This window comes from Streptomyces sp. 7R007, assembly GCF_054850255.1.
The window spans coordinates 55459-167069 of record NZ_JBTWMV010000007.1 but is presented as its reverse complement, the minus strand read 5'-3'; the positions used below and the strand labels follow the sequence as shown (position 1 = coordinate 167069).

Sequence of the window (111611 nt, the reverse complement as noted above, 5' to 3'; positions counted from 1 at the left end):
GAGGCTCGCTCCGCTGCTGGCCGAGGGCAGCGGGGTGGTCCTCACCACGTCCGTGGCGAACGTGCTGGGGCTTCCCATGCTCAGCGCGTACGCGGCCGGTAAGGCGGCGGTGCGCTCGATGACCCGCAGCCTGGCCCGGGAACTGCTGCCGCGCGGAATCCGCGTCAACGCGGTCAGCCCCGGCCCGATCGACTCCGGAATTCTGGAGAAGTCGATGCCCGAGGAGGCGGCCGAACAGACCAAGGCGCAGATGGCGGCCGACAACCCCATGCTGCGTCTGGGCACCCCCGCGGAAGTCGCGAGGGCGGTGCTGTTCCTCGCCTTCGACGCCACCTACACCACCGGAGCCGAACTCGTCGTGGACGGCGGAGGCTCCCAGCTCTGAGTCCCGGCCGGTCCGTGTCCGCTGCCGCGGGTCCCGGACCAAGGGCCCGCGGCAGCGAGGGAACTCACAGGTCTGCGTGTCCGAAGGCAGGGCACCAGAACTTCTGTCTCATCCCCCACGGACCAGGAGTTGCGGTGACTGCGAAGGACTTCACCCCCAAGTACACGGTGCCGGGTATCGAGCGCGAGGCGGCCGGTCGGCTCATCGACGTCCTGCGACTGCGGCTGCACGCGCTCAACGACCTCCACCTCACGCTCAAGCACGTGCACTGGAACGTCGTGGGCCCCCACTTCATCGCCGTGCACCAGATGATCGACCCCCAGGTCGACCGGGTGCGCGACCTGGCCGACGACACCGCCGAACGCATCGCCGCGCTCGGCGGTGTCGCGCAGGGCACGCCCGGCTCCCTGGTGCGGGAACGGACCTGGGAGGACTACTCCATCGGACGCGCCGACGCCATCGCCCATCTCGGCGCGCTGGACATCGTCTACACGGGTCTGATCGAGGACGTCCGCGCCGCGATCAAGGTCGCCGGGGAGATCGATCCGGCGACGGAGGACCTGCTCATCGAACAGCTGCGGGCTCTGGAGCAGTTCCAGTGGTTCGTCCGCGCCCACCTCGAGAACGCCGGCGGCACCCTGAGCACCGCCCGGGCCGAGACGGAGGAGGACGCCGCCCGGGCTGCCACGTCGTAAACGCGCGGAGTCCGCGCCCCCGGCGGCGTCGGCGAGCAGGACGGCGCCGGGGCCGCCTTGCCGGGCGGCATCGCGCCCGCCCTGGTGCCGGTCGGTCTGGCCTGCCTCGTCCTCCCTGCCGGCCGGCATCCCTCGCCTGGTCCGCCGCCGGTAGCGGCCCGCCAGCGTGGCGGTGACGCTGGTACGGGGGCCGCAGAACGAGGCGAAGAGGACTTTCCCATGAAGATGTCGCTCGGCATTCTGGCCGGGGCACTGACCGTGTCCGTCTGTTCCACCGCAGCTGCCACACAGGCCGCTGCCGCAAGCTCGGTGGTGCACAGGCCCGCCGACGTCTCCGCGTCCGAGTGCATCAGGGGCGGCGGCGTGATCATCATCAACGCCTCAGGGGACGGCCCCTACCTCACGTACTGCGAGGGCGGGACCCACGACGGCGAGACCATCTCCTGAAAGGGAGCTGCTGACCGGGCCGTTCACGTCTACTTGTCCTTGGCAGCACCGTTCTTGCCCTTGGCCTTCTCCGCCCGGCCCGGTGGGACGCCGGGAGAGTTCACCTTGCCCTTGCCGACGGCTGCGACTCCCCGCGTGGCGTCGCTCGTGCGGGCACCGGGGCCCGGGTGCCCGGAAGGCGGGTGAACAGCGCTGCTGTCTGCCGCAGCCTCGCCCAGCGAGCGGGCCGAGGCGGACTGGGTGGGCGAGGGCGGGGCCGCCGACGCGGAGGGCGACGCGGAGGGCACGGTCCGATCGCTGGTGGACGGGGCCGCTTCACCGCCGGCGCTGTGCTGCGAGAGGTTGTCGGTGACGACGAGACCGGCTGCGACCGCGGCGGCCAGTGCGGCCGCCGATCCATACCTGACGAGGCGCCCGCGGGCGGAAGCCGCCCGGGAGTGGCGGGCCGTCGCGGCCGGGAACGGGTGCGGGCCGGGCAGCGGGGTGCGGTGGTGCGTGCCGTCGTCGTCGGCGTACCCGGCTGCTTGGGATACGGCGCCGGGTACGCCCTGCGTCTCGGCCGCAGCGCCGATCGCGGTGGCCGCCGCCAGGTCGGACAGCGCGCGGGCGCAGTCGCGTGCCGTGGGGCGGGCCGCTTCGTCCAGGTCGGTCATCCGGCGCAGCAGCGCGGCGAACGCGTCGGGCAGGAACTCCGGGAGGACGGGCGGCCGGTGCACGCGTGCTATGGCCGCTTCCAAGGGACCGCCGTCGTATTCGAGCCTGCCGGTGAGGCACTCGAGAAGGACCAGGCCGAGGGCGTAGACGTCGGCGGGGCGGCCGACGGGACGGCCCAGGACCTGCTCGGGGGACAGATAGGCCGCCGTGCCGATGAGGGTGCCGGTGGCGGTGCGGGTGGTGGCGTCCAGCAGACGGGAGATGCCGAAGTCGGTCAGGTGGGGGCGGTCGGAGGCGTCCAGGAGGATGTTGGACGGTTTGACGTCCCGGTGAATGATGCCCGCCTCGTGGGCGTGGGCGAGGGCGTCCGCGAGGCCGGCGCCCAGTGCGGCGGTGGCCTCGCACGTCAAGGGCCCTTCGGCGATACGGGTTTTCAGGGTGGGGCCGTCGATGAGCTGCATCACCAGGTAGGCGTCGCCGTCGTGGCGACCGGCGTCATACGCGGTCACCAACCCGGGATGCTGCAACCTGCCCAGGATGACCGCCTCGCGGCGGAAGTCCTCCTCGGTGTCGAAGCCGGTGCCGGCCCGGAAGACCTTCACGGCCACCGGCCGCCGCATCCGCAGGTCGACCCCGCGGTGCACGTCCGCCGCGCCGCCCGAACCGATCAGCGCGTCCAGTCGGTAACGGCCCGCGAGAATCCGTTCCGAGCTCCGCGAAGCCCGCACCTCTTGCCCCTCACACAACGCCAACTCCATCTCCCCCTGCTTCACAGGACGGCACCGGCAGGCACCCGCCGTCGACAGGCTGTCGAACGCAGGTACCCATCCAGCCACCGCTTGCACGGGAGCGGACCCAACTTCTGCGTGGGCGAAGGGTGGGGGAAGCGGCGGAGCGCTGTCCGAGGGCGGTGAGCAGAGGGGCGCGGCGTCAGACGTCGTCCGCCCTCGACAGGGCCTCGCTGATCAGGCGGGTCGCGAAGTCGCGGTCGTCGGTGAGGCGGTTGATGTGCTCGGCGAGCAGGAAGGCCGTGGCTTCCAGGGGGTTCATCTCGTCCCTGGTCCAGTCCCCGTACTGCGCGCGCCACAGGCTGGGACTCAGCCCGGTGCCCGCGGCGACGAGCAGTCCGGCCATGGTGGGGATCGCCTCGGGCCGCACGCTCTTGGGCATCATGCGCATCGAGGCCACCAGGTTGGGCACCACGATCTCGACGACGTCCTTGCCGTGGTCCTCGTAGACCATGCGCAGCCACTGCATGAACATGTAGATGACCGTGCACGCACCGTCCACCAGGTCATCGGCTCCACCCGGACCCAGCGACGCGACGAACTGGTCCGTCAGGGCCTCCTGTTCGGGGTCGCTCTGCGTCCGGTCGTCGTAGATGGCCTTGAGCCGGGAGTCGATCATCAGGAGCGCCGCGCCCACGTCTCCGGCGCGCGCGTACTGGGGGTCGCAGGGCGATGACACGGCAATTCCCCCTCAGGGTGACCATGAGCAGTGCAGCACGCACTGACAGTAGCCCGCCGACCCTGCGCCGGTCGCCGATTCGCGGCTGCGGGCATCCAACGGGGCTCGTGAGGCATCCGTCCGAACGGACGACAGAAGCCGGTACGGGCCGGTAGGCGTTAAGGCCGTCCATTCCGTAAGCCCCTCGGGTCCCCGCACCGGGTCGTTCGGCCCTGTCCCGGCCCCACTCCCCCGGCCTACCGTGAAAACGTCAATGAAACGTTTCATAAGGGAGTCCCCGAACCATGCCGACGACGACCCCCCTCCCCGACCTCGACGGCCTGCTCTCCGGCATGGGCGCGGCGGGCAGCCGGATCAGTGACATCGACGCCGGCGAGGCGGCGGCCGGCAACATCTCGGTGTACGTCGGCTGGGACCTCGACCTGGCCGACGCGTTCCCGCGCAGCGACGACATCGCCCTGCCCCTGCCCGCCCCGGCACTGGCCGGGCGGACCCTCCTGGTGACCGGTTCCGGGCGCCGCCTGCGCCAGCTCGCGCAGGACCCCCTGGCCGGGATCGGCGCGGTCCGCATTCATCAGGACGGCCGGTCGGCCACCCTGCACACCTCACCGCGCCGCCGGTTCTCCACCCTGACCAGCGAGTTCAACTCTCATCTCGCGGTCCACCAGGACCAGGTGGCGCGGCGCGGCATCACGTTCCAGGCCGTCGTCCACGCACAGCCCCCGCACCTGACCTATCTCAGCCACATCCCCGCCTACCGCGGCACGGCACGCCTCAACTCCCGCATCCTGCGCTGGGAACCGGAGGCGATCGTCAGCCTGCCCGAAGGGGTCGCGGTCCTCGACTTCATGGTCCCCGGCTCCGCTGAGCTCATGTCGGCCAATATCGCGGCACTGCGCGACTCCCAGGTGGTGCTGTGGAGCAAGCACGGGGTGATGGCCCGCTCCGACGTGTCGGTGACCCATGCGGTCGACCGCGTCGAGTATGCCGAGACCGGTGCCCGCTACGAGTACATGGACATGGTCGCCGGGAGCCGGGCGGAGGGGCTGACCGCGCAGGAGATCAAGCGTGTGGCCACCGCTTTCGACGTCATCTCGCCCTGGGCGTGAGTCCCCGCGTCGCGTCGATGGCGTACGTGCCCTGCCCGGAAGGGGAGTTCCGGGCAGGGCACCGGCGGGCGGCTATTGATAGGTGAGGGTCACAGGGCCGTGGACGGTGTGGCGGGGAAGGGTGATCGTGAGTGTGCCGGTGGAGCTGTCCCAGTGGTAGGCGTGTGCGGTCAGCCGTACACCGGTCGCGGTGACCTTGGTGGGGGCGTGGGTCGTTCCCAGGAGGGAGAGGGTCCACCGGCGGTTCTGCACCTGGCCGGGGAACCTGCCCTGGACCGGGGCGATCGACACGGTGTGGCGTGAGCCGTCGCGCTCGTATCGGACGGTCGTCGTGGCGCTGTGTCCCTTCCTCGTCGTGGTGGTGCCGTCGTCCTCGTACAGGTGGTACGAGCCCGAGGTGCCGGAGGCGACGGTCAGGGTGACGTCGGTGAGGGGGTTGCGGTCGTTGTCGGTGACGTCGTGGGTGCGGGTCGCCAGGATGCCGCCGGACTTGAGGAACACCGGCATGGTGTCCAGATTCGTGGTGATGTCCTGCGTGGTGCCGCCCTGGTAGGTCTTGCCGGTGAAGTAGTCGGTCCACTGGCCGGGCGGGAACCACACCGATGTCGTCGCCGTCGTCCCGGGCTTCGTCACCGGCGCGACCAGGACGTCGGAGCCGTAGAAGTACTCGCTGCCGGACGTGGCGTACGCCTGCTCCTCGTCCGGGTACTCCAGGTAGGTGGGACGGACGATCGGGACGCCGGTGCGGTTGGCCTCCTCCGCCAGCCCGTACGTGTACGGCACCAGGTTCTCGCGGAGGTTGAGGAACGCGTCGGCCGACCGGCGCGCCTGCGTGCCGTACTGCCAGGGCAGCCGGTCGCTGTGGTTGCTGTGCAGCCGGTCGATGGGCTGGAAGGTGCCGAACTGCACCCAGCGCGCGTACAGGTCGTCGGGGAGTTTGTGCGTGGTGCGGGTCTGTCCGCCGTCGGTGTACGTCTCCGAACCGGTCAGGCCCGTCGTGTCGTTGTGTCCGCCGATGTCGTGGGTGACGGCCGCCATGCCGGTCGCCGCCGACTCCCCCGGTGTGTAGCCGACTTCGAACTTCAGCGTGCCCCAGGTGGAGGCGGTGTCACCGGTGAAGTGCACGGTGCTGCGCTTGTCCGCCCACGGTCCGGTCGGCAGCGCCTGCTGGCCGCTGTAGCCGCCGGCCTGGAGGGAGCCGTAGGCGCGCGAGAGGACGAAGCCGCGGCCGAGGGTTTCCCCGGTGAGGGTGGCGTACTGCTGGTTGATCCAGGCGTCCGGGGTGACGCCCTGGAGCGAGGACTGCGAGGAGTCGCAGCACCAGTCGAGCCACCAGAAGTCGTTGCCCTGTTCGTCCATCGTGCGGTGCAGGTCCAGATACGCCTTGAGCTGGTCGGGGTCGCCGAAGTCGAAGGTGTAGCAGTTGTCCTCAACGGAGGCGGCCGAGGCGCAACCGCCCTTGGTCAGCTTGCCCTTGGCGGTGGCCTGCGCCTGCGCGAACTGGGGGTCGGAGGCGAGGATGCTCGGGTGCACGTTGAGCGTGTTGTGCAGCCCCTGGTCGGCCGACCAGTCGAAGAACCCCTTCGGGTCGGGGAAGCGGCCGGTGTCCATCTCCCAACCGCTCCAGTTGTTCACGGCCTTGAAGTCCGTGTCGGTCACGAGCACGTCCAGCGGCACGTGTTCGGACCGGAACGCCGGGAGGATGGTGTTCTCGTAGTCCGCCGCGGTGCGGTCGATGTACTCCGAGTACCACACGCCGTACGCCCACTGCGGCAGCAGTTGGGGCGGTCCGGTCAGGGTGGCCAGGTCCGTCAACGCCTGTTTGTAGTCGTGTCCGTAGCCGAAGACGTAGCCGTCCTGGTAGGGCGCGCCGCCGTGGGAGGGGCGTGGGGTGACCTTCCGCGTCGCGGTGTCGTAGAGCGCCGAGGGGGTGTCGTCCAGCAGGTACCAGCCGTCCCGGTGGAGCAGGCCGGGGGTGGTGACCGGGGCACGGTCGTCGCCGTTCACGCCGTCCAGGCCCCGGCGGTAGCCGCCGAGGGCGAGGTGCGGAGGCGGTGCGGCCTCGTCCGGGGCGGTGACGGAGACGGTGTCAAGGTTGACGTGGCAGCTCGCCGCTTCAGGGCAGCCGAGGGTGATGTCGTTCTCGCCCGCCTTCAGGGCGAGGGGGACGGACGCGGTCTGCCAGGTGTCCCAGTCGTCGGTCGGCGGCAGCGTCAGGGTGGCGGTCGCGCCGCCTGCGGAGACGGCGGCGGTACGGGTCTGGTGGAGGCCGTCGCTGCCGGTGCCGTTGGCGTAGCGCACGCGCAGGGTGTACGTGCCGTCGGCCGGGACGCCGACCAGGTGGGTGGTCAGGCCCGACCCCTTGTTCAGCTCGGCGACGAAGCCGGTGCCCGCGTATCCCGCGTGGTCGGTGGCGCTGGTCGCGCTGCCGCCGATCCGCCCGGCCTCCGCCTCGCAGCTGGTGCCGAGCGGGCAGTCGGTGATCGCGGTGGTGCTGACGGGCGGGTAGGCGTCGCCGGGACGGACCAGGGCGACGCTGTCGACGTTGACGTCGCCGCTGTCGGAGGCGGTCCGGGTCAGGGCGATGGTGTGGTGGCCGGCGCTCAGGTCGAGGCGTGCGGTGGCCACGCTCCAGGTGTCCCAGTCGGCCGTGGTCGGCAGGGTGACCGTCTGCGGGGAGCCGCCGTCCACGGTGAGGGTCAGGGTGCGGGTGCGGGTCTGGCCGTCTCCGCCACGGGAGTTGGCGTAGCGCAGGTCGAACTCGTAGGCGCCGCCCGCTTTGACATCGATGTCAGCGGATGCCGAGCTGCCGGTGCCCTCGAATCCCGCGGCGAAGCCGGTGCCGGTGTGGCCGGCGTGGTCGGAAGCGGTGGACAGGCCGCTCAGTTGGAGGCTCTCCGCCTCGCACAGCGCGCCGACCTCGCAGGTCAGGCGTTGCCAGGGGGCGGCGGTCACCGCGGTGGCGCCGGCCGTCAGGCGCACCGAGAGGTTGCGGGCGTCGAAGGGGCCGGAACCGACCTGGTAGCGCAGGGTCAGCGCGCTCGTCCTGATGGTCAGCCAGCCGTCGGATGTGGTGGCCTTGTAGGCGGCCGGAGTGAAGCCGGTGCGGCCGATCGCGTTGAACGTCGGGGCATCCGTGAAATCGCCGTCGCCCGCGTACTCGGTGCGGATGAGCGTCGGCGAGAGGATCTCGAAGCGCGCCTCCCCGGACTTGACGGTGGGAATGCGGTGGCCCTGCGAGGCGCCGGCCGACGCCGGTCCGGCGCCCGCCAGCGTCATGGCGGCGGCGACGGCCAGCGCCGCGGCCGCGCCGATCTGTCGCCGTAGTGATCTGAGCCGTCGTCTCTTCGATGCGGCCGTCATGTCAACTCCGTCTCTCTTCGCGTCCTATGCCGTGTCCCTGCTGGCATTGCTCCCAACGCGGCGTGGGGCTCCCGTCGTTGCGAGCGGTGCGAGTGGCGTGAGAGTACGTCGTGAACTGCGGTGCCGATAAGAGGGCGTACGACGTCGTCACTGCGCAGTGGTGCCGAATCCCGCGGCCGGCTCGCCGTCGACGGTGATGCCGAGCCGGCCGGCGACGGCGGAGAGCGCCGCTCCCAGCGAGAGCCCGATCCGGGCGGCGGCGTACCGGTCACCGCGGGTCACGTCGCGGTTGACGATCAGCACCGGCTTCCCGGACTGCGCGGCCTGACGCACGAACCGCAGCCCCGACATGACCGTCAGCGAGGAGCCGAGGACGAGCAACGCGTGCGCCGCGTCGACGAGTTCACGGCACCGCTCGACCCGGCGAGGGGACACGGCCTCCCCGAAGAACACCACGTCCGGTTTGAGGACGCCACCGCAGCGCGCGCAGGGCACCACCCGGAAGTCCCCGACCTGGTCGTCGCCGAGATCGGCGTCACCGTCCGGGTTGACACCGGCCGCCACCGGCGCGAACGCCGGGTTGGCCTCGGTCAGCCGGGCCGCGAGGTCGCGGCGCGGGCTGACGTCGCCGCACCCGAGGCACACCACCCGCGCCAGGCTCCCGTGCAGTTCGACGACGTCCTCGCTGCCGGCGGCCTGGTGCAGCCCGTCCACGTTCTGCGTGATCACGCCGGACAGCAGCCCCTGCCGCTCGAACGCGGCCACCGCACGATGCCCCGCGTTGGGCCGGGCCCGGCCGAAGGTCCGCCAGCCGAGGTGGCTGCGCGCCCAGTACCGGCGTCGCGCCTGGGCGCTGCCGGTGAAGTCCTGGTAGAGCATCGGCGTGTGCCGGCTGAGGCTGCCGCCCTCACCGCGGTAGTCGGGGATGCCGGACTCCGTGGAGATGCCGGCGCCGCTGAGCACCAGCACACCGCCGGCCGCCAGCGCGTCAGCGACGGGCCGCAGATCGGTGGTGCCCGGCGGCAGGTCCTCGGTGGGGGTCCAGCTCAGGGTGGGGCGCATGCGCATAGCGCCAGGGTACGGAAGTCGGCGACGGCCACGGCCGGAGGTCAGCAGGGGCGCATGAGCGCGACGGGCGGGCGGGCTGTCTCGTGCGGTCGCGGGACCGGAGGGGTTTCGGCTCGTGCCGCCGGTGTAAGGGCGTATCGAATGAGCCGGCGCCACTGGCGGCGGCCGGCGAGAATACCGGCGGCAGTGCCGCAGAGATCGACCCGCCGTAGGTTGCGGGCCCAGACAGCGGTCACCGCCACCGTCGCCGCGGCGACATGCCCCGCCCAGGAGTGCCCTGCCCGGTGCAGCCCCATCAGCGTGGCCGCTGCCCCGCCGCACAGGGCTGCGATCGCGGGGAGTGAGCTGGGTGGTCCCCGGGGCCGGTCACTTCGTCGCCCTGGAACGGCCCGATGTACTGGCCGACCTGCTGAACGCCGTGGTCTGACCGCGCTCTGGTCGGAGCGCCTACTTCGCGTGGGTCACCGCGTCCCTCTGCAGTTCCACCGCCGCCAGCAGGCTCAGCCCCGGCACCGCCTGGCGCAGTGCCTTCACCGCGGCCACCGAATCCACGGCGCCCGTGAAACCGGCGTCCGACAGCCGGGCGCGGACCCAGTCGGCGCGCAGGCGGCCCTCGCTGTCCGCGGTCGCCGCCGCGATGACGGCGGCCGCGCGTTCCAGGCCCGGCCGCTGTTCGGGCGAGGCGTCCGCCAGCGCCTCGCGTATCGCCGACGCGATCACGTCCGCGTCCCGCACCAGCACCACGGCGGTGTGCTTGTCGCTTAGTCTCCCGAAGCCCTTCATGCCGATCATCGTGGCCTCACCTTCCGCCGCTACCAAGGGACTTGAGGAAACTCAGAGCCACCGCTCCTTCGGCGGCCAGGCAACGGTGTACGTGTGGGTGCCGGGTGCGGCGCGTGTGGGGTCGGCTCCGGGGGGGATGTCCGCCTCCGTGCCGGGCGGGACGTCCACGGTCAGGGTGAGGGCGTCGGCGCCGCGCCGCCAGTCGCTGGTGATGGTGCCGTGCGGGCAGTCGTGGCGGGCCGAGGCCGAGGTCAGGCCGCCGCCGGGGCGGGGGGCGATGACGAAGCGCCGGTAACCGGCGGCGGTGGCGTCCGGTGTCGGATGCGGTCGGATGCCGGCGGTGTACTGGTGCAGGAAGGAGACGACCGCTCCCTTGCCGTTCGGGCAGATCCCGCCACGGCGCACCCGTGCGCAGCCGCCACAGCACCCCGTTGACCACCTGCCGATGGTCCCTCCACGGCCGCCCGCACCCATCAGCCCGAGGAAGCAGCGGCTCTATCCGCCCCCACGCCGCATCCGTCAACTCTCCAGTCCCGCCATGACATGCATCACCCCGGACGGCGACATGGGCGCCGCCGCAGAGCCCCGAAGATCATTCGTCAGATGCGGCCGAGGACCGATAGAGACATCCCCGGGGCCTTTGTTCAGCGGTGGCTATGAGCGGGAGGCGCGGGCTGGCCGAGGGTCGCTTGCGACTCGTCGACGAGTCCGGTCAGGCGCGCGACCTCGGTCTCGGTCAACTGTTCGGCAACCTCGGAAGCTTCGATGTTGGACCGGAGATGGTCGGTACTGCTCGTGCCGGGGATGACGACTATGGAGGGCGAACGGCGCAGCAGCCAGGCCAGTGCGATCTGGGCAGGTGTGGCACCCAGGCGCTCTGCCGGGCCGGTTAGCTCCTGGTGGTCGCTCAGCAGCCCGGCGGCCAGCGGGAAGTAGGGGATGAAGAGGATGCCCTGGGTCTCGCAGTCGGCGAGGACCTGGACGCCACTGCGGTCAAGCAGGTTGAAGCGGTTCTGCACCGCCGCGATGGGGGTGATCTGCTGGGCGCGGGCCAGCATCTGCGGGGACGCGCCGGACAGGCCGATGCGTCGGATCAGTCCCTGGTCTCGTAGCTCGACGAGTGCGCCGAGGGACTCCTCCAGCGGTACGTCCTGGTGCGCGCCGGGGGTGTCGCCGACGAGGCGGAGGTAGGTCAGCTCGCTCACGTCCGTTCCCATGTCGATAAGGGCCTCGTGGACCTGCCGCCGGATCGTCTCCGGGCGGCCGTCGACGACCCAGGACTTGTCCGGGCCGCGCTCTGCGCCGACCTTGTTGCCTACGACCACACCGTCGGGGATCGGTCTCAATGCCTGCCCGATCAGCTGGTTCACCGTTCGCGGCCCGTAGGCATTCGCGGTGTCGAAGAAGGTCACGCCCAGCTCCACGGCCAGGCGCAGCACCCGCCGCGCCTGCTCCGCGTCGTCCGGGAATCCCCAGACCTTGGGGCCCGCGAGCTGCATGGCGCCGTATCCCACACGATTCATCGATCTCTCCAGGCGTATCACTGCAACGGAATTTTGCGTATCACTGAACGATCCAGTGATACGCCTTATGCCGTAGCATTGCAACCGTGGATGATGCGAAGACCCGCAGTCGCCGGCAGATCCTGGAAGTGGCAGCCGAGCTCTTGGAACGGGAGGGTGCCCAGGCGCTCTCCACCCGCGCCGTCGCGGCGGCGGCAGGCATCCGTGCCGCCTCCTTGTACCAGCTCTTCGGTGACAAGGACGGGCTCCTTTCGGCGCTGGCCATCCACGGCTTCGACCTTTACTTGGCGCAGAAGCACACCTTGTCGTCGAGCGGCGACCCGGTCGACGACATGCGCCGCGGATGGGACATGCATGTCGACTTCGGCCTAAAGCACCCCGCCTTCTACCTGCTGATGTACGGCACCGACCGCCCCGGCCGCCGCCCACCTGCCGCGCGGGAGGCGCAGGAACTCCTTATGACGTTCCTCGGCCGCGCCGCCTCCGACGGCCGCCTACGGGTACCGCCCGTCCTTGCCGCCCACCTCACGCTGGCAGCGGTGACCGGCGTCACGCTCTCCCTGATCGGCATCCCCGAGAGCGAACGCGATCCAGAGGTCTCACCACGCATGCGGGAAGCACTCATCGACGCCCTGACCACCGACACGAGCCCAGCCCCAGACTCCACCCTCGCCGCTCGCGCCCTCGCGCTCGATGCCACCCTCAACGGGGCGGATCCAGCTACTGTCCCGCTCCGTCCCGTCGAGACCGCACTCCTGCAGGACTGGCTCCAGCAGCTCGCAAACTAGGACGAGCCGGGACCTCGAAGGCCATTTGTCAGACACGGCTAGTGCACCGCGAAGTGGTCGACATCGCTGAACCCGGTCGGATGCGCTCGCCATGCGGCGCGGTGAGGGCGTCGACTGTTCTGCCACGGCTTCACGTCAGGCTGCTTCGGTTCCGCTCGGAGCAGCGGGTGTACCAGGCCGCACAGCGAGCAGCCGCCCGGCCCACGCTCGGGCTTCGTCCAGGTGTTCAGCCTGCAGCCCGGCACGAGGATCAGGCTGAACCAGCAGGGTCGCCGCGCCACGGGCGGTGCGCTCCGCGGCCCAGGAGTGGTCGAGGTCAGTGAAATCGTCGTCGATCCACACCGCGGGGGCGTCAGCCAGCCAGGCGTCGACGTAGTCGCGCTTCCACAGGTAGCCATTGGGGTGGCTTGTTGTGATCTTGGGGCGTGGGAGATCGACGTGCGGCAGCGGTGGGAGATCGAGGAGCGGTCCGATCAGAGTGGCGGCGTCCTGGCGCCAGTTGGTGCACCAGACTGGCGTGACCATGCCGGTACGGATGACTTCCATGAGCATGGGGCCATGGGCGGGGTTGAGCCAGACGGTGACCGGGTCGTCGGCGCTGCGGCCGGTGGGGACGACGTCGTGGCGGGCGTGCGTGGCTGGGGTCGAGCCCTCCGCGTCGGGGAAAGGCATGAGGACGCCGTCGATGTCGAGGAGCAGGTAACCGCAGCCTTCAGTGCTGCTGACGAACGTCTCGGCGGAGCCCGCGGCCTGTCCACCGTCACCGCCTACCTCGCCGACACCGCCGCCCCCATGCTCCGCGGACGCTTCCCGAACGAAGCCTTACGGCGGGCCGCCTTCGGCTCCGTTGCCGAACTCGCTTACCTCGCCGGATGGAAGCACCACGACCTCGGCCAAGAAGGAGCCGCCCAGCGTTACCACCAGGTCGGCTACCAACTCGTCTGCGAAGCCGACCCACGCGGCCACGCCGCCTGGATGATGCGCGCCCTCGCGCACCAGGCGCTCAGCCTCAAACAGCCCCACCACTGCGTCGACCTCGTCAAAGGGGCCCTCACCCGCGGCCTGGGCCACGTCGACGGCCAGACCGAGGCGCTACTGCACATCACCCACGCCCGCGCCTACGCTGCGGTCGGCGCGAAGCCAGCAGCAGCCCACGCCCTGCGCGACGACGGCCCCCCAGCCCAGCTACTCCCGCGTCAGCGGCCCGGCCGCCGGCACCGTCGCCAGCCGCACCGCCCGTACCCTGACCGACCTCGCCGACCACGTCGGCACCGAGCACAACACCGCGACGCCCTGGTGCGCTGGGACCCCGAGAAGTACAAGCGCGTCCACGCCCTCGCCTACGCCGACCTCGGCCACAGTCTCGCCGCCCAGGCCCGCGCCGACGAGGCCGTCGCCGCCTGGTCACAGGCCCTGACCCTACTGGAGGGCATGACCTCCGATCGCACCCGTAAAGCGGTTACTTCGCTTCGCTCCACCCTCTCCATCTACCAGCGCCGCATAGTGCCCGGAGCTGCCGCACTCGCCCGCCGCGCACGCGAAGCGCTGGCCTCAGCTGCCATCATCCGGCCGACGAAGGGACACAAGCCGTGGCTCAGCGGACCACCGACGTCCAGCACCCGGCCATCGACGCGCCCCGACAGGGCCTCCCGCAACCCCCCTATGTCAGGTAGCCTGACACACCTGCCGACGACGCCGGAGGTTCCGCATGACCATGGAGTACGCCACCCAGTACCGCACCCGCTCGCACATCCCACCGGAGCCGGGCAAGCCGTACTTCATCGAGAAGGGCCACGGAGACCGCGCCCACCTCTTCGGCGACCTCTTCACGATCTACGCCGGCGGCGAGCAGACGGAGAACACCTTCAACTTCTTCACCTGCGAGGGCCCCAAGGGCGACATCATCCCGGCGCACTCCCACCCGGACACCTACGAGGTCTTCTACGTCACCCAGGGCGCGGTGCGGCTGTTCGTCGAAGACCTCGAAGGCGAGCAGTACGAGAAGCTGCTCAGCCCCGGCGACTTCGGTTTCGTACCGAAGAACTGCCCCCACGCCTACCGCTTGGAACGCCACCACACCCAGATCGTCGGCGTGGCCGCCGGACCGGGCGGCACCTTCGAGCGGTTCTTCGAGAACCTGGGCACGCCGACCGACGAACTCACCCTTCCCGCACGGCCGTTCGTGCCCGCACCGGAGAAGTTCGGCACCGTGCCCGCCGAGTACGACGTACGTTTCCTGCCCGGCCACCAGTGGCACACCGAAGGCTGAACCGCCCATGCCCTACCTCAAGGCACTGCTGGCCGGCGCCCTGGTGGGAGTGCTGTACGTCGTGGTGCGGGTGAAGTCGCCCGCACCACCGCCCGTCGCCCTGTTCGGGCTGCTCGGCATGGTGCTGGGCCAGACGCTCCTGGCGGCCCTGTGAACCGCTCCCCCGCCAGGCCCTTCACCGCCTTCCTGCGCCCCGCCGCGCTCTCCTTCGCCGCGGGACTGCTGATGGGCGCCGTCTACTGGGCCCTGGACATCCGCTCCCCCGCCCCGCCCCTGCTGGGACTGACCGGACTGCTCGGCATCGTCCTCGGGGAGCGCGCCGCCTCGGCGGTCCGCTCCCGCAGGGTCGGCCGCGCCAAACCGTCGTCTCCCGCGCCCTCCGCCGCGGCCCCCCGCCCCGTCTCACCGCACGAGGACCTCTGCCATGACCGCACCGACTGAGGACGCCGGACTCGTCGACGTCCACGCCCACTTCGTCACCGACTCCTATATCCGCCAGGCCCGGGCCGCGGGCCACCACAAGCCCGACGGCGTGCCCGCCTGGCCGGCCTGGTCCGCCGAGGCCCACCTGGAGCTGATGGACCGCAGCGGCATCGACACGGCAATGCTGTCCGTGTCCTCGCCGGGTGTCTTCTTCGGCGACGCCGAGGCCGCCCGCCGCCTGGCCCGGGAGGTCAACGAGGACGGTGCCGCCGTCGTGTGCGCCCACCCCGGCCGCTTCGGGCTCTTCGCCTCCCTGCCGGTGCCGGACGTGGCCGGTGCCCTCGCGGAGATCGCGTACGCCTTCGACGAACTCGGCGCCGACGGCGTCGTGTTGGAGACCAACACCCACGGCGTGTACCTCGGCGACGAGCGCCTGGAGCCGGTCTTCGCCGAACTGGCGCGCCGCGAGGCCGTCGTCCTGCTGCACCCGACCTCACCGGCGTGCTGGGAGCAGACCGCCCTGGGCCGCCCCCGCCCCATGGTCGAGTTCATCTTCGACACCGCCCGCACGGTGACGGACCTGCTGTTCGCCAAGACCCTGGAACGCCACCCGGAGTTGAAGGTCATCGTGCCGCACTGCGGCGGCGCGCTGCCCGTGCTGGCCGACCGGATCAACGGCTTCCTCAAGCTGTTCACCCCCGACGAGCAGGACGCGCCGGACGCCGTCGCCCAGCTGCGGCGCCTCTACTACGACCTGGCGGGCCCGGCCTTCCCCCGCCAGGTCCCCGCGCTGCTCGGCCTCGCCGACCCCGAACGCCTGCTGTACGGCAGCGACTTCTGCTGGACCCCGGCCCCCGCCGCCGAGGCGCACGCCGCGGCGTTCACCGACGCCCCCGCCCCGGCGGAGGGCACCACGTGGCGGTCGCTGACCACGACCAACGCGCACGCCCTCTTCCCCTACCTCGCCCGCTGACCTTCCCGGAGGTACCGATGCCGCTGCCCGACTCCTTCCCGGTGGAGCTGCTCGCCCCGCCGGACCCGGTCGCGCTGCCCCTGCCTCCCGTCGCGCCCGCGACCGAGGGGGTACGGCTGCTGCGCGGAGCCGTCTACGCCGTGCCCGAGGGCAGCCGCCCCCTGGAGCTGGACCTGTGGCTGCCCGCGCAGACGACGGGCCCCGTGCCGGTCGTCGTCTTCGTACACGGGGGCGCCTGGCGCACCGGACTGCGCGACGACCTCGGCCCCCGCTTCCGCCGCTGGCAGCCCGGCCCCTTCGCCCGGCTGGTCCAAGCGGGGTTCGCCGTCGCCTGCCCCGACTACCGGCTCAGCGGCGAGGTCACGCACCCGGGCCAACTGCACGACCTCAAGACCGCGTTGACCTGGCTGCGCACCCGGTCCGCCGAACTCTCCCTCGACCCGGCCCGCACCGTCCTGTGGGGCGAGTCGGCCGGCGGGCATCTCGCGGCCCTGCTCGCCCTCACCGCCGACGACGTCCCGGTGCAAGGATGCGTCACCTGGTACGCGCCGACCGACCTCCCCCACCTCGCCGAGGACCAGCCGCCGGGCGGCTACGACCCGAGCGACCCCGGCACCTTCGAAGCCCTGCTCCTCGGCGGAGCGCTCACCGCCCTTCCCGACCGCGCCCGGGACGCCAGTCCGGTCGGCCACGTCACACCGGACGCCCCGCCGTTCCTCGTCCTGCACGGCACCCGCGACGCGATCGTCCCGCACGTCCAGGGAAGCCGGCTCGTCTCCGCCCTGCGCGGCGCGGGAGCGAGCGCCGAACTCCTCTCCGTGCCGGGCGGCGATCACCTGTGGGTGGGGATCACGGAGGAAGAGGTGGAGCGGTGCTTCACGGCCAGCCTCGACTTCGCCGTGCGGTGCGCCGGCTGACGGCACCGCCGAGGGAATCCAGGAGGGCGTCGGGGGATAATCCGGCTTGTCGCCGATCCCTTTGAAGGAGCCATGAGCCACCGCACGGTCAATCTGCCCCAGCTGTTCGCGGAATCCCGGCGCTGGTTCGAGGACGCCCTGTTCGCCAGCATGGAAGCGGCGGGAGAGCAGCCGGTGACCTCGACCCAGGCGGCGGTGTTCGCGCGGCTCGATCCCGAGGGGACGACCGTGTCGGAGCTCGCCCGCCGTATCGGCGTCACCCGGCAGACGGCCCACCAGGTGGTCCACGCCCTGATCGGGATGGGCCTGCTCGAACAGACCCCCGACCCCGACTCGGCGCGCAGGATCCTGATCCGCACCACGAGCGAGGGCCTGCGGGTCCACGAGCGGGCGCAGGCCACCATCGTCGTCATCGAGTCGGTCCTCGCCGACCGCATCGGCGCCCCCGCCGTCGCCGCGCTGCACCAGACCCTGACCGCCGACTGGGGCGAACCACCGCTGGTCACCGCTCCCTGAGCGGGTCGCACGCGCGTGCCGGGGAGTCTCGTCCGGATGGCGGGGCACCTGCAACGGGCTGCGGATGACGTGGGACCGGACCCGCTCCCGCACACACAGCCACGCGGACGCCCGCCCGTCCGCACTGCTTGGCTTGGTCACCGATGAGTTTCGGTGTGCCGAAGGGTCCAAGTCGGCACACCTGACAAGAGGGGAACCCGATGGCCACGACCCGTCTGCAACCGATGACCCACGTCGCCCGCCGCATGTTCGAGCTCCTGGAGCCGATCTGCCTGGTCACGTTCATGGCCGAGGAGTGCAACGAGGAACTGGCCGCGCTCGGCCACCGCACCTACTGGGACGGCTACTTCGCCAGCCGTGCCGCGCCGCTGGGACGGGTGCCGGCCGAGGTCGTGCACGCCGCCTTCTACAACTTCGCCGAGGGGGAAGCCGCGCGGCACATCCCCAGCGCCTGGGAGACGATCCCGCCCGAGGCCTCCGTCGCCGCGCGGGAAAGGGGCAGCGCGGCCTCCCTGCGACGCATCCTCGGCGCCGAACTGGCCGGCTCCCCCGGCCTGGCGCGCGCCGCCGACCTGACCACCAAGGCCGCAACGAGCGCCCCCACCGAAGGCCGGGTGATGTACGCCGGCATGCGCACCCTCGAAGTGCCCGGTGACCCCGTCGCCCGGCTGTGGCATTCGGCGACCATGCTGCGCGAGCACCGCGGCGACGGGCACATCGCCGCGCTCGTCGGCGCGCGCATCGGCGGCACCGAGGCCCACGTGCTGTCCGCTCTGGAACAGGGCATCCATCCCCCGGAGTCGTTCGGACGCATCCATCACCTGCCGAAAGAGCGCCTGGCCGCGGTCATGGACGGCCTGCGCGCACGCGGACTGATCGATGCGGACGGCCACTTCACCGACGCCGGCCGCGCGACCAAGCAACGCATCGAAACCCTCACCGACGAGCTCGCCACCCCGCCCTACGACGCCCTGTCCCCGGCCGAACTCGACGAGCTGATCACCGAGCTCCAGCCCATCACCGCGACCCTGGTGGCCGCAGGCTCGCAGTGACACGCACGGATCGCCTCCGCCGCCCCTCAGTCACCGCCGGCCGGCCCCCACCGCTCCGGTCCCACGCCACGCCAGTCGATCCACGGTGACGACGCGACCTCCGCCGGGTCGATCTCCAGCCCGGCCCGGCGCAGGAACTCGGCGACGTCGACGAGGTTGTGCGCCAGTCCCAGGATCTCGCCGTCGACACGCACGCGTCGGCCGCCCGTAGGGGACGGCGGATGGACGATCACTCGAATCGGGCCGGACATGCCTTCAGGATCATCCGGGATGTACGGCCCCGCACTCCGGCCCGTCATACGACGATCATCTCGCTCATGCGTTCGATTAAACACCATGCCCGCTCAGTGCTTGCCGTGACCGAGCGCTTCACATGGCCGGCGAGCGCGGCGGCTGGCCAGTTTGCTGCTCACCCGGCCATCGAGCAGAAGCCCGGTCATCGAGCGGAAGCCCGGTCATGTCAGTTGCTCCCACCGGCGCTCCGGCCGGCGCTGCGTCCGAGGCGCAGCGCCGAGACGAGGAAGAAGATGCCGCCGAGCAGGGCGTAGCCGGCCAGGCTGCTCAGCGAGGAGTCAGAGGCCGCGGCCTGCCGGAAGAAGGAGATCCCGGCGAGCACGGAGATACCGCCGCTGGCGATCATCGCCCACTGGCCTCCGAGGTCGCGTCGCCGCAGAGCGACGACGAGCTGAACGAGGCCCGCCGCGACGGCCCAGGCCCCCCACACGCGCAGGACCCCCGCAATACCGGAGGTGACCGCGAAGACCAGTCCTACGGCGGCCACCACACTGATCCCGATGTTGACGTAGAGACCAAGAGCGGACCGGCTCGCTCGGGAGGAGCAGGCATCGACGACTGCGGCACCCACGTCGAACAGCGGGTAGATCACGAGCAGCGTCCCGCTCAGCGGCCCGATGCTCGACGCCGTCAAGAAGAGCAGGACGGCCCAGATCAGAGCGAATCCGAAACGAACGAGGTAGAGCCGACGAAGCGCTGATGCGACGGTGGCTGCGGCGGGGGCAGGGGCGGTGGTGGTGGCCATGACTGTCTGTTCCTTCCGAAGAAAGCCGTGGGATCCGGCGTCTGTCCGAACCTAGGTAGAAAGACCGTTCTCTCTCCTGGGACGGAGACTGTCACGGCTCCTCGGCGTTTGCAAGACCGATCGTTCTTTCTGCTACGGTGAGGTCATGGCCACCCGGACACGAACCGCGCCCGACAACCCGAACGGCAGCTCGTCGGGAGAGCCGGTCCGCTCCGAGGCCCGAGAGCGGCTGCTGTCCACGGCCAGCGGGCTGTTCTACCGGGAAGGCATCAGGGCGGTCGGGGTCGAGCGGATCCTCGCCGAGGCCCCGGCCACGCGGGCGACGTTCTACCGGCACTTCCCCTCGAAAGAAGACCTCGTGGTCGCCTACCTGCGCGGCGTCGACGCCGACACACGCGCCGGCGTACAGGCCGCCATCAAGGCCGCACCGTCTCCGGCCGACGCACTGCGCGCGATCGGGACCGCCGTCGCCGACAGCCTGGGCTCGCCGGAGTTCCGCGGCTGCGCGTTCCTCAAGGCCGCCGCCGAGTACCCCGACCCCGAAGACCGGGTGCGCCAGGTGATCCTCGATCACCGAGCCTGGTACACGGCCACGCTCACCGAGCTCTTCGCGCAGGTCTTCGGCGACTCACCGCGTCGCGGCAAACCAGAACACGCCGCCCGGCACTTCGTCATGATGCGCGACGGCGCCATGAGCGGCGCCCACCTCGACGGCGTCGACAGCGTCGGCGCCGCTTTCCGCCGCGGCGTCGAGGGCCTGCTCACCGTCCTTCATTGAACCGGGATGGCTGCCCGCGCCGCGGACGATCGGCCCATGCCTTCGACCAGGCCGGCAGCCGACTCATGCCCCCGTACCAGCGAAGTCGTCCAAGCCGGCTGAGCAAGACGGCCAAACCGCCTTTGTGCACAAGCCACCAGCGGTCTCGCCACCACCCCCGGCCAACTACCCCTGAAGCTCACGCTTGCCGCGGGGACGGGCTGACGCGGCTGCCCGCGACGGCTCGGCGAGGCGATCGTGGACGAGCCGGGTGCCGGCCTGCTTGACGTGCCTGAGCACCGGTGAGACCTCCATGCTCTGCAGTCCGCTCAGGGACCCGATGCGATCCGAGGTGAACTCGAACAGCTCGTCCAGGTCCCGGCAGTGCGCGACGGCGTGGATGTTCCAGGGCCCGGAGATGGCCGCGGCGAAGGCGATCTCGGGTTCCCGCGCGAGAATGCGCCCCGCGCCTTTCACCGCCGAGGGGTGCACGCGGAGCCAGAGGTTCGCGCGAGCGTGATAGCCCAGGGCCGCCGGGGCGATCTCGACGTCGACATGGACGGCGCGCCGCTGGAGCAGAGCGTCAAGGCGCCGCGAGACGCGCCCCGGAGTCAGATCGGCGGCTGCGGCGAGATCGACCAGACTGGCGCGGCCGTCCGCGGCGAGCGCGGCGAGCATCCGCTCGTCCTGCGGAGTGAGGTGCAGGGGCTCGCGTGCGACGACCGGCGCTTCGGTGAAGGGCGCCCCGTCGCCGCCCAGCGCCGCTTCCTCCGCCGGCGACAACGTGCCCCGCAGAGCGGCCCAGTAGTGACCCCGGCCGCCGAGGAACTGCCGCAGCATGGCGAAGGCGTTGATGTCGATCACCGCCGCCGTGCGGGGAAGCCGTTGCCCCAGCAGGTCCTCGCGCTGTTCCCGTGTCCGGGACTGCGTCGCGCAGGTGATCTCGCAGCCCGCCGCGCCCAGGGCCACCCAGTTGACGTCGTCCCGCTCGGCGAGCGCGTCGGCGAGCGCCGCGACGCTCCCGGGACGGCAGCGCAGTCGTACCAGCCATCTGCTCTGCCCGAGCGCGCCCGGGTTCACCACGCCCGTGACGCGGATGACCCCGTCGGCGCACAGCCGCCGGTACCGGCGGCTGACGGCGCTCTCGGTCAGGCCGAGGGCGCCGGAGATCGCGGCGAACGACGCCCGGGGAGCGATCTGCAAGGCCCGGATGATGCGCACGTCGTCGGGGTGCAGAACAGGGGATTCCGCCATGAGGGCCGCTGCCATGGCGGCAATCGTACAAACAAGCTCTTCCGGCTCGCCTGTGACGCGGCACGGACGGAACACTCCAAGCGCACGGGTTGACGGCCCGCCCCGCGGGCTCGGCGATGCCCGGCCGCACGACGACGCTCGAAGAACGGAGACGACTCCGGATGTCATCGACTGGAGCACACCAATCGCCGACGGCTGTGATCGTCGGGGCCTCGCGCGGTCTCGGCCACGCGATGGCGGCGGAATTCCTCGACAGGGGCTGGCACGTCGTCGGCACCGTTCGCGACACCGCCGCGCGCACGCCGCTGCACGATCTGGCGGACCGCGCCGGCGGACGGGTGACGATCGAGCAGCTCGACATCAACGACTACGCCCAACTGCCCCCGCTGCACGAGCGCCTGGCGCGGCGCCGACTCGACCTGCTCTTCGTCAACGCGGGCACCACCAGCAACGAGCAGACCCCCATCGGCGCGGTGGCGACCGCCGACTTCACCGAGGTGATGGTCACCAACGCGCTCAGCCCCATGCGGGTGATCGAAGCCCTGGAGGACCTGGTCTCCCCGACGGGACTCATCGGGGCGATGTCCTCCGGGCAGGGCAGCATCGCGAACAACACGACCGGAGGTCGCGAGGTCTACCGAGGGAGCAAGGCGGCCCTGAACATGTTCGTGCGCAGCTTCGCGGCCCGCCAGGCCGAGACGCGGCGCGCCTTCGTGCTGCTCGCGCCGGGCTGGATCCGCACCGCCCTGGGCGGTCCGGACGCCCCGTTCACCATCGAGGAGACCGTCCCCTTGCTCGTGGACGTCCTCCTCTCCCGGCTGGGCACGCCGGGCCTGGCGTATCTGGACCGCTTCGGCCGAACCGTCCCCTGGTAGACCGCCGTCCGCGCCCTTCGAGGCTGGCCGGCACCCCCCGGCGTCGCCGGCGCACCTCGCGGACCCGCGCAGACGGTCGCCGCGGTGTAATGGGAGCCATGCCCGGCATCAGCGCACCCGACGGCGATCGGCATCGAGCCCGGCTCGGCGCCGTTCAGGAGACACTGTTCATCCCTCTGGCCGCGCGCGCCCGGGAAGCGGTCAAGAAGCGGCCGTTGCTGCGCGATCCCAAGGCCGTCGAGATGATCGCGTCCCTCGACTACCCGAGGGACACGTACGGGCCCGGACCCGGTTCGGCGATCATGGTCCTGCGCACCGCGATCGCCGACACGTGGGTGCGCGCGTTTCTCGCCGAGCACCCGGCGGGAACGGTCGTCGAGCTCGGTACGGGCCTCAACACCCGGTTCGAGCGCGTCGACAACGGCACCGTGCGCTGGATCGACCTCGACCTCCCGGACACGATCGAGCTGCGCCGGACGTTCTTCACCGACACGCCACGCCGGCGGATGATCGCGGCCTCGGTACTGGACGGGGGGTGGCTGCGCACGGTCGAGAAGAGCCCGCCGCCCTATTTCTTCATCGCCGAGGGCGTGCTCGTCTACCTGCCGCGGGAGGACGCCGAGCGGACGCTGACCCGTATCGCGCGGCACTTCCCCGGCTCGCTGGTCGCCCTCGACACCTATCCCCGCCGCCTGCTCGAAAGGCAGCACCAGCAGGCGGAGCGGACGAACATGCGGGCGCGTTGGGCATGGTCCTGCGACGACCCGAGGTCGCTGGAGCGGCTCGGCCTGCGCACCGTGGAGGTGGCCTCCGTCACCCGGCCCCCCGCGTGCACTGCGTGCCCGACTCCCGCTGCGGCACCGGCTGTTGCTGCCTCTCGCCGACCGGCTGCTGCACGGGCTGTTCACCCTGACGCTCTTCCGGGCGGACCCGCCCGAAGCCGGCGCATCGAGATGACGGCGCCGGCCTGCGGTGACCGCCACCACCCGTCACCGGCGTCACATCCGTGACCGTCCCAGCATTGCATCCGCCGCCGCGACACGGCAGAGTGTTCGAACTGCCGTGCCTCGGCGGTGAGTTGCCGTCACACGCGTCACGGCACGCTCCCGCGGACCGACCGGAGGGAAGAGGCGTGAGCTCGATGTCGGTGCGGGGACTGGCCGTGGCCTCGGCCACCGCGGTCACCGCCGTCGGAAGCGTTGTCGGCATCGCCTCCGGCAGCAGCGCGCAGTCCGCCGACCCCGAGGCGACCTCGGCCGGCCCCACGCTGCTCGCGGACATTCCCGCGGGTCACCAGGCTCGACTGCAGACCGCGTCCCTGACCCGGCAGGCCGACGCCCAAGGCGTCCAGGCCGACGCCAGTGCCAGGAAGAGCGCGGAGGAGTCCGCCCGTAAGGCCGCGGCCAGGACGGCGGTCCGGAAGAAGGAAGCCGCGCGGAAGGCCAAGACCGCCGCCGCCCAGGACGACTCCGGCTTCACGCTCCAGAGCTCCTACACCGTCGCCCAGATCCAGGCGCTGGCCGCGCAGATCGTGCCGGCCGACCAGCTGCAGTGCTTCAGCAACATCGTGAACCACGAGTCGAGTTGGAACTACCTGGCCGTCAACCCCTCCTCCGGCGCCTACGGCCTCGTCCAGGCCCTGCCCGGCTCCAAGATGGCCTCGGTCGGCGCGGACTGGCGCACCAACCCGGCCACCCAGATCAAGTGGGGCCTCACCTACATGAACAGCGCCTACGGAAGCCCGTGTGGCGCGTGGGCGTTCTGGCAGGTCCACCGGGCCTACTGAAGCCCGGCCCGCCGCGCGCCCGGGATCTCCCGTTCCGCACAGACGCTCGATCATGGGCCGCCTCCTGCCTTACCGTGGCGCCATGAGCCATCACGCGGAAGGTCCTGTCACGCCCGTCGGGGCATTCCAACCCCCTTACTACGTGGCCGTCTTCACCTCGGTGCGCACCGAGGATCCGAGTGGTTACGGCGAGACCGCGGCGCGCATGGAAGAGCTGGTGAGGGACGTCCCGGGGTTCCTGGGGATGGACCACGCGCACACCCCCGGCGGCTTGTCCATCACCGTCGGCTACTTCCGCGACGCGGACGCCCTCACCGAGTGGCGGTCCAACGCCGAGCACCGCGCGGCGCAGAAACGCGGGCGAGCCGAGTGGTACGAGAACTACACCCTGCATGTGGCGAAGGTGGAGCGCAGCCACAGCTTCGCGCGATCGCAGGCACCGCACAGCCCGACGCCGAGCTGAGGTCAGTGCCCGGCCCCGGTGCGGGCGCGGTGCCAGGCGCGGTCGGTGAGAAGGCGCAGACCGTTGAGGCCGACGAGGACGGTGGAGCCCTCGTGGCCTGCGACGCCGAGCGGCAGCGGCAGGGTGGCGACCAGGTCCCAGACGACCAGGCCGGTGATGAACACCCCCGCGACGACCAGGTTCTGCACCACCAGCCGCCGCGCCAGGCGCGACAGTCGTACGACGGCGGGGATGGTGGCCAGCTCGTCGCGTACGACGACCGCGTCGGCGCTCTCCAGGGCCAGGTCGGAGCCTGCCCGGCCCATGGCGATTCCGGTGTGGGCGGCGGCCAGGGCGGGGGCGTCGTTGACGCCGTCGCCGACCACGAGCACCTTGCGCCCCGCCTGTTCCAGATCCTTTACGGCGGTGACCTTGTCCTGAGGCAGCAGACCGGCGCGGACGTCGGTGATGCCGGCCTCGGCGGCGAGCCGGCCCGCGGCGCGGGGGTTGTCGCCGGTGATCAGGACCGGGGAGGTGCCGGTGAGCGCGGCCAGGGCGGTGACGGTGGCGGCGGCCTCCTCGCGCAGCCGGTCGGTGATGCCCAGCACGCCCGCCGGGGTGCCGTCGAGGGCGACCAGCACGACGGTGTGCCCCGCCTCCTCCATCTCCCGCGTGAGCGCCTGGTGTTCGGGGTGCTGGTCGAGGAGGCGGGCGGGGCTGCCGACCGCGACGGTGCGGCCCTCCACCCGCGCGCTCACGCCGGCACCGGGGGTGGCCAGGAAGTGGTCGGCCGGCGGGATGTCCAGGCCGCGGGCGCGGGCGGCGGCCACGATCGCGCGGGCCAGCGGGTGCTCGCTGGGGTGCTCGGCGGCCGCCGCGAGGCGCAGCAGTCCGCCCTCGTCCACACCGCTGTCGTCCAGCGGACGGATGTCGCCGACGCGCGGGGTGCCTTCGGTGAGCGTGCCGGTCTTGTCCAGCGCGACCGCGTCCACCTGGCCGAGGCGTTCCATGACCACCGCGGACTTCACCAGGACGCCGTGCCGGCCGGCGTTGGCGATGGCGGACAGCAGCGGCGGCATGGTGGCCAGCACGACCGCGCACGGCGACGCGACGATCATGAAGGTCATGGCGCGCAGCAGGGTGGACGGCAGATCGGCGCCGCACAGCAGCGGCACGACGAACAGGGCGAGGGTGGCGGCGACCATGCCGAGGCTGTAGCGCTGCTCGACCTTCTCGATGAACAACTGCGTTGGCGCCTTGGTCTCGGAGGCTTCCTCGACCATGGCCACGATCCGTGCGATCACCGAGTCGGACGGGTCACGCTCGACCTTCACGCGCAGGGCGCCGGTGCCGTTCAGCGTGCCGGCGAACACGTCGTCGCCCTGGTGTTTGGCCACGGGCAGCGGTTCGCCGGTGATGGTGGCCTGGTCGACCTCGCTGGCTCCGTCAAGGACCCGGCCGTCGGCGCCGATCCGCTCGCCGGGCCGCACCACGACGACCTCGCCCACCGCGAGCCGGTCGGTCGGCACCGTCTCCTCGGTGCCGTCGTCGGCGAGCCGTGTCGCCGTGGCGGGGGCGAGGGCGAGCAGACCGCGCACGGAGTCGGCGGTGCGGGCGGTGGCGATCGCCTCCAGGGCGCCGGAGGTCGCGAAGATGACGATCAGCAGCGCGCCGTCCAGCACCTGCCCGATCGCCGCCGCGCCCAGGGCGGCGACCACCATCAACAGGTCGACGTCCAGGGTCTTTTCGCGCAGCGCCCGCAGTCCGGCCCACGCCGGCTCCCAGCCGCCCGTGACGTAGGCGGAGGCGAACAGCGGGCCCCAGGCCCAGGCCGGCGCCCCCAGCAGATACATCGGCAGCGCCACGAGGAACAGCAGCAGGGCGGCGGCCGCCCAGCGCGCCTCGGGCAGCGCGAAGATCCGGGTGCGGTGCCGGGCCGCCACCGCCTCGGGTGCGGTGCCGGCCGCGGCCGGGCGGGTCAGGGTCGTGGACATCGGAAACGGATTCCCTTGGACGGCGCGAAGTGGACCGGACAGCTCCACTCCCCTACCGTAACAGGAACGAATGAACATTGATTCATGTGTTCATGGGGCGCGTACCCTGAACCCATGGGTCACGGAGCCGCACCATCCGACAACAGCGTCCCGCGTACGCGCCTGGACGCGGCCAACGCCGCCAGGGTCGCCACCACGCTCCAGGCCCTCGCCACGCCCTCCCGGCTGCTCATCCTCGCCCGCCTGCGCGAAGGCCCCATGGCCGCGACCGAGTTGGCGAACGAGGTCGGCATGGAACAGTCGGCCTGCTCCCACCAACTGCGCCTGCTGCGCAACCTCGGCCTGGTCGTCGGCACCCGCAAGGGCCGCTGTGTGATGTACGCGCTGCACGACAACCACGTCGCCGAACTACTCGACCAGGCCCTCTACCACGTCGAGCACCTCCGCCTCGGCCTCAGCGACACCGCCGCCACGCCCGACCTCTGATCGCCTCCCCCAACCGCCGGCAGCGCGCCGCGTCGCCGCCCGAAGGGCGATGTTCCGTACGGCGGTTGCGGGCAAAGCGGGTAAGGGAGAGGAGGCCGTATGGCAGAACGTTCCGATCCCCGTGTTCCGCCGTCGTGGACCAGGCCCGGCAACCGGTGGGGGCCTCGGCTGTACTGGCCGATGCTCTGTCTGAGCACCGGCCTGCTGGTGTGGCGGGTGGTCGACGGCGACAGCACGGGCCGCATCGTGGTGGCAGCCTGCCTCGTCGCCGTATGGCTGTCCCTGCTGGCCGCCAACCGGGCCGCGCGCCGCCGGCGGTCCAGGTGAGCGCCGATCGCGCTGCGAACGTCCCCGCGGAACGCCCATCACCGCGCCCGCACGCCTTGCGCGCCGGGCGGCGTGCCGCCCGTGCTCACAGCACGCGCAGCACACCCACCACCTTGCCGAGGATGCGGGCCTGGTCGCCGGGGATCGGCTGGTAGGCGGGGTTGCGGGGCATGAGCCACACCCGTCCGTCCTGCCGGCGCAGCACCTTGACGGTGGCCTCGTCCTCCAGCAGCGCGGCGACGATGTCGCCGTGGTCGGCGCTGTCCTGCCGTTTGACGGTGACGATGTCGCCGTCGCAGATCGCCGCGTCGGTCATGGAGTCGCCGGAGACGGTCAACGCGAACAGGTCGCCGTCGCCCACGACCTGGCGCGGCAGCGTGTAGACGTCCTCGGCCATCTCCTCGGCCAGCAGGGGCGCACCGGCGGCGATCCGGCCGACGAGGGGCACCTGGACCCCCGTATCGCTCCGGCCGTCGAGATCGGGCGCCCAGGTACCGCGGACCCGGTAGGCACGGGGTGTGTGCGGGTCGCGGTAGAGGATGCCCTTACGCTCCAGCACTGACAGCTGGTAGGCGACCGAGGACGTACTGGCCAGCTCGACGGCCTCGCCGATCTCCCGCATCGACGGCGGGTAGCCCTGCCGCTCGACGGTCTCCGTGATGTAGCGGACGATGGCCGCCTGGCGGCCCGTCAGCTCCCCGGGGGTCGACTGCGGTCCCGGGGGCCGGCCCCGGCGCGGGGTCGGGCTGTTGTCCATGCCGGCACCTCCATCACAAGATCCACCGTATGCGACCTTAACCTGCCACACCCTCGAATGGAACGCTCTTTCGACTCAAGGGCGGATCAGTCTCTCTCCTCGCCCACACCGACCAGCGCCAGCGCCCCCTTCAAGTGGTGTTCGGCGATTCCCCGCATGAACTCCCGGTCGGGGAAGTCGCCCTCCAGCAACCGCAGGGGGCCGGCCGTCAGCGACAGTCTGTGGGCGAGCGCGTAGAGCGCGAGCCGGTCCTCGTCGAGGCCCTCCGCCGCCAACGGCCGGTAGTGGTCCGCACGGTGGCGCAGCCGGAGGAACACGTGCTCCCACTCGACGTCGAAGTACAGCAGTTCCTCGATGTCGATCAGTACGGGGTTGCCGTCCCGGTCCACCAGGACGTGGTCCAGACCCAGCTCGCCGTGGACGACGGAGTACTCGGCGCGCGGCCGCACCGCCGCGCGGAGCTCTCGCAGCCGCTCCTCCAGCCGGTCACGGGCGTCCGCGATCCTCCCCTCCCGCACGGCCGCCTCGTCGAGGCAGCGCATGGCGAAGTCGAACGCGGCCTCCTCGCACGTCGCCGCCCGTGAGGTACCGCCCGCGTCGACCAGGGCCACCTTGCCGAAGGCGGGCGCCCGATGGCCCCGCATCGCCGTGAGGGCCTCGCGCAGCCGCGCCATGGTCGGCTCCGCCGCGCGCGGGTCACGGTCGATCAGGTTCAGCAGGTTCTCGCCGGGGAGGTCCTCCACGATCGCGAGATCGGCCAGGTAGTAGGTCCGCTCCCGGTCGACCAGGCGGATCTCCGGGACACGCAGGCCCAGCGACCGCAGTCGGGTGTGGGCGGCCTCGAACAGGTCGAGTCCGGTACCGGGCGAGAACGGGTCCGTCAGGTCGTCGTCGCCCTCGGCCGTCGGCCAGTAGTTCTCCGACTCCTCCCACAGATAGGCGATCGCCGTCGTGGCGTCGTCCATCGTCAGGCGGTACACGCCCTTGGTGGTGCCGCCCGCGAGCCGCTCCACGCCCTCCAGCCGCCGCCCGCCGCCCAGCGCGGCCCGCGCGGCCTCCGCCAGCTGGTCCCGCGTCACGTTGCGTGGTGCCACGTCCACCGTCCCCCTGCTCACTCCGGCAACCGGAGCACCCTACGCGCCGGCCCGGCGAGGCCGCACCTCAGGCGGCCGTGCCGAGGGCCTCCCGACCCGTGACGTCGCCCTCTTCGGCACGCACGATCACCGGTTGCGGGACCCGGCGTTCGTGCAGGAACAGGCCGGCGCCCAGGGCGCAGGCGATGAGCAGTCCGCCCGTCACGAGGGCGCCGCGGGCCCCCGCGTGCTCCATCAGGAGGCCGAGCACCGGCGGCCCGCCCAGGCCCCACACCGTGCCGATGCTGCCCCACACGCCCAGCACCCGTCCGCGCAGGTGGGCCGGCGGGTCGGTCTGCAGTACGGCGGTGCCCGCGGTGTCGGAGACGGACTCCACCACGGCCATCGGACCCACCAGGACGAGCAGCACCGTGAGCGACGGTGACAGACCCGCCGCCACCTGCAGCAGTCCCCCGGCGGCGGCGAGCATCCCCACCAGGCGCACCGACGGCCGGCGCAGCCGGCCGCCGAGCACCGCGCCGAGGATGCCGCCGACCGCCAGCACCGTGGAGACCGTGCCGAAGGCCCCGGCACCTCCCGCGAGCGGCCCGGTGACCAGGACCGCGAGCGTCAGGCCGTAGTTGCGGCCGAAGACCGCGCTGAGGGCGGTGACCGCGGCGAGCGCGACGAGCCGAGGACGCCGGGCGAAGTAGGCCAGGCCCTCCCGCACGGTCAGGGCGGCCGGAGGTGGGGCGGTCCGGTCGTGTCGTACGGCGGCGACGGTGGGCGCCTGTGCGCGCACGGGCCGCAGGAAGGGAACGACGGAGGCCACGAACAGGAACGAGATCCCGTTGGCCACGTACGCGCTGGCGGTGCCGAAGAAGCCGACGGCCGCCCCGGCCAGGGCCGCTCCGGTGAGCCGGCCCGCGCTGTGCACCAGGGCGCCCACGCCGATGGCGGAGGGGACGTCCTCGACGGGCACGAGGTCGTTGCCCAGCAGGGCGCAGGCGGGCCCGTCGACGGTGGCGACGACGCCGGTGAGGGCGGCCAGCACCATCAGCGACGTCATGTCCAGCCGGCCGAGGGCCACCAGGACGGCCGTGGTGAACGCGATCGCCGCGAGCAGCGTCTGGCTGACGGCGGCCGTGAGCTTACGGGGCCAGCGGTCGACGGCCGCGCCACCGGCGAGGCTGATCAGCAGCGCGGGCGCGGCCTGTACGGACATCGACAGCCCGGTCGCCGCGGCGGACCCGGTGATCTCGAGGACGAGCAGGTTCTGCACGGTCAGCTGCATCCAGGTGCCGGTGTTGGACACGAGGTTGGCAACCGACCACCAGCGCATGCTGCGGTGCCGGAGGGATCGCCACGGCGAACGCGACGGCTCCCGCGCAGGCGCGGGCAGGGAGGAGGAAGGTGAGGAAGACACAGTGCGGTACTCGGTGACGAGCCGGCGGGCTCAGTGGGTGGGACGGTGGAGCAGGAGTACCGGCTGCGCTGCGCGGGCCTGCACACATCTGGGGTGACGGCGCGGCCCATGGTGGCAGACGGGACGGGCGAGTCGACGCGGGCCGGGCGAGCACCGCGGAGGCCGGGCCTTCAAATCCCCGTACAGTCGCGGAACTTGATGTTGGAAGTGCGGTTGCTCACAGCGCCGGCGTCTGCCGCCTCTCGCACGCCTTGAGGGCTGCGGCCACGAACGAGGCGACGAGGGGCCGGCGGTCCTCGTCGTTCCAGGCCAGTACCAGACTGCTGGGCGGCGCGTCGGCCACGGGGACGCAGACCAGGCCGGGCGGAGTCGGTTGCACCAGTGAGCGGGGCAGCACCCCCACCGTCCGGCCCACCGTGATCATGTGGAACAGCTGGACGACGTCGGCGACCTCGACACCGCTGCCGTCGCCCGCGGGCGCCCCCGGCCAGCGCGGCGGCGTCTCGCCGGCCAGGTCCGCCATGCGCACCGAAGCGCGCCCGGCCAGCCGGTGCCCGGCGGGCAGGATGGCCACCCGGTCCTCGGCGTGCAGCGTCTCGTGCGCCAGGCCGTCGAGGTCGTCGAAGGGCACGTAGAGCAGGCCCACGTCGGCCCGGCCGTCGCGCAGGAAACCGGTGCGGTCGGCGGGGCCGCTGAAGAGGATGTCCACCCGGCGGGCGTCGGGCCGGCGGGCGTACTCGGCCAGGATGCCCGACAGCAGGCCCGCGTCACCGCCGGGCTTGAGCACGAGCCGCAGGTGGGCCCCGGGGTCACCGGCGCGCCGGGCGCTGCGGACGGCGGCGCCGACCGCGTTCAGGGCGTGCCGTCCGTGCTCCCGCAGTGCCTCGCCGGCCGGGGTGAGCGTCACGCTCCGGCTGGAGCGGACGAACAGCGGGACACCGAGCCGGCTCTCCATCCGCCGGATCGCCTTCGACAGCGCCGGCTGGGCGATCGAGAGCCGGACGGCGGCGCGGCCGAAGTGCAGCTCGTCGGCGAGCGCCAGGAAGTACTCAAGCTCGCGGGTTTCCAGTTCGGCCATGCCCGTAGGTTATCGCCGCATGACGAACCGGTCTTGGACACCGCCTGCGTGGAGCCCCGAGAATCGCCTCATGATTCACCACACGATGATCGTCTCCTTCGACCAGCCCCTCCCCGACGGCGACCTCGACCAATACCTCGCGGACATCGAACGCGTCCTGTCGGACAGCGGCGTCGTCCAGTCGTTCACAGCCCGCCGCCACCTGGCGCTGCCCGGCGAGGAGAGCATTCCCGCGCTGATCGCGACCGCCATCGTGCAGGTCGCCGTCGCGGACACCGCCGCGCTGGAGAAGGCGTTCGACGCGCCGGGCCTGCACGAGGTCATCGCACACTGGCAGTCGCGGCACCCGTACAAAGTCGCCTGGGCCAATCACCAGCCCATGCCGTGAACACGCGAAAACTCCGAAGGGGCCTCTTTGCCTTTGAAAGGAATTAACGGCGTGTGCGCCCTGGGGGGCAAACCAGAGCGGGCCGCATCCGAAATCCCCCTTTCGCATCCAGCAGCGCCGCCGGCACGCTCATCACCCTGATGGTGGGCGGTCACCGGTGAGCGCGGAACCGATCCGAATTCCCGCCACCGCCCGGAACAAACCATCCGGATTCCTGGCGTGAGACGCTTTCCCCGGGGCACAAGAAGCGGCGGAGGTGCATAAATCATGGTTCCTTTGCTTCTTGTTCTGCTGCTCGCCCTGATACTTTTCGGCGCCGGTTTCGCGCTCAAGGCCCTGTGGTGGGTCGCGGTCATCGTTCTGGTGCTGTGGCTGCTGGGCTTCGTACTCCGCCCCGCGGGACACGGCGGCCGCAAGGGCCGCTGGTATCGCTGGTAACGGCCGCCACCCACCAGGGGTCCCTCGGGTGTACTGCCCGTGGGACCCCTCTCGCCTTTCCTACGGCGTGTCGTGACGGCAGCCGAATTGGGCGTCGATCTGCGCGGCGGTGCGAAGACCGTCGCGGGTCCAGTACCGGCCGTCAGCGACGTGCGCCGCCCGGGCCTTGCGGACGTCGAACACGTCCCCGCTGCCGTCCTCGGTTCCGGCGAAGGTGACGGACACGTCGAGGTTCGCCGGCAGGGAGACGGGCTGTACGGCCGGGCCCGACGTGCGGAAGTCGGCCGCCTTCCACAAGGTGACCGCGCCGCGCTCCGCCTCGGCGGTCTTCGGACCGCTCGCCCGCCACAGAAGCTTCTCGGAATCGCTGTCGTACACCTCGACCGCTTCCACCCTGTCCGAGGGACAGAGGGGCACCTTGACCGAGACGCTCGAGCCGTCGAACCGGATGCCGGCCACGTACGTCGTCGCCGGGTCCGACATGCCGTAGACGACGGACACCCAGGTGCCGACGGCCGCCAGCGCGCATATCGCTCCCGCCAGCACGAAGGGCCATACGGGTCTGTTCCGGGGCTGGTTGAGGGGATGCATGCCTTGGACTGCCCGTCTCCGTATCCTTCGCCACGCGCCGCTGCTCCGTCGGCGCAGATCATTCCTCGTACGCGGCACAGGGTACGGGCACGGGCGCGGGCTGCACCTGCGAAAATATCGGAACCGAGCCGCCGTGCGGTGCATAGCATCGCCGGCATGGCACTGCGACCTGTCCAGGTGAACATCAAGGCTGTCGACGCCGCGGCCGTCGGCCGGTTCTGGGCGGAGGCGCTCGGCTGGACCGCCTACAGCCCGGGCGTGACCACCTACGTCGGTCCCGGCGTCGGCCTGGTGTGGCCGCACCCGGCCGTCGTCGGCATCGACGTCGTGCCCGTCCCCGCAGCCAAGACGGCGACGAAGAACCGCACGCACCTCGATCTGGCCACCACCTCCGCGGCCCACCAGGCGGAGTTGGTCGCCCGCCTGGAGACACTCGGCGCGAGGCGCGCCGACGTGGGCCAGGGCGCGGTGCCGTGGACGGTTCTCGCCGATCCCGAGGGCAACGAGTTCTGTGTGCTGGAGCCGCGGGAGACCTACCGGGACACCGGGCCGATCGCCGCGATCGTGGTCGACTGCGCGGAGCCGCGTGCCATGGCCCGGTTCTGGGGCGAGGCGTTGGACTGGGCGCTGTGTGAAGTGACCGACGATCAGGCGGTGTTGCGCTGCGCCGACGGTGTCGGCCCGTATCTCGAGTTCCTGCGGGCGCCCGCCGCGAAGGCGGTGCCGGACCGCGTCCACCTGGACCTGCTGCCGTCCCCCGGCGACGACCAGGCGGCGGAGGCGGCCCGGTTGCGGGCCCTCGGCGCCACCGACCTCGACGTCGGCCAGGGCGAGGTCGCGTGGACCTGCCTGACCGACCCGGAGGGCCACGAGTTCTGCGTCCTGGCCCTGCCCTGACGCCCCAGGGGTCAGCGGTAGTCGGGGTTGGGCGCGTCGAAGCGGCAGCCCGCGTCCCACTCCGAGCGCTGGTCCAGGTCATGAAGGTCGTGTTGCGGTTGGTGAAGTCGTTCTCCGGGCCGCCCGATCCGGGGTCGAGATACGACGGACCGGCCCGGCCGACCCGATCCAGCCGGCGTCGGCCTGGGGCGGGATGGTGTAGCCGAGGTGCCGGAGGCTGTAGAGGATGTTCATGGCGCAGTGCTTGACGCCGTCCTCGTCGCCGGTGATCAGACAGCCGCCGACGCGGCCGTAATAGGCCTACTGCCCCTCGGAGTTGAGCAGCCCCGAGCAACTGTAGAGCCGCTCGATGACCTGCTTGGTGACCGAGCTGTTGTCACCCAGCCAGATCGGGCCGGCCAGCACCAGGATGTCGGCGGCCATGACCTTCTCGTACAGGGTGGGCCACTCGTCGCTCGTGAAGCCGTGCTCGGTCATGTCGGGGTAGACGCCGGGGTGCGGTGTCGTGGTCGACGGCCCGGATCAGGTCCGTGCGCACTCCGCGCGACATCATGGTCACCCGGCTCTTGTCGATCAGTCCCTGGGTGTGGCTGCGCTGGGGGGACGGCTTGAGAGTCCAGTTGACGAACAGGGCGGTCAGGTCGTCGATACGGTAGCTGTTGGCGTCGGCGGGGTTCTCGGCGGTCACGACGGACTCCTTCCTGCGGGAGGGGGGTCGCGTGAAGCGGCGGCGGCCCACCGTCAGCGTCCCGCAACTTCGCCGGCTCGTCCCTTTTTCCGCCGTATGCGTCACGATGTCGTTCGTTGTCGCGCGCCCGCCGGCCCGTACGGCGATTGGGAAACCGGGGAACCTCGAAAGTGCGCGTGGCTCGGGAAGGAGACGCGTGATGGCGTACGACGAAGGGCTGGCCGAGCGGATCCGGGAGCGGCTCGGCGGGGATCCCGGCATCGCCGAGAAGCGGATGTTCGGCGGCATCGCCTTCCTGTACCGCGGCAACATGGCCGTCGGCGTCACCGGGGACGACCTCATGGTGCGGGTCGGGCCCTACGGCACGGACGAGGCGCTGTCCCGGCCGGGCGCCCGCGTCTTCGACATGACGGGCCGCCCGATGCGCGGCTGGGTCGTGGTCGACGGGTCCGCCGTCGCGGAGGACGAGGTGCTCGGCGAGTGGATCGACGAAGGGCTCGCCTTCGCGGCGAGCCTGCCGCCGAAGTGAGATCTTCGTCGCCCGATCGAGGTGCCGGCGGTCGCAGGAGGGCCGGTTCCGGCGGTCAGGCGGGCGCGAGTCATCCCGCCGACTCAGCGGCGTCCAGGCGGAGGAGGACGGCCGTGCCGGGGCGGGGCAGGTGGACGGTGAGCCGGCCTTGGGACGGGTCCCAGGCCGTGGTGGCGTCGGCGGTGGCGGGGTAGAGCGGCGTGGGGGTCAGGCGGGCGCGAGTCATCCCGCCGGCTCAGCGGCGTCCAGGCGGAGGAGGACGGCCGTGCCGGGGCGGGGCAGGTGGACGGTGAGCCGGCCCTGGGACGGGTCCCAGGCCGTGGTGGCGTCGGCGGTGGCGGGGTAGAGCGGCGTGGGGGTCAGGCGGGCGCCGCGCAGGTGGTCGATGGTGAGGGTACGGGTCGTGTCGGCGGGTGCCTGCCGTCTCCACAGCGTGAGCCAGGTGGCAGCCTCGCCTCTGAGGCCGTAGGCGATCCAGGGGTCCTCCCAACCGGGAAGGCCGAGCGGCCAGAAGGGGAGGCCGCGGGGGATCTCCGACCGGAGCGCCTTGTAGGCCGCGACACCGCCGCGCACGAGGTCGAACTGCTCCGCAGTCATGCGGTCGAGGAAGCCGGAGAGGTGGATACGGCCCTGCATCGCCCCCGTGAGGGTGAAGGCGATCTCGTCGGGGCCGAAGTGCGGCTGGGGGTAGGCCCAGATCGCGGCCTGCTCAGGGGTGACGGCGGTGGCGGCCGCGGCGGCTATGGGCGGATAGCGCAGCGGGTCCTGCTGGTCACTGGTCGACTGCAGCTGGGTGACGGCGAGTTGGGCGTAGTCCATGCGCAGGCCGCCCGAGGCGCAGTTCTCCAGGACCAGACCGGGGTGCCGGTCGAGCAGGGAGCCGAGCCAGTGCAGGTGCGCGCGATGGTGCCCGAGGAGGCCGGTACCGGCGCTCTCGGCGCCGTTCTCGGTGCCAGGACCGATGTTGATGTTGTAGTCGAGCTTCAGATAGCCCACGCCCCACTCCCCCACGATCCGGTCGACGACCCGGTCGAGGTGGGCGCGGGCGGCCGGGTGGCGCAGGTCCAGGTGGTGACGGCCATGCTCGGTGACGCGGACGCCACCCCGCCGGAAGAACGCCTCGGCGGGCAGGGTCTGGGCCAACGGGCTGCGCACACCGACGACTTCGGGTTCCAGCCACAGCCCCGGGATCATCCCGTGCTCCCTGACGGCGTCCAGGATGTGCTGGATTCCGCCTGGGAAGCGGCTGCCTGAGGCCTCCCAGGCGCCGACGGCGTCCCACCAGCCCTGGGCGTCGTCGTCGTACCAGCCGGCGTCGATGACGAAGACCTCGGCACCGGCGGCTCCCGCCGCCTTGATCAGCGGCAGGAGTTTCTCCGTGGTGGGGTCGCCCATCAGGGTGTTCATGTAGTCGTTGTAGATCACCGGAAGCGCCGCGTGGTCCGGGTGGCCCCGGCGGATGCGGCGCCGGTAGAGGGTGAGTTGAGCGAAGGCCGCGTCCAGGCCGCCGGTCTCGACGCCGACGAGGGCCGCGGGGACCGTGGTGAAGTCGTCGCCCGGGGCGAGGGTGTGGCGCCACTGGTGGTGGGCGTCGTCGGGACCGGACAGGGCGACGTACACGGCGCCTTCCCGTTCGCCGACCTCATAGCGCCAGCCCGCGCTCGACTCGATCTGCCACAGCCAGGCGCGGCCGGCCGGGTCGGTGAGAGCGGCGATCGGCAGATGGCGGCCCGTGGACCAACTGCCTTGCGCGTACCGCTCGAAGCAGCCGCGTCCCTCGTGGCCGTGAGCGGACCGGCTGAGCGCGACGACGTGGTCGCGGAAGGCGGCCGTATGCCAACGGCACTCGGCGAGCCAGTCGTTGTCCGCCCAGTGCAGGAACAGCCCGTCCAGGCCGGCGTCGGCCATGCCGCCGAGCGCCAGCGTCGACACGCTCTCCAACTGCAGCGGGCGAGCGCCCTCGTTGGCCAGGCGGACCTGGGCGCGCAGGAAGCCGGTGCCGGGGATCGTGCGCAGCCGAACCTCGGCGAGAAGGCCGGTCTCCGGATCCCGGAGCCGGATCGAGGTGCACTGCCAGTCACCGTCCCGCACGGTCTCGTGGTCGCGGTAGGCCAGACGAGCGCCGATCGCGGTGTCGATGAAACGCTCCCCCGACCAGGTGCGCCCGTGGCCGGTCGCCGTGACCTCGACCAGGGGAAGCAGTACGTCCCGGTCCTGGCTCGGCGCTCCCAGCCGCACCGAGCCCCCGGCATCCGCGAAGGCGTGCAGCCCGAGCGGCTCATGGGACCACAGAAGCGTGCCCTCGGCTGCCTCGGCGGCACTGCTCAACGCGGTGTCCCTTCCGTAGCCCCGTGGAGGGCGGGCCTGCGACTCTGGCGGAGTCGCGGTCGGTTCGGTGGCGGGCCGGGGCTTTTCCGGCCCGCCGGTGTCTCACTGAGCCGTCGGCGGCCGCTCGTGGCTGCCGTAGGGCCGCGTGATGATCTCCATGCCGTGCCCGGCCGGATCCATGAAGTACAGGCCGCGTCCACCGTGGTGGTGGTTGATCTCCCCGGGCTGCTTCCGATGCGGATCGGCGTAGTACGTGATCCCGGCCTGCCGGATGCGTGCGAACGCCGCGTCGAACTCCTCGTCGGAGACGAGGAACGCGTAGTGCTGCATGACGATCGACTCCGCCGGGATGGTGGCGAAGTCCAGGGTGACCCCGTTGCTGGTCGCGAGGGGGATGAACGGGCCCCATTCGGGCCCGAGTTCAAGTCCGAGGATGTGTGCCAGGAACTCTGCCGACTCCCGGTTGTCCCGGGCATGGACGATGGTGTGGTTCAACTCGACTGACATGTGTGGAATGCCTCCGCAAGGCAGTCTCACGGGCACCTCCATGCCTCACCCGGCCGGTGACCGACACGCGATGCCGTGCCCTGATCCTAGACAACTCCCCTCACGGCCGCCGCACCCAATGCCGGAGCCGCGCTGTCCTGCCGCCGCCTTTCTCTGCTATCCCCCCGGCCTGCTCTGGGGAGTCTTCGGCTGCCCGCTCGACGCAGGGCGCCGCAGGACCGTCGAGTCCCGCCCGCTTCGAAAGCCGACACCCTGACATCGCCGCCCGCAGGCGGCCCTCTCGTGAGCCCCGCCGGCACCGGTCCGGTGGGGTTCGCGGTGTTTCACCTGCCCGGACACGGCACAGCCGCAGCGCACCGCGGAACGGGAGGCCGCCGCGGGTCGGCTCAGCCGGCGGCTGGCGGCCCTGGACGGGGCGGATGACCTCGACCGGCCCGCCGAGGGCGCCGGCACAGACCGTCCCTCGGTGACGAAGGCGGTCTGGCTCAGCGGACGGCGGTGCCAGTGGGTGCGCGCGCACCGGGCATGAAGTACACCAGGGCGGCGCTGACCCGAGAGGGCGCGGGGGCGGCGGCGATGTAGACGTCGCCCGTGAACCATCCGGCCGGGCCCTTGACGGTGCTGATCGAGCTTCGGGCGATCTGCACCTTCGTGTCTTTCCGGCCTGACCCTGACCCTCCACACCGCCGGACCCGGCTCGCCCTCCGAGGCGGGCCTGCGGCTGCCGGCGTCGTTCGGGGCCACGCAGGACACGGAGGCCACGGACGCGCCCGCGCGGCGTGGCGCCGGCTGAGGCGGTGTCCCACCAGGTCGTGCGGGGGCCGTGGATCAGTCCGCAACCGGGATCCGCACCAGGATCGAGGTGCCCTTCCCCCGCGGCGACGCGAGGTCCACCGTGCCGTCGAACGCGGCCACGCGGTCCGCGAGCCCGGTCAGACCGCTGCCGGCCGCCGTGCCCTCCACCCCGCCGACCCCGTCGTCCGAGACGCGTATCCGCAGGGCGCCGTCCGTGAGTTCCAGCGAGATGTCGATGCGGGATGCCTGAGCGTGCTTGACCGCGTTGGTCACCGCCTCGGCCACGATGAAGTACGCGTTGGACTCCACCGAGGAGGCGAACCGCCGCTCACACCGGTTGTCGACGACGGCCGGTACCGGACACCGGGAGGCCAGGTCCTCCACCGCACCCGCCAGCCCCTTCACCGTGAGCGAGAGCGGGTAGATGCCGCGGGCCAGTTCCCTCAGTTCGTCGATCGCGCTCTGCGCGTTGGTGATCGACTCCTCCAGCAGCTCGGTGACCGCCGTCTCCTCGCCCGGCATCATCTCCCGCGCCAGCCTCAGCCCGATCATCAGACTGACCAGGCGTTGCTGTGCCCCGTCGTGCAGATCGCGCGCCGTGCGGCGGTGCACCTGCTCGACGCTCTGCATGATGCGCCTGCGGCTGTCCTGCAAGGACGCCGCCATGGTGTTGAACGACCTGCCCAGGGCACCGATCTCGGCCACCTTGCTCGGCGCGATCCGGACCCCGAGATCGCCGCCCGCCAGTTGCTGCGCCGCTGCCGCCGCATCGCGTACGGGCCGGACGACGGCCCGGTGCTGGAGCGCCGTGAAGGCGGCCACCAGGGCGATCGACGCGGCCAGACCCACGCTCGCGGTGACCACGGCCCGGTGACCGTTGGCTCCGGCGGCGTCCTCGCGTGCCGCGAGCTGGGCGCGTTCATCGGACATGTACCGGTCGAACTGCGCCCTCAGCGCGTCGACACGGCGCTTGCCCTCTTCCGTCGCAGCGAGGCCCGAGGGCGCGGAGTCGCCGCGCCGTACCGCCTCCACCAGGGGGATCGAGTAGTCGTTCAGAAGAGACCGTACGCCCTGGGTGATCTGGCCGGCGGTGCGTCGCTGATGCGGGGAGGTGACGCTGCCGGTGAACCTCCGCGTCTCGGCGCGCAGCTCCTTGCGTGCCTCGTTCCAGGGCTGCAGGAACTCCTCCCGCCCGGTGATGACGAAGCCTCGCTGGCCCGTCTCGATGTCCAGCACCAGTTGCTCCATGGCACCCGCTTCCACCAGGGCCGTGCGGGAGGCGCGTCTGGCCGAGGCGGAGCTGTTCGCGTCGTCTATGGCCCAGATGAGCACGGCGAACGCGACACCAATGAACAGGGCCAGCAGCCCGCTCGCCGCGATGGTGAGACCGGTCAGCCCCGGTTGCCGGCCCCCGCGCCACCGTCGTCCCCGCATGCTCCGCCCAGTGGTGAAGAGAGTGTGGATGTGACTAGGTAGACAGTGCACTAAAACACATAACTTAGCAACGAGTCATCAAACTGAGTCAGGTCTCAGGGAGGCTCGGACACCCCCTCGCAACAGGACCGCTCATACGCACCGCACAGCCGTGGGCTGCGCGATGTGGGGTCCTCCCCACCGCCCCGCTGGGGGCCGCCACGCTCCACCCCACGACGGACCCACTCCGCACCGTCAGGTCGGCTCTACAGCCACCCGGAGTGCCTGGTTGACACAGTCGTCACGTCCTCGGGCGGCCTTCCCACACGCCCGGGACGGCCTAGACACCCTTCGCCACAGGAGTGACCATGACCGACCTCGCCACCGCCACCGCCTCCCGCGGTCTTCTCATCGCGGGCAGGGACGTACCCGCCCTGTCCGGGCGGACCACCGACGACCTCAACCCCGTGACCGGCGAGGTCTACCTCAAAGTGCCGGCGGCCGGTCCCGAGGACGTCACCCGGGCCGTCGACGCCGCGCACGCCGCCTTCCCCGGGTGGGCGGCCACCGCCCCGTCGGTGCGCCGCGCACTGTTGCAGAAGGCGGCCGATCTGCTGGAGACGCGGGTCGCCGAGTTCACCGACATCATGATCAGCGAGACCGGCGGAACCCGGACCTGGGCCGCTTTCAACATCCGCATGTCCGTGGACCTCATCCGGCAGGCGGCGACCATGGCCACCCGGCCCACCGGCTCGCTGCTGGCCAGCGACGTGACCGGCGAGTGGTCGGTGGCGGTACGGGAACCCGCGGGCGTCGTCGCGGCCTTCGTGCCCTGGAACGGGCCCCTGATCCTGTGCACCCGGGCCATCGCGGTGGCCCTGGCCACCGGCAACCCGGTGGTCATCCGCCCCAGTGAGGACGCTCCCGTCACCTCCGGCTACTTCCTGGCCGACATCCTGGCCGAGGCGGGCGTGCCCGCCGGTGTCGTCAACGTCCTGACCAACGACCGCGCCGACGCGCCCACCGTCGTCGAGGCGCTCATCGCCGACCCCCGCGTGCGCCGGGTCAACTTCACCGGCTCCACCCCGGTCGGCCGGATCGTCGGCCGGCTCGCCGGCGAGCACCTCAAGCCCGTCATCCTCGAACTCGGCGGCAAGAACCCGATCCTCGTGCTCGACGACGCCGACCCCGCCTACGCGGCCTCCGGCGTCACCGTCGCCAAGTTCATGAACGCCGGTCAGATCTGCCTGTCGGTGGACCGGGTGATCGTGCAGCGCGGCATAGCGGACGCGTTCGTCGCGGCCTTTCTGGAGAAGGTGCGGGCCCTGGGTCAGGGCGATCCCGAGGGCGAGCACACCCTCGTAGGCCCCATGATCAACGCGCGGGCCGCCGAACGGGTCGCCGCCCTGGTCGCGGACGCCGTGGCCAAGGGCGCCACCGTCCTGCACGGTGGCGGGCCCGCCCACGGTGCGTTCTACCCCGCGACCGTCCTCGACGGCATCACCCCCGACATGCGGATCTACTCGGAAGAGGTCTTCGGCCCCGTCGCGACCATCTTCCGCGTCGACACCGTGGACCAGGCCGTCGACCTGGCCAACGACACCGCCTACGGCCTCTCCAGCGCCGTCTACACGGAGAACGCCGGCACCGGGCTCGCCGTGGCCCGGCGACTGCGGCACGGCAACGTGCACATCAACGACCACTCGGTCGCCGACGAGCCCCAGGCCCCGGTCGGCGGCGTCAAGGACAGCGGCTTCGGCCACTTCGGCAGCGACTGGGGCGCCGAGTTCTTCACCGAGACTCGCTGGGTCACCCTGGCCGACCGGCACTCGACGTACCCGCTGTGATCCCTCCCCGCTCGCCGGGGGCAGCCTCCCAGGGCCGCCCCCGGCGAGCGGCTCGCGCACCCGGCGCCCGCCCCGTCCTCCGCCCGCCTTCCGAGGAACCGCCCTGCGATGACCCGTACCCGCGTTCTCGATGCCGGCCGACCGCAGCGCCGTCCGGCACCACGTCCCGTGCGCGAACTGCTCGTCCTGCACCCGATGCCCTCCCGTCGCCGCAGCGCGACCATCGCCGCCGTGTGCACGGCCGCTCCCGTCCTCCTCGGGCAGGCCCTCGCACAGCCCGCCCTCGGACTGGTCGCCACCACGGGCGCCCTGTCGGCTCTGTACGGCGGCCGCGGCACGCCCCGCCAGGAGGCCGGCGCGGTGGCGGCCGCCGCCCTCTCCCTCGCCACCGGAATGGCGATCGGCAGCTGCCTGGCCGGTCACGACCGGCTCGCCGTTCTGGGCACCGCGCTGTGGGCCGCCGTCACCGCGCTGCTGTGCGCGCTGGCCCGGGCCCGGCCGCCGGGCATCGTGATGCCGGTGCTGGTCTGCTCGGTGGGCACCGGACTGCCGCCGGGACACACCGTGGACCGCGTGGCGGCGGTGGCCGCCGTGGGCCTGGCCGCGACGGCTCTGTCCTGGCTCGCCGCAACGGTCCGCACCGCCGGGACCGACCGGCCGCCGGCTGCGGATCACGGGATGGCGCGTCGGCGCCTGCTGTCGGCCGTGACGTCGCTGCCGTCCTCTCCGCTGCCCTGGATGGCGGTCAGGACCGGGGCGGCCGTGGGCCTGGCCGGCACCGCGTCCCTGGTGTGCCAGGTGGGACGTCCGTACTGGGCGACGGCCGCCGCGGCGGCCGTCCTCGCCCGGGGGAGTCACGCCCTGAGCGCCAACACCCGAGCCGTTCTGCGCGGCGCGGGGACCGCCTTGGGCTGTCTGCTGGCCGGCGCCCTGGCGGCGGCTCACCCCCGGGGTGTCACGATCGCGCTTCTCCTCGCCCTGCTCACCTTCGTCATCGAGCTGGTGGTGGCGCGCAACTACGCCGTCGCCATGGTTTTCGTCACCCCTCTCTCCGTCCTCCTCGTCACCTCCGCGACGGGAGCGACGAGGGTGCTCCTCATCACCGCCGACCGGCTCCTGGAGACGGTGCTGGGGTGCGCCGCCGCCACCGTGGCCGGCCAGCTGGTGAGCAGGCGCTGGGCCGTACGGCACCGCCGGGCGGCGGTGGCCGCCGTACTGACGTCGACGGCCGAACTGCTGGAGGCCGGACCCGGGCCCCGGACCACGACGGCGCTGCGGGACGCGGTGGCCCTGCTCCGGCTGGTGAGCGAACGCACCGCGGGCGAACGCCGCGGCGTGCGCCGGGCGGCGGCCACGCTCGACGAGGTCGCGGATGCCGCGCTCGCTCTGGCCGATCGGGTGGCGGCGCAGCCCGACGGCCCGGGCGCGGACACGGCCGATACGGCCCGGGCACTACGGCTCCTGGCGAGCCGGACGGACCCCTGTGGCCCGGCTGACAGCCACGCTGAGGCCGTCCCGCCTCCGCCGGCCGCTCTGGAACGCGCGCCGCACCGCGCACGCTCCCCCGTCGAGCGTCATGGGACTGTCAGTCGTGGCCGAGGTCGGCCAGGTGAAGCTGGCCGCGGGAGGTGACACCGAGCTTGGGGAAGATCCGGTGCAGGTGCTGGCCGACGGTCCGGTGCGAGATGAAGAGCCGCGCACCGATCTCCCGGTTCGTCAGCCCCGACGCCGCCATCTTCGCGATCTGCAGCTCCTGCGGGGTGAGCGTGTCGAGCGTGTCGGGCCGCGGACGGCCCGGTGCCTCGCCGGACGCGCGCAGCTCGGCCCGCGCGTCCTCGGCGAACGCCTTGATGCCCAGGGCGTCGAAGCTCTCGACGGCCGAGCGCAGCGGACGCCGCGCGTCGACGAGACGGCGCTGCCGCCTCAGCCACCGCCCGTAGGCCAGCAGCAGGCGTGCCCGGTGAAACGGCCAGTTCGTCAGCAACCCGCTGTCGAGGCCCTGTTGGTACAGCGCCTCCGCCGTGTCGTCACCGGCGACGAGAGGGCGGGCGTAGGTCACCATGGCTTTCAGATACGGTGCCGTGGTCTTCTCGGCGAGAGCGTCGAGCTGCGCGAAATGGCGCTGCGCCGCCTCGCCGCGTCCGGTGCGCACCGCCGATTCGATCAGGTCCGCGCTTCCCAGGTGGCCCACGAAGGGGTGGTAGGCGATGTCGTGGGGATCGAGGGCCCGGGTCAGCTGCTCGTAGGCGTCGTTGCTCTGGTTGTTGACCATGGCGTAGCGTCCGCGGGCGAACTGGGCGAAGCCGAGGATCGACTGGGCGCCCACCGACAGCAGTTCCGCCTCGGTCTCCCGGATGATCTCGTGGGCGAGGTCGGACTCGCCCCGGTCGCTGGCGAGGGTGGCGATGGCCAGGTCGGCGACGAGCGCCCAGCGGGGCCGGCCGGTGTCCCGGGACAGCCGACGGGCTTCGTCCGCGGCTGTCCTGGCCAGTCGGTGCTTGCCGAGGTGGAGGGCCGACCACGCCTGGGAGGCCAGGGCCTCGCCCAGCAGTCCGAGGCGGCTTTGCCGGCGCAGGCCGTCGACGGCCGCGCACAGGTACGGCCAGGCGAGGTCGTAGGCCCAGATGGCGGTCAGTGATGCGCCGAGCGCGTGCTGCTCGGCGGGGTCGCCCACCTCCTCAGGCGTCAGCCGCCCGACGGCGTCGATGACACAGGCCGCCTCTCCCACCGGATCCGCGCAGGCCGCGACGGAGAGGACCATCGCCTCGCCGCCCCGTCGCTGCAGCCGCCGTGCCGTCCTGACGACGATGTCCCGGGTCTCCTGGGTCGGACTGCCGTACCAGCAGCTGATGGACAGCGGCCAGAGCGCTCTGAGCGCGAGCCGGGCACCGTCGCTCTCGGCGTCGGCCAGCCGGTCCGCCACCTCGGCGAAGGTCCGCACCCGTTCCGGGCTGTACCAGCTCTCCTCGTTGAGAGCCTCCGACCACAGGGCGAGGCGGAGCCTTTCCCCGCTGCGCAGGCTCTCGGGCTTCACCTCGGCCAGTTGCTCCCGCGCGGCGGCGGCGTCGCCGAGCTCGAAGTCGATCTCCGCGGACCGCAGCAGGAGCCTGCCTCGGTGCGTGTCGGGGTCGCTCAGGTGCGCCGCGTGCCGCAGTGCCTCGGCCGCGGCGCGCGGAGCGCCCCGGCGCAGCGCCCTGGTGGCGGCCGCCTCCAGGTCGAGCGCCACCTCGTCGTCCAGGCCAGGAGTGGCCAGGGCGCGGTGCCGAGCGCGTCGTTCCTGCTGATCGGCCAGTACCTCGGCCAGCGCCGCGTGGCAGGCCAGACGTCTGGACGGGCTCGCGGCGTTGTACACGGCGGAGCGGATCAGCGGGTGGCGGAAGCGGACCTCGCGCCCCTGTATCTCGATGAGGCCGGCGTCGACGGCCGGTTCCAGCGAGGCGACGGAGGGTGCGGCGCCGTCGACGAGTCGCGCGGTCGCGAGGATCTCGGCGAGATCGCCCTCGTCGTCCGCCGCGGCGATCAGCAGGACGGTCCGGGTCGGCTGCGGCAGGGCCGTGGCGCGGGAGAGGAACGACCGCTCCAGACGCCGGGTGGTCGGCAGCCAGGGCAGCACCGTCTGCTGGGTGCCCGCGTCGTCGCCCAGCGCGGCCGGGAGTTCGACCAAGGCCAGCGGGTTGCCGAGGGCCTCGGCCAGCAGCCGGTCGTGCAGGGAGGGGTCGAGGTGCGGCGCGCGGTCCCGCAGCAGTTCCCTGGCCGCCTGGTCGTCGAGCCTCGCCGGCTCCAGTTCGGGCAGGCCCGCGTCGTTGAGCGGGGTGTCGTGGCCTTCGCGTACCGCCACCAGCATCAGGACGCGTTCGGCCTCCAGCCGCCGGGCGACGAAGGCCAGGACCTCGCTGCTCGCCGCGTCGATCCAGTGGGCGTCGTCGACGACGAGGAGCAACGGTGCCTCTTCGGCCAGCGCGCTGATCAGCTCGAGGGCGGCGAGTCCCACCGAGAACATTCCGGGCGCCACGCCGTCGGTCGCGCCGAAGGCGGCGGCCAGTGCTTCTTGTTGACGGGCGGCGAGTGCCACGGCGTGGTCCTGCAGGACCGGATTGAGCAGCTGGTGCAGACCCGCGAAGGGGACGGACGCCTCGGACTGGACGCCGAGGGCCGACAGTGCGCGGCATCCTTGCTCGACGGCGGCCGCCCGCGCGGCGTGCAGCAGGCTGGTCTTGCCGATGCCGGCCTGCCCCCGCAGCAGCAGCGCGCCGCCTTCTCCGCCGCGGCTTCGGGACACCAGGTCGGACAGCAGCCGCAGTTCGGCCTCACGCCCGTACAGCATGTCCGTCAGCCGCTCCCGTCTCTGCCCGCCACCCGATGCCTGACGCGAGGCCGGGACTTCAGGACTTTTCGGCCGTGTGCTTCGGCCGCACCCACTCGAACGCAATGTCCAAAAGTTACCAGGTTTCTGTGAAGGCGGCAGGGAAAAGGAACCCATCTCGATCTTTGAGATGTCCTGCTGGGAGGGGTGATGACACGAGGGGGAATTCGGTACGACGACGTAGCCGAGCAGCTCGCGCCCGTCGACCGCGAACACTCGCTTGTCATGAGTGGCTAGTGACTCAAGCTCACCTGGTTGCGGGCGGTCGCTGTCTCACGCGATGTGACCGAAGATGCCCTTCAAGTCCGCGTCGAAGAGCCGGTCCTTGGCGATGAAGGACGCGATCCCGGCCTGCTCCAGCTCCTGCGTCGACCAGAAGGACTGCTCGGTCGAGGTCAGCACGATCCTCGGCCGGCGCTCCTCCCCGCGCAGCATCCGGGCGACGGTCACCCCGTCATGGTCGGGGAGGTGCAGATCGAGCAGCACCCCGTCCGGCCGGTGTGCGCGCACCGCCGTCAAGGCCGACGCTCCGTCCTCCGACTCCGCGACGACGTGCAGACCGCGCGCCGTCAGCAGCGTCCTGGCGATGCGACGGAATCCTGGGTCGTCGTCCACGACCACGATGTTGACGGACATGTACATCAGGATGCCCGGCCGGTGGCGGGGCCGACCATAGGGGCAGCCCCACGGTTTCCCTGGTCGGGGACGGGGATCTCCGCACGTACCGACGTGCCCTGACCCGGCGGCGAGTCGATGACGAGGACACCGTCGAAGGCCCCGACACGGTCCATCAGCCCGGTCAGGCCGCTGCCGGTGGTCTCCTCGGGCACGCCGCCGATCCCGTCGTCGGCGACCTCGATCCGCAAGGTGTCCGCCACCGAGACCGACACGCGGATGTGGGAGGCCTGGGCGTGCTTCACCGCGTTCGTCAACGCCTCCGCGATGACGAAGTACGCCTGGGACTCGACCTCCGAGGGGAGGCGCCGCGGGCAGTCTGCCCGCACGGTGGTCGGCACCGCACAGCGTTCGGCCAGCGACTCGACCGCCGCCATCAGGCCCTTGGTGGTGAGCACCGAGGGGTACACGCCGTAGGCCAGCTCGCGCAGTTCGTTGATCGCGGTCTGGGCGTCCGCGATGGCCTGGTCGAGGAGGGCGGTCGCACCGGGGGCCGTCTCCGGAAGCATCTCGCGCGTCAGCCGCAACCCGATGAGCAGGCTGACCAGGCGCTGCTGGGCACCGTCGTGCAGATCGCGGGCGGTTTGGCGGCGCACCGACTCGATGCTCTGCATCAGGCGCCGCTGCGCCGCGCGCGACTCGTCCGCCCGGATCCGGGCGGCGTCCCGCTCCCTGCGGGCGCGCTCCAGTTCGCGCGCCTCGGTGGCGTCGAAGAAGGAGTAGACCACGCCGCGCCCTTCCGGGAGGTCGACCGGCGCGGCCCACCAGGAGGCCGGGAAGAAGGAGCCGTCCCGTCTCCGGAACCACTCGTCGTCGCCGTGCGCCGGCTCACCCGTGTCGGCCGGTCGCAGCATCGGACACTCCGACGCGGGGAACGGGGTTCCGTCCGGCCGCTCCGGGTGCAGGGTGGAGTGGCTGGAACGTCCTACCAGTTCGTCGGCGCTGTCGTACCCGAGCGCGGCGACCCCGGCGGGGTTGGTGTACAGAATCCGCCCCTGATGGTCGACGACCCAGATGACCTGCGACACGCTGTCCAGGACGACGGGCAGGACTTCGCCGATCGCTTGCACTCCGCCTCCTCAACCGATCCACTGCCCCGCGCGGCGGAAGACCGGAGCCCGGCGCACGGCACAGCATACGGCGTGAAGTCACCTGATGTGTGTATGCACTGTCCAAACTCACATCACTCATTGACATCAGGAGTGAGTCACACAGCTGACATATCATTCGTGGCGGAAGCTGCTCCGCGCATGCGACCTCAACCATTCCACTTCTCCTGTCCCAGCGAGGGATGCACATGACGAACATCGAGCTTCCTCCGGCCATCCGGGCTTTCATCGAGGCCACGAACGAAGGCGACTCCGAGGCCTTCGTCGCCGCGTTCACCCCCGACGCCTACCTCAACGACTGGGGGCGCGAGTTCCACGGCCGGGACGGCGTGCGCTCGTGGAACCGGACCGACAACATAGGCGTGCAGGCACACTTCGATCTGGTCGCCGCGGAACGCGGGCCGGGCGACGACTCCTACCGCCTACGGTTGAAGGTGTCGGGGAACGGCTACAACGGCACCGGCCCCATGGCCTTCGAACTACGTGACGGCCTCATCGCGAGCCTGCGCATCAGCTGAGCCGGCGCCGCCATCGAGAGGACACCATGCCCGTACATCGCATCGGTCTCGTCGTCCACCAGGGGCGGGCGGCCGCCCGCGGCGCGGCGGAGCTCGTGCACGGCTGGGGCGAGGCCCACGGCGTCCCGTGCACCGACATCGACGTGTGGGCCGACGACCACCATCGCCGAGGGGGCCGAGAGGAGGCCGAGGCCGCGGGCCGTCCCGACCTCGTCGTCACCCTCGGTGGGGACGGCACCTTCCTGCGCGGCGCCCGGATCGCCGTCAAGAGCGGTGCGCGGGTCCTCGGCGTCGACCTGGGCAAGGTCGGCTTCCTCACCGAGGTCCCGGTGGCGGACGTGACGGCCGCCCTCGACGCCGTACTCCAGGGGCACGCCTCCGTGGAGGAACGCATGACCCTCACCATGCGCTGCTCGCGGCCTCTGGAGATCCCGCCGGAGCTGCAGGCCCTGCTGCTGTACGGGCGCGGTCCGGCGCTGCCCGCCCCGCGCATCCGGCCGGAGGCCAGCGGGGAGGACGGGTGGGGTGTGCCCCTCGACGTCAACGCCCTCAACGACGTCGTCCTGGAGAAGCTGTCCCGCGACCGCCAGGTGAGCGTCGGCGTGTACATCGCCGGCCGCCTGCTGGCGTCGTACTCCGCCGACGCGCTCGCCGTCGCCACACCGACCGGTTCCACCGCCTACAGCTTCGCCGCCGGCGGGCCGGTCCTCTCCCCGCACATGGATGCGGTGGTCTTCACGCCGATCGCCCCGCACATGACCTTCAACCGCAGCATCGTCGCCGCACCCGACGAACCCGTGGCCCTGCGGGTGCTGCCGCATTCCGGGCAGGCCGCCGTCAGCGTGGACGGCCAGCTGCGCGGTGTCCTCGACCCGGGTGACTGGATCGGCGTCTTCCGAGCACCTGACCGGGTGCGCCTCATCCGCCTGCACCCCACGGACTTCTACGGACGGCTGCGGGAGCGCTTCCGGCTCACCGACGCCCCCGCCACGGCGGCGGACGGCCCCTCCGCACCCTTCTTCCGCCCCGACACACCGATCCCGCCCGATCTGGCGAACCTACGGCTGCCACCGCCCACGGCCGCTCGCTGACGGCAGGGGGCGGAGGAGCCGAAGCACGATGTCACTCCTCCGCGCTGGGCGCGACCCGTACCCTGATGTTCTTCATCAGGGGCTGATTGCTCTGCCGGCTGTAGTCGCTCGCGGCGATCAGGACGTTCATCTCCGGCATGTACCCGGCGGCACAGCCGCGGGGCATGCCGTACTCGATCGCCGTGTACCGCTTGAGGTGACGCCTGCTGCCGTCCCGGGCGGTGGCGGTGATGTCGACGAGGCTGTCGGGCTTGATGCCGCGGGCGCGCATGTCGTCGCCGTTCATCAGGATCAGCGTGCGCAGGTTGCTGATGCCGCGGTAGCGGTCGTTGTCGGAGTAGATGGTGGTGTTCCACTGGTCGTGGCTGCGCATGGTCTGCAGGATCAGGACGTCGTCCCGCGCCGGCGCCGGCGGCAGGGCGGCGGCGGAGAACTCCGCACGGCCCGAGGGAGTCAGGAAGACCAGTTCACGGGCGGGCTGCTTGATGCGGAAACCCAGCGGGAGCCGCACCCGGCGATTGAAGTCCTCGAAACCGTCGAGGACTTGGGCCATGGTGTCGCGGATGCGGTCGTAGTCCTCGATATACGACTCCCACGGCGTCGCGCTGTCCGGCAGCACCGCCCGGGCCATGCCCGCGATGATGGCTGGCTCCGACAGCAGATGCCGGGAGGCCGGGTTCCTCATGCCCACCGAGAGGTGCACCATGCTCATGGAGTCCTCGACGGAGACAGCCTGCGGCCCGCGCCGCTGGTGGTCCTTCTCGGTACGGCCCAGACACGGCAGGATGAGCGCCTTCCTGCCGTGCACCAGGTGGCTGCGGTTGAGCTTGGTGCTCACCTGAACGGTCAGCTCGCAGTTGCGCAGCCCCTGGGAGGTGTATGCGGTGTCCGGCGCGGCCAGGACGAAGTTGCCGCCCATGCCGACGAAGACCCTCACCCGGCCCTCGTTCATGGCCGTGATGGTCTCGACGGTGTCCATGCCGTGCGCGCGGGGCGGATCGATACGGCACACATCGGCGAGCCGGTCCAAGAACGCCGCTGAGGGCCGGTGGTCGATGCCGCAGGTGCGGTTGCCCTGCACGTTGCTGTGCCCGCGCACCGGCGAGGGCCCCGTGCCCTCGCGGCCCAGGTTCCCGCGCAGCAGCAGCACGTTGACGATCTCCCGGACGGTGTCCACACCGTGCTCGTGCTGCGTGAGACCCAGGCACCAGCTGATCAGGATGCGGTCGGAACGCGAGTAGACCTCGGCAGCCTTGAGGATGTCGGCCCGGGTCAGCCCGGACTGCTCCTCCAGGTCCTCCCACGAGGTGGCCTCGACCAGCGCGCGGTAGGCCTCGAACCCGTGCGTGTGCCGCTCGATGAACTCCCGGTCGAGGGCCTTCGGATGGGTGCGGCTCTCCTCCAGGACCGCCTTGGCGATGCCCCGCAGCAGAGCCATGTCGCCTCCCGCCCGAACCTGCAGGTTGAGGGTGCTGGTGCGGGTGGCCTTGAACAGGGCCATGTCGGTGAACTCGTGCGGCACGATGGTGCTCGTGGCCGCCGCCTCGACGAGCGGGTTGACGTGCACGATCTGTGCTCCGCGCCGGTGGGCCTCGGCGAGCGCCGTGAGCATCCTGGGGGCGTTCGACGCGGCGTTGACCCCCATGATGAACAGGGCGTCGGCCGTCTGCCAGTCCTTCAGATCGGCCGTGCCCTTGCCGGTGCCGAGGGCTGCCTGCAGGGCGCGGCCGGATGCCTCGTGGCACATGTTGGAGCAGTCGGGCAGATTGTTGGTGCCGAACTCGCGGGCCAGCAGCTGGTAGAGGAACGTCGCCTCGTTGCTCAGCCGCCCCGAGGTGTAGAAGGCGGCCTGGTCCGGACTGTCCAGGGCGCGTAGTTCACGCCCGACCAGGTCGAAGGCGTCCCGCCAGCTGATCGGGACATACCGGTCGCTGTCGCCGTCGTAGACGAGGGGCTCGGTCAGCCGGCCCTGGTCCTCCAGCGCGAAGTCGGACCACTGCTCTAGTTCGGAGATGGTGTGCCGGGCGAAGAACCCGGCCCCGACCCGCTTGGCGGTCATCTCCCACGTGACGTGCTTGATGCCGTTCTCACAGATGTCGAGCTTCAGGCCTTTGCGATCGTCCGGCCAGGCACAGCCGGGGCAGTCGAAGCCTCCGTTCTCGTGGTTCATCCTCAGGATGGCCCGCGGCCCCTCGAACAGCGCCCGTTCCTTGATCAGCACCCGTCCGACGCTCCTGGCGGCGCCCCAGCCCGCGGCGGGATGGCGATAGGGACGGTGGCAGGGCCGTTCGTCACTGGCCGGACCGTCGCCGCCAGTGGCCGAACGGCCCTCCGTGGCCTCCTGCGGGAGCGGGTTCGGGTCGGCTTCGGGTGCGGTCATGATCGTGCGCTCTCTGTGAGGGGCCGTAGCCGGGACGCCAGTGCGGCGGTGACGAGCAGGGCGGGCAGGAGCGGGGCTGCCGGCCGCAGCCACCGACAGGCGGCACCACCGGCGGCGGCTCCCGCGATCAGGGAGAGCACGACGCCGACGTTGCCCGTCCGCAGCCGCCTCGTGGTGACGAACGCCGTGACGGTGGAGGTGACCAGACCCGTCAGGTACGCGGTGGTGACCGCGCTCCCGGCGGTGACGCCGACGCTGCCGTTCTGACAGCCCATGGCGACGGCGGTGAGGAACAGCAGCAGGGTGCGCCCGGCGGCATGCGGTGCCGCGTGCCAGCCCAGCCAGCCGCCGGCCACCGCCCACAGCAGCACGGCCTCCGTCAGCAGGCCGCGGCGCAGGCCCGCCGCTCGGGTACGTCCGCGGTCCGCCGCCACGAGAGCGCCCGCCGCCGCTCCGGCGAGGTAGCCGAGCAGCGCCACGGCGACGGAACGGACGGCGGCGGCGTGGCCGGTGGCCAGGTGCAGGCCGAGCAGGGCGCAGTTCGCGGTGACGACGCTGGTGAAGACGCCGCCGAGGGCGAGGAACGCGAAGGCGTTCGCCGCTCCGGCCGCGAGCGTCAGCAGGTGCCGGGCGACTGCCCCGCTCACCGGGCGAGGAACTCCAGCAGGGCCTTGTTGACTTCCTCGGGGTGGGTCCAGGCGATGTTGTGCGGGCCGCCCTCGACCGTCACGAACGTCAGGTCCTTGATCAGTCCGGGCAGCCGCTTCGCGGTGTTCTCGTACGGCAGGATCCGGTCGGCGTCGCCGTGCACGAGGAGGGTCGGCACGTCGATCTTCGGCAGGTCCGCCCGGAAGTCCGTCAGCCAGGTGTCCACGCACGCGTACGCCGCCCACGCCGATGCCGCCACCGCGACGTTGAAACTGTTCTGCCAGGCCTGGTCGCTGATCCGCGTGCCCGCGTACATGTCGACGTTGTAGAAGTTGTCGAGGAAGTCCTTGAAGTAGGCCGGACGGTCCTTGAGCACCGCCGCCTTGATTCCCTCGAACACCGAGGCGTCCACGCCTTCCGGATTGTCCTCCGTCTTGAGCAGGAACGGGGGAATCGCGCCGAGCAGCGCCGCCTTGGACACCCGCTCCGAGCCGTACCGGCTGAGGTAACGCGTCACCTCGCCCGTGCCCATCGAGAATCCGACCAGTGCCACGTCCCGCACGTCGAGGTGGTCCAGCAGCGCCTTCAGATCCGCCGCGAACGTGTCGTAGTCGTATCCGATCGTGGGCTGGCTCGACTGGCCGAACCCGCGCCGGTCGTAGGTGATCACCCGGTATCCGGATTCCAGCAGCACCCTTTCCTGCTTTTCCCACGAATGGCCGTTCAGCGGATATCCGTGGATCAGCACCACCGGACGGCCGCTGCCGTGGTCCTCGTAGTACAGCTCGATCGAGTTGGAGTTCTCCTGGCCGACGGTCACGAACGACATCGCAGACACCTTTCGTTGTCTTTCTGCTGTATTCAGACTGACGGTGGTATGCGCGGGCCCGCATCACATGAACATGTGACAGTGGACGGGGATGACGGCACGGACCGTGGTGCCCTTGCCCGGCTCGTGCCGTACGGTGACGCTTCCGTCCACGGCCGCCGCCCGGTCGGCCAGGGCGGTCAGGGAGGCCGTGCCGAGGGCGGCACCGTCGTCCGTCACCGTTACCACCAGCTCGGTGTCCCGCTCCGCAACCACCCGGACGCGGCCGGCCCGGGCGTCGCGCACCGCCCGGCCGAGCGCCTCCCGGACCAGGTGGTAGGTGTGCAGTTCCACCTCGTTCGGCAGGCGTTCACGCAGGTTCACCGAGACGTCCACGGGGACCGGCCACTGTGCGGCGAGCGCGGTGAGGGCGGCCGGGAGGCCGCGCAGCCTGAGCACGCCCGGATACAGCTCGGCCGTGACCCGCCTGATGCGCTCCAGGGTTTCCTCGGCGTCCCGGACCGCGCGTTCGAGCAGCTCGGCCACCGGTGCCCGGACATGCTCGGCGGCCAGGCGCTCACGGACCAGGCCGAGGGCGAGCAGCAGCGAGGTCACGCGCTCCTGGGCACCGTGCTGGAGTGCGCCGGCGACCTCGCGGCGCCGGAGGGCGTCGAGCCATGCGGTACGCGCCCGCGCGGCTCGCTCCTCCGGCGTGCGCTCCCGGACCGTCGTAGAGGCGCCGGTGCCGGGACGGAAGACGTACACGGCGGCCGCGCCGCCCGACCGGGCCAGCGGAATCAGCGACCACTCGACCGGCAGGAGAGAGCCGTCCGTTCGGGTGAGCGTGCCCCGGCCGTGGGCCGGCGCGGCCGTCACGCCCGTCGGGCTCTTTGCCTCCGTGCCGGGGACCTCGGCCGGTCTGCCGTCGGTGCCCAGCAGATCGGCGGGACGCCGATGGCCGAGAAGCGACGCCGCGGGACGATTGGCGTGGGCGACCCGGTGCCGGGCGTCCACCGTCCAGGCTGGTTGCCGAATGACGTCAAGGACGCTGCTCACATCATTCGCGGTCGACGTCATCACGTTGCCCCTTCCCAGATCCGCCGGGCTCGGCGCCTTCGCCGCTGGTAGTCCGACTGTCGCAGCGCGTGCGGGCCCGAGGCATGCGTCATGTGACGGTGGATGAGATCCAGCCAGGTCGGGGCCGGTGTTTGCCGGCCGGGCCGACGGCATGCGCGCGGCGGGGAACGCGGACAGGGCGAGGGGCCGACCAGGTGGCCGGCCCCTCGCCCTGAAGTGGCTGGTGCTGGTGTCACGCTCCTGCCGGGTGCACGGTCAGCAGGTCGGCCAGGTCGATCCGGGTGAGGAACTCACGGCGGATCCGGTCGGCGGTCCGGGAGACCTCTTCCGAGCCGTCGTTGGCGGGGTCGATGTGGACGCGGTAGGGACGCGTGCCCTCCGGCAGGGCGACGATCCGGGCTATCTCGTCGGAGACCAGCGAGGCCTCGGCGCCCTCGGGGGCGAGCGCGGCGAGCTTCTGGGAGACCTGCTCCAGCAGTCCCGGGTACCTGGTCTCGTACTCCGCCTCCACGGCACCGTCCGCCGGGTGGCCGGAGTGGGCGAAGTGGTTGGTGCCGCTGGTGAAGGAGCCGGGCACCACGATCGAGGTCTCCACACCCCAGCGGGCCAGCTCGCCGGCGTAGCTGACGGCGAGGGAGTCCATCGCGGCCTTGGCGGCGAAGTAGGGAGCGAGGTACGGCGGGGTGCCGCCCTTGACGCTGGAGCTGGACACCCAGATCACCAGTCCGCGGCCGGCCTTGCGCAGGTGCGGCAGGACGGCGCGGTTGACGCGTTGTGTGGAGAGCACGTTGATGTCGTAGAGCTGGGCGAACTGCTCGGGGGTGAAGGCCTCGGCGGGTCCGGTGACCATGTGGCCGGCGTTGTGGATCACCACGTCGATCCGGCCGTGCTCCTCCATGATCTGCTTGATCGCCGAGGTGACCGAGTCGTCGGAGTTGACGTCCAGCTCGATGGAGCGCAGGTCGACGCCGTGCTGCTCGGCGTAGTCGGCGGCGGCCTGCACCTGCGGCGCGTTGCGGCCGGCGGTCTCGCGCATGCCGGCGTAGACGGTGTCGCCGGCGTCCGCCAGGGAGCGGGCGGTGAGGGCGCCGAAGCCGCTGGAGGCGCCGGTGATGACGACGATGTTGCTCATGGGATTCTCCTCGACGACGAAGAAGGTGGGGTCGGTCCGGGTGAGTCGGGCAGGGGCGGGCTCGGGGCCGGGCGGCCTCGGGCGCCGGCGGGTCAGGCGATGCCGCCGTTGGCGTAGATGGTCTGGCCGTTGATCCAGCGGGCCGGACCGGCGAGGAAGGCGACGGCCTCGGCGATGTCCTCGGGGGTGCCGATCCGCTCCAGCGGCGCGGCCTTGGCGAGGTTGTCGAGCGCGGTCTGGTCCTTGCCCTCCAGGAACAGCGGGGTGGCGGTGGGGCCGGGGGCGACGGCGTTGACGGTGATGTCCCTGCCGCGCATCTCGCGGGCCAGCACCAGGGTCATCGCCTCGACTGCGCCCTTGCTCGCGGCGTAGGCGCCGTAGGTGGGGAACTGGAGCCGGGTCAGGGACGACGAGACGTTGACGAGGGCGCCGCCCTTGCGCAGGCGCCGGGCCGCTTGCTGGGAGACGACGAAGGTGCCGCGGATGTTGGTGCGGTGCATGCGGTCCAGGTCGTCCAGGTCGAGCGTGGCGATCGGCGACAGCAGCATGATGCCGGCCGTGTTGACCACGACGTCGATGCCGCCGAACTCCGCCTCGGTGGCGTCGAAGGCGGCGGCCATCGCGTCCTCGTCGGCCACGTCACCGCTGACGGCGATCGCCTTGCCGCCTCGGCTCCTGATGTCCGCCACCGTCTCGTCCGCCCTGGTCTTGTTGCCGACGTAGTGGACGGCGACGGCGAAGCCGTCCTGGACCAGGCGGTTGGTCACTGCGAGGCCGATGCCGCCGGTACCGCCGGTGACCAGGGCGACGCGGGGGTTGGTGTCCGTCATGATGACCAGTCCTTCAGGTGAGATGACAACTGCTCGCGAAGAGGGCGTCCGGAGCGTCATCACCGATGACGCTTCGACGTGAACGACGATAACACACGATGCGAGCACCGACAACGTCAAGATGTGAGCATCGATAACATCGGTGAACCGGAGCGAACCCGTCGGCGCCCCGCCAGTCTTCCGTTCGGCACTTGCGGACCACCATCGAGCGGACCGCACACCGCACATGCGGCCCACCCGCACCACGGCGTGGGGATGGCCCGACAGGAGTGGAGACATATGACTCTGCTGTCACTCAGCACTGAGTCACCCCGCCTCACCAGATACGGCTTAGTATGCGTACATGAGTGAACTGCGAGCGGTCCTCGGTGAAGACCAGGCCATCGTCCGTGAAGGCATCGCCACGATCCTGCGCAACGCGGGCATCGACGTGGTCGCGGCCGTGGACAACGCGATGGATCTGGTGCGGGTCACCAAGGAGCAGCGTCCGGATGTCGTGATCACCGACATCCAGATGCCGCCCAACCTCGCCGCGGACGGACTGCAGGCCGCTCAGGAGATCCGGGCCGCGCAGCCGGAGACCGCCGTCATCGTCCTCTCCCAGTTCCTCGACGCCTCCTACGCGCTGGACCTGGTCGGCGACGATCCGAGCGGCGTCGGCTACCTGCTCAAGGAGAAGGTGGCCAGCCCGCAGATCCTGACCGACGCGGTGCAGCGGGTGGTCGCCGGCGGCTCGGCCCTCGACCCGGACGTGATCTCCACCCTCGTCGGGCGCAAACGCAAGGAGGACCCGCTGGCCGCCCTGACGCCGAAGGAGCGCGAGGTTCTGGCGCTGATGGCCGAGGGCCACTCCAACACCGGCATCGCACGTTCCCTGGTGGTCACCGTGCCCGCGGTGGAGCGCCACGTCACGGGAATCTTCATGAAACTCGGCCTCAACCAGGCCACGTCCCACCAGCACCGCCGGGTGCTGGCCGTGCTGCGGTACCTCAAGCAGTGACCGGACCGGACGCGGCCCGCTTCACTTGCTCAGGCGAGTCAACGCGTCCCACTCCACGAAGGCCGCTTCCCGGCCCTCGGAGACGAGACGGTAGGTCCCGAGGAGCCACTCGGTGAGGGGCGCGGACGCCATCTCGAACAAGGCGGTGTGCGGAGCCCGGCCCACCTCGAACCAGACCGACCACCCGTCGGCCTCGTCGCCCTCGGGCCACACGGCGACGTCGCCCTCACCGGCGCGTCCGGTCAGACCGTCCGCGAGCAGTTCCCTCGAGAAGACCCACCGCACCGGGTGCTCGCCCTCCGAGTCGAGGATCAGCGTGACGGCGTAAGGGTCCCGCACGTCGTAGGACAGCTCGCAGCAGATCGTCAGCGGGAGCCGTCTGGCGACCCAGTACGTGGCGGTGGTCGCGAGGTGCACCTTCTTCATGCCCGCCACCGCCCGTACGAGAGAGAGACAAGATCCATCACGGCGACCATCATGACGAGCCGGTGCACCCGTTCTCATGCGTCATCTGACGGTGATGGGACACTCTGCGCGGCGGACCGGCGGCGCGGGCACACCGCGACAGCCATGTGTTAGCTTGCCGGCACATGTTGACTCAATGCTCGGCTCGGTAGTGTCTGGTCATGACGACTCAAAGGGGCGAGTCCACAGTCAGTGTGTTCTCGAAGAACTGTTTCTCCCGTCAGGTACTCATGGACGTGACAGGCAGGTGGGGCATCCTCGTCCTGTCGGCGCTGCATGAACAGGAGAGCCGGTTCAACGTGCTGCGCCGCCGCGTCGAGGGCATCAGCGAGAAGATGCTGTCGCAGACTCTGCTGACTCTGCGCCGGGACGGTCTGGTCGACCGGCGCGTCGAGGCCACGATCCCGCCGAGGGTCACCTACAGCTTGTCTCCGCTCGGCTTCCTGGTGGCCCGGCGGGCTGTCGACCTCGTCGTCCTGCTCGAAGCGGAGGTCGACCGGTTCGAACGCGCCTGGGAGACCTTCGAGGAGTGAGGACCGCGCCCGCCCCCGTCGAGGAGGAGGCGAGGCGGGCGCGGTGGTTCGGGGTGGCCCGACGGGTCAGCGCTCGCTGTCGAGGGTGGCCATCAGGGGTGCCGCGTACCGCTCGCCGGCGGCGGCGCCGGCCGGGACCGCCGCCTCGATCTCCTTGAGCGTCTGCGCGTCCAGCGTCAGGCCGGCGCCGCCCAGCGACTCGGCCAGGCGCTCGCGCCGGCGGGCGCCGACGAGCGGGACGACGTCCTCGCCCTGGGCGGCGACCCAGGCGATGGCCACCTGGCCGGTGGTGGCGCCCAGACGCTCGGCGACCCGGCCGAGGGCCTCGACCAGACGCAGGTTGGCCTGCAGGTTCTCGCCCTGGAAGCGCGGCGAGTGGGCCCGGAAGTCGCTGCCGTTGAGTTCGCGCGCGGGTGACCAGTGACCGCTGAGCAGACCGCGGGAGAGCACACCGTAGGCCGTCAGACCGATCCCCAGTTCCCGCAGCGTCGGGATGATCGACCGCTCGGGTCCGCGTGAGAGCAGGGAGTATTCGATCTGCAGGTCGCTGATCGGTGCCACGGCGGCGGCCCGGCGGATGGTCTCGGCGCCGGCTTCGGACAGACCGATGTGACGGATGTAGCCGGCCTGGCGCATCTCCTCCAGCGCGCCGACCGTCTCCTCGACCGGGACGGCCGGGTTGAGCCGGGCGGGGCGGTAGATGTCGATGTAGTCGGTCTCCAGTCGCCGCAGCGAGTAGGCCAGGCGGTCCTTCACGGCCTCCGGCGACACGTCGTACGGCACCGGCTGGAAAGCGCCGTCGGGCGTGCGCCGTGAACCGAACTTGACGCTCAGCACCACGTCCTCGCGGCGCCGCTCGCGCAGGGCCCGGGCGATGAGCATCTCGTTGGCACCGGAACCGTAGAAGTCGCCGGTGTCGATCAGGTTGACGCCCGCGTCGATCGCCGCGTGCAGCGTGGCGATGCTCTCCGCGTCGTCGGCGGGCCCGTACAGGTCGGACATTCCCATGGCACCCAGGCCGATGGCGGAGACCTCCGGGCCGGAGGTACCGAGCTTGCGCCGGTTCACAGTCATGACAGCTCTCCTTGCGAGGAAATGTGGCGTTCAAAGGGACGAGGGTGGGAAAGGGGCGCGCGGCCGGCGCGCCGGACCTTGGTTCAGATGCGGTCGAGCAGGCGGGTGACGCCCATGCGGCGGGCCAGGCGCAGCCGCAGTTCCTCGGCGGCGCCGTTGATGATCTCGGCACCGTAGTCGGAGCCGTCCGCGACGGTGCGGCGCGGGCGGCTGCCCGCCGGAAGGCCGACGACGCGCACGACCTCGTCGGCGACGATCTGCGGGTCGGCGCTGACGCCGCCCACCATCATGCGTTCGGTGTCCTCCCCCATGGAGGCCAGGAACGGCGCGATCTTCTCGTACGCCGCCGTACGCTCGGTGTCGGCGGGGAAGGCCGCGTTGGCGAAGTGCGCCGTGCCGTGGGTGAAGACGCCGGGCATCAGGATCGTGGTCTCGATGCCGTAGGCGGTGACCTCCCAGGCGGTGGACTCGGCGAACGCGTCGAAGGCGGCCTTGGCGGCGGTGTAGGGGGCGAGGAAGGGCGGGATAGCGCGGGTGGTGCCCGAGCCGATCCACAGCAGCAGCCCGGACTCCTGGCGCCGCATCACCGGCAGAACGGCCCGGTTGACCCGCAGGGCGCCCACGGCGTTGACGTCGAAGGCGCGGATCACCTCCTGCGGGCTGAACGCCTCGGTCACGCCGACCAGCAGGTGGGCGGCGTTGTGCACGACGACGTCGATGCCTCCGGCCTGCCGCACGACCTCCTCCACGGCCATGGCCGCGGACTCCTCCGACAGCACGTCGAGTTCGACCACCGACAGTTCCCCGGCGGCGCCCTTGGCCTGGTCCAGCAGAGCCTGCGCCTTCTCGGCGTTGCGCCCCCGCGGGTCCCGCATCGAGGCGAACACCCGGTGGCCGGCCTCGGCGAGCGAGACGGACGACAGGGCTCCCATGCCGGTGCCCGCGCCGGTGACCAGGACCGTGTGCGAGATCTCAGTGGACATGTCTTCCTCCTTGAGGCGGCGAAAGGGCGACCGACCACAGGTCGTCGACATCGCCGATCACCGATTCGATACATCAACGATAACACAGCATCGATCACGGTCAAGCGTTATCATTGCTGGCATGACAGCGACCGACACGACCCCGCAGCCGCGCGAACGCATCCTGCGGGCAGCGGCGGACCTGCTGGCCGAAGGCGGACGGGAGGCGGTCTCCACCCGTTCCGTCAGCGCGGCCGCAGGAGTCCAGGCACAGACCATCTACCGCCAGTTCGGCGACATGCAGGGCCTGCTGGACGAGGTCGCCCGGCGCGGCCTGGAGAGGTACCTCGCCGACAAGCAGGCCAACCTCGCCGCCGGGGACCCCCTGGAACAACTGCGCCGCGGCTGGGACCTGCACGTGGCCTTCGGCCTGGCCAACCCCGCCCTCTACCGGCTCCTCTACACCGACCACCGGCCCGGCGACCGGGCCGCGGCCATGAACGAGGCCTACGACATCCTGCGGCGCCTGGTGACCCGCGCCGCCGAGGCGGGCCGGCTGCGCATGGACATCGAGGCCGCGGCGGCCATGATCCACGCGACCGGCGTCGGCGTGACGATCACCCTGATCGGCGCCCGCCAGGCCGGGCGGCTCGCCGAGTACGAAGGGCTGTCCGAGAGCACGCGCGAGGCCGTGCTGGCCGCGCTGATCACGGAGGCCGACCCCGGCCCGACGGCCGGGGACACCCGTGCCGCCCGCGGCGCGCGGCACGCCGTCGCCCTCAAGGCACTGCTCGACGAGGGGGCGCCGGAACCGGACTTCAGCCCCGGTGAGCACCTGCTGCTCACGGAGTGGCTGACCCGGCTCGCCAACGGTCCGGCACCGGGCGTCTGACCGACCCTCCTCCGCTCGCGGCGGTGTCCGTGCGGCCCGGGACACCGCGTCGCACGGGCACCGCACCGATCCGCCGCCGACGCTCACCGGTCGCTCCCGACGGCCGCGGACGGCACCCCGGCGACTCGGTACGCGTCCGGCTCGCCAGCGTCTCGTGCTCCCGTGCGGGATAGCCAGACATCCGAGGACTCCTCACTGCTGTCCGAGACCTCATTCTGGCGTGCGGGCCACCGGCCCAGCATCACATGTTCACGCGATATCAGCCGGCTTCGGCGGACCGTGCGCCCCGCCGCCGGCCGTCCAGCAGGACGGTCAAGGCCCGCGAACGGCGTCGTCGACGGCGGTGCGCCCGAACGTGTCCAGCCAGGACCGCAGGACTTCGCCATGCCTCGGCACAGCGCGTCGGCGGTGTCGGTCACGTCATCGGCGTGGACCGCCGGGAAACACGCCGCGGCTGCCGTCCGGGGACGGCAGCCGCGGCGCGGGGTGGGTCAGGCGGCCGTGCCGTACACCTTCCGGGCGTGGCGGGCATAGGCCTTGGGGCCGAGGACGGGCATCAGGAGGCGCGGTACGAGCGGTGCCGTCGACAGCATCAGCGCGACCACCTCGTCGTCGGCGAGCGAGGCGAGCATGCCGAACACGATGGGCAGCTTGCTCTTGGGCAGGGCGTTGATCGCGTGGTCCCCCAGCTCGTGCCACTCCGTCGCCGTCACATACTCAGGGACGACCGGCAGGACGGACTCCTCCTCGATCGCGAGGTGCTCGGTGAGCAGGGCGCCCAGGCGTTCCACGGTGACGGCGAACCGCTCCCCGTACTCCGCGGTCGGCTCGGCGCGCCAGACCGCGAGGCGCTCGGCCGACTCGTCGAGCAGTGCCGCGATCTCCCCGTGCTGGCTCTCCAGCTTCTGCACCGTGGCGCCGAGGCGGTCACTCGCGCGGTGCAGCAGCTTCGGCCACAGCAGTTCGTCCTCGCCCTTGTGGTGCAGGTGAAGAAACTCCTCGACGAGGTGCGCGTGGTCGGCGACGACGGCGGCCCGCCGGGTGTCGCCCGGTGCCACGGACCTGATCAGGGCGGGCAGGCGCGCGTAGCTCTGCCGGAAGGCTTCGTGGACGACGAGCATGTCACGGACGTCGGCGCGATCGGTCGATATGTGGGGCATGACGCTACTTTCCGGGAAGGCGAAGCAGAGGACACTCGACGACGCGCGCCGGACACCCCGTGGGGCGGCGCACTGCATGTCGCGGGAAGTGTACTTGCACTAAGTCAATCCCTTGACTGTACATGTGTCGAGAGTGATAGAGATTGAAGCACATGACAGTCAGTCACTGTGAAAGACTTACCTCGGGCGTCCTCAGCCGTCGGCGGACGACGGAGCGGCGGCCGTCTTCCCCTGCTTCCGGTCCCCTTCCAGACTCGTGTAGAACACCGAGTGCCCCTGCTTGAGGCGCTGCGCGCTGCCGCGGGCGACCAGTCCCTCGAGCGTGGTGCGCACGACGGTGGTCTTGATGACACGGTCGGGATGCCGCTCGCTCAGGGCGGTGGCCACCTCGGCGGCGGAGCAGGGCTCGGACTGCTCGGCGAGGTAGGACCGGATCAGCGCGACCAGGGTGGGCGCCTGCTGCTTGCGCCGCGCGGCACCCGTTCCGGCGGTGGGCAGGTCGTAGCCCTGCGCAGGGGACGGCATCGGGCTCTGCTGCAGGGGGATGCCACTCTCCAGGGCCTGCTGCATGGTGGCGAGCACCGTGTGGTCGTGCTGCAACGTCAGCAGACGGGCCTGCAGCGCCTCGATCTCGCGGCGGACCTGGTCCTGCTCCTGCACATTGCGCTCAAGGTCTTTCGTCAACTGAGAGCTGTAGTGCGTCAGCAGTTCGGTGGTGGCCGGGCTGGCATCGGGCATGCTGCGGACCCTCCTTGGTTCGGCTCTTCGACGAAGGTTCACTGTCGATGTGTGTCGCGGATACTGAGAGGGCGTGTCTCAGGCGCTGCCACAGATTCTACGCCGGGGCCCCATTGCCTGGCTGATACGGTCCCATGTACCTGCGTCCATTCGTGTCACCTTCGGATGAAGACGAACCGAGTACCTGTCACGGAAAAGTCAGTTCGCTGACTGGCTGCGCACCGGGTCACTGAATGAGCTGGGTCAGCTCGTCCCAGTCCACATCCGTCATCTCCCGGCCTCGCGGCACCAGCGCATAGGAGCGGGCGAGCCACTGGGCGACGGGCCGGGCGGGCGCCTCGAAGAGTGCCGTATGGCCCGTGGTGGCATTCCGCACCTCGATCCACAGGGAACGCCCGCCTTCGTCGTCATGGGGCCAGACCTCCACCTCGCCCTGACCCGCCCGGGCCGTGAGCCCCTCGGTCAGCAACTCGCGGGCGAACACCCAGGGCACGGGAAACTCTCCCTCGGGGTCGAAGACCAGGGTGACCGCCAGCGGGTCGCCGGTGTCGAACGCGAACTCGCAGGTGATCGGTGCGGGCAGGCGGCGGGCGATCCAATGGGTGATCTGGACCGTCAGGGTGCACTTCGTCATTCGAAACCTCCCGGAATCCGGTGCTGACAGCTGCGCTCAGTGTCGTGACGGCGGCGTCGCACCGGCTGTAGTGCGGCCCGCAGACCTGCCCCGGGACAGCCCGTCGTCCGGCCTCGGGAAGACCCCACAACCGCAGCTGACCACCTGCGGCAACCCCATGACGCCGACCGCCCCGCCGAGCCGACGGCCGGCGCGTCACGTGGGGTTGACCCGACGTCGGCCCTGGGGAGCGCCCGGCCCACATCTCAGGCGGTCTCGACAGCCGAGCCGACGGTCCATTGCCCACCATGGCTGACGACGTGGGGAACGCCGGCGACCGGCATCTCGCGCTACCGCCGCCCCCGTCGGTCGCAGTCAACGCGAAACCCCGGAGGTTGCCTTGAGCCAGGCGATTGACACCCTTTGGACGACGTCGGGCCCTGTCGACGAGGCGGCCTCGCTCCCCGTGCGCGGGCGCAGAGCGGAGCAGGAACGACTCACACAGTGGGTACGCCGCCACGTCCACCGCAACGGCGGCGGCATCCTGTGGATCGAGGGCCCGGCCGGATCGGGGAAGTCCCGCATGCTGGCCTACGCGGGCAGCGAGGCGGCCCTGGCCGGGGCACAAGTGCTCACCGGCACCGCGGGGACGACGTCGTCGCCACCGTTGTGGGACGCCCTCGGCGCCGAGGCGGAGGACCTCGCCCGAGGCGGACGCCCCCGCGGGGACCGGCCGGGCACGTCCCACCGGCCGCCGCGCGACCTCGCCAACCGGCTGCGTGCCCTCGCCCGCCACCGGCCCGTGGCCGTCCTCGTCGACGACGTACACGCCGGCGACGACCTGACCCTGCACGCACTGCGCACGCTCACCCGGCAGCTCGCCGGCTGCCCCCTGCTGTGGGTGCTCGCCTCGCGCACACACCCGCACGCGCCGACCGCGCGGGCCCTGCGCCGGGATCTGTTCACCCGACAGGCGACCCAGCTGGTGCTCGCCCCACTCACGTACGACGCGGTGCGGCAGATGGCACAGGATCTGCTGGGAGCACACGCCGCCGCCGCGACGCCCTACCTGCCCTACCTCGACGGAATGCCCGGCACCGTGCGGCAGTTGTGTGCCCACCTGCAGGACGTCGCCCCCGCGGGACCGGCCGAGACGCGGTCGGTGCTCGCCTGGCTGGCCACCCGCCGTCTCGACCAGCTCTCCGAAGCCGCGCGGGAGTTGGTGCTGATCGCCTCGGTGCTGGGTGACACACTCGCCGTCCGGCATCTGGCCCAGGTGCTCGACCGGCCCGAACCCGCGCTGCTGGCCCCCTTGCGCGAGGCACTGTCGGCACGGCTGCTGCATGCGGGAGACGACCGTCTGTCCTTCCCGCACCCGCCGATGCGCGAGGCGATCGCCGCCACCCTCCCGAAACCCCTGCGGCTCTCCGTCCGCAGGCGCTCGATCGAGGTCAGGGCGCGGGCGGGCGTGCCGGCGGCGACGCTCGCCGCCGAGCTGGCCGACCTCGCCGAGCCCGGGGACGCGGAGGCGGTACGGATCCTGTGTGCCGCCGCACACGACCTCGCCACCGTGGCGGTGGGCACCGCCGCCCGGTACCTCAAGCGCGCCGTGGAGCTCACCGAGCACGACTGCCCGGAGCGCCGGCGCCTGACGGCGGCGGCGGTTCCCCTGCTGTGGCAGGCCGGCGAGGTCGCCGACGCCCGCGACCTGGCCCGCGACCTCCTCCAGGCACCACTCGATCCCGTCTCCCACGCCCACGCCTGCCTGGAACTGGCCCGGATGGGCAGCCAGTTCCGGCTCGACCAGCCGACGGCCCACATCCGGCGCGTCCAGCGCCGGCGCGAGGTCCCGGTGACGGTACGGGACGAGCTGCTGACGGCCACCCTGCTGGGCCGGCTGCTGGCGGGCGAGACCGACGAGGCCGACGCGAAGGCGGACGCGCCGGCACGGCCCGGTGCGCATCCGGTCGGCGAGCTGACGCGCCGGATCCGGCTGTCGATGGGCGCCGCACACCGCCAGGACTGGGCGAGCGCACTCGCCCACGGCGAAGCCGCGGCGACGGGCGTCGCGCACCTCGATCCGCGCCTCACCGCCCGCCTTCCCGAGGTGGCCGTCGCAACGAGCTGGTTCGCGTCACTCCTGGACCTGTCCGGGGACGGCCGGGGCGCGCTGGACCTGCTCGACGAGGCGGTCGAGCAGGCGGACCGGCACGGCCGGCGCGCCTTCGTGCCGTTGTGGCGCACGGCCCGCGCCCGCCTGCTGCTGAGCGCCGGCCGGCTGACCGACGCCACGCGGGATCTGGCGGCCGCCGAGGACGCGGCCACAGCCACGGGTCTGTCGTTCACCGGGGAACCGGCGGCCTTGTGCACCAGGGCGCACCTGGCCTTCCACACCGGTGACGAGGCGGGGCTGGCCGCCTGCGCGGCACGCGCCGACGAGCTGCTGTCGACCGGCGGTCCCCAGGAGCGCCGGGCCGGGGCGTGGCTCACCCTCATCGCCGCCGCGTACCACGGCCGTCGCCTGACCGAGGTTCAACTCATGGCCGCCGCAGCACACTTGGAGCACGGCCGCCTGCATGACTGCGGTACCGATCCCGCGGACGCGGTCGTCCTCGTCCGTGCGGCGCTCAGCGCCGGTCGACGTGAGACCGCCGTGTCCGTCACCGAGTTCGCCGAGCGCCGGGCACGGCACAACGCGCCGTTCCCCCTCTTCGAGGCGGCCGCCAGGCATGCGCGGGGTCTTCTGGACGGTGACCGCGGCAGGCTCATGCAGGCGGCCGACGAGTACGGCAGCTCCCGGCCGCTGCCCCAGGCACAGGCCTGGGAGGACGCCGGCACCCTGCTGACCCGGACCGACCCGTGCGCGGCCCGGACCTTGTTCAAGCGGGCGCTGCGGGCGTACGAGGCCTGCGGCGCCGAGCGCGACGCCCAGCGTGCGCGCGGCCGGCTGCGCGGGCTCGGGGTCAAGACCGTCGCGGGCACCGGGGCGCCCGAGGCGGGGTGGCGCGGGCTGACGCCCTCGGAGCTGGGTGTCGTACGCCTCATCGCGCACGGGGCGACGAACCGGCAGGCGGCCGAGCGGCTGTTCGTGTCCCCGCACACCGTGAACACCCACGTGCGCCACGCCTTCGAGAAACTCGGCGTCCACTCCCGGGTCCAACTGGCCCGCCTGTATCTGACGGAGGTGGACCAGCCCGCCGACGTCTCCTTCTGACCCGCGTGCCGTGACCCCCACGGCGGCTGTCGGGCTGTCCCCACGGAAGGGGTGTGGGCAGTGCCCGGCGGACTGTGGAGCGGTCTCGACAGATCAGCGCCCCCGCCCTCAGCAGACTGAGGACCACGGTTTCGACGAGAAAGCGAGAACGCCATGTCGCACCACCTCGACTCCCCCATCGCCCGCCAGGACCCGCGCCTGGACATCACGGACCTGTACGTCTTCCGGGGTGAGCAGGGCACCGTGTTCGTCACGGACCACAGCCACTCCCTCGCCGGCGAGGACATTCCCCGAGGTCTGCACCCGGAGGGCAAGTACGAGTTCAAGATCGACGCCAACGGCGACGCGGTCGAGGACGTCACCTACCGCTTCACCTTCGCCGAGGCCGACGCCGACGGCGTCCAGAGCTACGAGGTGCGCCGGCTGGCCGGGCCCGAGGCAGCGGACGACTTCGCCGAGGGCACGGTCCTCGGACGGGGCCGCACCGGCGAGCCGCTGGAACTGCCCGGGGGCAGCCGCGCCTGGGTCGGCAAGGCAGGCGACCCGTTCTGGATCGAACCGGACGTCCTGCACGCCGTGGGCCACGCCTTCCAGGACGGCACCACAGTCGACCTGACCGCCTGGGACCCGCAGCAGGCGTCGAACCTGTTCGCGGGCCACACCGTCTACTCCATCGTCCTGGAGGTCGCCGACGAGGAACTGCTGCCCGTCGCGGGTGAGGACCGCAGGATCGACGTGTGGGCCGTCGCCTTCCTGGCCACGGACGCCGGCGGCTGGCGCCCGATCAACCGGGCCGGACTGCCGATGATCCACCCGCTGTTCACCCAGTTCGACGAGTCCCTCGGCGACCGGCTCAACGCGAACACGCCGGCCGACGACATCGAGCTGTACGGCAAGGCGCTCACCGAGTCGGTGGCCGGTGTGGTCCGCGCCTACGGCACCGCCGAGGACCCCGAGGCGTACGCGAAGACGGTGGTGGAGCGGATCCTGCCCAACGTCCTGCCGTACGAGGTCGGCACTCCGGCCTGCTACGGCTTCGCGCGGTGGAACGGCCGCTCCCTCACGGACAACGCGCCGGACGTCATGTTCTCCTTCGCGAGCAACACACCGGTGGCCCTCGGCATCGGCAAGGAGTCCGTCACCGCCAAGCCCTCGAAGACCTTCCCGTACGTGCCCCCGGCGGCCTGATGCGGCAGGACGGGACGAGCCGTGCGGGCCTGTGCGCCAGGCCCTGCACGGCTCTTCTCACGCGATCCGGCCCGGACTCGGGGTCAGGGGGCGTCGACGAGGTCGTACGCCGGCACCGTCACGGTGCGGGCGCCGGCGGTGCCGCCGAGGATCACCTTGCGCAGGGAGACATTGTTGGCGGTGCTCGTCTCCTTCAGCCTGTGGTCCGGGTTGGCGATGACCTGGATGTAGTACGTGCCGTTGGGCAGGTCGGTGACGTCGAAGGACTGGCCGGGGCGGATCTGGCTGTAGGTGTCGCCGTTGCCGACGTCCAGCACCTCGCGCACGGACACCGAGTTCTCCTCACCGCAGGCGGTGGCCAGGTCGGTGTTGTAGGGGTGCCAGTTGGCGTTCTTCACGGTGTAGTCGATGGCGTCCGTGTTGGCCAGGCAGAACGCCTCCTTGCCGCTGCGGACGATCTCCTTCTTGTCGGCGCCGAGCAGCCGGTAGCTGGCGAAGTCGTGGAAGTGCCAGTGCTGGTGGCCCTCCCGCGGGTCCCACTCCATGGTGCCGGTGGGCGTGTACCCGACCTGCTTGCCCTGGGCGTCGTAGAAGTACTGGTAGGCGTCCATGGTGTCGGCGCCGGGGCTGCGGAAGCCGTCCACGACCAGGGGTGAGGGGCCGCCGTTCCACACGGTGGCGCCGAAGGCCAGGTACTCCTTGCCGGTGGCCGCCCCCTCGCCGCCCTCGGAGCCGTCGGTGAGGGAGATGCCGTAGGCCGGCAACGCCCGCAGGTCGGGCTTGGGCAGTCCGGCCGCGTCGGTGCGTCCGCCGGTCGGGCGGTGCCGGTTGGGCTTCAGCACGTGCGTGGCGGCCGACGTGGAGGGCGTGCCGCGCGTGCTGCCGTCGGCGGCGGGCGTGCGCCGGGCCAGGCCCTGCCCGCCGTCGTCGCCCTGCCGGACGGTCACCTTGATCGTCTGCGGCTCGTCGGCCATGCCGAACACGTCGCGGTACTTCTTGGCCACGTGCACCGTGGCCGTGTACTCGCCGGCCGCCAGGTCCACCGGTGCGCTGTTCCAGCCCTGGCTGACGCCGGCCGCCCAGCCCTTCTCGGTGCCCCACACCCCGCCGAGGGTGAAGGGGTTGTCCGAGCAGCCGTCGGGGTAGCGGGAGGTCGCCGGGGCGTCGGGGCGGATGCGTCCGGCCCGGTTGTTCGGGCAGAACGTCTGCGTGGTGTTCAGCACCTGCTTGCCGGCGGCGTCGGTGACGGTCACGTCGAGGAATCCGGGCAGGCCCGAAAAGTCCTTGACCAGGCCGGCCGGCAGGGTCCGGGTGTGGGTGGTACGGCCGCTGCGGGTGATCTGCTGCGCGACGACCGGGTCCTTGTAGGACTTGCGGGTCACCCGCAACTCCAGGGCCGCCTTGTCGACGCTGATGTAGGTGCCCAGGTCCAGGTAGACGCCGGGCTCCCCCGTCCACCGTTCGAGGGTCACGGACTTGGACGCGGCGATCAGCTTGAGCTTGGGGGCGACGGGGGTCGCCGCTCCGGCGGAGGGAGCGACCCCGGCCGCGGTGGCGGCCGTGATGAGCGTGGCGGCGGTGACGATCGCCGGGCGGCCTAACCTGCTTCTGCGGTACTTCGTCATCGGTTCCTCGTTCGCGAGTGCCTGACGGCAGCGGGCGGATGGTGCGGCACGCGGAAAACTGTGTGCCATCTGTGAACAGTGATCTGAAGGCCGGTTGGTTGCCTCGCCGCCCCGATCAATGGCCCGCCGCCCCGCTCCGCCCGTCGGACCGGGCGGTGAATGCGCTGGTTGGGTTCCGGTCGGGCAGGGCACTCGGCCGTGGCTGATGACCCAGTCGGTCCGCGAGACGCAGGAGGCAGGAGTGGCCGTTCGCCATCGTCTGATCAAGGCCGGCCCGGAGGACGTCTGGGCACTCCTGGCAGACGGCACCAGGTACGCCGACTGGGTGGTGGGAACGTCCGACTCCCGCCCGGTCCGCGGCCGGTGGCCGCAGCAGAACGCGGCGATCCGCTATCAGGTCCGGCTGGGGCCGGCGCAGCTGACGAACGAGACGATCGTCCGTTTCTGCGACGAGGGCACCCGGCTGGAGCTGGAGGCCCATGCCGGCATCCTGGGCACGGCGCGGATCGCGATCGAGCTGCGGCCCTGGGGCGAGCACTGCCTGGTGATCGTCGACGAGCACCCCCTCCAGGGAGCCGGGGGCCGCTGGCACAACGGGGCCTTCGAGGTGCTGATCCACCTGCGCCATCGCGCCATGCTCGGCCGCCTGGCCCGGCTGTGCGAGGGCCAGGCGGCCGACAGGCGCCGCGCGCACGACGCGACGCCGGCGGCCGCGCCGGCGGCCGGGACGGACGGCGCGCCATGACCGACGCCGTGGTGATCGGTGCCGGCCCCAACGGTCTGGTGGCCGCCAACCTGCTGGCCGACGCCGGGTGGAGTGTGCTGGTGCTGGAGGAACAGCCCGAACCGGGCGGCGCCGTACGGCACGACCGGGGCGTGGACCCCGCCTTCGTCAACGACCTCTTCAGCTCCTTCTACCCGCTGGCGGCCGCCTCCCCGATCCTCGCCGGGCTCCGGCTGCAGGACCACGGGCTGCGCTGGAGCCACGCGCCCAGCGTGCTGGCCCACCCGCTCACCGACGGCACCTGTGCCGTACTGGACCGCGACGTCGACACCACCGCCGCCTCCCTCGACGCCTTCGCCCCCGGCGACGGCGACGCCTGGCGCCGGCTGCACGAGGTGTGGGAACGTCTGCGCCCGGACCTGACGAACGCGCTGTTCACGCCCTTCCCGCCGGTCGCGGCGACCGCGCGGCTGGCCGTGCGGCTGCGGGCGGCGGGTGGGCTGCGCATGGCACGCACCCTGGCGCTGCCGGTCCGGCGCCTGGGCGAGGAGGAGTTCGCCGGCCAGGGCGGCAGGCTGCTGCTGGCCGGGAACGCGCTGCACGCCGACCTCGCCCCGGAATCGGCCGGCAGCGGAGGGTTCGGGTGGCTGATGAGCATGCTGGGCCAGACCCACGGTTTTCCCGTGCCGGTCGGCGGCTCCGGCGCCCTGACCCGGGCACTGGTACGGCGCCTGGAGAGCCGCGGCGGCCTGCTGCGCTGCGGACAGCGCGTGGAGGCCGTCACCGTCCGCGACCGGCGGGCCGTGGGCGTGCGCACCGCGGACGGTGTGCCGCACCCGGCCCGCCGGGCGGTCCTGGCAGACGTGTCGGTGCCGGCCCTGTACGGCGAACTCCTCGACCCCGAGCACCTGCCCGCCCAGCTCCTCGCCGACCTGCGGCGTTTCCAGTGGGACTTCGCGACCTTCAAGGTCGACTGGGCCCTCGACGGCCCGGTGCCCTGGCAGGCCGAACCGGCGAGCCGGGCCGGCACCGTGCACCTGGCCGACGGCGTCGACGAGCTGACCCGCTTCGCCGCCCAGATCGCCATGCGCCAGGTCCCCGACCGGCCCTTCCTGCTGTTCGGGCAGATGACCACGGCCGACGCCTCCCGCTCCCCCCGCGGCACCGAGTCCGCCTGGGCCTACACCCACGTGCCGCAGGACATCGGGACCGACGCGGGCGACGAGGGCATCACCGGGAAGTGGACGAGCGACGACCAGAACCGCATGGCCGACCGGGTCGAACACCAGGTGGAACGCTTCGCCCCGGGGTTCCGCTCGCTGATCCGGGCCCGCCGCGTCCTGGCACCGCCGACCCTCCAGGCCCTCGACACCAACCTGCTCAACGGCGCCATCAACGGCGGCACCACCGCCGTCCACCAGCAGCTCTTCTTCCGGCCCGTGCCGGGCACCGGACGGCCCGAGACCCCCGTCGCCGGCCTGTTCCTCGCCTCCGCCGGAGCCCACCCCGGCGGCGGGGTCCACGGTGCCCCCGGCGCCAACGCCGCGCGCGCCGCGCTGCGCCGCCACCGGCCACCGGGCCTGGCCCGCGCCCAGCGCCTGCTGACCCACCGCGACCGCACCGGAAGGAAACGGTGACCGCACGGCGCCGACGCGTCCGTGCCCGCACCGCCGCCCCACCGCGGGCCCCCGCGGCCCGCCCGGCACCACACTGGAGAACGTGTGAACCACCCCGAACAGCCGTCCCACCCGCGTCAGCGGCGCCCCGAGGGCGTCGACGACAAGACCGTGCAGGCGCTGGGCGCCCTGTCGAAGGCGCTGGAGACCACCGAACGTGCCAGAGGCCGCCTCTACGACTTCCACCAGCTCACCGGCACCGCCGACTTCCAGTTGGACGACGCCGTCCGCCTGCTGGACGAGGCGGGCCACAGCGAGTGGGCCGAGAAGATCCGCTCCGAGCTGCTGGGCCGCAACGTCATCCCCGGGCACTGGACGTTCCAGATCGTCGAGGCCTACAACGACACCTACTACCGGCCCTTCCAGGAGCTGGAGGCGGGCGCGAGGCAGGAGCTCGCCCGGGGGCGGGACCACATCCACGAAGCCGAACTGAAGGAGGAGCGCCGCACCCACGGCCACCCCGACCACACCGCGCGCCCGCCCCGCTCACCCGGGTGACCGCATCCGTCCCGGGCGGCGGACCCGAAGCACAGGCGAGGGACGTGCCCACCCGCCCCGGAAAGGACGTGCCATGGCGATGCCCGCCAGCCCGCTGCGCCACCGGACCGTGGTGGTGACCGGAGCCGCACGCGGCCTCGGCGCGGCACTCGCCCGCGAGTTCGCCCGGCGTGGCTGCCAGGTCGCCCTGCTGGGCCACGAGAAGGGCGCACTCGACGCGGTCGCCGCCGCCCTGCCCGTCCCGGCGCTGGCCGTCGAGACCGACGTCACCGACCCCGCGGCGCTGACCGTCGCCGCGCGGGAGGTCCGCCGTCGGCTCGGCCGCCCCTCGGTCGTGGTCGCGAACGCCGGTATCGCCGAGGGCGGCCCGTTCGCCTCCTCCGACCCCGCCGCCTGGCGCCGCGTGGTCGAGGTGAACCTCGTCGGCAGCGCCCAGACCGCCCGGGTCTTCCTGCCCGACCTGGTCGCCACGGCCGGCCACTTCCAGCAGGTGGCGTCCCTGGCCTCGATCGGCGCGGCTCCCCTGATGAGCGCCTACTGCGCCTCGAAGTCGGGCGTGGAGGCCTTCGCGCACACGCTGCAGGCCGAGGTGGCCCACAAAGGGGTCAGCGTGGGCATCGCCTACCTCAACTGGATCGACACCGACATGGTGCGCGACGCCGACCGGCACGCCGTCCTGCGCGAACTGCGGGCCCACATGCCGCCCCCGGCACGCCGGGTCATGCCGGCGGACGTGGTGGCGGCACGGCTGGTGCGGGCGGTGGAGCGGCGCCGTACCGCCGTCTACGCACCGGCCTGGCTGCGTCTGACGCAGCCGGTGCGCGCGCTGCTGCCGCCGCTCGTGCTGCGCCTGTCCCGGCGCGAACTGCCGCGCCTGGAGGCCGCGGAGCCCTGGCAGTACACGGGCCCGCTGGGCGCCGGAGGCCGGGCCGACGACGCCGCGGCACGCCCCCGCGCCTGAACCGCGGCCACCGCGCCGGCCCCGCTCACCGCGCCCGCCGCACGGAAGCATTGGACGACGACCATGCAGACCTTCCTCCCCCACCCGGACTTCCGGGAGTCGGCCGTCCTCCTCGACCGGCGCCGTCTGGGCAAGCAGCGCGTCGAGGCCCTCCAGGTGCTGCGCGGCCTGACCGTGCCGGGGTACGGATGGCGCCGGCACCCGGCCGTGCGCATGTGGGCCGGGTACGAGGAGGCGCTGGTCCGCTACGGGCTGGAGATCTGCCGGGTGTGGCGGGACCAGGGGCACCAGGACAGCTGCGCCGCCTCACTCGTCGCCGGCCTCGCGGCACGGCGTCCGCACGCGCCGATCCGCAGCCAGGAGGAACTCGCGGCCGGGAAGGACCTGCCGCCCTGGCTGGGCGACGAGGCCTTCCACCGCAGCCACCGCTCGGCCCTGGTCCGCAAGGACCCGGAGTTCTACGCCGCGCTGTTTCCCGGCGTGCCCGACGATCTGCCGTACGTGTGGCCGTCCTCGGACCGGCAGCAGGCGAACGCGGACTGAGGCACGTCACCCCCTGTTCCCGCGGCCCGCCAGAGCGCGCAGGAGCCGGCTGCGGCCGCGGTCGGGCACCGTCCACAGCGGGTGGCCGCGTACTCCCCAGGACCGCAGGAGGGCGTTGGCGGCGAGGAATCCGCTGGTGGCCGCCCGCTCCATGAGGGCCACCGGCAGGTCCGTGCGCACCAGGTCGCCCGCGAGCACCAGGCCGGGCTGAGGGGTGCGCACACCGGGCCGGTCGTCGTAGCCGCCGACCGGGAACAGCGGGCAGTCCCGGCGCCGCTCGTGGCGCTGGTCGAGGATCCGCGCGTAGCGGGTCTCGGGGTAGACCCGATACAACTGCGCGATCAGCTCCCTGGCCTCCTGGCCCGGGTCGGCCTCGTCGGGGAGCGCGTAGGCGTGCAGTTCGACCACGGAGCCGCCGCTGCGGGCGGCCCAGCGGGCGGCCTCGTCCTCCCAGCGCTCCAGGACGCTCACGTTGTCCAGCGGGCCGTATCCGGCGGTGCCGAGGAAGCCGGGCCGGTCGGGGGACACGGGCCGGTCCAGCCACAGACGGGAGACGAGGAACGGCGGGGCGCTGCGCAGGCGGCCGACGCGCTCGCGCCAGGCGGCGTCGCCGAGCCCGGGCGAGCGGTCGACGAGGCTGCGCAGGCCGGGCGTGTCGAGGGCCAGGACGACGCTGTCGTGGCGGGTCTCGCCGCGGTCGGTGACGACCGTGAAGCCGCCGTGCGCGGTGGGAGAGATGTGCTCGACGGCGGTCGAGGTGCGCAGGGTGCCGCCGTGCCGGCGCAGGTGGGCGCCCAGGGGCTCCCACAGGGCCGTCGGGAAGGGGCCGCTGGGCACGTCGAAGAGGAGGCCCTCGGCGGAACCGACGAAGTAGATGTGGAACATCAGGACCATCTCGGCGGCCGACAGCGCGCGGGGATCGGCGAAGAAGCTGCGCGAGAAGACCTCGAAGGCCAGATGCCGCGCGGCCGGCGGAAAGCGCAGCGTGTCGAGGAAGTCGTGCGCGCTGACCCCGTCCAGCCGGTCGTAGACGTCGGGGACGCGGACGTCGAGCAGGGGCAGGGCGGCGGCCGGGTTCATGCGGACCAGGTCCCGTGAGCGGAAGGACGGGCTGAGGGCCGCGAAGCCCAGGGCGCTCAGCGGCGGGGTGCGCGGGACCTTGCGGAAGCTGTCGTGCAGGCCGTTGCCGTGCCGCAGCGGGTAGTCGGGCAGGCCGGTCAGGCGCCCCAGGCCGGGGTCGGTGCGGCGCAGCAGAGCGCGCAGGTTGTAGTACTGGCGGAAGAAGGCGTGGAAGCCGCGGCTCATGGTCGCGGTGGAGCCGTCGTACAACCGCACCGGCCAGCCGCCCACACGGCCGCCCAGGTAGGCCTCGCGTTCGTAGAGCGTCACCTCCACGCCCCGTTCGGCCAGGGCCGTCGCGGCGGCCAGGCCCGCGATGCCCGCGCCGACGACGGCGGTGCTGCGCGGTGCTCCGGTCACCCGGGGCGATCCGGGCGGCGGGGCAAGGAAGACGGCGCGCCGGTCCCGGCCGGGGCGCGCGGTGTGCGCCGCCGCTTCGGTCATCGCGGCGTCCGGACGGCGGTGTCGGCGCGCCGCGCGACGACGGTGTGCGTGATGCCCGTCTGCCAGCCGGGCAGCGGCAGGGCCCGCACCCGGTCGAAGCCGGCGGCGCGGACGCGGGCGGTGAACTCGTCGACCGTGTCGAAGTCGACGACGCTGTACCACAGGTGGCGGTACAGGTCGCCGTCGCCCAGGGCGGTGGCGACGGGCAGGAGGAGGCCGCGGCACACGGCCGTCCACACCGCGCGGTGGACCGGGCGGCCGCTGAGGGTGTACTCGTGCACGGCCAGTCGCCCGTGCGGGGCGAGCAGGTCGCGCACGGTGGCGAGCACGGCGTCGGGGTCCGCCACGTTGCGGAAGAGGTAGGCGGCGAACACGGCGTCGAAGGGTCCCTCGACGCCCGCCTCCCCCAGCTCCTCCGCCGCCGCGCACACGAAGGTGACGCCCTCGGGCCAGCGTTTGGCCCGGGCTCGTTCCAGCATGCCGGCGGAGGCGTCCACGGCGGTGATGTCGGCGCCGGGCAGCGCGGCGCACAGCGCGGCGGTCGAGGCGCCGGTGCCGCAGCCGAGGTCGAGCAGGCGCAGCCCGCGGCCGGGGCGGGGCAGGCCGAGTCTGCGGGCCGAGCGGCGCAGCTGGGAGTGGTAGCCGGGGTTGGCGGCCACCAGCGTGTCGTAGGTGTGCGCCGCATGGTCGAACGCGGCGGCCAGGTCCGCGTCGCGCAGCAGGGTCATGCCGTCTCCAGGGGATGGGGGGCGGGCGGATGTCCGGCGGTTCAGCCGGGAAAGGGGCGCCGCGGCAGCCGCGGGACGTCCGCGGCGGCCCGCAGCATGGGCAGGACGGGCGTGCGCAGCCCGATGCCGAGTTCTTCGTGCAGCCGGGTCGTGCCGTCCAGGAAGCGCAGCAGCCGGGCCATGGGGACGCGGGCGAACAGGGCGGAGAAGAAGGCGGCGCCGTCCACCAGGCCGCTGTCGAGGGCGTGCAGCAGGACGGCGTCCATGGCGCGTGAGCGCGCCGAGTGGGGTTGCGGCGGCACCGGCCGGCGCCCTTGCCGCAGCGCGGCCGCCACGGCGGCGGTCTGCCGCTGCACACCGGCGAAGGTGTAGCCGGTCGAGGGCCGGGTGGCGCCGCCCGCCGCGCCGATACGGAAGACGGACGGCGCCGTCTGGCGTGCGAAGCGGGCGTCGGTGAGGGGGATGACGCCGGTCTCGGTCCCGACGATCTCGAAGTCCTTCAGCCCCAGCACAGCGCCGGTGTAGTCGCCGAGCGCGGCGTCGTAGGCCGCCCGGGACAGCACCGCCGGGGAGAACTCCGTGTACTCCACGAGGGCCTGCCGTGAGCCGGTGGGCAGGACGTAGCCGAAGGACAGGCCCGCGGCCGGCTGGGCGGTGCGGAAGTCCATGAGGTCGACCCGGGCGGGGTCGAAGACCGGGCGGTCGGTCCGCACGAACCAGCCGTGGAAGTGCTGCAGCAGTGTCGTGCGGGCCGCCGGCAGGCTGCCCGGCGGACGGGAGTCGAACACCCAGCGGGCCCGCACGCACCGGTCCTCTCCCGCCGCCGTCCGGGCGTTGACGACGGCGCCCTGCGGGAGCGCCTCGACGCTGCCGACGGTCGCCTCCAGCCGCCGCACCCGCTCGCTCTGGGCGAGGTCGTGGGCGACGAGCAGTTCGAAGTCCTGCGAGCGGATCATCTTGTAGCGCAGGGGGGAGATGTCGTCCTCGATCGGCCACCCCGCGCGGGGGTGCACGCGCAGGCGCCGCCAGGAGGCGGTGACGGCGGCGTCGTAGCGTCCGCGGCCCGCCTCCCAGAAGCACCAGGTGCGGCTCGGCGGGCGCAGCGGGCCCGGCGGGGCGTCCAGCAGGATCACCGACAGGGGACGGCTGCCGGGCAGGGGGCGGGACAGGCGGTGGGCCAGCGACAGCCCGGCCGCTCCGGCTCCGATGATGGCGACGTCCGCCTCCAGCACGACCGATGCACTCCTCCCGCGACGCTTGCCGGCTTGTCGTCTCCCTTCCCGGTGCGGGGCCCGTACGGATGCGCCCCTCACCCGATCGGACGAAGGGCGTGGGGGCGGCGTCGGGCCCGTTCCGGGCCAGCTCGCAGCGGGGTCGCGTGCGGCGCGAATCGATGCGCCCGGCCGCATCGCATCGTCTGTGCATCGAAAATGACGTCGACCGCCGCATCCGTCGCCACGACCCGGACCGAAGCCACCAGGACGAAGCCAGCTCTGATCGCGAGGATCTCGATGACGGGAACCGGCATGAGCCCCACCGCGGCGCAGGACCACCGCCCGGACGCCCGTGGGCGGGATCACCCGCACCGCGCCCGGCCCACCGCGCACCCGTCCGGTTCCGGCGAGATGCATGCCGTGGACGCGGACGTGACCGGTGCCGTGCGCGGTGTGCTCGGCGACCTGCTGGACCGGCGTCTGACCGCCGCCGAGGCGATCGACCCGCTCTTCGCCCGTGACCTCGCCGCACGCGTCACACGGTTCACACAGGACGGCGGCAAGCTCAGCCGCTCCCGCTTCGTGTGGTGGGCGATGCGGGCCTGCGGCGGCGAGCCCTCGGTGCTGCACGCCACCTTGCGGATCGGGGCCGCGCTGGAGCTGATCCAGACCTGTGCCCTGGTCCACGACGACGTGATGGACGCCGCCCCGGTGCGCCGCGGACGGCCCGCACTGCACGCCGACGTCGCCGCGCAGTACGCCGGCCCGCGCGGCCCGCGGCTGGGGCAGGCGGCCGCGATCCTGGCCGGTGACCTGGCCCTGGCCTGGGCGGACGACACGGTGGCGGAGACCGAGCTCCCCGCCGCCGGCGCGGTGCGGGTGCGGGAGCTGTGGAGCGCCATGCGCATGGAGATGGTCGCCGGGCAGTATCTGGACGTCCACGGCGAGGCCACCTCGGCGCGCTCGCTCGCCCACGCCCTGCGTGCCGCCTGCCTCAAGAGCGCCCTGTACTCGGTGGAGCGCCCGCTCGCGCTGGGGGCGGCGCTGGCCGGCGCCCCCGCCGCCACGACCCGGGCCCTGTGCTCGGCGGGCCGCTGCGTCGGCCTCGCCTTCCAGCTGCGCGACGACCTCGCCGACGCCTTCGGCGCAGGGTGCGACACCGGCAAGCCCCCCGGCGGGGACATCCGCAGCGGCAAGCCCACCTACCTCGCCGCCGTCGCCCAGGCGCGCGCCGAGAGCGCGGGCGACCGGCACGCCCTGGCCGTGCTGCGCGGCACCCTCGGCCGCGGCGACGTCTCCGACGCCGAACTCGCCGCGGTGCGCGAGGTGTTCGAGGCCACCGGAGCGCGGGCCACCGTCGAGGCCAGGATCGACCGGCTCCTCGGCCGGGGGCTGCGCCACCTCGACGACGCCGGCCTGGCGCCGTACGGCCGCCACCGGCTGCAGGCGCTGCTGCGCTCCGCGGCCGGGGCGCCCCCGCCGCGCCCGCAGGCCCCCGCCGACGACCGACTCCCCGTCGCCCTGCTGCCGACCGCCGCCGAGGAAGGGAGCCGCGGATGATCCGCACCATCGCAGGACGCACCGACCACGTCGTGGTCGTCGGCGCCGGACTCGCCGGGCTGTCCGCCGCGCTGCACCTGCTGGGCGCCGGACGCCGCGTCACCGTCGTCGAACGCGACGACCTGCCCGGCGGGCGCGCCGGACGTCTGGTGCGCCGCGGCTACCACATGGACACCGGCCCCACCGTGCTGACGATGCCGCACCTGGCCGACGAGGCGTTCGCCGCCGTCGGCGACAGCCTGCGCGCCCGCGTCGACCTCGTGCCGCTGCACCCGGCCTACCGGGCGCGGTTCGCCGACGGCAGCGGCCTGGACGTCCACACCGACGCCGAGACGATGGAGGCGGAGGTCGAACGCTTCGCGGGAGCCCGGGAGGCGGCGGGCTACCGGCGGCTGCGCACCTGGCTGGAGAAGCTCTACCGGGCGCAGATGCGGCACTTCATCGACGCCAACTTCGACTCCCCGCTGCACCTGCTGACCCCCGACCTCGCCCGGCTGGCCGCGCTCGGCGGATTCGGCCGGCTGGACGCCCGTATCGGACGCTTCCTGCACGACGAGCGACTGCGGCGGATCTTCTCCTTCCAGTCCCTGTACGCGGGCGTGGCACCGGCGAGGGCGCTGGCCGCCTACGCCGTCATCGCCTACATGGACACCGTGGCCGGCGTGTACTTCCCGCGCGGCGGCGTGCACGCCCTGCCCCGGGCCATGGCGGACGCGGCCGCGGCGGCGGGTGCCGAGCTGCGCTTCGCGGAGCCGGTGACCCGGCTGGAGCGCTTTGGTGACCGGGTGACCGCCGTCGTCACCACCCACGAGCGCATCCCCTGTGACGCCGTGGTCCTCACCCCCGACCTGCCCGTCGCCTACCGCCTGCTGGGCCACGCCCCCAAGCGCCCGGCGCCGCTGCGCTTCGCCCCGTCGGCCGTGATCCTGCACGCCGGCACCGACCGCACCTGGCCCGGGCTCGCCCACCACACCCTGTCCTTCGGCACGGCCTGGCAGCGCACGTTCCGCGAACTCACCGAGACCGGCCGCCTGATGAGCGACCCGTCGCTGCTCATCACCCGCCCGACGGCGACCGATCCCACGCTCGCCCCGCCCGGCCGGCACCTGCACTACATCCTCGCGCCCTGCCCCAACACCGACCTGGGTCCCAGCGCGGCGGACTGGGGCGACCTCGCCCCCGGCTACCGGCACCGTCTGCTCACCGAGCTGGACCGGCGCGGCCTGGACGGCATCGCGTCCGCCATCGAGGAACAGTGCCTGGTCACCCCCGCCGACTGGCAGGCACAGGGACACGCGGCGGGCTCCCCTTTCTCCGCCGCCCACACCCTCGCCCAGACCGGCCCGTTCCGGCCGCGCAACCTGCCCCGCGGCACGGCCAACGCCGTCCTCGCCGGCTGCGGCACCACGCCCGGCGTCGGCGTGCCGACCGTCCTGCTGTCGGGCAAGCTGGCCGCGGCGCGGATCACCGGCACGGCCCGGTCCCCGCGCTCCGGCGCCCGCTCCCGGCCCGTCATCGGCGCCCACCGGGACAGGAGGCCGGCGTGAGGGACCGCGAACTCGACGCCGCCGGCATCACCGATCCCGCGCTGCGGCAGGCCTACGCCCGGTGCAGGCGGCTCAACGCCCGGCACGGCAGGACCTACTTCCTCGCCACCCGTCTGCTGCCGGTGCGGCGCAGGCCCGCCGTCCACGCCCTGTACGGGTTCGCCCGCTGGGCCGACGACATCGTCGACACCCTCGACCCGGCCGCCACGCCCCACGACCGCCGCGCCCGACTGGCCCGGCTGCAGCGGGAGTTGCGGACGGGCCTGCGCGACGGGGACAGCGCCGAACCGGTCGTGCGCGCCCTGGCCGACACGGCCCGCCGGTACGCCATCGACCACCGCCACTTCACCGACTTCATGGCCGCGATGCGCGCCGACCTCGACGTCACGGACTACGCCACCTACGCCGACCTGCGCCGCTACACCCACGGTTCGGCCGAGGTGATCGGCCTGCAGATGCTGCCGGTGCTCGGCACCGTCGTCCCGCGCGAGGAGGCGGCGCCGCACGCCGCGGCCCTGGGCGTGGCCTTCCAGCTGACCAACTTCCTGCGGGACGTGGGCGAGGACCTCGACCGGGGCCGCGTCTACCTGCCGGCCGACCTGCTGGCCGCGCACGACGTGGACCGGGCGCTGCTGCGCTGGAGCCGGGAGACCGCGCGCCCGGACCGGCGGATCACCGCGGCGCTGCGGGAGTTCGAGGCGCTGACGCGCGCCCTGTACCGCGAGGCCGCCCCCGGGCTCGCCCAGCTGGAGCCGGTGTCCCGGCCCTGCATCCGCGCGGCCTTCGTCCTCTACGGCGGCATCCTCGACGCCATCGCCGAGGACGGCTACCGGTCGGTGCAGCGCCGCGCCGTGGTCCCTCGGCGCCGCCGTACCGTGGTCGCCCTCGACGGCCTTGTCCGGGTGGCCGCGGCCCGGCTGGGCGCCCGGACGGCCGGGCCGCCGCAGACGGTCGCGCACACCACGTCGGCGCCCGCACCCGAGCCGCTGCACGAGAGGATCGCATGAAGCCCCCTCGCCCGGCCGGCCGTGGCCGGTACCCCTTGTCGCTGCGGCGCCGGCCGGTGCCCTGGGAGAGGCAGCCACCGACGTGGCGCCAGGCCCGTCCGGCCGTCATCGCCGAGGCCCTGAAGCGGGCCCAGGCCCGCCCGTCCGGGAACTGGTACGTCCTCGGCGCCTCCCGTGACGTGCGCGGCGACCGGCCGCTGTCCGGGACGGTGGCCGGCCGGGAACTCGTGGTGTGGCGCACCGCCGACGGACGGCTCGCGGCCGGTCCCGGCGTCTGCCCGCACCTGGGAGCGCCGCTCGCCGACAGCCCGGTGCGGTGCGGCACGCTGGTGTGCCACTGGCACGGTCTGGCCCTGGACGGCGCGCCCTTCGCCGGGTGGGAGCCGCTGCCCGTGCACGACGACGGGGTCCTGGTGTGGGTGCGTCTGGACACGGTGGGCGGGGAACCGCCGCTGCCGGCGCCCGTCGTGCCGGCCCGCCCGCGCCTGTCGCGTTCCCTCGCCGCCGTCTACAGCGGCATGGGGGTGTGCGAACCGGAGGACGTCGTGGCCAACCGGCTGGATCCCTGGCACGGGGCCTGGTTCCACCCCTACTCCTTCGTCGACCTGACGGTGGTGGGCACTCCGGGCGCGGACGGGCCGGACGACGACGGCTTCACCGTCGACGTCTCCTTCAAGGTCGCCGGGCGGCTCGTCGTACCGGTGCGGGCCGTCTTCACCACCCCCGGGCCGCGCACGGTCGTCATGCGCATCACCGAGGGCGAGGGCTGCGGCTCCGTCGTCGAGACCCATGCCACCCCACTCGGCCCGGACGAGCGCGGCAGGCCCCGCACGGCCGTCGTCGAGGCGGTCGTGGCGACCTCCGGGCGTCCCGGATTCGCCGTGGCCCGCGCGGCGGCACCCGTGCTGCGCCCGCTCATGGCGTCGGCGGCCGGACGGCTGTGGCGCGACGACCTGGCCTACGCCTCCCGCCGCTGGCTGCTGCGCTCCACCGGCCGCTTCCCCGGCTGACCGGCCGGCGGGCGCCCCGCGCTGTGGACGCCCGCCTCGGCCTTGTCACCTCTTACGGTGGGCCGGCCGGGTGGCGCCGTAGCTGTCGGCCTGCGTGTCGACGCCGGGAAACGCCCGCGCACCGGTCAGCACCGGCAGCGCCGACCTGTCGTGCTTCAGGGCGTACGCGTAGAAGGCGCGCAGGTAGGTGACCGCGAGGTTCTGCTGCTGCGTGGCGGTCGGCCGTCCCGCGGTGTCCGGGCAGGTGGTGTCGTCGCCGTCGGTCGGTCCCGGGCCGACCGTCCACTCGGTGTTGTAGAAGTTGTGGTTGCCCTTCGTCACCCGCAGCCTGAAGCCGCGCGCGCCGGCCCGGCCGCGGGCTTCCTCGAAGTAGGTCTCGCCGCCCAGCGACCAGCACCCGGCGGAGACGACGGCGAGCGGTGTCCTCGTCACCAGCGTGTCGTAGAAGCCGCTGGGACCGGGTGAGGCGACGGCGACCACGCCGCGGATGCGGACGCCGGCCGGCAGCTCGCCCCGGTGGGCGTCGGCGGCCTGGTACATGACGCCCTCACCGCCGACCGAGTGCCCCATCGTGCCCACCCGGGTCAGGTCGAGCCGGTGGCGGAAGTCGACGCGCACCGGCCGGCCGCTGCGCGGATCGGTGAAGTGGCCGGCGAGCGGGCCGCCGCCGGTCGTGTCCAGCTGCCGGAGCAGCTCCAGGTGCCGGTCGAGGAGATGGGCGCGCTGCGGTGCGACGCCCATGAAGTGGTTCACGCCGTCCGCGCTCGGCGACACCACCACGAAGCCGTCCCGGGCCAGTGCCTCGGCCAGGTAGTCGTAGCCCCGGTAGCTGGGATACGGCGCCACACCCGCGGGGCACGGCCAGCTCTCCCAGTCGGCCTCGTCGGCGGAGTAGCAGGCCAGCTGCTGCCCGTGCAGCAGGACGACCACGGGGAGCCGGCCGGCCGCCTTGAGCGGATAGTGGACCACCGCCCGGATCTCGGCGGCGCCGTCCCAGTCCGGCGGGTCGGTGAACGCCTCGTCGCCCAGGTTGTACTCGACCACCCCGACCGCGTCGGCCGCCTCCGCCCGCGTGCCGGGAAGGACCGTCAGCAGGGTGGCGGCGACGGCTGCGAGCGCGATCCCGGCGACGCCGCGCCGCACCCGTAAGACAGGGAACATGCTCTACCCCTCCGTGGTGTGAACCGTGACCGGAGGGACCCTAGGGAACAGATGTGGGAAAGCTGTCAGCACGTGCGGGGCGGGAGCCCCTGGTGGCTCCCGCCCCGGTCGCCGCGGGTGCGCGACGCGGCTACGGCTCCCAGACAGGCGCCTGCCCAATCCAGCCGATGACGAGGGTGATGTCGTCGAGGGCGCCGGAGGCGAACAACGCGGCGGCGTCGGGGCCGAAGCCGAGCCGCCAGTCCCCGGCGGGGGCGGAGCCGCACAGCGGCAGCCACGCGGTCGCGTTGCCCCGCCTGGTGCCGGCGATGCCGCCGGTGGCGGTGGCCGCTCCCCCGGCGCCGCCGCGGGTGAGGGTGACCACCGTGTCGGGCACCGGATCGCCGCTGGAGAGGTGGACGGTGACGGAGGCGGTGGACAGGGCCTCGACGCCGACCGGGAAGTCCACGTCGCGCAACGGGACGGTGACCGAGCGGGCGGCGGGGTCGGCGGGGTTGTTGAGGTCGTACCACTGGTCGGGGAAGTCCCTGGCCAGGCTGAAGACGCAGTCCGCGCCGCGGGAGCGGTCGGCGTTGAGCCGGCTGACGACCTGACTGCGGTAGGTGTCGTCGTAGGCCGCGGTGTAGTCGATGGTGATCAGGACGTCGGCGATGGTGGAGAAGTCGAACGGGTTGGCCGCGGGCGGCAGTTGGAACTCCCAGGTGGTGTCCACACCGCTGGACTCGAAGGGCAGCAGCATCTCCGACTGGGCGTCCAGCTCGAACACGCCACCGGCGTTGACCGGGGATGTCAGCGACACGACGCCGGGATCGCTGCGCACGACGATGTCCTGGAAGGCGCCGTCGCGGCCCGTGGTCACCCGGGAGATGCCGTTGGAGTACAGCGTGGCCCGGATGCCGCGGTCGGGCGGCACGAGGGCGACGAGGCTGGTGCGGACCTGACGGACGAGCCGCAGGTAGTGGCCGGGGAAGTCGGCGTCGAACAGGGACATCGGCGTGGCGAAGGCGAGCGTCCCGGTGCGGCGGAACCGCAGGAACTCCACCGGCATCAGACGGGCCAGCGAGAACGTCTGGGACAGGTTCAGGCGCCGCCGCGCCGAGCTGAAGGCGTACTCGTCGAGCCGGGCCAGGTCCTCGGTGAGCTGCTCCGCGCCGGTCAGCGCCTGCCGGTTGGGCGTGGCGTTCGCGGTCATCTCCGGCGGGGACTGCGTGTAGTCCTGGCGGATGAGGACCTGCGCGGGTTCCGCCCGTTCGAAGGCGAGCTGGGCCTGGGCGAGGCGGGCGGTGGCGGTCGCCTGCTGCAGGAAGTAGCGGTAGACCCCGCCGAGGGTGTTGCTCATCCACAGGTACAGGTCGGGGTTGGTGAACTGGCCGCTGAGGAACTTCAGCGTGGCCGCCGCCTGGTCGTGCGCCAGATCGGCGACGGCCTCCTCCTGTACGGCGATGGTGACCTGGTCCCGGGCGGTGGCGACCTGCGCGGCGGCGACGAGGGCGTCCTGCTGGGCGGCGACCTGTTGCAGCCGCCACTCGTCCTTGCGCTGCTCGATGCCGGCCTGCAACTGGTTGGCCTGCATCTGCGCCTCCAGGTGGTTGGCGGCGATCTGGAAGCCGCCCTTGAGGGCCATCGCCCCGATGAGTTCCGGGGCCAGCCCCTGCTCCACCCCGAACGAGGTGACCGCCGACCACCAGCTGCCCGCCTTGGCCGCTTCCTGCATGATGCCGATCGCCGTGTCCGCGGCCGCGATGCCGTCCTTGAGGTCGCGCAGGTCGGAGTACTCGCCGAGCAGCTGGGTCTCGTACTCGTTGGGCGGCGCGGCGATGGCGGCGGCGTACGACGTGACCATGGTCTCGGCCTTGGTCTTCTGGGCCACGGCGGAGGTCACGGCGTCGTGCGCCTCCCCCACCCGGCTCGCCGCGACGGTGGCCTGCGCGGCGGTCAGGTCCACGGCCTTGACGGCGTCGTACAGGCGCAGGGTGCGGTCGTCGTACTTCTCCAGCGCCGCGAGGTAGCCGGCCTCCATCTGCGTGGCCTGCGCGGCCAGTTGCCGGGCCCGCTCCAGCAGCGTCTTGAAGCGGTACGGGGTGGGCTGGACGACCGTGGCGGCGCCGAACTGCTGGGTGCGGGGCATGCCGGCGATGTTGCGGCCCTGGCGGAGCTTGGCCAGCTGCATCTCGGCGCGGGCGCGCAGGGTGTCCAGTTCGGGGATGGCCAGGGCCGGCTCGCCGGGGTTCGTCGGCTTCTGCGGGACCAGGGCGGGGGTGTCGAGGAGGCGGCGCGCGGTGACGTAGAGGGTGCGGGCGTGCGCGACGGACTCGTCGGTCTCCCGGGTGAACTCGGCGTCGGCGTAGTCGAGATGACAGCGGATGATCGACAGCAGGGTGCCCCGGGTGAAGGGGTGGGGCCGCTTGGCGGAGGCGGTGTCCACGAGCGTGAACGGGTTGAGGCCGGCGGTCCAGCCGGGCGGGAAGCTCAGGTCGGGCTGCGAGAGCGACTCCGTGTTGACGGGGTTGTAGACGGAGACGGGGCTGGCGCGGTCGTAGGGGTAGAGGATCCAGTACCAGTCGAGCGCGGCCGCGTAGTCCCCGGCCGCCTGCAGCCGTTGCGCGAGCAGCATCGGCACCGCCCAGTAGATCTCCCGGTTGTCGGCCTTGCCCGTGCCGCCCGAGGTCTCCTTGGCCTTCGACTGGTTGGCGAGCGCCTTTTGGTGGTCGTCCCTGCGCTGCGGGTCGAGGTAGGTGGTGTAGGGGGCGGGGAAGGTGACCTGCTTGCGTTGCAGGTACAGGGCCGCCTGGTCGGCGGCGGTCCGGGCGGTGACGGTCGCGCCGGGTGCGCTGACGGCCGCGAAGAGCAGGTCGAAGGGGGTGGGCGAGGCGGCGCCGGGCAGCAGGAGCGTGGGGTCGAGGTGGCGTTCGGGGAACAGGAACGCCACGGTGGCCGCCTGCCACTGGCCCTGCTCGCCCATCCAGGCCCAGGCGGCGTTGAAGGTGTCGTCGCCGTTCTTGAGGATCCAGCCGGCCGCCGGGTGGTCGGGGGCCAGTTCGTGGGAGCGCTTGGCCGACAGCAGCGACTGCACGCTCTCGATGGCCTGCCGGGTGCGGGTGGTGCGCAGGGTGCCGCCGGCCAGGACGTCGACGAAGAAGCGCGCGGACATCGCCTCGCCCACGTCGCCGGTGGTGGTCGCCGCGAGGTCGGTGATCAGGGCGTCGCGCAGGAGGGGCAGGGCGGTCTGCTCGGTGGCGGCGACCGCCCGGGCGATCGCGTCGAGGAGGTCCTGGCGCTGCGCGACGCGGGTGGTGAGGATCTGCTGCCAGTCGGCGCGGGCCTGGCCGTCGGCCCGGTAGGGGTTGGCGGTGGGACCGGTGCCGCCCGGGACGAAGAAGTCCGGCGACAGCACGAACGCGGACTCGCCGGCCCGCCAGGAGGGGTACTGCACGCGCCTCTTGTAGGCGCCGGTGAGGACCGCGGTGGCGTTGCCCCACTCGCTCCCGGTGAGGGTGCCCTGGGCGGCGAGGGCGGTCAGCTTCCTGAGGTAGAGGAACCCGGCGCGGGTCAGTCCCGTCGCCGCGAGGTCGGCGCCGATGTCGACGCCCTGGGTGTCCCTGGCCGCCAGCGCGGCCAGGTCGACGCCGGCGGGCAGGGCCAGGGCGATCATCGCGGCGAGTCCGGCCGCCGGGCTCTTGCCGGTCGTGGCGGCGGTGAGCGTGGTCGCGAACGCGGTCAGCAACTGGGCCCGGTCGGTGAGCAGTTTGCGGATGGCGTCGCCGTTGGGGCCGGGGACCACGTCGGCGGCGTTGATCACGTCGGGGTCGGCGAGTACCCCGAAGGCGCGTGGCGGGCTGGGGTGTTGGTCCTGGTCGGCCCAGGCCAGGGCCTGCGCGGCCAGTCGCCAGGTGAGCAGCAGCGGCACCGCGGGGGCGCGCAGGGGGTCGGTGGCGGTGGTGGAGGGCAGGCCGAAGAGGGTTTCCAGGGTGGCCTCGGTGAGCGAGGGGCTGTCGATGAGGAGTTGGTCGAGTTCGTCGGGTGAGGTCGCGGACAGCCGGATGCCCAGGCGGGCGGCGAGCGCCTGGCGGGTGGCGGCGTCGGCGCCTCGGGCCAGCCGGAGTTCCTCGTACGACGTCCCGGCGGCGGCGAGCAGGGACGCGTAGGCCGTGGTGCGGTAGGTCAGCGCCAGGTTGCCGCCGGCGACGGTGGTGGGGGTGTTGGTGGCGGCGATGCGGGCCCGCAACAGCTCGATGGGCACGCGCAGTTGGTTGACCTCGCGGCTGCCCAGGTCGGCGGTGGCCGACAGCGGCTGGCTCAGGCGGTCGACCGGCTGGCCCAGGGCGGCGACGAGCGTGGAGGTGTCCAGCGGGGTCGGCGGGGGGCCGGGGACGTTGACCTGCTCCTGGGCGAAGGACAGCAGTGCGGCGAGGTACTCGCGCTCGCCCAGCCGCTCTTCGAGGGTGGCGGGGACGTACGAGCTGATCACGGCGACCTGGATGTTCTTCGTGGCGGTGTTGCCGGCGTTGTCGGTGGCCCAGACGAAGACCGTGTGGGCGCCGAACCCGGACAGCGGCACGTTGGCGGTCCAGCTGCCGAAGTTGCCGCCGGCCGCCGGTGTGGCCGTCGTTCTGGTGCCGCCGGCCGTCAGGGCCCACTCCACCTTGGCGCTGCCGCCGACCATGCCGCTCTGTGTGTCCGGCGCGGTGCCGTGCAGGGGGACGGTGACCGCGCCGTTGGCGTCGCCCATGATGCTCAGGGGCTCGACCTGGAGCTGGGGCGGGGCGGCGTCGCGGCCGTTGAGGGTGACGGTCTGGGTGGTGGCGATGCCGTCGGGGTCGGCGCAGGTGATCGTCAGGGGGCGCGGGCCGAGCGGCATCGGCGCGATGGTGAACGACGTCTGGTACTGGGTGCCGCCCGGGAACTGCTGGGAGGTGGTCTGCCCGTCCCGGGAGATGCTGATCGTCAGCGGCAGGCGCTGGGCGCGGGTGATGTTCAGCTGGACGGTGACCTGCCCGCCGCCCTCCAGCAGGTCCACGGTGGCGCCGTTGGCCGGGGTCACCACGGTGAAGGCGGGGGTGGCCGCGGTGACGACCTGGACGGTCCTGGGCAGGGTCAGGGCGTCGATGCTCTGGATCATCCACAGGTCGGGGTACTGCTCCGGGTAGGGGATGAAGTACGTCGTCTCCTGGTAGTTGGCGGTGACGGTGACCGGGATCTGGGTGCCCGTCGGCACGGACGACGCGAGTGTCACCTGCGCCGACCACACCCCTCCGCCCTGGTTGCTCATCTGCACCGCGGCGCCCCCGGCGGCGGAGGCCGTCACGCCCGTGAGGGCGTCGGTGGGATCACCCGGGGTGCCCGAGTTGGCCACGGTCACCTGGGCGGTGACGGTGATCGTCCGGCCCGTCACCGTGTTCGCGGACGGCGAGGTGATCTGCAAGGTAACGCTCACTGCTGTGTCTCCTTGGTCCTTGACGGGCCCTCAGCGACTTCCTCTGAGGTCGGGCGGGCTGGCCGGCGGTGCGATCGGCCGGACGGTGGTGTAGTCGGGGAACCCCTGGAAGGTGACGGTGAAGGGGTCGCCGGGGCGGACGCCGAGCCGGTTGAGCTCGTTGCCGAGCTGGGCGCCGAAGGAGGCGTTCACCGACCGGTCGCCGAAGTAGTACGTGGTCCCGACCGGTCCGTTGGGTGTCAGGTGCCGGTTGGCGACGGAGTCCAGCGGGTGCATGGCCTGCCGCCCGCTCCGGTCGAAGCCGATGCTGTCCATGTGGTTGCGGGCCACTCTGCGCAGCGCGGCGTCGTCCGGCAGCCGCCCGCCGCGGATCAGGGGCCCGTCCGCCTGCGCCCATTCGAGGTTGAACCGCAGGAACTGGGCGTCGCTCGGTGCCTGCGCCATCGCGCCGGTCCACCGGATGACGACCTGGGGCGGGCGCGGGGCGACGGGCGCGGGCAGGCTCGGCGGGGTGGGCGCGCTGCGCCGGGGGGTGCGGAATGGCAGGCCCGCCAGCCCGTCGGCCATGGTCTTGGCGCCGAGCGCGGACTCGACGAAGGCCCGCGCGTACATGCTGGTGGCGGCGTACTTCCAGAAGGCCGGCTCGTTGATCGTCCAGTCCAGCGGCAGGTTGTTCACCGGGTTGACCCCGCGCGGACCCCAGGTGTTCCAGACCTGCGTGGTGATGTGGCAGAGCGTGCAGCCCCACCCCTTGTCCATCAGGCCGCGCGCGAAGGTCTGGTCCGGGCCGAGACTGTCGTAGCGCCGGTTGCCGGCCGGGCCCCGTCCGCCGACGAGGATGGACTCGACGAAGCCCCTGATGCCCCGCTGGTAGGGGATGTCCGCCTCGGTCGTCGGATGCGCCTCCTCCGAGGACGTGGACGGCCCCTCCTGTGCGGGCGGCTTCCTGTCGTCCGCGCCGTCGGGATCGACCAGCCCGGTGGGCTTGTTGGCCACGTAGGCGTAACTCGACCCGCCGTGCGGCGAGGTGAGCGGGTCGCAGGAGGTCCAGCGGGCCAGCCACGGGGCGTAGCAGCGGGCGTGGTGGTGACCGAGCCCGCTCTCCTCGTCCCGTTCCATCCCGGTGTAGCGGTACCGCTTGCGGGTGTGGCTGCCGAAGCTGGTCTCGCCGAACGGCGTGTACTCCTCCCGGTTGTTGACGGCGCCGGCGGCGTCGAGGACGGCGGTGCTGCTGCCGAGGTGGTCGGGCAGGTGGTAGGCGGTGGCGGGGCCCTGGTCGTCGGGGTGGGCGGGGCCGACGCGGGCCAGGGCGACGCGTTGCCGGTCGTCCATGACGTGCACGAGGTTGTTCTCGCCCGCGCCGGGGGTGCCGACGGCCCAGCGGTGGTGCTCGAAGGTCCCGTTCAGGTAGTGGGTGACCTCCACGGCGCCGCCCTGCCGGCGCACGAGCTTCTTCACCCGCTGCCCCGCCGCGTCGTACAGGTACTGCGCGTGCAGGGAGGGTTCGGCGCCCGGCGTCTGGGTCGCGAACGCCGTCGTCTGGTCGGCGTGGTTCCAGGCGAAGTGCCGGGAGGTGGTCTCGGCGAGCAGGTTGCCGCCGGCGTCGAAGGTGTAGTCGTACGGCGTGTCTCCCACGGTCATCCGCCGCACCCGGTTGTTGTCCGCGGCGGTGGTGAAGACGCGGCGGAAGCCGGTGGCGGCGGTGTGGGCGAGGGTGAGCAGGTTGCCCGCCGGGTCGTAGCCGTAGGTCTCGGTGTACGCCCGGGTCTTCGTCGGGTCGGTGCCGCGTGGGGCGGCGGACCAGGGGTCGCCCGCGGCGGGCGTCTGGTGCTCGCGGCCGGTGGCGGACAGCAGACGGTAGACCGGGTCGTAGCCGAACCGCCGGTCCAGGGCGTCGCCGGCGGCGAGCAGGGCGCGCAGGGCGGGGTCGGTCGTGGCGAGGGCGTCGGGGTTGCCCGGGATGCCGCTGCCGGGGGTGCGGTCGCGAAGCACCAGGACGTTCCCGGCGAGGTCGTAGCCGTAGCCGACGTCCTGGACGACGGTCCCGGTCGGGCGGTAGGTCAGGCCGTCGGCCGACGTGTAGGGCTCGCTGCGCATCCTGGCGAGCCGGAAGGTCAGCGGGTCGTAGGCGTAGCGGGTCATGATCCCGTTGCCGTAGGCGACCAGGGTGCGCTGGCCCTTGGCGTCGTAGACGAGCCGCCGCACGAACGCCGTGCCGTCGAGGGTGACCGCGTCCACCGCTCCCGCCCGGTTGTAGGCGGGCCGCAACTCGCGCCGGTGGCCGGTGACATCGGCCGGGAAGAGGTGGGACACGATCCGGTTGAGCGCGTCGTAGCGCGTCGAGGTGGCGTAGCCCGCCGGCTCCAGCAGCGCGCTGTCGCGGGCGGCCTGGTCCTGGCCCGCGGCCGGCGTCCAGTCGACCTGGAACGGTGTCACCCGCCAGCCGTTCGCCGCGGCCGCGGTGTAGCCGGCGAGGACCGGGGCGTCGGCGATCACCCTGCGGGAGGACTCCAGCACGTTGCCCTTGAAGTCGACCGCGCCGGTGGACACCAGCCCCGCCTCGTCACGGTGGCGTGTGGCACGCCCGAGCAGGTTCAGCGCGCGGGCCGCGGCGCGGTCGGCGGCCGGCTGGGCGGGGGTGCCGCCGTCGCCGTACTCGATGAACTGGCGCAGTGTCACCGGGCCGTCGGCCGCGTTGCGGGCCCAGACCCGGGTCGGCCGGTGCAGCAGGTCGTAGGCGCCGAGGGTCAACGCGCCCTTGCCGTCCCGGGATTCGACCGGCCGGCCGAGCGCGTCGAGCACGCTGTCGCGCCGCCCGGCGTCGCCGCTCTCCACCCGCCAGCGCCGCTTGGCCAGGTCGTGCACGTAGCGCAACGCCACGCGCCCGAGCGGGTCGGTCACGGAGACGAGGTTGCCCTGGATGTCGTACGCGGAGGTGGTGACGAGCCGGTCGCCGGCGGCGGCGCCGTTGCGCAGGACGGCCCGCACGGTCCGCCCGAGCGCGTCGACCTCGCTGCCGGCCGGCGTGTCCCAGTGGGCGCGGTAGCCCGCGGCGGCGTCGCCGTGGGTGCGGCCCGCGTTGTCGTTCGGGTCGTAGGTGTACGACTCCCACGGCGTCGGCGTGTACCGGTCCGGGTCGGCCAGGTCGGCCGGGATGCCGAGCACGACCCGCTGCTCGGCGCCGTCGGGGCTCACCGTCTTCACGGCGTGACCACGCGGGTCGTGGAACGTCACCGTCTTGCGGCCGCGTTGGGCTTCGCCGGGCTGCCCGTAGTCGTAGCCGGTGGAGAAGAACGGCTCGTACTTCTCCACCACCCGGCCCTTGTTGTCGTAGATCTGCCAGCCGGAGACGACCACGTTGTCCGGGTCCGACGCGGCACGTGTGCGTCCGGTGGTGTCGCCGGCCGCCGCGAGATCCCGCGCCGGGATCACCCCGCCGCCGAACTCCGCGTCGCCGAACAGGGTGTCCTCCGCCTGGGAGCGGGTCTGCAGGATGCGGCCGAACCCGTCGGAGTACTCCACCGAGACGATCACCTCGTCCCGCTCGGCGGCCGGAACGTCCGCGTCGGTGTCGTGGTGCACGCGCCGGACACTGCGCACGCAGGCGGGCCGGCCGCCGTCGGCGAACGCGAGCATGTCGTACGCCATCACCATGCCCGGCGCGGTGCGGTCGCCCTCGCCGTTCTCGCCGCGCGTGAAGCGGGCCGTGACGAGGCCGGCCGGGGAGAAGGTCACCCGGGCGGTGTTGCCGTTGGCGTCGGTCGTCTCGACGGGCTGCAGCACGCGGTAGTCGTGCACCGCGGTGATCTCCAGCCCGGCCGGGTCGACCGTGCGCACCGGCAGCAGGTCGTGCCGGTCGTAGTCGATCCGGCTCTCGGCGCCGAGGGGGTCGAGCGACGACACCGGCAGCCCGCGCGGCACCCGGCCGGGGACGTGGACGTCGTAGCGGTGCCGTTCGGCGGTGATGTAGTAGCCGCCCGGGGAGCCGGGCACCTCGCCGTCCGCGTAGTGCGTGTATCCGGCCAGGGGTGGCAGCAGCGCGCCGAACTCCCGGGGGTACTCGACCGGCCAGGCGGCGGCGCCGCCCGGTGCCAGGTACAGCGGACGAGGGGTGACCGCCCGCGGGTCGGCCGGGTCGAACAGGTCGTCGAGGAAGGCGTCGGTGAAGGCGAGCGACTCGGTGCGCACGGGCAGCCCGTGCTCGCCCAGCGTGCCCAGGGCGAGGCCGGTGTAGGCCGCGCCGTCGTAGTAGGTGCGGGTGTGGGCGACGACCCGCAGCGACACGCCCTGACCCACCGGCCGGCCCGGCCCGCCGAGGACGGCCTCGCGCAGGTCGGGCACCGGCAGCAGACCGTCGTTGACGACCTCGTACCCGGTCGTCCGGGCCACGCGGTCGACCAGGTAGTGGCCGGTGTCGTCGCGGCGCGCGTACTCGGTGGTCGTGAAGGTGGCCAGGTACGGCTGCGCGGACGTACCGGGCGCGGCGGCGGCCAGCGGGTCGCGCCCTCGCGGCACGGCGACGTCGAGCCGGCTGGTGGCGAATCCGTAGGCGTCGTGGTCGCCGGGGAAGGTGAAGCGGGTCATCGGCTCGGCCCCGCGCTCCCACTGGGTGGTGCGGGCGGCGAGGGTGAACGGGAAGAAGACCCGCTCCCGGTCGGTGTCGCCCGGGGCGGCCGGGGCCCACTCCTGCCGCAGGCCCGGCAGTGTCTCGGTGACCGTGTACGGGCGGCCCTCGCGCGGGCTGCCGTCGAGCGCGTACAACTCCGTGCGCAGCAGCTGCCCCCGCAGCGCCCGCAGCGCGGACCGCCGTGCCTCGCGCGGCAGTTCGGCCAGGAGGGCGCTCTGCGCGGGCGGCCGGGGCAGCATCGGCGGGTCGCCGTCCCAGTAGGTGTCCCGCAGGTCGAGTTCGCTCCACTCGCCGGATTCGGCGGCCCCGACCGGTCCCGGGTGGAACCAGCTGCGCGTCAGCGTCGGCGGTGAGAAGTGCCCGTCGGGCGCGGCCCCCGGGCCGGTGGCGGGCGCGTCGGCGAACGTCTCGCTGTCGAGCTGTTCGACCATCGCGAACCCGCGGAACTCCCGCTCGACGCCGTCCCAGTAGCCGTGGTGGTAGCGGTAGCCGGTGGTCAGCCTGCCGCCCGAGATCCGGTCGGTGACCTCGACGCGCGTGACCACGTGCACGGGGAAGGGCAGCGTGGTGCGCCAACGCGTCGCGGGATCGGCCTGGTCGCGCAGGTACTCCCGGGTGGAGGGGGCGTACGTCACCCGGGTGAGGGCGCCGAGGTTGTTGTCCATGCCGGCCAGCAGGTACGGCTTCGTCCCGCCCGTGAGGTCGAGGAAGCGCAGGTCCGCCCCGGCACGCCCCGGTCCGCCGGCCGCCCGGCTGAACAGGACCCCGGCCATCCCGGTGCCGTACAGGTCGCACAGCTGGACCGAGTCGGAGCCGACGACGCCCGGGGTGCCGGTGATGGTGACCGGCCCGGCGGTCCAGGCGTCGCCCGACCGGTTGCCCCACACCAGCACCCGGCCGTGGTCGACGTAGACCAGGTCGGCGGCGCCGTCCCCGTCGACGTCGCCGAGCAGCACCCGGCGCGGGTCGTAGCCGTCGGGCAGGCGCGGCGACTGGCGCATCGTCACCCGCGCGCCCCACCGGTTGTGGCCCAGGTTCGGCCAGTACGCGACGTTGCCGCTGCGCAGCAGCACCAGGTCCTGCAGGCCGTCTCCGGTCATGTCCGCCAGCCGCACCCGCGGGTCGGCGAGGTCGACCTGCGGACCGGTGCCGTTGCCGACGGCGGTGCGCCGCCACGCCTGCTGCGGGTCGCGGTCGTTGAACCAGCACTCCAGCCGGGTGCCGGAGCGCAGCACGTCGGTCAGTCCGTCGCCGTCGAGGTCGACGAACTTCACGTTCGGGTCGGCGAGTCGGACGGACGGGGCCTGCGGGTAGCGCTGGAAGGAGCGGCGGCTCCAGCCGTCCTCGAAGGCCGACGGGAAGTAGCCCGCGCTGCCGCCGCCCGACGCCGTCGCGGAGACCAGGAGGTCGGGGCGGCCGTCGCCGTCGGCGTCCATGAACCGTACGCGGGGGTCGGCGAGGGACAGCGGTGGCGCCTGCGTCATGAGGCGGGGCAGCTCGAACGTGCCGTCGCCGGCGTTGCGCCAGACGCGTTTCGCCGCGCCGAACTCGACCAGGTCGGGCAGTCCGGTGCCGTGCAGGTCGACCAGGGTCATGGTCGGGTCGGCGAGTACGGCGGCCGGCAGACCGGGGCCGCTCACCGGCCGGAAGCGGCGGGTGGCCGGGGTCAAGTCGGTGTAGGTGAAGGCGAGGGTCGGCAGGGCTTCCAACGCCGGCGCGGCGGCGCTCGTGCCGGAGCCGGTGAGCTCGGGATCGTGGGTGGGGACGCCGCCCGGGCCGTCGCCGGGGCCGGGGATGCCGCCCGGGCCGTCCCCGCCGTCCCCGCCGTCCCCGCTGTCGCCGTCGGTGCCGGTGGTCGTGCCGGGCGGGGGTGAGGCGTCGATGCCGACCGCGGTCACGTCGGTCAGCAGGGAGACGCCGTTGAAGTCGGCCTGCCGGTAGCCGAGTCGGTACTCGCGGGCGACTCGTGCCACGCCGTCGGCGGCATGGGTGGTCACCCGCACGGTGTCGCACCGCAGTGACGTCCGGATCTCGAACCCGGCGCGGTGGTCGGAGCAGGGATCGGGGCGCGCCGAGTAGTCGAAGTCCACCGTGACCAGGAACGACGGGGCGGACCGGTCGCCGTAGTCGGCGTAGGAGATCCGGGCGAGCAGGGGCTGGTCCCAGGTGTGGCCGGGTTCCCGGCCGGCGTCGCGCAGGTAGGTGTATCTGACGAGGTTGCCGTGCGGGTCGGCGCTCTCGGTGATCCGCCAGCCGAAGACGTGGGCGGGCGCCTGCGGGTCGGCGACGACGGCCGGGTCCCGCCAGCCCTCGGGGGCGTCGGCCGGTCTCGCGGAGCCGTATCTGGTGCGGGTGCCGTCCTTGGCGCGGACTTCCCAGAAGTCGCCGGAGTCGTCCATGACGTGCTCGATCCGGGCGAACAGGCCCTCGGTTCTGGGCCGGTACAGCACGCGGCCCGGGTAGCCGCCCGCGACCGGCACCAGGTCGTCGGCGCCCGTCAGCACGAACACGTCGGCTCGTTCGCCGTCGGGGCCCTGGGAGCCGGGGGCGGCCCCGGTGACGTAGCGTGGCAGGCCCCGTGAGGTCTTGCGGGTCACGCCGGGCAGGCCGAGGTGCCAGCCGAGGCCGAAGGGGCCGTTGCCGCTGCCCGTGCTGTAGGCGAGGGTCAACTGGGGCTGTACGCCGCGCCGTCCCTCCGGTATCGCGATCGGTACCGAGAAGTTCCCCGTCCCGGTGAACAGGTCGGGCGAGAACTTCTCCCCCAGGCCGCTCACCGCGCCGCCGCCCTTGGGCAACGAGATCACCGAGCCCGCCGCGGCGGTGTCGGTCGTACCCTCCGTGCTCATCCACCCGTCCCCTCGATCGAGATCACCGGGTTGCGCCGGAGGCCTCGTCGTGGGGTGGAGACCCGCGCAGTCCCGAGCGCTGGGCGGCCCAGTCTGGGAACCGGTGCGGTGACGGTCCAGCGCCGGTTCACTCAGCGGAACGCACGCCGCGCGACCGGCGGGATAAGGTGCCGGTGTGGAACGGATCTTGGTGGTGGGGGTGACCGGTGCGGGCAAGTCGACGCTCGCCCGGGCGCTGAGTGGCCACCTCGGCATGCCGTACCACGAGATGGACGCGCTGTACTTCAGCGGCCCCGGCTGGGCCGTCAACGAGAAGCTGGCCGAGGACGTCACCAGGCTCACGGCCGGGCCGCGCTGGATCGTCGACTCCCTCGGCTACCCCGAGGTCCGCGACCTGCTCTGGGACCGGGCCGACACCGTGGTCTGGCTGGACTATCCCAAACGCGTGATCATGCCCCGGGTGCTGCGCCGGTCCCTGCGCCGCACCGTCAGACGAGAGATCGTCTTCGGCGGCAACCGGGAAACCTGGCGGGGCTGGCTGAGCCGGGAACACCCGGCCTGGTGGGCCTGGTCCCAGCACGGACCCCGCCGCCGCGAGATCGAACGCCGCGTCGGCGATCCCCGCTTCGCCCCTCTGCGCACCCTCCGCTTCGGCCACCCGGCCGAGACGGCCGACTGGCTGGCGTCCCTGCGGCTCACCGAGCCGGGCAGCTGAGCGTCGCGCCTCCGGCAGCCGACACGGAGGGGCGGGACGGCGCCCGCCCCGCCCCCCTCATGCAGGCCCGGAGGGACCGCGATGTGTCACGGCGCACCCGCCGGTGATGCCGTGGCCGCTCAGGCGGCGGCCGTGCTCGCCTTGCCTTCGCGCAGGCCGCGCAGCGCGGTGGACCAGGCGATCACCTGGTCGAGCATGTCGCCGACCGACGCCGCGAGGCCGTCGCCGGGCACGAAGGTGCCGGAGGCGAAGGCGGGGATCAGCGCGATGGCGGGCTGCGCGCGCACCGTGGCGACCTGGAGTTCGGCGAGCACGAGACGCAGCGCCTCGGCGGCCCGGACCCCGGCCGCCCACCCGCCGTAGCTGACGATGCCGGCGGCCTTGTCGTTCCACTCCCGGTAGATGAAGTCCAGCGCGTTCTTCAACGCCCCGGGAAAGGAGTGGTTGTACTCGGGGACGAGGAACACGTAGCCGTCGAAGCCGTCGATCAGCTCGGCCCACGCGCGGGTGTGGGGATGCTCGTACTGCTGGTGGCTGGGGTTGCCGGCCTCGTCCAGGTTGCCGAGGCCGTGGTGGGCGAGGTCGATGAGTTCGTAGTCGGCGCCGCCGTGTGCGCGGGCGGTGTCGAGCAGCCAGGACGCGATCTGGTCGCCCCGGCGTCCGGGCCGGGTGCTGCCGAGGATGATTCCGATGCGGAGGGCCATGTCATCCTTCCCAAAGAGTTGACGTGACAACTCTAGGGAGTCGCAAGTTGTCACGTCAACTCTGGCTCGGTAGCCTGGCCCCATGCGCGAACCCGACGCCCTGAAGCCCGAGCAGTGGGACCTCTGGGATACCTGGATGCGCGCGCAGCGCCTGCTCATGCAGGAGATCGACCGCCGCCTGCAGTCCGGATTCGGCATCTCCAAGGCGGAGTTCAGCGTCCTGGTGACCCTGCTGCGAGCACCTGACCGCGAGATGCGCGTGGTGGACATGGCGGCGTCACTGGGCTGGGAGAAGAGCCGGGTGTCGCATCAGCTCACGCGGATGGAGAACCGCGGTCTCGTGGTGCGCACCGAGAGCGGGGCGAGTGGGCGGCGCACAGGCGTCGAGCTGACGCCGGACGGGCGCCGTCTCGTGGAGAGCGCCGTCGTGGCACATGCCGACAACGTCCGCCGCTGCTTCTTCGAACCGCTCACCTCGGAGCAGGCCGCGGCCATCAGGGCCTGGAGCGACCAGATGATCGCCCGGGCCGAAGGCGCGTCGTAGACGGCATGTCGGGGAACGGCTGCCGCGCCGGGGCGACGCGCGAAGGTCCGCACTGTACACCGCGGGCCTTCGCGCGCGGCGAAGGGTGAGCCCGGCGTCGTCAGGTGAGGCGGATCTCCGGGTCGTACATGTCGAGCCACAGGGCGAGGTCGAGGGCGCGCTCCAGACCGCGGCGCTCGGCCTGGGTGCTCACCGGCGCCTCACGGTGGGCGACGCGGTGGAGGCGGTCGCGGTCGACGAGGTCGAAGACCCGGTGGCCGGGCCGGGTCAGCAGGTCCCTGGCCTGATCCTGGAGCGCGGCGGCGTACTTGGGGTCCTGGGTGGAGGGGTACGGGCTCTTGACCCGGTCGTAGACGGACCTGGGCAGCACGTCGGCGGTCGCCTCGCGCAGCAGGCTCTTCTCCCTGCCGTCGAAGGACTTCAGCGCCCAGGGCGTGTTGTAGACGTACTCCACGAGCCGGTGGTCGCAGAACGGGACCCGGACTTCGAGGCCGACGGCCATGCTCGCCCGGTCCTTGCGGTCGAGCAGGATGCGCACGAAGCGGGTGAGGTGCAGATGGCAGATGCGCCGCATCCGGTACTCGAAGTCGCTCTCGCCGTCGAGGCGTTGGATGCCGGTGACGGCGGTGCGGTAGCCGTCGGCGACGTAGCGGTCCAGGTCCAGCGCGTCGAGCAGGTCGGGGCGCAGGACCTCGGCGTCCTCGCCGAAGTGGCGGCCGAAGCTCACCAGCCAGGGGAAGGTGGTGCCGCGCCGGGCCTCCTCGTCGAAGAACTGCAGGTAGCCGCCGAAGACCTCGTCGGCGGACTCGCCGGACAGGGCGACGGTCGACTGGTCGCGAATCGCCCTGAACAGCAGGTACAGCGAGGCGTCCATGTCGCCGAGCCCGGCGGGCAGGTCGCGGGCCCGGATCACCTTGGCGCGCACGCCGGGGTCGGCGAGCGCCTGGGCGTCGAGGACGATGTCCTGGTGCTCGGTGTGGGCGGTGCGGGCCACGGCGTGCACGAACGGGGTGTCGGGGGTGCCGCGCAGTTCGTCGGCGACGAAGTGGTCGCTCTGGCCCACGAAGTCGACGGCGAAGCTGCGCACCTTCTCGCCGTGGGCGCCGAGTTGGCGGGCGGCGAGCGCGGTCATCGCGGAGGAGTCGAGGCCGCCGGAGAGCAGGGTGCAGCGCGGCACGTCGGCGACGAGCTGGCGGCGCACGATGTCGTCGAGGAGGGAGCGGACGGTGGCGATGGTGGTGTCGCGGTCGTCGGTGTGGGGCCGGGTCTCCAGTTCCCAGTAGACGCGCCGGTGCACGCCCGAGCGGTCGACCGTGACGACGGTGCCGGGCTCGACCTCCGCCATGCCGTCCCAGACGGCGTGCCCGGGCGTCTTGATCATGGTGAACAGCTCGCGCAGCCCGTCGAGGGTGACGCGGGCGGGGGCGAGGGGGTTGGCGAGGATGGCCTTGGGTTCGGAGCCGAACAGGACGCCGTCGGGCGTCGGGTAGTAGTAGAAGGGCTTGATGCCCATACGGTCCCGGATCATCACCAGCGTGTCGCGGCGGCCGTCCCACAGGGCGAAGGCGTACATGCCGTTGAGCCGCTCGGCGACCTCCTCGCCCCATTCCAGGTAGCCGCGCAGGACCACCTCGGTGTCGGAATCGGTGGTGAACTCGTGGCCGCGGGCGGTGAGTTCACGGCGCAGTTCGGTGAAGTTGTACGTCTCTCCCGAGTAGACGAGGGCCACGCTCCCGTGCGCGGTGTCGGCGCTCATCGGCTGCCGGCCGCCGGGCAGGTCGATGATCGCGAGCCTGCGGTGCCCGAGGGCCGCCGGTCCCTGCACCCAGGTGCCGCGGTCGTCGGGGCCCCGGCAGGCCATCGTCTCGGTCATCGCATCCAATGCGGCGGTCTCGGTGCGCAGGTCGCGGTCGAAGGAGATCCAGCCGGTGATGCCGCACATGGTGACGCCTCCCGCTCCACATCCTTGCCGGAAACCGGCTCTCACCTGCTCTTTCACGCGGGCGAGGCGACCGGACCGACAAAGAAGATGTAATTGCCATGTATATGCGAGAGTGTGCCCGGCGCCCCGAAGCGGTCAACACGGCCGTAACACCGCCGACCCGTGTGGGCCAACGTTTTCAGCCGTACTTTGCACACGTGAAACCCGACGGGCCGCCTGCCACCGGCCGATCCCGCCGCGATCCGGCCACGGGTAAAAACTTCTCCACCTCACCGCAGCAGTGCGAGGAGCGGTGCGGCCGGCAGCGGGTGACGGGTGTCGCCGCGGGGGCCCGTGGTCGTGGTGGCCATCAGCAGGGAGTTGAGGACGGCTTCCTCCACCGCGTCGAGCACGGCGAGGAACAGGGGGTCGAGTGCGTCGTCGGGCAGCACGGCGGGGCCGGCCGGCATGTCCGCGGGGCGGGTGCCGAAGGCGAGGCCGTAGTCGCCGCTGCCGTGCCCGTACGCGGCGCCCACCCGGCCCAGGCCGTAGACGGCACGGCGCGCCAGGCGGGTCAGCTGCCGGGCGTCCACCGGCGCGTCGGTCGCCGCCACGACCATGCAGGAGCCGTCGTCCGGCCCGGACCGCGGCTCGGCAAGACCCACGTCGGCCGGCGTCACCGTACGGCCGAGGACCCGGAGCGTGCCGCCGAAGTTCGCCTGGACCAGCACCCCGAGGGTGACCTCCCGCCCGGCGAGCGGCACCCGCCGCGACGAGGTGCCGATGCCCGCCTTGAACCCCAGGGCGGCCGTGCCGGTGCCCGCGCCGACGCACCCCTCGGCGACCGGCCCTGCCGAAGCGCCGTCGAGCGCGGCGCGGACGTGTTGCGCACCGACCGGGCGGGAGCGGATGTCGGACAGCAGCCCGTCGTTGCACTCCCCCACCACCGGGTTCACGCTCCGTGCCTCCGCTCCCTCGGGCCGCTCCAGGAGCCAGCCCACCAGGGCGTCGGCGACGCGGAACGCCGAGAGGGTCGAGGTGAGTAGGACGGGGGTCTCCAGCGTGCCCAGCTCGGCCGTCTGGGTGGCGCCGATCAGCTTTCCGTAGCCGTTGCCCGCGAACACCCCGGCCGGCCGCGGACTGCCGGGGCCCACCCCGTCGGGCACGATCGCGGTCACCCCGCTGTGCACCCGCGGCGGCGACTTCACCGTGGCGTGCCCCACGCGGACTCCGGGCACGTCCGTGATCGCGTTCAGCGGGCCGGTGGGCAAGTCGCCGACGATCAGGCCGAGTTCGCGGGCGCGGCGGGCCGCGGGGAGTGAGGACGGGGGCGGGTCCGGTACGGGTGCGCGCATGATCGGCACCTTAGCGGCGACGGGCACGGCTCCCGCCGGTCGGCCGGTGCGGACGGACGGAACGACCTCCTCGCGGGCGCGGGCTCCCAGCCTCCCACGACCGCCAAGGTCGCCCCATTGGCGGCGGTATCACGGCGGCGATGGGGGGTACCCCCTTGGGGGAGGTTGATGATGTTCGAGGCAGGCGACATCCGCGAATGGCGTGGTCATGATGTGGTCGACCCGCGCGGCCACAAGATCGGCACGCTGGAGGCGGTCTACGTGGACACCGCGACCGACCAGCCCTTCTTCGCGACGGTGACCGTGGGGCTGCCCACCCGCCGCCGTCTGACGTTCGTGCCGCTGACCGGCGCGACGGTCGGACCGGGCTATCTCAAGATCACCCAACCCAAGGACCTGGTGAAGAAGGCCCCCACGATCGACACCGACGGAGAGCTGCCGGCCTCCGACGAGCCGGGCATCTTCGCGCACTACGAACTCGACTACACGCCGGGGGCCGGCGGCGAGCGGCGTCTCGCCCGCCGCTGACCCCCCGAAGCCGCCGGGAGCACTGATGAGCCTGTTCCTGCTCCTCATCCTCGTAGCCCTCGTGCTGGGCATCATCGGATTCGCCGCGCACGGCCTGTTCTACCTGCTGATCATCGGCGCCGTCGTCCTGCTCGCCGACCTCGCCTACGCCGCCGTGCGCTTCCGCCGCGGCGGCCGCAAGCACCGCATCGCGCGCTGACCCGGCGACCGGCCCGCGGCCGCGACGCGCTCAGGCGTGGTCGGCGCAGCAGGGAGTGGGGTTGGGCACCTCGAACGGCGCGAGGGTGCCGCCCACCGCCGGGACGAGGGCGAGGGTGAGCCGCCCGGAGCGCCACTCGGGCCGGACGTGGTCGCGGGTGAGCACCGGCGTGGCGGGATCCGGGCCGGTGCCGTCCGTCGTGGCCGCGCCGATCACCGTCACACGCTCGATGGCGGTCGAGGCGAGCAGGTCGGCCACGGTCACCGTGCCGGTGAGCCGGTCCACCCCCGGATAGAGGACGGCGCGTCCGCCGAGCCGGCCCGTGTGCTCCGCGGCGGCCAGCGCCGCCGCGTGGGCGGCGATGGCCGGGCCGAGCCGGCGCTCGCCCAGAGCCGCGCCCGTCTCCGCCCGGTCCGGGGCGGCCAGCCGCCGCCAGGCCGCCTCGGCCGCCGCCGTGTCGGGCAGGGCGAGGGAGACCGCCGTACCGCGGCGGTCGTCGGTGCGGATCAGGTGGGTGCAGGCGAGAGTGGCGGCCGGCAGGCCGAGCTCGTCGGCCAGCCGGTGGACGAGGTGGTCGGCCTCGCGCAGGCTCACCGTGCCGGCGTCCACCCCGAGAACGGGGCGGACGCCGGACGCGTGGCGGGGTGCGCTCATGCGGGCAGGACCCACATGGGGTTGGAGTAGAACCACAGGTCCTTCCACGGGTCGGCGTCCCCGAGGACGTCCATCGCCGGGCCGGCCGGGTCGACGGAGGCGCCGTTGACGCCGACGGCGGAGCGGTTGCCGTCGGTGCCGCGCAGTCGTACGTACAGCGGCTTGTCCACCTTGCCCAGCGAGTAGGTCAGACGCACGGTGCCGGTGGCCCTGTTCACGTCGAAGGACTTCACCACCTTGGTGGTGGGCGTGGCGAAGATGTCCTTGTCGGAGACCGGGCCGGTGACGTGGCCCTGGATGACGTCGACGCGGGCCAGCGTGGGCACGAACTGCGCCCAGTTGGGGCCGTTGGCCAGGCTGATCTCGACGACCAGGTCGACCTGGCTGCCGCGGCGCACCTGCAGCATGCCGCCGAGGGTGACGGACCGGTAGCCCGACCGCAGCTGGGCGTTGAGGCCGCTGATCAGGCCGCCGTGGTCCACCCAGACCCGGCCGGCCCGGATGCCGTCCATGACCGCCTTGTAGGAGAACGACGCGGCGCCGACGTGCGTACGGCTGTACTGGCCGGGCCAGAAGTCGGTGTCGCCCAGGTTCAGGCCGCCGCCGTAGACCGGGTCGTTGTACTTGCCGTTGCCGGCGAAGTCGCTGTTCGCGCCGCGTACGGCCGTGTCGGCGTAGACGTTGTGGGAGTCGGAGTTGGCGGTGATCCACCACGGCTTGCCCTCGGCGAGCAGGCTGTCCCACAGCCCGCCGACCGTGGCGGTCATCCAGTCGAAGCCGCCCCAGGTGCGGTAGCTCTCCAGCGGGTAGGCCGCGAAGGAGTCGGCGCTGGGGCTGTTGTCGTAGCCGCCGCGCCCGGAGCCGGGACCCTGCGGGGCGGCGATGCCGGCGGCCTGGTGGCCGGGGGCGCCCTCCATGCCGACGGCGATGGCGGGCTGCGCGTCGCGCCAGGCGCGGATCTCGTGCGGGGAGTCGATGCCCTTGCGCGCGGGGTGGTTGGCGAGGAACAGCGCGTCCTTGACCTTGCGGCGCCGGACCTGCTCGGCGAGGAAGTTCACGCCGGCGATGGCCAGGGCCTCGTTGGCCGGGGTGTTGGCCGTGGCCTTCTGCACGGCGCCGTCGAAGGAGTTCTCGAACTCCTTGAGGACGGCGACCTCGTTGCTGCCGGGGTGGACGAAGACGGTGCCGTGCTCGGCGGCCGGGATGTTCCACTCCAGGCCCTGGAAGACCAGGGTGTCCTCGACCTTGGCGCGGGCGGCGACGATGTCCGGGTTGACCTTCTCCACACCGATCTTGGCGTGCGTCTCGCTGCCGTGGTCGGTGATGACCATCCAGTCCAGGCCGTGCGCGTTGGCCTGGCGGACGTGGTCGATGACCCGGTACTTGGCGTCGGAGCTGTACTGGGTGTGGATGTGGTGGTCGCCGGCCAGCCACAGGTAGCCGCCGGAGCGCGGGTCGCCCGTCCCGGACGACCCGGCCGGGGACGCGGCTGCCTCCCCCGCGCCCGCGAGCACGCTGCCCGCCGCCAGCCCCGCGCCGAGCAGACCGGCCCGGCGCAGCATGGAACGCCGCGAGAGCTGACCGGGGCTCAGTTCCTCGTCCGGGACGGTCATGTCGAGGGCGGGCGGCAGGGAGGCCGTCTCCGCGCCGTCGTGGTGATGGTGGTGGCCGTGGCCATGGCCGTGTCTGTGGTCGTGACTCATCTCAACTCCCGCTGGCAGCAACGACGTCCACGCGTCGGGGGGCGTGCAGATTCTGCGAAGGCCGGGTGACGCGCGGGAGTCCGGATGATGATGCGACGTGGAAGGAGGGATGTGCAGCGGGAGGCGGCGCGCGGCCCGGGCGGCGCTCGGCGCCTACTTGGACTCGACCCGCCCGTACGCGTCCGGGCCGCTGGTGAGGGCCTGACGGGCCTGCCGCCAGGCGTCGTCACCGGGCCGGAACGCGCTGCGCAGGTAGGCGGCGGTCAGCTGCGCGAGGGCGGCGACCAGCTCGGGGTTCTCGTCCGTGGTCTCGGCGGCGTCGTACCCTGCGGTCCCGCCGAGTCCGTGCTCGGCGCCGAACAGGGTGAGCAGCGTCTTGGGGCCCGGGGCGAGATGGTAGGGGTCGGCGTGCCAGTCCGGCCCGACGTCCGTGAAGTGCCGGGAGTCGTCCTTGTCGCCGGCGACGACCAGCGCGGGGGTGGTCATCCGGGAGAAGTCGACGGTGCGGAAGAAGGGCACCCGGTCGGCCATCTCCCCGTTCAGGGCGTCGCCGCCCCGACCGGGCGCGGCCAGCAGGATGCCCTGCGTGATGCGGGGCTCGGTCAGGTCCGCCTCCGGCCCGTCGTCGGGGCCGGTGACCCGGGCGCCGAGCAGCAGGCCGGCGGTGAAGCCGCCGAGCGAGTGCCCGGCGACGGCGACGCTGTCGTGGTCCACGCGCCCGGCCAGGTGCGGGACGGCGTTCTCGATCACGTCGAGCCGGTCGAGGATGTGGGTCATGTCCTCGGCGCGCGAACGCCAGAAGAAGGGCGCTCCGGGAAGCGTGGCGAGGCGGTGGCCGAGTGTCCTGGAGCTGAGGTGGGTGGGCTGGATGACGACGAAGCCGAGTTCGGCCCAGCGCTGGGCGATCGGGGCGTAGCCGTTGAGCGAGGAGAGGTTGTTGGACGGGCCGTGCCCGTGGGACAGGAGGATGACCGGCAGGTCGCGCCCGGTCGCTGGGGCGGTGACGCGGACGTGGAGGTCCACGGGGCGTCCGGGCACGGGCAGGACCAGCGGGCTGAACGAGAGAACGGGGGTGGATGCGCTCATGGCGCGTCTCCTTCACTTCGGAGCAGGAAGCGGAACATCGCTCCACTTACGATACGGAACGCCGTTCCGCTTTGCAAGGGGCGCCGTCCGAGTCGTCGCCGCGCGAAAACACGCGTGCGTGCGGGATCTCGGCCGTGTCACGATGCCGTCGGAGGGCGAGGTCACGTGGACGAGGTGAGGCGGTTCCGGCAGGCGCTGGTCACGTGGGCGGCGCGCGGGTCGGGGGCCGGCGCGGCCGCGGCGGAGGCACGCGGGCTGGCCGGCGACGGCGTGCGCGCGATCGTGCTCGTCGAGGGCGGCAGCGACCAGGCCGCGCTGGAGGCGCTGGCCCTGCGCCACGGCCGCGACCTGGGCGCGGAGGGCGTCGCCGTGGTGCCGCTGGGCGGGGCGACGAACATCGGGCGCTTCCTGGACGTGTGCGGTCCCCCCGGACTCGGCCTCCCGCTGGCCGGCCTCTGCGACATCGGCGAGGAACGGCACTTCCGGCGCCACCTGGAGCGCGTCGGCCTCGGGTCGGGCCTGACCTCCGAGGGGCTGGAGAGGCTCGGGTTCCACATCTGCGTCGCCGACCTGGAGGACGAACTGATCCGCGCCCTCGGCGCCGACGGCGTACAGCAGGTGATCGACGCCCAGGGCGAGAGACGCCCCTTCCAGACCTTCCGGAACCAACCGGCCCAGCGCGAGAGGCCCGTGGAACACCAACTGCGCCGCTTCATGGGCACGCACAGCGGCCGCAAGGCGCTCTACGCCCAGGCGCTGGTCGCCCAACTGCCCCTGGACCGCATGCCGAGGCCGCTGGAGCGGCTGCTCGCACGCGTCTGACAGGGCTACGGCGTCAGCGCCACGACCGGCGCTCCGCCGGAAGCCGTCATCCGCCGTCGCGGCTCGGGGACGGCGAGGTCGTGGCCGAGCGCTCGGGGTCCGGGCCGCCGGAGTTCCGCCAGGCCCGGATCAGCTGGGCGAGGCGGCGGGACGGGGTCTCGCTCGGAACGAACAGGACGACCGCGACCAGGACCAGCGCGCTCGCCGTGAGTCCCGCGATCGTCCAGACGGGCGGGCCCCCGCGCGCCACGGCCACCACGAAGGCGGCCGCAGCCCCCACCAGGCCGCCGACGCGGGCCGCCACGTTCACCATCGCCGCTGTTCCCGACCGGCCGGGCGCCGCAGGGTCAGGGACAGCCGGGGCGTGCGGAGCAGAACGCGGACGGTGAAGCGGGCTCGGGCCCGTCGCCCGGTGAGGACGCCCATCTCCGCCTGCCATTCCTCCCGCCAGCGTCCCCGATGACCGGCGGGCAGCAGCAGGGTGGGGATCGCCCACACCAGGGGGGTGCGCCGCAGGACGGCGGAGGACAGCTCGTGCAGTTCGCGGCTCACGTCGGTCAGGCCGACGGCACCGGCCAGGGGTGCGAGGACGTCGAGAGTCTCGCGGGCCTTGCGGTGGCGGGTGGCCGGGGCGAGGTACGCAATGGTGCGCATGTTGTGCAGCCGGTCGGCGAGACGGATGGCCAGCACGGCCTCCGTCCGGGACGGCGGGACGTCCGGCAGGGCGGATGACGGCGTGGTACCCGGGGACGGAGCCGGCCCGAGCTGCGCGTTGCGGGCCGCCACGACCAGTTCGGCGATGTCTTCGCCGAAGCGGGCGGCCACGCGGCCCGGCGGGCAGGACGTGTCCTCGATGTCGTGCAGCAGGGCCGCGCAGACGACGGACGTCGGCATGCCGAGTTCGGCGACGATCGCGGCGACGGCCACGCAGTGGGTGACGTACGGGTCCCCGCTGCGGCGGAACCGCCCCGCGTGCCAGCGGGCGGCCTCGTCGTGGGCGTGCCGGACAAGCGCGAGGTCGGCGTCGGCGTGATGCGTGCGTACGGCGGCCAACACCCCCGCGAGGGAAGGGGCGTGGGAAGCGCGGACGCCCCGGCGCCGCGCCGACCGGCGCCCGGGCCTCATGACACTCCTCCGTCACCGACCGGACGGGTGGCGGCCCATCCCGGAAGGGGCTGCTTGCGGGCGCGGTAGACACGCGCCAGGGCGATGCGGGCCTGTTCCGCGCCGTCCTCGGTGATGCGGTAGAAGCGGCGGCGCGGACGGCCGGCCTCCTCGTGCACGGCGGGGTCCTCCCAGACACTGTCCACCCAGCCGACCCGTTCCAGACGGGCGAGGATCGGATAGATCGTGCCCGACGGCAGCCCCGCCAGCTCGCACAGCTCAAGGCCGTAGCGCTGCCTGGCGGGATCCTCCAGCAAAGCCCGCAGCACCAGTTGGGTCTGCAAGGTCATACGCGGCGAACCCATAATCGTACTCTACATAGCCTATATACGGACTGTCCAGGCTCCCTGATCCCCCGTCAGGTCAGGGCGTCGCCCGCGGCAGGAGGGCTCGTCGTCAGCCGGGGCATGCCGCTCTGTTCGTGCTCGATCAGACCCGCGGAGACGCGCATCGTCTGGAAGACCAGGGTGAGGCAGTCGGAGAGGTTGCGGCTGCGGCGGGCGCGGTGGGCGGGGCCGGCGGCGAAGACGAACCACGGTTCACCGAGGAAGCACCACTGCCAGTCGGGGTCACGGACGTCGAGGGGTGGTTCAACGGCCATGGCCGGGGGTCGAGTTCACTCAGTGCGGTGAGGACGCCCCAGAAGCGGGCGTGGCCCTGTTCGAGTTCCGTGTCGGGGGCGGCGGTCCGGTCCGTCCGCGGTGGGCCCACGGCGACGATCAGCGACTGTCTCGCCCGGCTCGCGCCGGACAGATCCCGGAACGCCTCGACACTCAACGCGAGTTGCCGTATGCCCCGGGAGCCGTGCCGGTGGTCCGCAGCGGTGAACCGGTTGTCCTGCCGCTGCTGCGCCTGCACGCCGAACGGGCAGGGGTACGACGGTGAACCCAACAGGGCGGCCACGAACCGGCCGTGCGCGGAGACCAGCCAGGCGAGCGGGCGGCCGGCACGCGCCGCACCCTGAGCGGCCTGGCCCGTGTGCGTGCCGTCGAGGTCGGCGTCGCTCCACAACCTTGCCTGCCCCATCGCTTCTCCTCCCGGTCACAGCAGACGGTCGGCCAGTTCGGCGATGCCCCTTCCGTCGTACGTGCGCAGCAAGTGCCGCAGGTCGGCCAGGGCGGGTTCGTTGTCGGGGGCGGTCACGCCCATGGAGCGTGTGCGCTCGCGCCACCTCGCGTCGTCGCCGGCCGCCTCCGCCAGGGCACCGAAGCCCGAACCGTGCTCGTCGCGCCGGCGCAGGACGCCGAGGAGGGCGGGCCACCGGGTGATGATCTCGGCGAGGACGACGAGGCACCCGGCACGCGTGACCGCCGCACCGGCGTCGGTGAGCGAGGCGGCGGGCATCAGGTGGACGGCCTGCTCGGCCGCCGGGACCGGGCCGGCTCGCGGACGTCCGGCTGGTCGGTGACGTCCCGCGCGTGGGCTGCACCTTCATCGACGGCGTCGGGAAGATGCCGCCGGTCGAGGTGACCCCGGCTTGCGTCAGGACGGCGCGTGTTCCTGGTCGGCCACCGTCGTGGCGTGTCGGCGCACGTGGTCGAGGAAGCGGGCGGAGTTCGGCGGGAGGGTGCGCGAGGTCAGCCAGGCGATGCCGATGTCGCGGGCGCTGTCGACGTCGGTCACCTCCAGGTAGGTGGGCGCGGTGGCGGGCACGGCGGCGTGCGGGCGGGGGACGAGGGCGACACCGAGCCCGGCCCCGACCAGGCCGCGCAGGGTGGCCACCTCGTCGCCCTCGAAGCCGACCCGGGGGGTGAAGCCGGCGGTGCGGCACAGCGCCTCGGTGACGGAGCGCAGTCCCTGCTCGTGCCGCAGCAGGATGAACGGCTCGTCGGCGACCTCGGCCAGCCGGGCCCGCCGGCGCCGGGCGAGCCGGTGACCGGGGGGCACGGCCAGCCACAGCGGCTCCTCCAGCAGGCGCCGCCAGGTGATCAGGGGGTGGCCCGGGTCGCCGGCGGTCAGCAGCAGGTCGGCCGTGCCGTGCAGCAGGTGCTGGACGAGCACGGCCTCGCTGCCCTGGTGCAGCTCGAACCGGGAGCGCGGGAAGCGGGTGCGGAAACCGGTGATCAGCGGCGGCAGCAGCCAGGTGCCCAGGGAGTGCAGGAAGGCCAGCGGGATCAGACCGGCTTCCGGGGAGACGGTCTCGTGGACCGCGCGCAGGCCGCGGTCCAGCTCCTCCAGCGCGGCGTCCGCGTGCTCCTTGAAGGCACGCCCCGCCGGTGTCAGCCGCAGCACCCGGCCCACCTGCTGGAACAGCTCGGCCCCGACCTCGTGCTCGAGCCGCCTGAGCGCACGCGAGAGGGCCGGCTGGGTCAGGTGCGCGTCCGCGGCGGCCTGGGTCACCGTGGCACCCTCGGCCACGGCCAGGAAACACCGCAGCACCTGCACGTCCATGAGATCCATGTTACTGACGCATGGAACGACACGTATGCAGGCATTGGACGCATGGGACCGTGACGGGGACCCTGGGAGGGACGGGCGGCCGACACCCGCCCCTCCCCCACTCGTACGGAGCGACGATGAACACCCGCTGGAACGCGCAGGAGAACCGGCTCGAGACCTCGGCGCGGGGGCGTGCCGTGCTGGCCGATCCCCGTCTGAACCGGGGCACGGCCTTCACGGAGCGCGAACGCCGGGACCTGGGCCTGGACGGCCTGATCCCGCCGCGTGTGCTCACCCTGGACGAGCAGGCCGACCGCGCCTACGGCCAGTACCGCGCCCAGCCCAGCGACCTGGCCAAGCACGTCAACCTCACCGCGCTGCACGACCGCAACGAGGTGCTGTTCTACCGGCTCCTGGGCGACCACCTCGCCGAGATGCTGCCCATCGTCTACACGCCCACGGTCGGCACCGCCATCGAGCGCTACAGCAGCGAGTA

At 72.5% G+C, this 111611-nt stretch carries 102 protein-coding genes and 4 pseudogenes (2 of these 106 only partly in view); 48 read left to right on the top strand and 58 right to left on the bottom strand.

Annotation, left to right across the window (positions count from 1 at the left end):
- From ACYF6T_RS12155 to ACYF6T_RS12145, 3 genes are all read left to right on the top strand, one after another.
- Positions 1-385, top strand: the 3' portion of a protein-coding gene (locus ACYF6T_RS12155; RefSeq protein WP_461695845.1) for an SDR family oxidoreductase. The gene continues 359 nt to the left of window position 1, outside the view; 385 of the gene's 744 nt are visible here — the last part of the coding sequence; its start codon lies beyond the left edge, outside the window; it ends in the stop codon at positions 383-385.
- A gap of 134 nt (positions 386-519) precedes the next feature.
- Positions 520-1080: a Dps family protein gene (locus tag ACYF6T_RS12150; RefSeq protein WP_461695844.1), complete on the top strand. Its 561-nt coding sequence runs from the start codon at positions 520-522 to the stop codon at positions 1078-1080.
- A 219-nt stretch (positions 1081-1299) separates the two neighbouring features.
- On the top strand, positions 1300-1527 hold the full coding sequence (locus ACYF6T_RS12145; protein WP_461695843.1) for a hypothetical protein: 228 nt from the start codon (positions 1300-1302) through the stop codon (positions 1525-1527).
- A gap of 29 nt (positions 1528-1556) precedes the next feature.
- On the opposite strand, the gene ACYF6T_RS12140 is transcribed toward ACYF6T_RS12145, so the two are convergent.
- Together ACYF6T_RS12140 and ACYF6T_RS12135 are read right to left on the bottom strand one after the other, a co-directional pair.
- Complete coding sequence (locus ACYF6T_RS12140) at positions 1557-2909, bottom strand: serine/threonine-protein kinase (protein ID WP_461695841.1); 1353 nt, start codon at positions 2907-2909, stop codon at positions 1557-1559.
- 202 nt (positions 2910-3111) lie between these two features.
- Entirely contained in the window at positions 3112-3648 is a 537-nt protein-coding gene (locus tag ACYF6T_RS12135) for a hypothetical protein (RefSeq protein WP_461695840.1), read from the bottom strand.
- Between the two features lie 284 nt (positions 3649-3932).
- On the opposite strand from ACYF6T_RS12135, the gene ACYF6T_RS12130 reads away from it, so the two are divergent.
- Positions 3933-4757 (top strand): class II aldolase/adducin family protein, encoded by an 825-nt coding sequence (locus ACYF6T_RS12130; RefSeq protein ID WP_461695838.1) that lies wholly within the window; start codon positions 3933-3935, stop codon positions 4755-4757.
- 72 nt (positions 4758-4829) lie between these two features.
- Here ACYF6T_RS12130 and ACYF6T_RS12125 read toward each other — a convergent pair whose 3' ends face one another.
- From ACYF6T_RS12125 to ACYF6T_RS12100, 6 genes and pseudogenes are all read right to left on the bottom strand, one after another.
- Positions 4830-8036 (bottom strand): TIM-barrel domain-containing protein, encoded by a 3207-nt coding sequence (locus tag ACYF6T_RS12125; RefSeq protein WP_461696018.1) that lies wholly within the window; start codon positions 8034-8036, stop codon positions 4830-4832.
- A 231-nt stretch (positions 8037-8267) separates the two neighbouring features.
- Positions 8268-9188: an NAD-dependent protein deacetylase gene (locus tag ACYF6T_RS12120; protein WP_461695837.1), complete on the bottom strand. Its 921-nt coding sequence runs from the start codon at positions 9186-9188 to the stop codon at positions 8268-8270.
- A 447-nt stretch (positions 9189-9635) separates the two neighbouring features.
- Entirely contained in the window at positions 9636-9971 is a 336-nt protein-coding gene (locus ACYF6T_RS12115) for a hypothetical protein (RefSeq protein ID WP_461696017.1), read from the bottom strand.
- 51 nt (positions 9972-10022) lie between these two features.
- Positions 10023-10376, bottom strand: a complete 354-nt coding sequence (locus ACYF6T_RS12110; protein WP_461695836.1) for an alpha-L-rhamnosidase C-terminal domain-containing protein — start codon at positions 10374-10376, stop codon at positions 10023-10025.
- A pseudogene (locus ACYF6T_RS12105) lies at positions 10342-10494 on the bottom strand (transposase); the annotation flags it as partial. The gene ACYF6T_RS12110 and the pseudogene ACYF6T_RS12105, both read right to left, overlap by 35 nt.
- Before the next feature lie 121 nt (positions 10495-10615).
- Positions 10616-11494, bottom strand: coding sequence for an aldo/keto reductase (locus ACYF6T_RS12100; protein ID WP_461695835.1), 879 nt, complete (start codon positions 11492-11494; stop codon positions 10616-10618).
- An 86-nt stretch (positions 11495-11580) separates the two neighbouring features.
- Here ACYF6T_RS12100 and ACYF6T_RS12095 point away from each other — a divergent pair, with 86 nt between their 5' ends.
- Positions 11581-12282 carry a TetR/AcrR family transcriptional regulator gene (locus ACYF6T_RS12095; protein WP_461695833.1) on the top strand — a complete coding sequence of 234 codons (702 nt, stop codon included), beginning with the start codon at positions 11581-11583 and terminating at the stop codon, positions 12280-12282.
- A gap of 135 nt (positions 12283-12417) precedes the next feature.
- Here ACYF6T_RS12095 and ACYF6T_RS12090 read toward each other — a convergent pair whose 3' ends face one another.
- Positions 12418-12954, bottom strand: coding sequence for a hypothetical protein (locus ACYF6T_RS12090; RefSeq protein ID WP_461695832.1), 537 nt, complete (start codon positions 12952-12954; stop codon positions 12418-12420).
- Positions 12955-12963: 9 nt separating this feature from the next.
- Here ACYF6T_RS12090 and ACYF6T_RS12085 point away from each other — a divergent pair.
- The 8 genes and pseudogenes from ACYF6T_RS12085 to ACYF6T_RS12050 all read left to right on the top strand — a co-directional run.
- Positions 12964-13833 (top strand): annotated as a pseudogene (locus tag ACYF6T_RS12085) (tetratricopeptide repeat protein); the annotation flags it as partial.
- 157 nt (positions 13834-13990) lie between these two features.
- Positions 13991-14551, top strand: a complete 561-nt coding sequence (locus ACYF6T_RS12080) for a quercetin 2,3-dioxygenase (protein WP_461695830.1) — start codon at positions 13991-13993, stop codon at positions 14549-14551.
- 7 nt (positions 14552-14558) lie between these two features.
- Positions 14559-14705: a DUF1427 family protein gene (locus ACYF6T_RS12075; protein WP_461695829.1), complete on the top strand. Its 147-nt coding sequence runs from the start codon at positions 14559-14561 to the stop codon at positions 14703-14705.
- Positions 14702-14992: a XapX domain-containing protein gene (locus tag ACYF6T_RS12070; protein WP_461695828.1), complete on the top strand. Its 291-nt coding sequence runs from the start codon at positions 14702-14704 to the stop codon at positions 14990-14992. Before ACYF6T_RS12075 ends, ACYF6T_RS12070 begins: the two co-directional genes overlap by 4 nt.
- Positions 14976-15947: an amidohydrolase family protein gene (locus tag ACYF6T_RS12065; RefSeq protein ID WP_461695826.1), complete on the top strand. Its 972-nt coding sequence runs from the start codon at positions 14976-14978 to the stop codon at positions 15945-15947. The genes ACYF6T_RS12070 and ACYF6T_RS12065 overlap by 17 nt, the downstream gene beginning before the upstream one ends.
- Before the next feature lie 17 nt (positions 15948-15964).
- Positions 15965-16864, top strand: a complete 900-nt coding sequence (locus tag ACYF6T_RS12060) for an alpha/beta fold hydrolase (protein WP_461695825.1) — start codon at positions 15965-15967, stop codon at positions 16862-16864.
- Between the two features lie 72 nt (positions 16865-16936).
- The gene (locus ACYF6T_RS12055) at positions 16937-17380 is read left to right on the top strand and encodes a MarR family winged helix-turn-helix transcriptional regulator (RefSeq protein ID WP_461695824.1); all 444 of its coding nucleotides are present in this window, start codon (positions 16937-16939) and stop codon (positions 17378-17380) included.
- Between the two features lie 200 nt (positions 17381-17580).
- Entirely contained in the window at positions 17581-18432 is an 852-nt protein-coding gene (locus ACYF6T_RS12050) for an SCO6745 family protein (protein ID WP_461695822.1), read from the top strand.
- 26 nt (positions 18433-18458) lie between these two features.
- Here the strand turns inward: ACYF6T_RS12050 and ACYF6T_RS12045 are convergent, their stop codons facing one another.
- Together ACYF6T_RS12045 and ACYF6T_RS12040 are read right to left on the bottom strand one after the other, a co-directional pair.
- On the bottom strand, positions 18459-18683 hold the full coding sequence (locus tag ACYF6T_RS12045) for a hypothetical protein (protein WP_461695821.1): 225 nt from the start codon (positions 18681-18683) through the stop codon (positions 18459-18461).
- A 209-nt stretch (positions 18684-18892) separates the two neighbouring features.
- Positions 18893-19471, bottom strand: a complete 579-nt coding sequence (locus tag ACYF6T_RS12040) for a hypothetical protein (protein ID WP_461695820.1) — start codon at positions 19469-19471, stop codon at positions 18893-18895.
- A 145-nt stretch (positions 19472-19616) separates the two neighbouring features.
- On the opposite strand from ACYF6T_RS12040, the gene ACYF6T_RS12035 reads away from it, so the two are divergent.
- A complete protein-coding gene (locus tag ACYF6T_RS12035; RefSeq protein ID WP_461695819.1) occupies positions 19617-20249 on the top strand; it encodes a TetR/AcrR family transcriptional regulator in 633 nt (210 codons plus the stop codon).
- Between the two features lie 165 nt (positions 20250-20414).
- Here the strand turns inward: ACYF6T_RS12035 and ACYF6T_RS12030 are convergent, their stop codons facing one another.
- A complete protein-coding gene (locus ACYF6T_RS12030; protein ID WP_461695817.1) occupies positions 20415-21497 on the bottom strand; it encodes an Lrp/AsnC family transcriptional regulator in 1083 nt (360 codons plus the stop codon).
- A gap of 146 nt (positions 21498-21643) precedes the next feature.
- Between ACYF6T_RS12030 and ACYF6T_RS12025 the strand changes: the two genes are divergently transcribed.
- From ACYF6T_RS12025 to ACYF6T_RS12010, 4 genes are all read left to right on the top strand, one after another.
- Entirely contained in the window at positions 21644-22357 is a 714-nt protein-coding gene (locus tag ACYF6T_RS12025) for an SDR family NAD(P)-dependent oxidoreductase (protein ID WP_461695816.1), read from the top strand.
- A 98-nt stretch (positions 22358-22455) separates the two neighbouring features.
- Entirely contained in the window at positions 22456-23367 is a 912-nt protein-coding gene (locus ACYF6T_RS12020; RefSeq protein WP_461695814.1) for a class I SAM-dependent methyltransferase, read from the top strand.
- Between the two features lie 122 nt (positions 23368-23489).
- Complete coding sequence (locus ACYF6T_RS12015) at positions 23490-24143, top strand: aggregation-promoting factor C-terminal-like domain-containing protein (RefSeq protein WP_461695813.1); 654 nt, start codon at positions 23490-23492, stop codon at positions 24141-24143.
- Positions 24144-24225: 82 nt separating this feature from the next.
- A complete protein-coding gene (locus tag ACYF6T_RS12010) occupies positions 24226-24606 on the top strand; it encodes an antibiotic biosynthesis monooxygenase family protein (protein WP_461695812.1) in 381 nt (126 codons plus the stop codon).
- 2 nt (positions 24607-24608) lie between these two features.
- Here the strand turns inward: ACYF6T_RS12010 and ACYF6T_RS12005 are convergent, their stop codons facing one another.
- Positions 24609-26579, bottom strand: coding sequence for a heavy metal translocating P-type ATPase (locus ACYF6T_RS12005; RefSeq protein WP_461695810.1), 1971 nt, complete (start codon positions 26577-26579; stop codon positions 24609-24611).
- Positions 26580-26693: 114 nt separating this feature from the next.
- Here ACYF6T_RS12005 and ACYF6T_RS12000 point away from each other — a divergent pair, with 114 nt between their 5' ends.
- Both ACYF6T_RS12000 and ACYF6T_RS11995 read left to right on the top strand, forming a co-directional pair.
- On the top strand, positions 26694-27065 hold the full coding sequence (locus tag ACYF6T_RS12000; RefSeq protein ID WP_461695809.1) for an ArsR/SmtB family transcription factor: 372 nt from the start codon (positions 26694-26696) through the stop codon (positions 27063-27065).
- Positions 27066-27164: 99 nt separating this feature from the next.
- The gene (locus ACYF6T_RS11995) at positions 27165-27392 is read left to right on the top strand and encodes a hypothetical protein (protein WP_461695808.1); all 228 of its coding nucleotides are present in this window, start codon (positions 27165-27167) and stop codon (positions 27390-27392) included.
- A gap of 85 nt (positions 27393-27477) precedes the next feature.
- Here ACYF6T_RS11995 and lexA read toward each other — a convergent pair whose 3' ends face one another.
- The 4 genes from lexA to ACYF6T_RS11975 form a co-directional block, all read right to left on the bottom strand.
- Complete coding sequence (gene lexA / locus ACYF6T_RS11990) at positions 27478-28149, bottom strand: transcriptional repressor LexA (protein ID WP_461695807.1); 672 nt, start codon at positions 28147-28149, stop codon at positions 27478-27480.
- 86 nt (positions 28150-28235) lie between these two features.
- The gene (locus ACYF6T_RS11985) at positions 28236-29228 is read right to left on the bottom strand and encodes a phosphotransferase (RefSeq protein ID WP_461696016.1); all 993 of its coding nucleotides are present in this window, start codon (positions 29226-29228) and stop codon (positions 28236-28238) included.
- Between the two features lie 82 nt (positions 29229-29310).
- Positions 29311-30564, bottom strand: a complete 1254-nt coding sequence (locus ACYF6T_RS11980) for an MFS transporter (RefSeq protein WP_461695805.1) — start codon at positions 30562-30564, stop codon at positions 29311-29313.
- Positions 30565-30865: 301 nt separating this feature from the next.
- Positions 30866-31726, bottom strand: a complete 861-nt coding sequence (locus ACYF6T_RS11975; protein WP_461695804.1) for a LysR family transcriptional regulator — start codon at positions 31724-31726, stop codon at positions 30866-30868.
- 70 nt (positions 31727-31796) lie between these two features.
- Between ACYF6T_RS11975 and ACYF6T_RS11970 the strand changes: the two genes are divergently transcribed.
- Together ACYF6T_RS11970 and ACYF6T_RS11965 are read left to right on the top strand one after the other, a co-directional pair.
- Complete coding sequence (locus tag ACYF6T_RS11970) at positions 31797-32114, top strand: hypothetical protein (RefSeq protein WP_461695802.1); 318 nt, start codon at positions 31797-31799, stop codon at positions 32112-32114.
- A 267-nt stretch (positions 32115-32381) separates the two neighbouring features.
- The gene (locus tag ACYF6T_RS11965; protein ID WP_461695800.1) at positions 32382-32552 is read left to right on the top strand and encodes a hydrophobic protein; all 171 of its coding nucleotides are present in this window, start codon (positions 32382-32384) and stop codon (positions 32550-32552) included.
- Positions 32553-32612: 60 nt separating this feature from the next.
- Here ACYF6T_RS11965 and ACYF6T_RS11960 read toward each other — a convergent pair whose 3' ends face one another.
- Positions 32613-33143: a hypothetical protein gene (locus tag ACYF6T_RS11960; RefSeq protein ID WP_461695799.1), complete on the bottom strand. Its 531-nt coding sequence runs from the start codon at positions 33141-33143 to the stop codon at positions 32613-32615.
- A gap of 156 nt (positions 33144-33299) precedes the next feature.
- On the opposite strand from ACYF6T_RS11960, the gene ACYF6T_RS11955 reads away from it, so the two are divergent.
- Entirely contained in the window at positions 33300-34040 is a 741-nt protein-coding gene (locus tag ACYF6T_RS11955; RefSeq protein WP_461695797.1) for a VOC family protein, read from the top strand.
- A gap of 11 nt (positions 34041-34051) precedes the next feature.
- Here ACYF6T_RS11955 and ACYF6T_RS11950 read toward each other — a convergent pair.
- Positions 34052-34728 (bottom strand): annotated as a pseudogene (locus tag ACYF6T_RS11950) (flavodoxin family protein).
- 199 nt (positions 34729-34927) lie between these two features.
- Here ACYF6T_RS11950 and ACYF6T_RS11945 point away from each other — a divergent pair.
- Complete coding sequence (locus ACYF6T_RS11945) at positions 34928-35257, top strand: TfoX/Sxy family protein (RefSeq protein ID WP_461695796.1); 330 nt, start codon at positions 34928-34930, stop codon at positions 35255-35257.
- A 70-nt stretch (positions 35258-35327) separates the two neighbouring features.
- On the opposite strand, the gene ACYF6T_RS11940 is transcribed toward ACYF6T_RS11945, so the two are convergent.
- The 5 genes from ACYF6T_RS11940 to ACYF6T_RS11920 form a co-directional block, all read right to left on the bottom strand.
- Positions 35328-35483 (bottom strand): hypothetical protein, encoded by a 156-nt coding sequence (locus ACYF6T_RS11940; protein ID WP_461695795.1) that lies wholly within the window; start codon positions 35481-35483, stop codon positions 35328-35330.
- The gene (locus ACYF6T_RS11935) at positions 35480-37585 is read right to left on the bottom strand and encodes a glycoside hydrolase family 36 protein (protein ID WP_461695793.1); all 2106 of its coding nucleotides are present in this window, start codon (positions 37583-37585) and stop codon (positions 35480-35482) included. The genes ACYF6T_RS11940 and ACYF6T_RS11935 overlap by 4 nt, the downstream gene beginning before the upstream one ends.
- A 102-nt stretch (positions 37586-37687) precedes the next feature.
- Positions 37688-38092 (bottom strand): VOC family protein, encoded by a 405-nt coding sequence (locus tag ACYF6T_RS11930; protein WP_461695792.1) that lies wholly within the window; start codon positions 38090-38092, stop codon positions 37688-37690.
- Positions 38093-38577: 485 nt separating this feature from the next.
- Positions 38578-38739, bottom strand: a complete 162-nt coding sequence (locus tag ACYF6T_RS11925; RefSeq protein ID WP_461695791.1) for a hypothetical protein — start codon at positions 38737-38739, stop codon at positions 38578-38580.
- 181 nt (positions 38740-38920) lie between these two features.
- Positions 38921-40321, bottom strand: a complete 1401-nt coding sequence (locus tag ACYF6T_RS11920; protein WP_461695789.1) for a sensor histidine kinase — start codon at positions 40319-40321, stop codon at positions 38921-38923.
- Positions 40322-40668: 347 nt separating this feature from the next.
- Between ACYF6T_RS11920 and ACYF6T_RS11915 the strand changes: the two genes are divergently transcribed.
- Positions 40669-42147 carry an aldehyde dehydrogenase family protein gene (locus ACYF6T_RS11915; protein WP_461695787.1) on the top strand — a complete coding sequence of 493 codons (1479 nt, stop codon included), beginning with the start codon at positions 40669-40671 and terminating at the stop codon, positions 42145-42147.
- A 108-nt stretch (positions 42148-42255) separates the two neighbouring features.
- Positions 42256-43779: an FUSC family protein gene (locus tag ACYF6T_RS11910; protein ID WP_461695786.1), complete on the top strand. Its 1524-nt coding sequence runs from the start codon at positions 42256-42258 to the stop codon at positions 43777-43779.
- Here ACYF6T_RS11910 and ACYF6T_RS11905 read toward each other — a convergent pair.
- The 3 genes from ACYF6T_RS11905 to ACYF6T_RS11895 all read right to left on the bottom strand — a co-directional run bounded on the left by ACYF6T_RS11905 (position 43733) and on the right by ACYF6T_RS11895 (position 48255).
- On the bottom strand, positions 43733-46471 hold the full coding sequence (locus tag ACYF6T_RS11905) for an ATP-binding protein (protein WP_461695785.1): 2739 nt from the start codon (positions 46469-46471) through the stop codon (positions 43733-43735). The two genes, ACYF6T_RS11910 and ACYF6T_RS11905, sit on opposite strands and share 47 nt — an antisense overlap.
- A gap of 312 nt (positions 46472-46783) precedes the next feature.
- Positions 46784-47146, bottom strand: a complete 363-nt coding sequence (locus ACYF6T_RS11900; RefSeq protein WP_461695784.1) for a response regulator — start codon at positions 47144-47146, stop codon at positions 46784-46786.
- Positions 47147-47151: 5 nt separating this feature from the next.
- A complete protein-coding gene (locus ACYF6T_RS11895) occupies positions 47152-48255 on the bottom strand; it encodes a PAS domain-containing sensor histidine kinase (RefSeq protein WP_461695783.1) in 1104 nt (367 codons plus the stop codon).
- 227 nt (positions 48256-48482) lie between these two features.
- On the opposite strand from ACYF6T_RS11895, the gene ACYF6T_RS11890 reads away from it, so the two are divergent.
- Both ACYF6T_RS11890 and ACYF6T_RS11885 read left to right on the top strand, forming a co-directional pair.
- Entirely contained in the window at positions 48483-48812 is a 330-nt protein-coding gene (locus tag ACYF6T_RS11890; protein WP_461695781.1) for a nuclear transport factor 2 family protein, read from the top strand.
- A 26-nt stretch (positions 48813-48838) separates the two neighbouring features.
- Positions 48839-49903 (top strand): NAD(+)/NADH kinase, encoded by a 1065-nt coding sequence (locus tag ACYF6T_RS11885; RefSeq protein ID WP_461695780.1) that lies wholly within the window; start codon positions 48839-48841, stop codon positions 49901-49903.
- A 31-nt stretch (positions 49904-49934) separates the two neighbouring features.
- On the opposite strand, the gene ACYF6T_RS11880 is transcribed toward ACYF6T_RS11885, so the two are convergent.
- The 6 genes from ACYF6T_RS11880 to ACYF6T_RS11855 all read right to left on the bottom strand — a co-directional run bounded on the left by ACYF6T_RS11880 (position 49935) and on the right by ACYF6T_RS11855 (position 56778).
- Positions 49935-52283, bottom strand: a complete 2349-nt coding sequence (locus tag ACYF6T_RS11880) for an FdhF/YdeP family oxidoreductase (RefSeq protein WP_461695778.1) — start codon at positions 52281-52283, stop codon at positions 49935-49937.
- Positions 52280-52930 (bottom strand): DUF1275 family protein, encoded by a 651-nt coding sequence (locus ACYF6T_RS11875; RefSeq protein WP_461695777.1) that lies wholly within the window; start codon positions 52928-52930, stop codon positions 52280-52282. Before ACYF6T_RS11875 ends, ACYF6T_RS11880 begins: the two co-directional genes overlap by 4 nt.
- On the bottom strand, positions 52927-53760 hold the full coding sequence (locus tag ACYF6T_RS11870) for an alpha/beta fold hydrolase (RefSeq protein WP_461695776.1): 834 nt from the start codon (positions 53758-53760) through the stop codon (positions 52927-52929). Before ACYF6T_RS11870 ends, ACYF6T_RS11875 begins: the two co-directional genes overlap by 4 nt.
- 63 nt (positions 53761-53823) lie before the next feature.
- A complete protein-coding gene (locus ACYF6T_RS11865; RefSeq protein ID WP_461695775.1) occupies positions 53824-54816 on the bottom strand; it encodes a sensor histidine kinase in 993 nt (330 codons plus the stop codon).
- A gap of 232 nt (positions 54817-55048) precedes the next feature.
- Entirely contained in the window at positions 55049-55948 is a 900-nt protein-coding gene (locus tag ACYF6T_RS11860; protein ID WP_461695774.1) for an SDR family oxidoreductase, read from the bottom strand.
- A 92-nt stretch (positions 55949-56040) separates the two neighbouring features.
- Positions 56041-56778 carry an SDR family oxidoreductase gene (locus ACYF6T_RS11855; protein ID WP_461695773.1) on the bottom strand — a complete coding sequence of 246 codons (738 nt, stop codon included), beginning with the start codon at positions 56776-56778 and terminating at the stop codon, positions 56041-56043.
- 343 nt (positions 56779-57121) lie between these two features.
- On the opposite strand from ACYF6T_RS11855, the gene ACYF6T_RS11850 reads away from it, so the two are divergent.
- Positions 57122-57778: a response regulator transcription factor gene (locus tag ACYF6T_RS11850; protein ID WP_461695772.1), complete on the top strand. Its 657-nt coding sequence runs from the start codon at positions 57122-57124 to the stop codon at positions 57776-57778.
- A 21-nt stretch (positions 57779-57799) separates the two neighbouring features.
- On the opposite strand, the gene ACYF6T_RS11845 is transcribed toward ACYF6T_RS11850, so the two are convergent.
- Positions 57800-58204, bottom strand: a complete 405-nt coding sequence (locus ACYF6T_RS11845) for an SsgA family sporulation/cell division regulator (RefSeq protein ID WP_461695771.1) — start codon at positions 58202-58204, stop codon at positions 57800-57802.
- Between the two features lie 275 nt (positions 58205-58479).
- On the opposite strand from ACYF6T_RS11845, the gene ACYF6T_RS11840 reads away from it, so the two are divergent.
- The gene (locus ACYF6T_RS11840) at positions 58480-58776 is read left to right on the top strand and encodes a winged helix-turn-helix transcriptional regulator (RefSeq protein ID WP_461695770.1); all 297 of its coding nucleotides are present in this window, start codon (positions 58480-58482) and stop codon (positions 58774-58776) included.
- Positions 58777-58842: 66 nt separating this feature from the next.
- Here the strand turns inward: ACYF6T_RS11840 and ACYF6T_RS11835 are convergent, their stop codons facing one another.
- Both ACYF6T_RS11835 and ACYF6T_RS11830 read right to left on the bottom strand, forming a co-directional pair.
- Positions 58843-59850 (bottom strand): aldo/keto reductase, encoded by a 1008-nt coding sequence (locus tag ACYF6T_RS11835; RefSeq protein WP_461695769.1) that lies wholly within the window; start codon positions 59848-59850, stop codon positions 58843-58845.
- An 83-nt stretch (positions 59851-59933) separates the two neighbouring features.
- On the bottom strand, positions 59934-60833 hold the full coding sequence (locus tag ACYF6T_RS11830; RefSeq protein ID WP_461695768.1) for an SDR family NAD(P)-dependent oxidoreductase: 900 nt from the start codon (positions 60831-60833) through the stop codon (positions 59934-59936).
- 121 nt (positions 60834-60954) lie between these two features.
- Between ACYF6T_RS11830 and ACYF6T_RS11825 the strand changes: the two genes are divergently transcribed.
- Positions 60955-61704 carry a TetR/AcrR family transcriptional regulator gene (locus tag ACYF6T_RS11825; RefSeq protein ID WP_461695767.1) on the top strand — a complete coding sequence of 250 codons (750 nt, stop codon included), beginning with the start codon at positions 60955-60957 and terminating at the stop codon, positions 61702-61704.
- 491 nt (positions 61705-62195) lie between these two features.
- Here ACYF6T_RS11825 and ACYF6T_RS11820 read toward each other — a convergent pair whose 3' ends face one another.
- The 3 genes from ACYF6T_RS11820 to ACYF6T_RS11810 all read right to left on the bottom strand — a co-directional run bounded on the left by ACYF6T_RS11820 (position 62196) and on the right by ACYF6T_RS11810 (position 64236).
- The gene (locus ACYF6T_RS11820) at positions 62196-62864 is read right to left on the bottom strand and encodes a hemerythrin domain-containing protein (RefSeq protein ID WP_461695766.1); all 669 of its coding nucleotides are present in this window, start codon (positions 62862-62864) and stop codon (positions 62196-62198) included.
- 192 nt (positions 62865-63056) lie between these two features.
- Positions 63057-63602 carry a hypothetical protein gene (locus tag ACYF6T_RS11815; RefSeq protein WP_461695764.1) on the bottom strand — a complete coding sequence of 182 codons (546 nt, stop codon included), beginning with the start codon at positions 63600-63602 and terminating at the stop codon, positions 63057-63059.
- Between the two features lie 226 nt (positions 63603-63828).
- Positions 63829-64236 (bottom strand): SsgA family sporulation/cell division regulator, encoded by a 408-nt coding sequence (locus ACYF6T_RS11810; protein WP_461695763.1) that lies wholly within the window; start codon positions 64234-64236, stop codon positions 63829-63831.
- A 379-nt stretch (positions 64237-64615) separates the two neighbouring features.
- On the opposite strand from ACYF6T_RS11810, the gene ACYF6T_RS11805 reads away from it, so the two are divergent.
- The gene (locus ACYF6T_RS11805) at positions 64616-67429 is read left to right on the top strand and encodes a LuxR C-terminal-related transcriptional regulator (RefSeq protein ID WP_461695762.1); all 2814 of its coding nucleotides are present in this window, start codon (positions 64616-64618) and stop codon (positions 67427-67429) included.
- Between the two features lie 153 nt (positions 67430-67582).
- Positions 67583-68617: a DUF4331 family protein gene (locus tag ACYF6T_RS11800; RefSeq protein WP_461695761.1), complete on the top strand. Its 1035-nt coding sequence runs from the start codon at positions 67583-67585 to the stop codon at positions 68615-68617.
- Between the two features lie 83 nt (positions 68618-68700).
- Here ACYF6T_RS11800 and ACYF6T_RS11795 read toward each other — a convergent pair whose 3' ends face one another.
- Positions 68701-70242, bottom strand: a complete 1542-nt coding sequence (locus tag ACYF6T_RS11795) for a lysyl oxidase family protein (protein WP_461695759.1) — start codon at positions 70240-70242, stop codon at positions 68701-68703.
- 241 nt (positions 70243-70483) lie between these two features.
- Here ACYF6T_RS11795 and ACYF6T_RS11790 point away from each other — a divergent pair, with 241 nt between their 5' ends.
- From ACYF6T_RS11790 to ACYF6T_RS11770, 5 genes are all read left to right on the top strand, one after another.
- Entirely contained in the window at positions 70484-70987 is a 504-nt protein-coding gene (locus ACYF6T_RS11790; protein WP_461695757.1) for an SRPBCC family protein, read from the top strand.
- The gene (locus tag ACYF6T_RS11785; protein WP_461695755.1) at positions 70984-72603 is read left to right on the top strand and encodes a phytoene desaturase family protein; all 1620 of its coding nucleotides are present in this window, start codon (positions 70984-70986) and stop codon (positions 72601-72603) included. The genes ACYF6T_RS11790 and ACYF6T_RS11785 overlap by 4 nt, the downstream gene beginning before the upstream one ends.
- A gap of 84 nt (positions 72604-72687) precedes the next feature.
- On the top strand, positions 72688-73140 hold the full coding sequence (locus ACYF6T_RS11780) for a hypothetical protein (protein ID WP_461695754.1): 453 nt from the start codon (positions 72688-72690) through the stop codon (positions 73138-73140).
- 79 nt (positions 73141-73219) lie between these two features.
- Complete coding sequence (locus ACYF6T_RS11775) at positions 73220-74101, top strand: SDR family oxidoreductase (protein ID WP_461696014.1); 882 nt, start codon at positions 73220-73222, stop codon at positions 74099-74101.
- 63 nt (positions 74102-74164) lie between these two features.
- Positions 74165-74644: an MSMEG_6728 family protein gene (locus tag ACYF6T_RS11770; RefSeq protein ID WP_461695753.1), complete on the top strand. Its 480-nt coding sequence runs from the start codon at positions 74165-74167 to the stop codon at positions 74642-74644.
- Between the two features lie 6 nt (positions 74645-74650).
- On the opposite strand, the gene ACYF6T_RS11765 is transcribed toward ACYF6T_RS11770, so the two are convergent.
- Genes ACYF6T_RS11765 through ACYF6T_RS11755 form a run of 3 tightly spaced genes read right to left on the bottom strand, consistent with a single transcriptional unit; the run spans position 74651 to position 78167 of the window.
- On the bottom strand, positions 74651-76207 hold the full coding sequence (locus ACYF6T_RS11765) for an FAD-dependent oxidoreductase (RefSeq protein WP_461695751.1): 1557 nt from the start codon (positions 76205-76207) through the stop codon (positions 74651-74653).
- Positions 76204-76935: a class I SAM-dependent methyltransferase gene (locus tag ACYF6T_RS11760; protein WP_461695749.1), complete on the bottom strand. Its 732-nt coding sequence runs from the start codon at positions 76933-76935 to the stop codon at positions 76204-76206. The genes ACYF6T_RS11765 and ACYF6T_RS11760 overlap by 4 nt, the downstream gene beginning before the upstream one ends.
- Before the next feature lie 41 nt (positions 76936-76976).
- Positions 76977-78167, bottom strand: a complete 1191-nt coding sequence (locus tag ACYF6T_RS11755) for a lycopene cyclase family protein (RefSeq protein WP_461695747.1) — start codon at positions 78165-78167, stop codon at positions 76977-76979.
- A gap of 294 nt (positions 78168-78461) precedes the next feature.
- Between ACYF6T_RS11755 and ACYF6T_RS11750 the strand changes: the two genes are divergently transcribed.
- From ACYF6T_RS11750 to ACYF6T_RS11735, 4 genes are read left to right on the top strand one after another with little or no spacing between them, the layout of a single operon-like run.
- On the top strand, positions 78462-79709 hold the full coding sequence (locus tag ACYF6T_RS11750; RefSeq protein ID WP_461695745.1) for a polyprenyl synthetase family protein: 1248 nt from the start codon (positions 78462-78464) through the stop codon (positions 79707-79709).
- Entirely contained in the window at positions 79706-81256 is a 1551-nt protein-coding gene (crtI, locus tag ACYF6T_RS11745; protein ID WP_461695744.1) for a phytoene desaturase family protein, read from the top strand. The genes ACYF6T_RS11750 and crtI overlap by 4 nt, the downstream gene beginning before the upstream one ends.
- A complete protein-coding gene (locus ACYF6T_RS11740; protein ID WP_461695742.1) occupies positions 81253-82263 on the top strand; it encodes a phytoene/squalene synthase family protein in 1011 nt (336 codons plus the stop codon). The genes crtI and ACYF6T_RS11740 overlap by 4 nt, the downstream gene beginning before the upstream one ends.
- Positions 82260-83273 (top strand): DUF5914 domain-containing protein, encoded by a 1014-nt coding sequence (locus ACYF6T_RS11735; protein WP_461695741.1) that lies wholly within the window; start codon positions 82260-82262, stop codon positions 83271-83273. The genes ACYF6T_RS11740 and ACYF6T_RS11735 overlap by 4 nt, the downstream gene beginning before the upstream one ends.
- A 45-nt stretch (positions 83274-83318) precedes the next feature.
- On the opposite strand, the gene ACYF6T_RS11730 is transcribed toward ACYF6T_RS11735, so the two are convergent.
- The 3 genes from ACYF6T_RS11730 to ACYF6T_RS11720 all read right to left on the bottom strand — a co-directional run bounded on the left by ACYF6T_RS11730 (position 83319) and on the right by ACYF6T_RS11720 (position 97341).
- Positions 83319-84434, bottom strand: coding sequence for an alpha/beta hydrolase (locus ACYF6T_RS11730; RefSeq protein WP_461695739.1), 1116 nt, complete (start codon positions 84432-84434; stop codon positions 83319-83321).
- A gap of 130 nt (positions 84435-84564) precedes the next feature.
- Complete coding sequence (locus ACYF6T_RS11725; RefSeq protein WP_461695737.1) at positions 84565-89868, bottom strand: Tc toxin subunit A-related protein; 5304 nt, start codon at positions 89866-89868, stop codon at positions 84565-84567.
- A gap of 30 nt (positions 89869-89898) precedes the next feature.
- Positions 89899-97341 (bottom strand): SpvB/TcaC N-terminal domain-containing protein, encoded by a 7443-nt coding sequence (locus ACYF6T_RS11720; RefSeq protein WP_461695736.1) that lies wholly within the window; start codon positions 97339-97341, stop codon positions 89899-89901.
- A gap of 175 nt (positions 97342-97516) precedes the next feature.
- Here ACYF6T_RS11720 and ACYF6T_RS11715 point away from each other — a divergent pair, with 175 nt between their 5' ends.
- Complete coding sequence (locus ACYF6T_RS11715; RefSeq protein ID WP_461695735.1) at positions 97517-98056, top strand: P-loop NTPase family protein; 540 nt, start codon at positions 97517-97519, stop codon at positions 98054-98056.
- Between the two features lie 119 nt (positions 98057-98175).
- Here ACYF6T_RS11715 and ACYF6T_RS11710 read toward each other — a convergent pair whose 3' ends face one another.
- The gene (locus ACYF6T_RS11710; protein ID WP_461695734.1) at positions 98176-98760 is read right to left on the bottom strand and encodes an NADPH-dependent FMN reductase; all 585 of its coding nucleotides are present in this window, start codon (positions 98758-98760) and stop codon (positions 98176-98178) included.
- An 82-nt stretch (positions 98761-98842) separates the two neighbouring features.
- Here ACYF6T_RS11710 and ACYF6T_RS11705 point away from each other — a divergent pair, with 82 nt between their 5' ends.
- The gene (locus ACYF6T_RS11705; RefSeq protein WP_461695733.1) at positions 98843-99304 is read left to right on the top strand and encodes a MarR family winged helix-turn-helix transcriptional regulator; all 462 of its coding nucleotides are present in this window, start codon (positions 98843-98845) and stop codon (positions 99302-99304) included.
- A gap of 100 nt (positions 99305-99404) precedes the next feature.
- Here ACYF6T_RS11705 and asnB read toward each other — a convergent pair whose 3' ends face one another.
- Entirely contained in the window at positions 99405-101246 is a 1842-nt protein-coding gene (gene asnB / locus ACYF6T_RS11700) for an asparagine synthase (glutamine-hydrolyzing) (RefSeq protein WP_461695732.1), read from the bottom strand.
- 269 nt (positions 101247-101515) lie between these two features.
- Complete coding sequence (locus tag ACYF6T_RS11695; RefSeq protein WP_461695731.1) at positions 101516-102580, bottom strand: P1 family peptidase; 1065 nt, start codon at positions 102578-102580, stop codon at positions 101516-101518.
- 171 nt (positions 102581-102751) lie between these two features.
- Between ACYF6T_RS11695 and ACYF6T_RS11690 the strand changes: the two genes are divergently transcribed.
- Both ACYF6T_RS11690 and ACYF6T_RS11685 read left to right on the top strand, forming a co-directional pair.
- Positions 102752-103108 carry a PRC-barrel domain-containing protein gene (locus ACYF6T_RS11690; RefSeq protein WP_461696012.1) on the top strand — a complete coding sequence of 119 codons (357 nt, stop codon included), beginning with the start codon at positions 102752-102754 and terminating at the stop codon, positions 103106-103108.
- 25 nt (positions 103109-103133) lie between these two features.
- Positions 103134-103307, top strand: a complete 174-nt coding sequence (locus ACYF6T_RS11685) for a hypothetical protein (protein WP_461695730.1) — start codon at positions 103134-103136, stop codon at positions 103305-103307.
- Between the two features lie 30 nt (positions 103308-103337).
- Here ACYF6T_RS11685 and ACYF6T_RS11680 read toward each other — a convergent pair whose 3' ends face one another.
- The 3 genes from ACYF6T_RS11680 to ACYF6T_RS11670 all read right to left on the bottom strand — a co-directional run bounded on the left by ACYF6T_RS11680 (position 103338) and on the right by ACYF6T_RS11670 (position 106750).
- A complete protein-coding gene (locus tag ACYF6T_RS11680) occupies positions 103338-103961 on the bottom strand; it encodes a hypothetical protein (protein WP_461695729.1) in 624 nt (207 codons plus the stop codon).
- The gene (locus tag ACYF6T_RS11675; RefSeq protein WP_461695728.1) at positions 103958-105664 is read right to left on the bottom strand and encodes a PHP domain-containing protein; all 1707 of its coding nucleotides are present in this window, start codon (positions 105662-105664) and stop codon (positions 103958-103960) included. The genes ACYF6T_RS11680 and ACYF6T_RS11675 overlap by 4 nt, the downstream gene beginning before the upstream one ends.
- A gap of 153 nt (positions 105665-105817) precedes the next feature.
- Positions 105818-106750 (bottom strand): alpha/beta hydrolase family protein, encoded by a 933-nt coding sequence (locus ACYF6T_RS11670; RefSeq protein WP_461695727.1) that lies wholly within the window; start codon positions 106748-106750, stop codon positions 105818-105820.
- A gap of 165 nt (positions 106751-106915) precedes the next feature.
- Between ACYF6T_RS11670 and ACYF6T_RS11665 the strand changes: the two genes are divergently transcribed.
- A complete protein-coding gene (locus ACYF6T_RS11665; RefSeq protein WP_461695726.1) occupies positions 106916-107572 on the top strand; it encodes a TOPRIM nucleotidyl transferase/hydrolase domain-containing protein in 657 nt (218 codons plus the stop codon).
- Positions 107573-107618: 46 nt separating this feature from the next.
- On the opposite strand, the gene ACYF6T_RS11660 is transcribed toward ACYF6T_RS11665, so the two are convergent.
- From ACYF6T_RS11660 to ACYF6T_RS11635, 6 genes and pseudogenes are all read right to left on the bottom strand, one after another.
- A complete protein-coding gene (locus ACYF6T_RS11660) occupies positions 107619-107885 on the bottom strand; it encodes a hypothetical protein (protein ID WP_461695725.1) in 267 nt (88 codons plus the stop codon).
- The gene (locus tag ACYF6T_RS11655) at positions 107879-108697 is read right to left on the bottom strand and encodes an HD domain-containing protein (protein WP_461695724.1); all 819 of its coding nucleotides are present in this window, start codon (positions 108695-108697) and stop codon (positions 107879-107881) included. The genes ACYF6T_RS11660 and ACYF6T_RS11655 overlap by 7 nt, the downstream gene beginning before the upstream one ends.
- Positions 108694-109026, bottom strand: a complete 333-nt coding sequence (locus tag ACYF6T_RS11650) for a PadR family transcriptional regulator (protein ID WP_461695722.1) — start codon at positions 109024-109026, stop codon at positions 108694-108696. Before ACYF6T_RS11650 ends, ACYF6T_RS11655 begins: the two co-directional genes overlap by 4 nt.
- Positions 109027-109094: 68 nt before the next feature.
- A pseudogene (locus ACYF6T_RS11645) lies at positions 109095-109762 on the bottom strand (YqcI/YcgG family protein).
- Positions 109763-109777: 15 nt separating this feature from the next.
- The gene (locus ACYF6T_RS11640) at positions 109778-110080 is read right to left on the bottom strand and encodes a hypothetical protein (protein ID WP_461695721.1); all 303 of its coding nucleotides are present in this window, start codon (positions 110078-110080) and stop codon (positions 109778-109780) included.
- Between the two features lie 138 nt (positions 110081-110218).
- On the bottom strand, positions 110219-111127 hold the full coding sequence (locus ACYF6T_RS11635) for a LysR family transcriptional regulator (protein ID WP_461695719.1): 909 nt from the start codon (positions 111125-111127) through the stop codon (positions 110219-110221).
- A gap of 125 nt (positions 111128-111252) precedes the next feature.
- On the opposite strand from ACYF6T_RS11635, the gene ACYF6T_RS11630 reads away from it, so the two are divergent.
- A protein-coding gene (locus ACYF6T_RS11630; protein WP_461695718.1) for an NAD-dependent malic enzyme crosses the window boundary here: on the top strand, positions 111253-111611 show its start. It continues 1345 nt past the right edge of the window; the window shows 359 of its 1704 coding nt (coding positions 1-359); its start codon is at positions 111253-111255; its stop codon lies off the right edge, out of view.

Bases quoted from the DNA above. Each gene is read 5' to 3' on its own strand.
- lexA (WP_461695807.1), bottom strand. From the start codon at position 28,149: ATGGACAACAGCCCGACCCCGCGCCGGGGCCGGCCCCCGGGACCGCAG.
- crtI (WP_461695744.1), top strand. From the start codon at position 79,706: ATGATCCGCACCATCGCAGGACGCACCGACCACGTCGTGGTCGTCGGC.
- ACYF6T_RS11995 (WP_461695808.1), top strand. From the start codon at position 27,165: ATGGCAGAACGTTCCGATCCCCGTGTTCCGCCGTCGTGGACCAGGCCC.
- ACYF6T_RS11845 (WP_461695771.1), bottom strand. From the start codon at position 58,204: ATGAAGAAGGTGCACCTCGCGACCACCGCCACGTACTGGGTCGCCAGA.
- ACYF6T_RS11855 (WP_461695773.1), bottom strand. From the start codon at position 56,778: ATGACGGACACCAACCCCCGCGTCGCCCTGGTCACCGGCGGTACCGGC.
- ACYF6T_RS11920 (WP_461695789.1), bottom strand. From the start codon at position 40,321: ATGCGGGGACGACGGTGGCGCGGGGGCCGGCAACCGGGGCTGACCGGT.
- ACYF6T_RS11885 (WP_461695780.1), top strand. From the start codon at position 48,839: ATGCCCGTACATCGCATCGGTCTCGTCGTCCACCAGGGGCGGGCGGCC.
- ACYF6T_RS11650 (WP_461695722.1), bottom strand. From the start codon at position 109,026: ATGACCTTGCAGACCCAACTGGTGCTGCGGGCTTTGCTGGAGGATCCC.
- ACYF6T_RS12080 (WP_461695830.1), top strand. From the start codon at position 13,991: ATGACCATGGAGTACGCCACCCAGTACCGCACCCGCTCGCACATCCCA.
- ACYF6T_RS11965 (WP_461695800.1), top strand. From the start codon at position 32,382: ATGGTTCCTTTGCTTCTTGTTCTGCTGCTCGCCCTGATACTTTTCGGC.
- ACYF6T_RS12130 (WP_461695838.1), top strand. From the start codon at position 3,933: ATGCCGACGACGACCCCCCTCCCCGACCTCGACGGCCTGCTCTCCGGC.
- ACYF6T_RS11680 (WP_461695729.1), bottom strand. From the start codon at position 103,961: ATGAGCGCACCCCGCCACGCGTCCGGCGTCCGCCCCGTTCTCGGGGTG.
- ACYF6T_RS11660 (WP_461695725.1), bottom strand. From the start codon at position 107,885: ATGGTGAACGTGGCGGCCCGCGTCGGCGGCCTGGTGGGGGCTGCGGCC.
- ACYF6T_RS11810 (WP_461695763.1), bottom strand. From the start codon at position 64,236: ATGACGAAGTGCACCCTGACGGTCCAGATCACCCATTGGATCGCCCGC.
- ACYF6T_RS12035 (WP_461695819.1), top strand. From the start codon at position 19,617: ATGGCCACCCGGACACGAACCGCGCCCGACAACCCGAACGGCAGCTCG.
- ACYF6T_RS12120 (WP_461695837.1), bottom strand. From the start codon at position 9,188: ATGCGCATGCGCCCCACCCTGAGCTGGACCCCCACCGAGGACCTGCCG.
- ACYF6T_RS11850 (WP_461695772.1), top strand. From the start codon at position 57,122: ATGAGTGAACTGCGAGCGGTCCTCGGTGAAGACCAGGCCATCGTCCGT.
- ACYF6T_RS11940 (WP_461695795.1), bottom strand. From the start codon at position 35,483: ATGACTCGCGCCCGCCTGACCCCCACGCCGCTCTACCCCGCCACCGCC.
- ACYF6T_RS11750 (WP_461695745.1), top strand. From the start codon at position 78,462: ATGAGCCCCACCGCGGCGCAGGACCACCGCCCGGACGCCCGTGGGCGG.
- ACYF6T_RS11865 (WP_461695775.1), bottom strand. From the start codon at position 54,816: ATGACGTCGACCGCGAATGATGTGAGCAGCGTCCTTGACGTCATTCGG.
- ACYF6T_RS11860 (WP_461695774.1), bottom strand. From the start codon at position 55,948: ATGAGCAACATCGTCGTCATCACCGGCGCCTCCAGCGGCTTCGGCGCC.
- ACYF6T_RS12100 (WP_461695835.1), bottom strand. From the start codon at position 11,494: ATGAATCGTGTGGGATACGGCGCCATGCAGCTCGCGGGCCCCAAGGTC.
- ACYF6T_RS12030 (WP_461695817.1), bottom strand. From the start codon at position 21,497: ATGGCAGCGGCCCTCATGGCGGAATCCCCTGTTCTGCACCCCGACGAC.
- ACYF6T_RS11760 (WP_461695749.1), bottom strand. From the start codon at position 76,935: ATGACCCTGCTGCGCGACGCGGACCTGGCCGCCGCGTTCGACCATGCG.
- ACYF6T_RS11960 (WP_461695799.1), bottom strand. From the start codon at position 33,143: ATGCATCCCCTCAACCAGCCCCGGAACAGACCCGTATGGCCCTTCGTG.
- ACYF6T_RS11835 (WP_461695769.1), bottom strand. From the start codon at position 59,850: ATGACTGTGAACCGGCGCAAGCTCGGTACCTCCGGCCCGGAGGTCTCC.
- ACYF6T_RS12060 (WP_461695825.1), top strand. From the start codon at position 15,965: ATGCCGCTGCCCGACTCCTTCCCGGTGGAGCTGCTCGCCCCGCCGGAC.
- ACYF6T_RS12000 (WP_461695809.1), top strand. From the start codon at position 26,694: ATGGGTCACGGAGCCGCACCATCCGACAACAGCGTCCCGCGTACGCGC.
- ACYF6T_RS11770 (WP_461695753.1), top strand. From the start codon at position 74,165: ATGCAGACCTTCCTCCCCCACCCGGACTTCCGGGAGTCGGCCGTCCTC.
- ACYF6T_RS11785 (WP_461695755.1), top strand. From the start codon at position 70,984: ATGACCGACGCCGTGGTGATCGGTGCCGGCCCCAACGGTCTGGTGGCC.
- ACYF6T_RS11730 (WP_461695739.1), bottom strand. From the start codon at position 84,434: ATGTTCCCTGTCTTACGGGTGCGGCGCGGCGTCGCCGGGATCGCGCTC.
- ACYF6T_RS11825 (WP_461695767.1), top strand. From the start codon at position 60,955: ATGACAGCGACCGACACGACCCCGCAGCCGCGCGAACGCATCCTGCGG.
- ACYF6T_RS11970 (WP_461695802.1), top strand. From the start codon at position 31,797: ATGATTCACCACACGATGATCGTCTCCTTCGACCAGCCCCTCCCCGAC.
- ACYF6T_RS12020 (WP_461695814.1), top strand. From the start codon at position 22,456: ATGCCCGGCATCAGCGCACCCGACGGCGATCGGCATCGAGCCCGGCTC.
- ACYF6T_RS11695 (WP_461695731.1), bottom strand. From the start codon at position 102,580: ATGCGCGCACCCGTACCGGACCCGCCCCCGTCCTCACTCCCCGCGGCC.
- ACYF6T_RS11900 (WP_461695784.1), bottom strand. From the start codon at position 47,146: ATGTCCGTCAACATCGTGGTCGTGGACGACGACCCAGGATTCCGTCGC.
- ACYF6T_RS11815 (WP_461695764.1), bottom strand. From the start codon at position 63,602: ATGCCCGATGCCAGCCCGGCCACCACCGAACTGCTGACGCACTACAGC.
- ACYF6T_RS11930 (WP_461695792.1), bottom strand. From the start codon at position 38,092: ATGTCAGTCGAGTTGAACCACACCATCGTCCATGCCCGGGACAACCGG.
- ACYF6T_RS12050 (WP_461695822.1), top strand. From the start codon at position 17,581: ATGGCCACGACCCGTCTGCAACCGATGACCCACGTCGCCCGCCGCATG.
- ACYF6T_RS12065 (WP_461695826.1), top strand. From the start codon at position 14,976: ATGACCGCACCGACTGAGGACGCCGGACTCGTCGACGTCCACGCCCAC.
- ACYF6T_RS11735 (WP_461695741.1), top strand. From the start codon at position 82,260: ATGAAGCCCCCTCGCCCGGCCGGCCGTGGCCGGTACCCCTTGTCGCTG.
- ACYF6T_RS12090 (WP_461695832.1), bottom strand. From the start codon at position 12,954: ATGCCTTTCCCCGACGCGGAGGGCTCGACCCCAGCCACGCACGCCCGC.
- ACYF6T_RS12040 (WP_461695820.1), bottom strand. From the start codon at position 19,471: ATGGCCACCACCACCGCCCCTGCCCCCGCCGCAGCCACCGTCGCATCA.
- ACYF6T_RS11705 (WP_461695733.1), top strand. From the start codon at position 98,843: ATGCGCGAACCCGACGCCCTGAAGCCCGAGCAGTGGGACCTCTGGGAT.
- ACYF6T_RS11710 (WP_461695734.1), bottom strand. From the start codon at position 98,760: ATGGCCCTCCGCATCGGAATCATCCTCGGCAGCACCCGGCCCGGACGC.
- ACYF6T_RS11820 (WP_461695766.1), bottom strand. From the start codon at position 62,864: ATGCCCCACATATCGACCGATCGCGCCGACGTCCGTGACATGCTCGTC.
- ACYF6T_RS11795 (WP_461695759.1), bottom strand. From the start codon at position 70,242: ATGACGAAGTACCGCAGAAGCAGGTTAGGCCGCCCGGCGATCGTCACC.
- ACYF6T_RS11775 (WP_461696014.1), top strand. From the start codon at position 73,220: ATGCCCGCCAGCCCGCTGCGCCACCGGACCGTGGTGGTGACCGGAGCC.
- ACYF6T_RS11880 (WP_461695778.1), bottom strand. From the start codon at position 52,283: ATGACCGCACCCGAAGCCGACCCGAACCCGCTCCCGCAGGAGGCCACG.
- ACYF6T_RS11690 (WP_461696012.1), top strand. From the start codon at position 102,752: ATGTTCGAGGCAGGCGACATCCGCGAATGGCGTGGTCATGATGTGGTC.
- ACYF6T_RS11980 (WP_461695805.1), bottom strand. From the start codon at position 30,564: ATGCGCTGGTGGTCGGTTGCCAACCTCGTGTCCAACACCGGCACCTGG.
- ACYF6T_RS11670 (WP_461695727.1), bottom strand. From the start codon at position 106,750: ATGAGCGCATCCACCCCCGTTCTCTCGTTCAGCCCGCTGGTCCTGCCC.
- ACYF6T_RS11905 (WP_461695785.1), bottom strand. From the start codon at position 46,471: ATGCTGTACGGGCGTGAGGCCGAACTGCGGCTGCTGTCCGACCTGGTG.
- ACYF6T_RS12115 (WP_461696017.1), bottom strand. From the start codon at position 9,971: ATGAAGGGCTTCGGGAGACTAAGCGACAAGCACACCGCCGTGGTGCTG.
- ACYF6T_RS12055 (WP_461695824.1), top strand. From the start codon at position 16,937: ATGAGCCACCGCACGGTCAATCTGCCCCAGCTGTTCGCGGAATCCCGG.
- ACYF6T_RS12025 (WP_461695816.1), top strand. From the start codon at position 21,644: ATGTCATCGACTGGAGCACACCAATCGCCGACGGCTGTGATCGTCGGG.
- ACYF6T_RS11655 (WP_461695724.1), bottom strand. From the start codon at position 108,697: ATGAGGCCCGGGCGCCGGTCGGCGCGGCGCCGGGGCGTCCGCGCTTCC.
- ACYF6T_RS11870 (WP_461695776.1), bottom strand. From the start codon at position 53,760: ATGTCGTTCGTGACCGTCGGCCAGGAGAACTCCAACTCGATCGAGCTG.
- ACYF6T_RS12010 (WP_461695812.1), top strand. From the start codon at position 24,226: ATGAGCCATCACGCGGAAGGTCCTGTCACGCCCGTCGGGGCATTCCAA.
- ACYF6T_RS12145 (WP_461695843.1), top strand. From the start codon at position 1,300: ATGAAGATGTCGCTCGGCATTCTGGCCGGGGCACTGACCGTGTCCGTC.
- ACYF6T_RS11915 (WP_461695787.1), top strand. From the start codon at position 40,669: ATGACCGACCTCGCCACCGCCACCGCCTCCCGCGGTCTTCTCATCGCG.
- ACYF6T_RS11975 (WP_461695804.1), bottom strand. From the start codon at position 31,726: ATGGCCGAACTGGAAACCCGCGAGCTTGAGTACTTCCTGGCGCTCGCC.
- ACYF6T_RS11675 (WP_461695728.1), bottom strand. From the start codon at position 105,664: ATGAGTCACGACCACAGACACGGCCATGGCCACGGCCACCACCATCAC.
- ACYF6T_RS11945 (WP_461695796.1), top strand. From the start codon at position 34,928: ATGGCGTACGACGAAGGGCTGGCCGAGCGGATCCGGGAGCGGCTCGGC.
- ACYF6T_RS12125 (WP_461696018.1), bottom strand. From the start codon at position 8,036: ATGACGCTGGCGGGCGCCGGACCGGCGTCGGCCGGCGCCTCGCAGGGC.
- ACYF6T_RS11910 (WP_461695786.1), top strand. From the start codon at position 42,256: ATGACCCGTACCCGCGTTCTCGATGCCGGCCGACCGCAGCGCCGTCCG.
- ACYF6T_RS11800 (WP_461695761.1), top strand. From the start codon at position 67,583: ATGTCGCACCACCTCGACTCCCCCATCGCCCGCCAGGACCCGCGCCTG.
- asnB (WP_461695732.1), bottom strand. From the start codon at position 101,246: ATGTGCGGCATCACCGGCTGGATCTCCTTCGACCGCGACCTGCGCACC.
- ACYF6T_RS12075 (WP_461695829.1), top strand. From the start codon at position 14,559: ATGCCCTACCTCAAGGCACTGCTGGCCGGCGCCCTGGTGGGAGTGCTG.
- ACYF6T_RS11830 (WP_461695768.1), bottom strand. From the start codon at position 60,833: ATGTCCACTGAGATCTCGCACACGGTCCTGGTCACCGGCGCGGGCACC.
- ACYF6T_RS11890 (WP_461695781.1), top strand. From the start codon at position 48,483: ATGACGAACATCGAGCTTCCTCCGGCCATCCGGGCTTTCATCGAGGCC.
- ACYF6T_RS11955 (WP_461695797.1), top strand. From the start codon at position 33,300: ATGGCACTGCGACCTGTCCAGGTGAACATCAAGGCTGTCGACGCCGCG.
- ACYF6T_RS11685 (WP_461695730.1), top strand. From the start codon at position 103,134: ATGAGCCTGTTCCTGCTCCTCATCCTCGTAGCCCTCGTGCTGGGCATC.
- ACYF6T_RS12045 (WP_461695821.1), bottom strand. From the start codon at position 18,683: ATGTCCGGCCCGATTCGAGTGATCGTCCATCCGCCGTCCCCTACGGGC.
- ACYF6T_RS11720 (WP_461695736.1), bottom strand. From the start codon at position 97,341: ATGAGCACGGAGGGTACGACCGACACCGCCGCGGCGGGCTCGGTGATC.
- ACYF6T_RS11635 (WP_461695719.1), bottom strand. From the start codon at position 111,127: ATGGACGTGCAGGTGCTGCGGTGTTTCCTGGCCGTGGCCGAGGGTGCC.
- ACYF6T_RS11765 (WP_461695751.1), bottom strand. From the start codon at position 76,207: ATGACCGAAGCGGCGGCGCACACCGCGCGCCCCGGCCGGGACCGGCGC.
- ACYF6T_RS11640 (WP_461695721.1), bottom strand. From the start codon at position 110,080: ATGCCCGCCGCCTCGCTCACCGACGCCGGTGCGGCGGTCACGCGTGCC.
- ACYF6T_RS12005 (WP_461695810.1), bottom strand. From the start codon at position 26,579: ATGTCCACGACCCTGACCCGCCCGGCCGCGGCCGGCACCGCACCCGAG.